The following is a 115,343-nucleotide window of genomic DNA, read 5'->3' as shown; positions in this document are numbered from 1 at the left end:
GTTCAATATGCTCCCCCATATACCATAATATTTTTGCAAGTGAATTGGCATCTGAATAAATATGTGTGATATATTAGTTGAGCAGCGTGATTGATCCGTTTCGAGGAAGCAATATGACCATAGTTCTGGCAAAATCTGGAATCGAAAACATCAAGCCACATATGGTGGGTGCGCCGATAGAAGCCGGGCAACCTGCGACCGTGCTGTTGAATTCCAACGAAAGTGTTTTTGGACCCAGTCCCAATGCGCGTGCGGCGGCGCGCGCTGCCATGAGCGATATTGAGCGCTACCTAGAGAACCCTGATCGTGTTCTTGCGCCCGCTATCGCGCGGCATTTCGATCTGGACGAATCTTGGATAACAACGGGACAAGGTTCGGATGATTTGCTGGCCCGATTGGCCAGAGCCTATTTGGGGCCGGGCACCGAGCTGATCCGAAGCGCAAACGGATATCTAAAAGTTCCAAACTACGTTTACGCAAATGATGCCGATGTAATTTCAGTCGCTGATGACGGCTTCAAGCCCTCGGTTGATCGAATGATTGATGCCGTGACCAATCGAACGCGGATTGTATATCTTGCGAACCCGGAAAACCCCGCTGGAACCTATTTGAACGGATCTGAGGTGAGGCGGCTACACGCTGCGTTGCCCAAGGACGTGTTGCTGGTGATTGATGCGGCATACGAAGAATATGTCGACGCCGAAGACTATGAACCAGCGCACAAGCTGGTGGAAGAGGCCAGCAACGTTGTTATGTGCCGGACATTTTCTAAGATCTACGGCTTGGCCGGAGCGCGGGTAGGATGGGTGTTTGGCCCTCCGGATATCCTGGATAGTATTCGGCGTATTGCCTTGACCTTTCCCGTTGCTTCACCTTCGGCGGTTGCAGCGATTGCAGCGCTTGAAGATCGGGCGCACACACGCTTTGTGTTTGATGCCAATCAGCGTGGGCGCAAGTGGCTTTCGTCGGAAATGCAATCGCTGGGTTTGACGATAGTCCCAAGTCAGACCAATTTTCTTTTGGTCCATTTTCCAGATCCGGTGAAATCTGCCGAAGGGGTCGACCTCTTCTTGCGCCAGAATGGTATTGCAGTACGGCGTTTGGCCTCGGCTGCCTACAAGGATTATATTCGCATAACCATTGGGCGGTCCCATGAACTGCAAGCTGTGCGAGATGGTATAGCTGAATTTTTGAATGGGGCGGGCTAATGGGTGGATCACTTCAACCTGCCGCAAGTGCTCGGGATATTGCCTTTCCGTCGGGTGCTGGCATCATCGCCTGCATAAAGCAATCGGATATTCGGGAAATTGTTGCCTTGCCGGATATCGTCACAAGTGACGGCTTACTTTGGCCGATTTCAAAAGATCCCGATTTTCGCCTGACCCGCATCTGTAAAGAAGATGAGGGTGTTAGCATCTGTGGGGCGATGTCATACAACGGCACTCGGGCGTTATTGATGATGCAGCAAACCGGGTTGATGGATTCTCTGAACGCCATTCGGGCAATTGGCATGGACTATGAGTTGCCCATCGTCATGATGGTCGGATTGCAGGGAAAAGAGCCCGATGTGCAACCCGACCAATCAGCTTCATACGGGGTGCGGATTATCCAACCGGTGCTGGATGCGATGGAAATTTCTCACTCGCTGATCGAAGAGCCTGAAGATATTGATCATATTCCGCAAGCCGTCGATGCGGCATACAACGCGTCGTGCCCTCATGTATTCCTGATTGGACGGAGCCCGGAGGCAACATGATCATTGACCGTGATGATGGGCTTGCTGCGTTGATACCCCATGTGAATGAACGGGATATCGTTGTGGCCGTATATCAAAGCTGCTTTGATTGGCTGCAACTCAATCCTCGTGACCTGAACTATGTAGCGGTCGGAGCAATGGGTCAGGCCAGTTCACACGGTTTAGGTTTGGCGTTGGCCAATCCAGACAGGCGCGTGATTGTTTTGGATGGGGATGGCAGCCTGTTGATGAATCTGGGTTCTCTGGTCACGATAGCAAACTCAGGCGTAACAAATTTGTATCACTTCGTGGCGGCCAACCGGGTTTATGAGGTGAATGGCGCGCATCCGCTGCCCGGCGCTGATCGGGTAGATTTCGTTGGGTTTGCGCGTTCAGCCGGATATGCCGGGTCACAGGGTTTTCGCGAGCTGAAACTGTTTGCAGACGCGTTACCATATATTCTGAATACGCCGGGCCCTCAGTTTGTTTCGATGGAGATTCAGCCGGGCAAATCCTATCCACGTGACTATGACTATATTCACAGCGCAAAGGCGCGACAAAGCTTTCGGGATGCGCTCAATCGGAGCTAAGCGTGTCCTTCGCTATTTCGAGAAAGATATTTGCAACAGCGGATAGTGGTCTGTTGTTGGACCAGAAAAGCACTGTTTGAAAATTTAGCGGTGCAGCAAACGGCAGTACAGCGCATCCTGGAACGGTTTCGGAAAGGCCTTTGGACATTCCAACAATCGACACTCCAAGCCCTCGCGCGACAAGACGACAGACGCCATCCGTAGTTCGAGTTTCATATTTTAGGCTACGCGAAATCGATTTGGCATCGAAAAAGCGGTCAACCTCGAACCGGAAGCGAGATGAACCCATGTAGGATATAAAACTCTCATCCGCCAAATCTCGTGCGTGAATGACGGATTTGTCTTCCAGCCGGTGGCCCTTGGGCAAGACGCAGTATACATCGTCATCCGATAGCATCAGGCTGTTAAAAGATGGGTTAGACGGGACGCTGGACGTAATCCCAAAATCAAAACTCTGCGATACCAGCCATTCCACTGAGTCGTCATTGGCCTCAAATTCCAACCGCGCCATAGCCTCGGGGCAGGCCAATGCGAATAAGCTGATCAGATCAGGGGCCAGTTGCGTTGCGAAGGCTGGGGTGGTCACCAGGCTTAGCCGCGCGTGTCCAAAACTGCCGATCGCTGTTGCCGCCTGCTTGATATGTTCCATACCGCTGACGGCTTGGCGCACTTCCTGTACAAGCAGCCGCGCTTCGTCTGTAGGAATCAGAACCCTTCCTGAGCGTTGAAACAGAGCAAATCCGACTTCAGCCTCAAGATCTGCGATTAGCCGACTAACCGCAGGTTGCGAAATGCCCAGCATTGTCGCGGCTTCTGTTACAGATCCGGTCGATACCACGGATCGAAATGCATCGACCTGTCGAAAGGTAATTTTCATTCTCTAGGTCTTTTCACTCCGGGGTCACTTAGGCAAGGGTTCAGGCACGGTGACGCCAGCAGATGGTCATTACTGTGGCCGGGTTGAAACGGTAATGAACTCTATCTCGTCCGATAGGATTTCGTGTACTCCGTGTGGTAGTTTGGCGTCAAAGCTAAGCGTGTCACCTGTTGCCATAAGAAATTCTTCGGCACCGCAAATATACCGGGCACGCCCATTGATCATGTATATGAATACATGTCCCTCGTGTTGGTATTTGGGCATGGTGTTTTGGTCTTGCTTAGAAATACGGATGCGTGCGGATTGAAAGGACCCGCCCGGCCCGCTGTGCTTACCCAGTGTCAGGTAGTCATGTGCGTGGTCATGCGTAATCCGCCGCGACGGCAACCCTGTGCCTGCGGGAACATGATGAACGTCTGCCGTATGCTCGGAATGGCTGAACAACGCCATCAGAGATACCGACAAGGCATCGGCCAAAGCCTGCAATGTGCCAAGAGAAGGCGAAACGTGGCCGTTCTCGATTCTGCTGATCATCGCCGTCGACAGATTTGCCTGAGTTGCCAGTTCTGTGACGGTCAGGTTTCGCTCTTGCCGCAGTCTTTGCAGAGTGCGACCGATCTCTAGTTCAGTCTCAGATTTTTTGTCCTGCATCAGGTCACGTTGATCCCAAATATATGCATAAAGCAATTTGTGACCTGATTTTCAGGCGTGTAAAGTATGATCTACTCAAAAATTGAGCTGACTTTGATGAACTAGCTCGACCTGTGTGATCAAGGGCTGTTCTTCCCAGATTCATTTACGTAGTTAGAAAACGAATGGGTTTGTTATTTCCCTTTCCAGACCGGGTCGCGCTTCTCAGCGAAGGCCCTTGCGCCTTCAAGCTGATCTTCACTGGAGTAAAGTACATCTACCGTACGCAACTGCCGTTTGGTGATGCGGTTAATCGCATCCTGAAACTTGCTGTCTTCGGCTTCGCGCACAACTTCTTTGATCGCTGCATAGACAAGTGGTGGACCTGAGGCGAGCAGGCGTGCAAGCTCCCAAGCGCGATCCATGAGCTGATCGGAAGGCAAAATCTCATTGACCAATCCCCAGCGGTGGGCTTCTTCGGCATCGAACCAGCGACCTGTCAGAAGCAATTCCATTGCGACGTGATAGGGGATGCGTTTAGGCAGTTTGACGCTGGCGGCATCCGCGACGGTGCCAGACCTGATTTCAGGCAAGGCAAAGGTAGCGTGTTCTGCGGCCAGAATCATGTCAGCTGAAATCGCAAGTTCCAACCCACCCCCGCATGCAATTCCATTGACGGCGGCGATGACTGGCTTGTTGAGGTCGCGCAGTTCCTGAAGCCCCCCGAAACCACCCACACCATAATCCCCATCCACCGCGTCGCCGTCGGCGGCGGCTTTCAGGTCCCAGCCGGGGCAAAAAAACTTTTCGCCTGCACCAGTCAGAATGGCGACGCGCAAATCGGGGTCATCGCGAAACTCAGCAAAGACCTGCCCCATGACGCGGCTGGTGGCCAGATCGATGGCGTTGGCCTTAGGGCGGTCCAGAGTAACCTCAAGGATTGCGCCCTCGCGGCGGGTCTTGATCGGGTCCATATCTCAGGCCTTTCTGATTAGGGCATCCACTGCAACCGCGCGGGTCGGCGTGCAAAGAAGCGGGTTGATTTCGACCTCGCCGAGCGTATCGGCATTGTGCACGACATAGTTCTGAACGGCCAGAACAGCGGCAATGATCTCATCCATATCAGCCGCTGGTTGGCCGCGATAGCCGGCCAGAAGCGGGGCGATCTTTAGCGCGTCGAGCGCGCCACGAATATCATCGGGCGTCGTCGGTATCAGCAGCGAAGCGGTATCACGCAAGATCTCGGTCAGGACACCACCCGCGCCGAGGGTCAGAACAAACCCATGGGCGGGGTCGCGCACGACGCCGACCAGCAGTTCGGCCACGGTTCCCGAGATCATCTCTTCGATCAGGATCTCGTCGGTTCCGATTTCTGCGGCAACTTTCGGCACGTCAGAGGCCTGGACTCCCAGTCTCACGGCGGCGTGTTCGGACTTATGGGCAAGTCCAACGCCCTTGACGGCGAAAGGCGCGCTCATCTCGTGTGTCGCGCATTGGGCTTCTTCTGCGCTCCGAACCGAACGGTTCTGGGGCACACGCAGGCCATGTCCTGTAAGTGCCTGCTTGGCGTCCGCTTCGGTCAAAGTTCGTTTGGCTTCCAGGTCGCCTGGCAAGCAGATTGGTTCGTGCGAAGGCGCACTGATCTGACCCGCGGCCCGAGTAGCAGCGAGAGTTTCACTTAAGCCCATGAACGGAACCACTTCACCCGCCATCAAGGTTTGCGCGACATCCTCTGGCAGCAGCTCGGGCAAGGTCGCCGCCACAGCAAATCGTGCGCCGGTTTCTTCCCGCACCTTGAGTGCCGCGTTCGTTGCACAAGCCCAATCCGTCAAGTCGGTGGTTGGATAGTCGACGATCGAGATGGTCAGATCGATATCGTCCCCGGTCATCCCGGCCCAGGCGCTCGCCATTGCTGCTTCGTCGCGCCAGACATAGGTGTGATAGTCGAGCGGATTGTTCAGCGCGACCATCGGACCAAGCGCATCGCGCAATCGGGTTTCTTTATCTTCGCTCAGTTTGGGAAAGCTGAGGCCTGTGCCAACTGCCATATCCGCGATCAGGCTTGCCTCGCCTCCGGAACAGCTGATCGATGCAATGTTGGCTCCTGTTAACGGTCCGTAGCAGTGCAGCAATTTCAGCGTTTCTAAAAACTCTGGGAGAGACTTTAGTCGTGGGATGCCCAACCGGTTCAGCAAAGCCTGCGCGCCCGCGTCGCTGCCTGCCAGTGAAGCGGTATGTGACACAGTCGCTGCCTGCGCCTGTTCAGACGCACCAACCTTCAGCGCGATCAGGGGAACGCTTTTCTCAAAAGCCTTGGCGGCAAGGGCTTCCCATTCGCGGACATCCTTGAAGCCTTCGATATGCAGACCTACTGCAGTGACCCGCGGGTCATCGATCAGCGCTGCGGCGATCTCTGCCTGGCTGGTTTGTGCCATGTTTCCACAGGTCACCATATAGGCAATGGGCAAGGCACGGCGCTGCATGGTCAGGTTGATCGAGATGTTTGAGCTTTGGGTCAGAATGGCGACGCCGCGCTCAACGGGAACTGCTCCATGTTGGTCAGGCCATAACAGCGCCCCGTCCAACGCGTTGATAAAGCCATAACAGTTTGGCCCCAGAATGGGCATGGAACCAGCCACTTTGATCAACTCTGATTGCAAGTCTCCACCCGTATCATCCTCGGCCACAGCTTCCGAGAATCCGGATGCAAAGCAAACTGCACCACCGCTGCCCATTTCGGACAAAATCTGTACCGCCTCAATCGTGGCGTGTCGATTGATGCCCACAAAGGCGGCATCCGGGGCGGAGGGCAGGTCCTCAAGCCGCGCGTAGGCTTTGTGCTCCGCGAGTTCAGCCGCCTTGGGGTGGATGGGCCAGATGTCCCCAGCATACCCCATGAGTTGGGATTGCTGGATAACCTGCTGGCACCACGCACCACCTCCGATGACCGCTATGGATTTCGGGCGCAGAAGGCGAGAGATATCCTTGCTCATCTACGCCTCAGGCACCCAGAGGCCGTAGCAGATCACGGCTGATGATGTGGCGTTGAATTTCGCTCGTGCCGTCCCAGATTCGTTCGACCCGCGCATCCCTCCAGAACCGCTCGATCGGGAAATCGTCCATCAGCCCCATCCCGCCATAGATCTGTAGCGTGGTATCCGTCACCCGCGCCAGCATCTCCGAGGCGTAGACTTTGGCCGACGCAATCTCGCGGTTTGAGGGCAAGTCCTGATCCAGTCGCCATGCGGCCGAGAGTGTCAGCCAATCGGCGGCGTCGATCTCGGTGATCATATCGGCGATCTGGAAGCTAACACCCTGAAACTTGCCGATTGGTTGGCCAAACTGCTTGCGTTCAGCGGCGTAATTCAGTGCGTAATCAAAACAGCGCCGCGCCCGTCCGACCGAAAAGGCAGCAACCGTCAAGCGCGTCGCGTAAAGCCATTCGTTCATCACGGCGAAACCGCCATCAACCTCACCTAAAACCTGTGCGTCTGGCAGGCGGCAATTGTCGAAGTAAAGGATATAATTCTTGTAGCCCTTGTGGCTCACCGAATTGTACCCCTCGCGCACCTCAAAACCCGGCGTACCCCGATCCACAAGGAATGTGGTGATACGCTTTTTTGGACCTTTCGGGGTTTCATCCACACCTGTTGCGATGAACACGATGAAGAAATCAGCGTGTTCTGCGCCTGATATGAAGTGTTTCGAACCGTTTACGACCCAGTCGCCGCCATCGCGAACCGCCTGGCATTTCATACCTCGGACATCCGAACCCGCATCGGGTTCGGTCATCGCCAGCGCGTCCATTTTTTCACCACGTACAGCGGGCAACAGATAGCGTTCACGCTGCTCGTCATTGCACGCCATAAGAATGTTCTGCGGGCGACCAAAGAAATGGGTCAATGCCATGGACCCGCGACCCAGTTCGCGCTCAACCAGAGTGAAGTCGAGATGCGACAGACCTGCACCGCCCACTTCTTCAGGGAAGTTGCAGGCATAAAATCCCAGATCGATGCACTTCTGCTTGATCTGTTCGCCCAATTCGGGCGGGACTTGGCCGGTCCGTTCGACCTCGGCCTCATGCGGATAGATCTCATTCTCGACAAAACTGCGCACGGTCGAGACGATCATGTCCTGTTCTTCGGATAAGCCAAATTGCATAACGCGGTTCCCCTGATGCCTGATTGGGAATGAAACGGCATTGTCTGGGCCTATGACATGCACTAATCGTAGTTTATCATGCAGAGTTAGAAAAAATTGACTCAGACCTACAACTTTTTGCTGTTCGATGGTTTCTCGAACCTGTGCCTTGCCAACATGGTTGAGCCGCTGCGCGCCGCGAACACTTTGGCGGGGCAGAATCTCTATGCCTGGCAATTCTATTCGCCTGACGGTGCACCTGTGGAAAGTTCCAGTGGGTTGCAGGTGGCACCTCACGGTGCCATCGGGGCTGCAGTGGGCGATGCTCTGATCGTCATGCCGTCATATGGATATCTGGAGCATTCCGTTTCAAAAACGTTGCGCGCTTTGCGCCGTGCGTCAAGTCGACATTCTCGGCTGGCTGGCCTGGATACCGGAAGTTGGTTGCTTGCAGATGCAGGTCTGTTGAACGGGTATCGCGCAACCATTCACTGGGATGAATTATCGCGGTTCGAAGAGGCATTTCCAGACGTTGATGCCCTGCAAGAGCGCTTTGTGATCGACCGCAACCGGATCACCTGTTCCGGCGCTATGGCGGCTTATGATCTGGCCACGGCGCTGATCCTTGCGGACCATGGACCATTGCTGTCGATGGAGGTCGCGCATCTTCTAATGAACCGCGGTGAACCAAGCGCTGCTTCGCCACAGATGAAATCCGAAGACAGGCTTGTGAATAGGGTGCTGGGCGTCATGCAAGGCACATTGGATGCGCCGGTATTGATAAAGGATATCGCCCGCCAACTCGGGTGTTCTCAAAAGAAGATCGAAATCCGTGTTTTGGCCGAACTGGGTGTTACACCGCAGGCGCTCTATCGTCGCTTGCGTCTGAATCTGGCGCGCAAACTTGCGGTCGAGACCCAACAATCCGTGGCCGAAATCGCCAGCCGCTGCGGGTATGAAAACCCCAGTGCCATGACGCGTGCGTTCCGGGCTCAATTCGGGCAGACACCGACTGCCTATCGGAACGGCGGGTAGCTTCCGGATCAGCTACGCACGCGTGAGAGGTCTGGGTCATAAGGGGAAGGTGCAATCACCTCGGCGCTGATCATTTCTCCACACAGGTCAAGCTGCATTCGGCTGCCGGGTTCGGAAAATTCTGGATTCAAAAAGCCGTAAGCAAGGTTTAACCCTGTTCGGTGGCCCCAGTCACCTGACGTGATGGTACCAACAACCACGCCATCCAACATCAGCGAAGCGCCACCATGTGCAGGTGCGATGATTGTTTCGATTTTCAGGCTTACCAGTTTCTTTTGCGGACCGTTCTCAAGGCGTTTCTGTAACGCGTTTCGGCCAATGAAATCGCCTTTGGTCAATTTCACGAACCGATCCAAACCCGTCTCGAACGGATCAAATTCTGTCAGCAGATCAGCTTTCCAGTGCAAGAACCCTTTCTCCATCCGCATGGACTCGACGGCGCGAGCACCAAAGAGTTTCATGCCATGTGTCTCACCTGCTTTTCTGAGCGCCAGATAGGCCGCATACAGCGAGGCGTTCGGGACATGTATCTCGTAGGCCAATTCCCCTGAGAAGCTGATATTCAACACAGTTGCTGGCGCGAACCCGACAAAGCACTCGCGAACAGACAGCCAGGGGAAGGCTTCTCGTGACCAATCTCCTCGTGCACAATCGGACAGCACGTCGCGCGATTTGGGACCGGCCAGCACCAGTATGGTCTGATCATTGGTGAGCGAGCGAATTTGCACATCCTCGCCATCATGCAGATGCGCCTGCAACCAATCCATATCATGGTACTCGCTGGCGCCGGCGGACCCGTACCAGACCCGCGCCGGGCCGCGATCGCTGGCGGGCAAGTTGGTGATTGTGGCCTCGGCTTTGACCGTCCCGTGGTGGTTCAGCAGATAGCCAAGGCCGACCCGCCCTTCGCGGTTCGTCACCGCGCCGCACATCATCCGATCCAGAAACTCATGCCGGTCGGTTCCGGTGATTTCCAGCCGGTTGAAGCCGTTAACTTCGGCCAGCCCGACATTTTCCTGAAGGTTTCTGATTTCCGCCGCGACGACGTCAAATGTTTCATCAAAACTGAAACTCAGCGTTGGGTGAAAGTCAGGCGCAGGCTTGATGTAGTCGACCCGCTCCCAGCCGTTGACCACTGTAAATTCGGCCCCTTCTGCGGCCAGGATCGGGGTCAGCGGTGTGGTTTTGGCCGGGCGACCGGCAGGTCGGTGTTCGCGCGGGAAATGAAAGCGGAATTCATTCTGATAATCTTCGATGGCCTTCAGCGCAGTCAGCTCCACATTGGAGTGGCCAGTAAACCGGCGCGGATCAAGGCACCACGTGTCATAACAGGCCTCGCCATGAACGATCTGTTGGGCCAGCAGCCAGCCATGGCCACCCCCTTCGCCCAGACCTGCGCGCAGGCCAATGATACAGAAAGCGTTGCGCTTGCCGGGGATTGGCCCGACCAATGGCGCACCATCAATCGTGTAGGTGATCGGACCATTCACCACGGTGTGGATGCCGACCTCCATCAGTGCGGGCATCCGGGCAAACGCACCTTCCAGGACATCCGTCAGGCGGTCCAAATCGTCAGGGCACAACGCGTTGACAAAATTCGGATCAATCCCATCCATGCCCCAGGTTTTGCAATCCTGCTCATAGAAGCCGACCAGCAAACCGTTCTTTTCCTGACGGCAATAATAGTCACTGATCGGACAGCGGAGCAGGGGCATGCGATGACCTGCGTCGCGGATTGCCGCGATCTCTTCGGTCAGTAAATACTGATGCTCCATCGAAGCAACGGGGTGGTGTACACCCATCATCGCGCCCACTTCGTTGACCCGATAGCCGCAAGCGTTAACCACTATATCGCAATCAATATCGCCGTGCTCGGTGTGAACCGTCCACGTATCGTCCTTGTGCTGCGTCAGCCCGGTGACCGGAGTGTTGCGATAAACCTCGGCCCCGGCTTTGCGCGCGCGGCGAGCCAGAGCTTGGCACAGCTGTGCCGGATCGATGTCGCCATCAAGCGGATCCCACAGCCCACCCAATAGGTTATCAGTCGAGATCAGCGGGTGGCGGCGGGCGCACTCCTCTGCATCTATGACCTCAAAATGCACATCCATTCCGCGCGCCATCGAAGCAAAGTGGCGATACCCCTGCATCTGCTCCGGCGTGTTGGCTAGCCTGATACCGCCGTCGCCATGATGGTAGTTGATCGGGTAGTCTGGATCCTCGGCCAATTCCCCGTACAGATTGATCGAGTGCGTTTTCAGTCCAACCATAGTCTGATTCATGCCAAAATTGGTCACCTGCGCAGCCGAATGCCAGGTTGTGCCGCTGGTTAGTTCGTTGCGTTCTACCAGTACTACGTCAGTCCAACCCTCTTGGGTCAGATGATACAGTGTCGAACACCCAGCGATACCGCCGCCAATGACAACAACCTTGGTACGCGATTTCATGGCATCAACCTCCGGCTCGTTTTTTTTGGGATTAGCGCGATCTGCGGTGTGGATCACAAGCGCTGCGACCTTTTTGATCACAAAATCGGAAATAAAAAAGCAAAATATCGCAATAAACTGCATGTGATCAACATAAGTGACCAGCATTATGTTGAATCGCTCAACCTCATGCACCCCGAGGATCACATGGGCTTTTTCACTAACGATATGGTGCAGGGCACGAAGCGCATTTCCTCCGCCAAGGAGCGAGATAACCTCTTTCGTCCGCTCGCAGACCGGGGCGATCCAAGGCATGGGCAGAGAGCGGAGCATTATAGGCCCGAATGCGAGCACCCAGGGGCGTAAGAGATTTGCAGGCCATTCTCACCGCTTGCCTATCCGTCGATCAGGATGGGCATATCCGGGAACAAACTAATATCTCTAAAGAGCTAAGGTCGGTTTTATTCAATCAATTTGAAACTGTCTGCCAGCCAAGGGATCTCCGCGCACAGCGGGGCGATGATACGGTTGCTGATCAGTGATCGTGTTTTATCCTCCACCAATTCTACAACGGATCTGGAGCAATCTGGCGTCGTGACCAGCGCCAGAGTGCGCGCAAAGCTTTTACCTGGAAACGGGTGCATACGCAGGTCGGCTTGAAACCGTTTCGCCCGCGAATACAGCAGTGGGGTTGTAATGGTCCAACCAGCACCGGCTGACACCATCGACATCAGCGTCTGGTTATTGCTGCATTCAAATCTGTGAGAGGCTGATATCCCTATCCGCCGTAGTTGAGCTTCTATCTGACGCGCGATGTAAAGGTTGCTGGAAAACCTCAGGAACGGAAGTTTAGTGCGGCCTTTGACAATATCGCTCAAAGGCGCCTCGTTGGCCCTGGGCAATATGATGACAAATGGATCACTTAGAAGCGGACGATCTTGCAGATCACGTAACCTTTCACTGGGTGTGGTGGATATTCCCAGGTCCAACTGTCGATCTCGCAACATCTCGATAATCGAATGGCTGGAATCTGTGTGATACATGAAATTGCAGGCAGGCATGCTCGATGACAGGTAAACGGCCAGTTCCGGTATAATGTCGCTGTCAAAATCTTCGATGGTCCCCAATCGAAGATGGCTGGCTTCGGATACGCTTCCTGCCGACGCCTCAGCCTTTGCTATCCGGATCAACTGTAATGCATCGTCAATGTTTCGTAGAAAAGCCTTTCCTTTTGGGGTCAGAACCATTGGTCTGCGCGAGTGATTGAACAGTTCAACCCCCAGATGGTCTTCGAGACTACGCAGATGGTGCGACACTGTGCTGACAGTAAGACCTGTTTCTTTCGCCGCTGCTTGCAGCGATCCTTTTTGAGCGCAAATCTGAAACAGTTCCAACCATTTGAGACTAAGATCTTTGGGGGCAGATTGGCGCGGCATTCTAAATCCTATGGATACAGGCATACCTGCAAATAATTAAGCGGCTCATGCGAACATTGATATCAATTTATCAAAATCCGGCACCCGTTTCTCTAATACCAAACGCTGATTTGAAAATCTGCAATGCGACTTGCAATTGGTCTGCCCTGCCAAATACATTTGTACTTCGACGCCAGACGCTAGATGTCGTATCGCCACCATTGTTTGCCTCGTTTGTGCTTGAATTTCATAGAATTTGGACGTTAAACAGGCCGATGCAGCAGAAAGACCGCACCGCATGGCAATACTAGTATTTCTTACTCAACTGGCCGGAGCCACAATGCTCTTGCTGTTTGCGGTTCGAATGGTCCGAACAGGGATCGAGCGGAGTTACGGCGCCTCTTTCCAGCGTGTGCTGACACGAAACAACAGCATGATGGGTTCCAGCCTGACGGGGATGCTTTTGGCAGTTGTTCTACAGAGCTCGGCTGCTGTGGCGCTGCTGGCCTCAGGGTTCGCGGCGGGCGGATATCTGGCTTTTCCGGCGGGTCTGGCAATTGTTTTGGGGGGTGACCTTGGTTCCGCCCTTGTGATTCAGATACTGTCATTCCGTCTTGACTGGCTCGTACCGCTACTATTGGCCATCGGTGGTTGGTTATTTGTCAAAACCGAACGAAAGCGGCCACGTCAGATCGGTCGAATTCTGATGGGTGTCGCCTTTATTTTGATTTCTCTGCGGTTTTTGCGTGAAGCAATGGACCCGATCCGGGACAGCGCGTTCTTACCTGCGATTGCTGACTATCTCGTGCGCGATTATGTGACTGCATTCATTGTCGGTGGTGCGCTGGCCTTTGTCATGCACAGTTCAGTTGCAGCCATTTTGATGTGCGTAACGCTGGTCCAGATAGGTGCATTGCCGTTCTCTGCTGGATTGTCTTTGGTGCTAGGCGCAAATTTGGGCAGCGCGCTCATACCAGTATGGTTGACGCGTGGGATGGATATACGTGCCCGGCGCATTCCTTACGCAAATCTTGCGCTTCGCGGGGTCTGGGCCGTGCTATGCCTGTTTGCCGCGAACTTGGCTTTGCGCGCTGGGATGATCAGCAGCGACTATCAGGGACAGATGCTGGTCAATGCGCATTTGGCGTTCAATGCTTCGCTCCTGATCTTGTCTTTACCCTTCTGCGGAATGTTGCAGGCTCCGTTCATGCGGCTGCTACCGGATGAAATACCAGTCGTAGAAGCCAACCCGCTCGCTCGGCCCGCAAGCGCCCTTGATCCACAAGTGGCGGGGTCTCCAACCCTGGCGATCTCGGCCCTCAAACGCGAGCTGGTTCGAATGGCTGATCTTGTGCAGTTGATGTTCAGCCCCTTGCTGGGGCTCTACCGATCTGGTGAACCCGAGCAGATCAAGGCAATTCAGGCTATAGATCAGGATGTTAACCAATGCTTGACAGATATCCGGGCATTTGTCGCAGCATTGCCTGCGGACAAGATGGATTCGAAAAACTCTGATGCAGCCCGCGATATGCTGGAATATGCAGTCCGGTTGGAAACAGCAGGCGACGTTGTCGCAAAACGCCTGACGGTGCTGGCCGGTGAATTGCGGGAAACAGGGAAGCAGTTTTCGCCAGAGGGATGGTCGGAAGTGCAACAGATGCACGAGAAAATACTGGCCAATCTGAAACTGGCGACAAACGTCATAATTTCGGAAGATCTGGAAAGTGCACGGCTTCTGAACTTGGAAAAGACTGAGATCAAGCGTGCCGAACGTGACAGCAGAAAACGTCATTTCCGCCGTTTGCAAAATGGCATGGCAGAAAGCTTCGAAACCAGCGATGTGCATCTCGAGACCCTACGGGCGCTTCGTGAATTCAATAGTCATATCGCCGCTATTTCGACGCCGATCCTCTACTCCAGCGGTCAGTTGCTTGAGACAAGGTTGATCGAAGAATTGCCCCCCCGTGAGCAAGAGGCTGAAACCTAGCGGGTACATGACGGCTGCAACGTCTGCCGTGCTGAAACATCCGTCGGCTAAGCTCGTATGACGAGGCGTTTACAATTCGGCCGGAGTGGGGATTGTTCGGAAATCATCTTCCAACCACTGGAACCGCGATATCATAGGTTCGGTGACGTGTTGACGGATCAGCTTTTGCAATACGTTGTGGATCAACCGGGTCGTCGATGACGGATATACATCCGTTGTAAATAACGACACGGTGCGGGCAAAACTTTTGCCGGGAAAAGGCATCGCCCGCGTGTTTTTGTGGAAGCGACGCGCACGATAGTAGCTGGCGGCGGTTGTGATGGTCCAACCACTGCCTCCTGCGACCAACCCGATAATGGATTGATTGCACTCAAGTTCGAAGCGGTTGGGTAAAATTATCTTGCTGCGCGTAAGCTGCATCTCAATAAGCTTGCCGATGGCGAGATCCCGCGAGTATCGCAGAAACGGCAGAGTACTATCCGGGTTTGCAAGGTCTTCAACCGGACCGTCAAAGGTGGGTGGAATTATTACGATGAAGGGATCACGAAGTAGGGGAAACTCTTTCAGCCCCTCGACATGGTAGGAAGGTCGAGTTGCGACACCAGCATCCAAACCCTGCGATTGAAGCTTGTCGATGATCTCGTGGCTTTGGCGCGTAAAGTGGCGAAAGCTGCATCGCGGCAGCCGAGCCGAAAGAAGAGTAAACAAATCGGGCGCAACACGGCTGTCGAAATCATCTATCAAACCCAAACGCAAATCAGTTGCATGCTGCCAACTGCCCGAGCGCAGCTCAGCCTCTCCACGTTTCAGAGCCATCAGGCCTTCGTGGACATGTCGGGAGAACACTGTGCCAGCAGGCGTTAATCCCATCGGTCGGCGGCTGTGATCCACCAGTTCCACGTCCAGAGCCCGTTCAAGGCTGCGCAGATGATTTGAAACCGTGCTGATTGACAAACCGGTTTCAACAGACACCTTTTGGATCGACCCCAATTTCGAGACCAGTTGAAAGATTTCAAGCCATCTGAGGCTAAGTGATTTTTTGGTCACTGCAGGCCCTTCCAAAGAACTATTTATCAAAAGCGAAACAAAGTTACGGTTTTTTCGCAACATGTTTTTTGATTTACGAAATTGAGCCTTACCGACTATGGTTTCTCTTACTGATCCGTAGTCGACCATCGGAAATGGTCGAACTGACGGAACCAGCAGGGAGAAAATAATCGAAATGATCAAAAAATATCTGCTTACAACGGCCTATGCCGGGATTGCCGCTGTAACCGCCTCACAAGCCGCAGCGCTTGATGAAATAACGGTTGCGTACTTTTTGGAATGGCCGATGCCGTTCCAGTATGCGAAAGCAAACGGGACCTATGAAGACGAGATGGGGGTCAAGATCAATTGGGTGTCCTTCGACACGGGCACTGCAATGTCTGCCGCCATGGCTTCAGGCGACGTTCAGATCGCGGTCAGCCAGGGTGTACCGCCTTTTGTCGTAGCCACGTCTGCCGGTCAGGATCTGCAGGCCGTGGATGTCGCGGTAAGCTATTCGGACAATGACAATTGTGTCGTCGCTGAAGCGCTTGAAATCGACAAGACAAATGCAGGTGAGCTGAATGGCAAGAAGGTTGGCGTTCCGATTGGGACCGCCGCGCATTATGGCTTCTTGTCACAGATGGACCATTTTGGCGTCGATCTAAGCTCGCTGGAAATAGTCGATATGGCTCCTGCCGATGGGGCAGCCGCCTTTGCGCAAGGCAACCTGGACATGGTATGCGGCTGGGGTGGTGCGCTGCGGCGCATGACCGAGCACGGCAATATCTTGCTGACTGGTGCTGAGAAGGAAGAGCTTGGCATTCTTGTTTTCGATGTGACCAGTGCTCCGTCTTCCTTCATCGAAGAAGAACCGGAACTGCTCTCGAAGTTTCTCAAAGTGACCGCAGACGCCAATGCGCAATGGGCCGCTGGGGACAACAAGGATGATATGTTGGCAGTCATCGCCAAGGATGCAGGTATGGATCCAAGCGATGCTGCAGCAACGATCGCTACATTCAGTTTCCCGACAGCCGAAGAGCAATTGTCGGACAAATGGCTAGGTGGTGGTGCTCAAGACTTTATGAAGGGCGTCGCAAACGTCTTTGTATCAGCGGGTAGCATCGATTCCGCGCTGGATTCCTATGAAGGTGCTGTGAATGCAGATCCGCTGAGCTCAGCCTCAAACTGAGATCGGGACGAACATTCGACAACTAAAATAATGCAGATCGCTGGGGACTGGTCCGGTTGCGGGCCGGTCCCCAGATGCAACAGCAGGAAGGAAACAGAATGCCTGAATTGGACATCGTAGACCTGTCCATGCGTTTTGACTTGCCTAACGGTACTTCAGTGCAGGCGCTCCAGGACGTATCGCTTAGTCTGAAAGAAGGTGAACTGGTCTCGGTTCTTGGCCCATCAGGATGCGGCAAGACAACTTTGCTGAACATTGTTGCGGGCTTTCTTGCGCCGACCTCAGGGCGCATTGAGCTGAATGGGCATTTGGTCAAAGGTCCGGATGCGGAACGCGGAATGGTTTTTCAAAAAGGCGCCCTATTCGAGTGGATGAACGTGCGCGAGAATGTGGATTTCGGTCCACGTATGAAGGGCATGCCAAAAGCGGAACGAGACAAGATATCGGATCATTTGCTTGAGGTCGTGGGCCTACAGGATTTCAAAGAAAAGGCTGTTTACGAATTGTCTGGGGGTATGCAGCAGCGTGTCGCACTGGCGCGATGCCTGGCAAACGAGCCCGATGTGATCCTGATGGATGAACCGCTTGGTGCTTTGGACGCGTTGACACGTGAAAAAATGCAGGGCCTGGTTCTGAAGCTATGGAAAGAAACTGGTAAGACAATCATTCTGATCACCCACTCGGTGGAAGAAGCCCTGTTGTTGGGTGAGCGGCTGATCGTTATGGCCCCGCGCCCTGGACGAATTCACAAGGAATATAATCTACCATTTGCCGAACGAGGTGTGAACGCTGATCTTCGTGACGTGAAAAAGTCCGAGGGCTTTGCGGAAACGCGCGACGAAATCCTTTCGATGATTTGGGAAATGGAAGAGGAAATCATGGGCCGGACGGAGCAAGCATCATGATGGTACTTCTTTTTTATATCGGCCTGTTCGGCGGCGCATTTCTGATCGTGCATCTGCTGCGCAGGGGTTTGCAAAGCCGTCAGGACTTTACGAGCCTCAAAACTGTGACGTTTGGCGATGAAAGTGCTGTACGCGCAGACCGGGCAGCGTCGATTATCTCGATCCTTGTGATCTTTGTGATTTGGGCCGCGTTTACCGGTTCAAAACTGCTGCCCATCCATGTCCCTGGCCCCTTTGTCGGGGATTTGCAGTTTACGTACACAGTCGAAGACGCAAACGGCAACACAGATGATGCCACGATCTATGTAAAGGTTCCCCCTTTTGGAGAGGAGGCGGAGAGCTTTGAAGTTGGGCCTGGTGATGGCTTTGCCAAGGATGTCGCCTTTGTCGCGCCCAGCGGTCGTTCCTCGACCATCTTGTTCGACAAAAATGATGAGGTGAAGCGCAAAGATGGCGCGAAGATCATCGCCATCAATGGCACGGCGATTGGTGAGGATGGTTCTGTTAGCGTGGGCGATGGCACAGTATCACTAACCGGAAAAGGCGCGATCAGCTTCACTCCGGCGCAGGGTATGCAGATGAACCCGATCTGGTTGCCGGCACCCGAAACTGTTGTCGCGCGCTTCTTCGAGATCGCCAGCGAAGGCTATCAGAACTTCTCGCTTTGGCAGCATCTTGGTTGGTCGTTGTTGCGGGTTATCGCGGGCTTTGTCGCCGGAGCGCTCATCGGCATTCCGCTCGGATACGCCATGGGATTGTCTGGCTGGTTCCGGGGCTGGTTTGACCCAATCGTAGAGTTCATGCGTCCGGTTCCGCCATTGGCGCTGATCCCGTTGGTCATCATCTGGTTTGGCATCTGGGAGACCGGCAAGATCGTCCTGCTGTTCCTAGCGGCGCTTTGGATCATGACTATTGCTGCACGTGCAGGTGTGTCTGGTGTGAACATCTCAAAAATCCACGCGGCGTACTCGCTGGGGGCGTCGAAGTGGCAGATCATGCGCCACGTGATTGTGCCCAACTCGTTGCCCGAGATTTTCACCGGCGCACGTGTCGCCATGGGTGTATGCTGGGGTACTGTTGTGGCGGCCGAACTTGTCGCGGCACAGAAAGGGGCTGGTATGATGATCATCGCGGCCTCGAAATTCCAGCTGACGGATATTGTCATCATGGGCATCGTGCTGATCGGCATCATCGGCTATGGCATCGATATCCTGATGCGCAAGGCTGAAAACTGGCTGGTTCCGTGGAAAGGCCGGAGCTGACCTTCATCACCGAAGTCAGCTTTTTGCTGAATTAACAACTAAGCTGCCTCCGAATAATATTGGGGGCAGCTCTTTATTTGAAGCTAGTCTCTTGCCTCGTGTTGGTTGGCAGCAAAGCACTTCTTTGTTTCCATATCCAAAGAAAGTCCGATGTTAGATAGCGTGAGGATCTAGCTGCGCGCTCTCAGGGGAGTAAAATGTGGCAAGCACTTCATGGCGTATTGCGATATCGGTGTCGGGATATTGGCGGACGCCGATGCACGGTTTCTGGATGGTCTGATCTCAAGGCTGAAGAGAGTCTTGACCAATTGGTTAACGGGTGAGGCCGCACCAATCATACTTGGCTGGATCATGTTGGTGCTCTGTCGCTTCGGCTGATCAGGTTCTCAGCGTCGCCAGCGTGCCTGCGGGCACAATCTGTCTCATTTCGTATAGCTCAAATCTTGCGACAAGATATTTGTAGAGGAACTAAGTTGATCCGCAGATAGCTATCTGCTTGGGCAAGACCTGACCGTGTTGCAGTCAAACTGCCAAATTCACTGCGTTTGAAGGGGCATAATATTCGCTGAAGGGTGACCTCAAGATGTTTTTCATCACTTCCGGCGTCTGTCCAAAATTAGAGGTCCTGCGCCCAGGGTGGGTTTGCCCCGGCGCGCGATACGGTCACCGCGGCAACTTTTGCCCCAAACTCCAGCGCTTCGCGCAAACTTTTTGACGGCAAGGCGCGCAGGGATGGCTTATCTAATTGAGACGCGTGATTTAGTGCGGCCAGCACGCCCGCATTGAACGTATCTCCGGCACCGACGGTATCGACGACTTTAACCTTCTGAACTGGCACCGAGACCTCAGTTCCATCCGCGAGATAGCCGGATGCACCGTCGCCCCCTTTGGTCACGATCACAACAGCAGGACCGGCCTGAAGCAGCAGTGGGACTTTCTCGGCATGGCTTTCGGGGCCGGGGATAATCCAATCAAGATCCTCGTCTGATACCTTAATTATGTCAGTCTTGGCTATCATGTGGTTCAGCCGGGTCCGGTATCGGGTCTGATCCTTAATGAATCCCGGGCGAATGTTCGGGTCCAGCATTACCGCACGCTCTGCGCCATGGCGTTCAAGCAAGGCAGCGTAGGCATCGGCGCAGGGTTCGCAGGCCAGACTGATCCCGCCAAAATACAATGCCGAGACGCCCGGTAGTTTATCAGGCATATCTTCTGGCCTCAGCATTCGCCCGGCAGAATTCTCATCAACAAAACTGTAGGTGGCATGCCCGTCTTTCAACTGCACAAAAGCCAGCGTCGTTGGACGATCCGAGCGAACAGCATGTGTAGTTGTGACGTGGCTGATTTGTAGGGCGGCTATTAGTTGTTCCCCGAACATATCCGTTGACAGACCTGTCAATAGACCCGTCGAGACACCCAAGCGCCCCAACGCGACCGCGGTATTGAAGATGGCTCCGCCTGAGTGAGGAACAAAACCCTTTGCACCCGAAACCGTTGGTTCTGCGATCATGTCGATCAGAGCTTCTCCGCAGCACAGGATCATCCTGCAGTCCTTCGTTGTTCAGAAAAGGCGTGGTTAGTTTAACGTGCGAGCGCATTCTTACAGAAATTGTTAGCGCCAACAATGCCAAATTCATCCTGTTCCGAAACATACAAGTTCATCGCTTTACGCAAATCATCGAAACGTCCGCCAGCGTTAAATGCACGTAGAAAATCCTGACCGAACAACCAACGGTTCTTTTCAGCCACCCCTCCAACTAGAAACACCCCACCTGTAGGCGTCAGGGCGACGGCAAGGTCTCCCATAAGTGCACCTAGATGTTCAGTAAACATACGAGCGGCTTTTACCGCGCAGGCATCAGAGCCATCTTGCGCATCCTGAAGAATGTCTTTTGCCGAACGCATGGTGACATTGAGCTGACCCTCAGTCATCCCAATCGCCTGATAAAGCACCGGCAGCCCGGTGCCGCTTAGAAACATCTCGGCTTCGATGGCCAGCGTATCACTGAAGAAACACTCTGGTACGATCTGACGTGCGGCGTTAAAAACCTCGACCTCATCCAGATGGCGCGGCGATAGACCCATATGCCCCCCCTCGCCAGACAAAGTGTGAAAATGACCCTCGGAGTAGAGCAGGGCGCCTACGCCCAATCCTGTCCCCGGCCCGACGACCAAGCGCGTCCCTAGAGGCGGTGACGCCTCACCCTGCAGAACTTCGACATCATTCTGGGTAATTTCGGCAACTGACCAAGCGGCTGCTGTGAAATCGTTTATGACATAGGTGTGGTGCGCGCCTGTGGCTTTGGCCAGAGCGCCCTCAGAGAGATCGAGATTGGCGTTGGTCAGACGAATTGTGCCATTCTTAACGGGTCCTGCACCTGCGGCGACAACCGCGCGCGGCTGGGTGCCAACTTCGTCACATAATTCATGAAGCGCCTCCTGCAGATCGCTGACGGTCCCGGTGGGGTGCTTGCGAAGATCAGTCAGTTCCCCCTCAGTCACGACGCCAAGTCTTGTATTGGTGCCACCGATATCGGCAACAAGGTTCCAATGCGCGTGCAGCCCTCCTTTGGGGCGAACCCATGGCGCAGGCTGGCTGCCAACATTCAGGAGTAGCTGAAGCGCATCGGCTGTGCTGCTACTCTCGCATTCAAAGAAAGCCCCTTGAATCAAGCTGCCCTGTTTCAGAGCGATGTGTATCGCATCCAATCCATAGGTCAGGTCTGAAGCATCATTCGAAGCCACATTGATAAAAACCGGCAATGGCTTTTTGTGTTCAGGAATTATGTTCAGCACGGTGTCAACATCGACGTCCTGACTTACTGTCACGCTGAGCCAGTCAATCGGTTCTGCGATGGTTGCGAAATCATCTGACCAGTTGTCGGGAAGGTAGTTCTCCACTCGGTCCAGCAGCACCTCGGGGTACTTCGCGTTCAGAATTGAATCGAGCAAGACTGGTTCAAGCTCTGCGCCTAGGTTGGTCAAACCATAGCTGCGCATTTCTTGACGAGCAGCGCCTTGAGCAAGAAGTTGATGGTGCAGACTGCGCGCTTCGATGCGTGGGCTGTCTTGGTTTTTTGTCCTCAGGCACGATGTTGAGACCTTGAATAGGCGATCGCCCATCCGCGCCACGATTGTTTCAGCAAAATCCGAGAAATATGCGGCTATTTCTCGATTGCACCAGCCGCCAATGTCTTCCAGTGCTGGGGGTAACTCTGAATGATCTAGCACCACACATGGCCGGAGGTTCAGAGACAGAATTTGATCGATCCGCTGTTCGCACCGATCCAACGCATCAGTATCAGGTGTGCGACCATCTGGCAGGATATCAATCCAACGGATCGACATGCGGTACATATCCAACCCTGTGACCATTTCAGCAGGGGCATTCGCCCCAAATAGAAAGCCATCGGGAAAGTCTGAACGGGTGTATTTCATTGTCGCAACCTGTTGGAGCCATGACCTGTGTCATGCCCTGTATCAGGTTATGTTAGCGGTATCTATATTAACGTTGATATGAGCCGTTTTTCCTGAACAGGACATCACAACCTTCGATCTGAAGGCCGTTCCACGAAACCGGATGCGCATTGTAATTAATCAATACCTCATGCGACTGCGTCTCGCGCCGTCGTAGTCCAGCAGGCATTGGGTGGAGCACAAGATTGGTGTCCTGAGCAGCCATCGTAACGACCCGATCCCAAAGCACCTCATCCGGGAATCCGGCCAGATACCAAAGCCCCGCTTCACCGTGCAGGGCAGGGGTGCCATCGGTGAATGCTAGCAGGGTCTTGGCTTCACCCGACAAACGTTCAACCCAATGTTCCGACTTGCCACCCCCGTCGACGGTGCGGACCACACTGGGTGGTAGCGTTTCGATCAGGTTAACATGAGTATCAAGATAGTTGAGGCCGGGACGCCCCTCGCGAGGGATTTGAAAGTCTTCCGTGATTGCTCCGCTACGCGGACCCAGAATGGCCAGATCACAACCCTGTATCAGTCGCTGTTCCAGATCGCCCAGTACAGCCACGCCCGGCGCGAGGATCAGGTTGTAGTGCTTTTCGCCGACCATAGACGGAGAAAGAAAGTCCACTGACAATCCGGCGCGTCGCAATGCGCGGTAGGCTGAGAACACCAACTTGAAATAGTCGAACCCGGCACCCTGAGGCTGCGTAGCCCATGCCCAGTCCGACGCATAGTCGAACACAATCGCTACAGGCGCGCGTGCCGGCTGGACCTCGCCCAGTGCGGCCAGATCGACGGCAGTTTGGCGCGCCTCGGCCAATCCGGGTGCGTCGCGGCCGTTTGTGGTCAACAGGCCAGCATGCATCTGTTCCTGACCGAACGGTGCTTGTCGCCAGCGGAAGTAGCTAACAACTTCGGCCCCGTGTGCCACGGCCTCAAGCGACCACAGGCGCACCATGCCGGGCAGGGGGGCTGGGTTGTATGGGGCCCAATTTACCGGCCCCGGTTGTTGCTCCATCACCCACCAGCGGCCATGACCGACAGCGCGGTAGAGGTCGTGGTGAAAGGCTTGCATGTCGGGATCGCCCTGCTGCAGAAACGCGGTTTTGTGCGCGTCATCCGCTTCCAGACGATCCGAAAGGAAGCCAATCGGATAGCTGTCCCATGTGGCGATATCGAGATCATTCCCGACATCGAAATGATCGAATTCCAGCACGCGGCCCATATAGTTGTGCAGCAATGGTGCATCCGTCAGCGGGCGTAGCGCGTCGACCTGGGCTTTGTTGAACGCCACCACCTGATCCGAACTGAACCTGCGAAATGCCAGTACATGCGCTGGGTTGGGCTCGGTCACGGTTTGGTTCGGCAACTCGATCTGATCGAAGCTATTATACTCCATCGACCAGAACACATTGCCCCATGCTGCGTTCAGTGCCTCGATCGAGCTGTAGCGGTCCGCGAGCCAGCGGCGAAACGCTTTCAAAGCGGCGTCGCTGTAGCTGATTGTCGTATCGTGACAGCCATACTCGTTGTCGATCTGCCACGCCGCGATATGCGGGTTGCGGCCATAACGCTGACCTATAATCTGCGCGATCCGCGTGCATTCGTTGATATAGCCTGCATGACTAAAACAATAGTGTCGGCGCGAGCCAAATTTGCGCGGATCGTCATTGGCGTCCATGGCCAGCATGTCGGGATACTTATCCAGCATCCAACGTGGCGGAGTTGCCGTCGGTGTGCCCAGCACAATCTTCAAGCCCGCAGCGCCCAGGGTTTCAATCGCGCGATCCAACCAGCCAAACTGTAGATCGCCCGGAGTGGGCTCCATCCGGCTCCAAGCAAATTCTCCGATCCTGACCCAGGTCAGGCCGGTCTCGATCATGCGTGCCGCGTCTTTGGCCCAATTCTCTTCGGGCCAGTGTTCAGGGTAATAGCAGACGCCAAGTTCTGGCTTCATATGATAACTCTGTGCTCCGCTTGACCTTCGCCAACATTTGCGGCGGCGAGGGTCATGCCGTTTGCTGGTGTTTTTGTCAGTGTGTCGGCTTCAAGCCCTTGTCGGGCGGAGGTGCAAAACAACGTTGTCAGATCGTTGCCACCAAAACTCGGGCACGACGTGTGTTTGGCGTTGAAATGGACTGATTTCAAGAATTGACCGGCTGGCGTATAGGCCGCGACTCGGCTTGCACCCCATTGAGCGATCCAGATATTGCCGGTGCTATCGACAACAGCCCCATCCGGGTTCAAGCCGTCGCTTTGCAGGTCAAGGAACACGGCGGCTTCGCCCATGGGCCAGCCAGTCTCCGCATCCAGTTCCCAGCGCATGACCTGTTTGGTCAAAGTATCGCTGTAATAGGCACAGGCGCGGTCAGGCGCGAAACAGATCGCGTTCGAAATCGTCACATCCCGAACCAATGGCCTTAGCTCACCTTTCCAATACCGGTAAATCGATCCGGCGCCCGTTTCAGCATTCTTGCCCATGGTGCCAATCCAGAACCCGCCCCAAGGATCGGCGCGGCCGTCATTAGATCGTGTCACCGGGTTGTAGGCCTCAATCGGAACAATCAAATCCTTGGCGTGGCTACCCAGCTCAAATCGCCACAGACCTGTCTCTGATGCGATCAGCAGGGTTTCGTTGTCGACCCAACCAGCGGCGGAGACATGTTCTTCAAATTCCCAGACCCGAGCTTGGTCGCCTTCTCTGGACATCAGGCGATTGCTAAGAATGTCAAACCAGAAAAGCTGTTTTCGCTCCGGGTGCCACAATGGTCCTTCACCCAATTCGCAGGGGCGATCATCGTAAACGTGGCTCATTTCGTTGACTCGTCATAGGCTGCCACGATCTGCTGGGCGTGGTCTGATACTTCAGCAACAGACATGCCAGGCTTGTAAAGCGCTGAGCCAATCCCGAAGCCATCGGCACTGGCCTTGATCCATTGATCAAAATTCTCTGGGCCCGCGCCACCGACGGCATATACCTGCGTGCCAGGTGGTAGTATGGCCCGCATTGCGGCCAAGCCTGAGGGGCCAGCCATCGACCCGGGGAACAATTTCAACCCAGTTGCTCCAGCTTGTAGGGCCGTGAAAGCTTCGGTCGGGGTGAAAACGCCTGGCCAGCTTTGCAATTCAAGTGCAATAGCACGTTGGACTACCGATACATCGCAGTTCGGTGAAACGATAAGTTTGCCGCCAGCGTCCGCTACCGCATCAACCTGATCAGGGGTAAGCACAGTTCCTGCGCCAATAAGTGCCCGATCACCGATATCCGAGGCTAGGATACGGATGCTTTCCAGAGGATCGGGTGAATTCAGCGGTACTTCGATCCGGTCAATACCCGCTTGCACCAACGCGTGCCCGACAGGCCCCGCCTCATCAGGTGTCAGCCCGCGCAAGATGGCGATTATGGGACGGCTCATGCGGTTTGCCTCGTGAGTGTGCGGGCCTGTGCCAGCCCCGCAAGTGTTGTCGCGGTTGCGTCAACGGTTTCGACCAATGCGCCTTGTTGCTGTAGTGCGGTGGCGTAGGCCTTGGTTAGACTTTCTGATCCGATGACTGCCAATTGCTGACCCAGCCAATAGGGCCGCGATGCGGCAAGCTCTGCACCTATCAGGAAGCCCGAAAGACTGGCATGCGCGATGTTCTTATTCTGACCATGCAGCAAGTCAGCCGCCCGTAATCCAAAGAGTCGCGCAGCAAGCTGTTCAGGTTTCGATAGCGTATCCGCCACAGCGTCAATGAAGCTTGCTTCGTCCCATCCATCATCAATTGAATGCCGAAGAACGGATTGCCCGCACAGCAGATCAAACATCTCACCGGTCATAAAGGTTCGGAAACTGACGACTTCACCAGCACTGATCTGGGCCCATTTTGTATGCGTGCCGGGCAGGCAAATCACACCGTCCCAATTCTGATGCGCACTGAGGAACCCTGCGATCTGAGTCTCTTCACCGCGCATCACATCGGGGGGGCTGTTCTGCTTTAGTCCCGGAACTACGAAGGCCCGAATACGCGGATCGGTGTTTGGAACGCGGAAGGGTACGACCGGGATTGGCTCGGACGGCACGGCGGAATAGGGCGCCTCGACCCAGCCCTGCCGCGCACCAACCATTCCGCAGGCGATCACGTCTACTGGCTTCCCAGGCAGCCAGTCGTCGATCAGAGCCAACAGGGCGGCCTGAAAATCTCCCCCAGCCGTGCGCGACATACCATCCTGCGAAGCCGCCTGAGCGATCACTCTTTCTCCCTGCATGGCCCAGGCGCGCAGATGAGAGGTACCCCAGTCAACAGCGATCCACTCAACATTCATAGCGTTACCCCGTTACCACAACGCCGCCGTCGACAACCATGCATTGACCCGTCATGGCACGGCTTGCGCTTGAGGCCAGAAACAGGGTTGGTGCGATCATGTCTTCGGGCGTTAGATGTTCTTTCAGGCATTGGCGATCCAAATGCGCGGCCAGATCTTCGGGCGTTGCCCACATGTCCAGCTGTTTCTGCGTCAGAACCCATCCCGGAGCCAGTGCATTGACCCGGATTTTCTGAGGCCCAAGCTCGCGCGCCAAAGAGCGAGTCATACCGGTGATTGCCGCGTTTGAGCTGGTGTAGATCGGATAGCCTGCGTTCCCCATCATGTAACTGATTGAACTGAAATTGATGATCGACCCGCCGTTGTCTTTCATCTGCCGCGCGGCTTCCTGACAGGCAAAGTAATAAGCTTTGAGGTTCACCTCGATCATCCAGTCCCAGAAATCGGGAGTGGTTTCCTCAAGCGAGTGACGCTTGTCGTTGGCCGCGTTGTTGACCAGCACTTTCAGTGGGCCATGAGCTTCGGCTGCTTTGGTCATGGTGGCATGCAACAGCTCGGTATCGGTCATGTCACCCTGCAGGAACAAGGGTGCGCGGCCATGTTTGTCACGCATCTCTTCGACGAAAGCACTCGCATCGGAACGACCTATGAAGGCAACATTTGCACCTTGGCCCATGAAGCCATCGGTTAGTGCCGCGCCAACACCTGATCCACCGCCGGTAATATATACGGATGCACCGCGCAGGTCTTGAAATGTAGCTGGTTGATCCATTAGTGGCTCTCTCTCGTCACAAGGCGCGTGTCTTTGCCCACAAGAAAATCAAGGTCGGCGCCCTGATCGGCTTGCAGCACATGATCGATGTAGAGTTTCGCGTACCCGCGCGTGTAATGCGGATCGTCCGGTTGCCACAGGGCGCGACGGGCGTCCAGTTCCTTTTCGTCAACCAGCAGTTCCAGTTCGCCTTTGCTGGCGGACACTCGGATGCGGTCACCAGTTTTGACCAAGGCGAGTGTACCACCGGCCTGCGCCTCAGGGCTCACATGCAGGATCACCGTGCCGAAGGCTGTGCCCGACATGCGCGCGTCCGAGATGCGGATCATGTCGCGTACGCCTTCTTTGACCAGCTTCGCCGGGATCGGCATGTTCCCAACCTCCGGCATGCCCGGATAGCCCTTGGGGCCACAGCCTTTGAGCACCAGAATGGTCTCGGGTGTGACAGGCAGGTCGTCGCGGTCGATATTTGCTTTCAGGTCCTCGATGCTCTCGAAAACATATGCTTCTGCCTCGGTTTCCAACAGTGCGTCTGTGGCCGCCGAAGGTTTCACGATCGCCCCGTTGGGCGCAAGATTTCCGCGCAGAACCCGCAGGCCAGCGGCGGGTTTTACCGGATCGTCGAAGGGGCGAATGACATCTGTGTTGAAACACTCAGCGCCTTCATAATGCGCCGAGATATCCTTGTTCAGAACCGTTTTAGCTGGGCGCAGGAAAGGATTGAGTTCGCTCAGAACCACTGGCACGCCGCCTGCATAACAGAAATCCTCCATCAGGTATTTGCCAGAAGGCATGCAGTTGACTAGCAGTGGGATTTCTGACCCGATTTCAAAGTCTTTCAACGTCAGATCAACGCCCACGCGCCCTGCCAGCGCCAGAAGGTGGACCACTGCATTTGTTGATCCTCCGACGGCCGCATTGGCGAGAATGGCGTTTTCAAAGGCTTCCTTGGTCAGAATGTCCGAGGGTTTGAGGTCTTCGTCCACCATCTCGACAATTCGTTTGCCGGTCAGATGCGCCAGTGCCATGCGACGGGCATCAACGGCGGGCAGGGCGGCGTTGGTGGGCAGAGACATGCCCATCGCCTCAACCAGCGAGGCCATGGTACTAGCGGTGCCCATGGTCATGCATACACCCGCGCTGCGTGACATGCCGGATTCAGCATTCATGAAATCCTGAAGTGTCATTTCCCCGGCACGAACGGCCTCGGAAAACTTCCAGACATCCGTGCCCGAGCCGATATCCTGACCCCGGTACTTACCGTTCAGCATTGGGCCTGAGCTGACCACGATGGATGGCAAATCGACCGAGGCTGCCCCCATCAGCTGCCCGGGTGTGGTCTTATCACATCCCCCCAGTAGGACAACGCCGTCGATGCCATAGGCGCGGATGGATTCCTCAACATCCATCGCCAGCAGATTGCGAAATAGCATGGCGGTGGGTTTCATCTGAGTTTCACCCAGCGACATCACCGGGAATTCGACAGGGAAGCCGCCCGCCTCCCACACACCCCGTTTGACACCTTCGGCCAGGTCACGCAGGCCTGAGTTGCAGGGCGTCAGTTCTGACCATGTATTACAAATGCCAATGATGGGGCGTCCGTCGAACGCATGGTCCGGAAAGCCCTGGTTCTTCATCCACGACCGATGAATGAACCCGTCCTTGTCAAGTTTTCCGTACCAATGTTGAGAACGGCGTTTTTTAGTCATTTTTGGCTCTGTCTGTCTGGCTTGCGATGGAGTTGATTATTTTTCGAATAGATGAAGATCAGGCCGCGCGGGCTGATTGGCACCAATCGGGTAGCCAGTCGCCATGGGCGGAAAGCAGATCGGTGACGAGGCCGCGAATTTGGCGCAAATCCAACTCCGCCGCAGTATGGGGATCCATCATGGCGGCGTGGTAGATGTATTCTGGGTTCTCTTCGGTCAGTGCACGAACCGTCAACTCTTGTACGTTGATCTGGGTCCGCATCAGAGCGATCAGCTGCGGCGGGATATCCGTAACCACGGAAGGTTGGACGCCATTTGCATCGATTAGACACGGAGTTTCAACCGCGGCTCCCAGCGGCAGTTGCGGAATTTGACCCGTATTCGGTAGATTGCCGTAAGCTGTGTAAGGCGTATCTGTCACGATTGCGTTCATAAGGTCGGCGGCAAATTCGTGGCTTCGGGTCACTTCGATGTCCCGACCATCGATCAGTGTCTTGGCTTGGTCCTTCCAATTCGACACCTGCTCGACGCAGCGGGTCGGGTATTCGTCCAGCGGTATGCTGAACTGTTCGATCAGGTCATTGCGTCCGTCTTTGATGAACCACGGAACGTATTCTGCAAAATGCTCGGAACTTTCGGTGCAGAAGTAACCGAGTTGATCCATCACTTCGTACCGGACTTTGTTCGGACAACGAGGCATGAGAAGCGGAGGCTTGGGCAAGTGCCCGGCGTGATAGCCCTGTCGCAGAGCAGGATAGATATCGCGGCCCTCATGCTCGAGTTTGAGAAAGAAGGCGACGTGGTTAATGCCTGCAACTTTGTAGCGAATATCCGCCTTGGGCAGATCCAGATCATGCGCCAGTTCCTCGACTGTGTTCTGAACGGAATGACACAGTCCCACATGTTTCAGAGCAGGGAAGCGCTCGGCCAGGGCCCAGGTATTGATGGCCATCGGATTCACGTATTGCAGTAGCGTCGCATTGGGGCAAAGTTGCATCATGTCCTGCGCGACACCCCACAGAACGGGCACAGTACGTAGGCCGCGCATGATACCGCCTACACCCAGCGTATCAGCGATGGTTTGGCGCAGGCCGTATTGTTTTGGAATCTCGAAATCAGTCACGGTGCACGGCTCGTATCCGCCGACCTGAAAGGCAGTAATCACGAAATCCGCGCCGTCCAGCACCGCGCGGCGATCCGTGTGGGTCGAGACGGTCGCACCCGTGCCGACTGATCGGATCATAGCCTTGGCCACAGCCTCGCTCTCGGCCAAGCGCACCGGATCAATATCCATCAACGCAAAATGGCTGTCGGCGAGGGCAGGGGTGAGCAGGGCGTCGCCCACGATATTCTGCATGAAGATCGTGGAACCCGCACCTACAAAGGTGATCTTGGTCATGAGGTAAACCTCTGGTTTGGCGTTATTTTACAGCACCGAGGGTCAGGCCCGCGATAAAGTGTTTCTGCATCAGGAAGAACATGGCAACAGGTGGTAGGGCTGCCACAATTGAACCGGCACTCATCAGCTGATAGGCGGCGCGGAATTGGGCGTTGAAGCTGGTGATCCCGGCGGTCACGGGCTGACTTTCGGCGCCTTGGGTCAGGACAACCGCCCAGAAATAATCGTTCCAGATGAAGGTGAAGATCAGCACGCTGAGCGCGGCAATTGCGGGCTTCATTAGCGGTAGGACCACATACCAGAAAATCCGCCATTCGCTGATACCTTCAACCCTCGCCGCCTCGATGAGTTCGAAGGGTAGGGCGCGGATGAAGTTGCGCATGAAGAGTGTGCAGAAGCCGGTCTGGAAGGCGATATGGAACAGAACAAGCCCGGTTTTGGTGTTGTAGAGGCCCAGTTCCAAAGTCAGATCGCGTACGGGGACCATCAAAATCTGGAAGGGGACAAAGTTGCCCGCCACGAACATGAAGAAGATCCAAAGGTTCGATTTGAACTTGTAGATTCCAAGCGCAAATCCGGTCATGCAGCTGAGCGCCACGGCTCCGATCACGGTGGGTACGGTGATCAGGAATGAGTTCAGCAAATATCGAGGCATGTCTGAATTAAAGAAGACCTGCCCATAGTTGAAAGCGCCCTCAAAGCTGGACGGCATGCCCCAATAGTTCGCGTTGGTGAAGTCTGCCGCCGGTTTGACCGAGAAAAGCGCAACGGCCAGCAACGGCCCCAGCCACAGCAACAGCGCCAGAGGCAGCATCGCCTGATAGGTGATCTGGGCCGCGCGGGGTTGTTTTTCGATGGGTTTGGGAAACATCTCAGTGCCCCTTTTCTTCGCGATACATCGACCACAGGAAATAGGCGATGAAGCAGAGCATGATGAGGAACAGGATCACCGCGATGGCGGCTCCATATCCCATGCGGAAACCGTATTCGGACAGGGCGACTTCGAACATGTAATAGGCCAGCACACGGGACGACCCAAAAGGCCCCCCCTGTGTCATGATCGAGATCAGGTCAAAGCTGCGCAACGCACCGATGATGGTTACGACAAAAGCGATGAACGTCGCAGGTCGCAGTTGCGGCAGGATGATGTGCCACAGCATCCGCCCACCTTTTGCACCGTCAAGCCGTCCGGCCTCGATTTGCTCGGGGTCAACGGCGTTCAGGCCTGTGAGGTAGAGGATCATGCAATAGGCGGTTTGCGGCCAGAGCCCTGCGAAGATGATGCCATAGGTAACGAACCGCTCGTCGCCCAACACATTCAGCGGGCCCATACCGAATAAACCTAGGAATTCGTTCAACAATCCGAATGTCGGGTCGTAGAACCATGTGAAAACAAGGCCAACAACAACCTGAGAGATGACGAACGGAAAGAAGAACAAAGACTTATAGAGCCGTATGCCCCAGACCGTCTGATTCAGGAACAATGCGATGAACAGGCCTGCGGGAATTGCAGCAAGATACAAAACCAACCAGATCAGGTTGTTCTTGAGCGAAATGTAGAATGCGTCACGGTCGACCCATTCCCAATACAGATCCTCATAGTTGCGCATGCCTACATATTCGGCGGCTCCCAGCCCATCCCACTCGTAAAGAGACAGGTTGAAAGACTGAAACACCGGGATGATCACATAGACCAAGAAGAACAGCAGGCCCGGAGCCAGAAACAGCCAAGGCGCGATGCGCTGCTGGTTTCTGTGGAACCAGCTTTCCTGTTCTGGGGTGTCAACTACAGCGGTCATGGAACATCTCTGGTTAGGGGGTGAAGGCGGGCTGAAGCCCGCCCTACGATTTTGAATGGTTTAAGGCCGAACTGAGTTCGGCCCTAATTACACTTAGTTGTCGTAGATGCGCTCACGCGCGCGTTCCAGCTTGGCCAGAATCTTATCCGCGTTGTCAGGCTTGACCATGAATTCCTGGAAGCCCTCCATCGAGACCTTGGCCATTTCTGCTGGTGCGTCACGGTCCCAGAACTGGGCAACACCGCCAGGGCTGTTCGACGACAGCATCGTGAAACCTTGCTGCAGGAACTTATCGTCATCTACCGCAGATTGCGCATTCACAGGCAATTGGCCGAGGTTTGCACCGTTGTTGATTTCGGTCTGCTCGTCCGCGGAAACCGCAAAACGCAGGAACTCACGCGCGGCTTCCTTGTTTGAGGCATTGGCCGGAATGTGGAACGTGTCCGTCGGCGCATCTTCGGCCAGTTCGACATCGGGGTTGATGGCAACGAACTGGTAGAAATCCAGCTGATCGTCCGTCAGACCCGCCTCACGCAGGGGCGCCACGGCGAAGTTACCCATCAGATAGGCCGCCGCCTCGCCGTTGACCATGAAGGGCAGGGCTTCCTGCCAGCTATAAGTCTGGTGATTGTCGATGAACGCGCCCATGTCGATCAGCTGTTTCCAGTTGGCGAAGGTCTGCTTGACCCGGTCGTCTTCCCAGCTGATTTCACCATTTGCGAGCTGGTTGTGGAAATCGAAACCGTTGGTGCGCATATTCAAGTAGTCAAACCAGCCACCAGCGGTCCACAAGAACTTGGTGCCGATGGTGTAGCAGGCGCGGCCTGAATCAACTATCTTCTGGCAATTGGCCAGCTCTTCTTCCCAAGTGGTTGGCTCGGTCAAGCCAAGTTCATCAAAGATGTCTTTGCGATAGTAAACCCCCCACTGATAGTATGTGTACGGGACACCCCATTGCTTTCCATCAATGGTCATCGCGCCTTTGGTGGATGCCAGATTGTCGGCGATTTCAGGCTCGGCCCACAGGTCTGAGACGTCCTCGAACAGGCCCGCCTCGACATATGGCTTCATCCGGTTGGCAGCGTACCACGTGGCAACGTCAGGCGTGTCTGCCGTCAGGAAGTTGCGGATCTGGGTCTTGTATGCCTCACGGTCGATCACGGTGGTCTCGATTTCCAGACCGGGATGTTCAGCCGCGAATCGCTCGATCATCGCTTCCATCGTCGCGCGCGGCGCCGGGTTGGATGTATCGAGGAAGATTCGCAGTTCGCCGGTCAGCTCAGCTGCGGCAGGCGCAGCAAGTGCCACACTGGCAGCCAAAGCAGCTGCTGTGCGCTTGAACATGGAATGCATAGTTTCCTCCCTTAAGCTTCCATATTGGTTCCAAATATTGAAACCTTGTTTTATATATTGAAAACTACACATCGACTCGGCTAGTCTTGTCAAGACCCTCGTGCCCATAGCCGGGGGAAAGTGGAGGAGAACAGGCACCCGTGGCAGGTGACGGAACAATAGGAAAAGCATGTGACGTGCTGGAGCAAGTTGCGGCGTTCGAGCGCCCAGTGCGCTTCGGTGAGCTGTTGGAAAGCAGCGAATTCCCCAAGGCGACGCTGTATCGCTTTCTGCAATCGCTGACCAATCAGGGCATGCTGCATTACGAACCGGAACGGCAAACATATTCTCCGGGGATGCGGTTGGTGCGGTTGGCTCATTCGGCATGGACCCAAAGCTCGCTTGCACCCATTGCGCGGCCTTTCTTGGACGCCCTCAGCGCCGAGACAGGGGAAACGGTGCACCTGGCGCAGCTTGATTCCGGGCAGGTGCTTTATGTGGACAAACGCAACGCTCAGCGACCGATCGAGATGTATTCCGAGGCTGGCAAGGTCGGCCCGGCTTATTGTACCGGCGTCGGTAAGGCAATGATGGCTTATCTGGACGAGGCTCAGTTGGAGAAGACGATCTCGCAACAAAGCTTTCACCGGTTCACCGACAAGACACTGGCCTCGGAAAAGGCATTGCGAGCCGATCTCGAGCTGATCCGCAACCGGGGTTACGCGGTTGATGATGAAGAGCATGAGCCCGGCATCATCTGTATTGCCTGCCCGATCCTGACCTCCGGGGACCGCATGTTAGGGGCTCTATCGGTGACGGGATCGACCGGAAGGATGGATTTCGAACAATTACAATCTTGGGTGCCACGCGTCCGGCGCGTCGCTGAACAGATTGGCACAGAAGCACAGGCGTGGCGGTTCCCCGAGGGCCAACAGAATAGGATGCAAGCAACATGACAGGCGTAACCCTGAAAGGCGCGATCAAACGGTATGGCCAGACTCAGGTCATTCACGGGATCGATCTGCAGATTGAAGATGGCGAGTTTTGCGTGTTCGTGGGCCCTTCGGGCTGCGGCAAGTCTACGTTGTTGCGGATGATCGCGGGGCTTGAGGAAACCTCGGATGGTGAGATCCATATCGGTGCACGTGAAGTCACGCACGTCGACCCGGCCAAGCGGGGGGTGGCGATGGTGTTCCAGACCTATGCGCTCTATCCGCATATGACTGTGGCCGAGAATATGGGCTTTGGCCTGCGGATGAACGGTGTAGCCAAGGCTGAGATTGACCAGAAGGTTCAGGAAGCGTCGAATATCCTGAAACTCGATCAGTATCTGAAACGCAAACCAAAAGCGTTGTCTGGTGGTCAGCGTCAGCGAGTGGCAATCGGGCGTGCCATTGTACGCGGCCCGGAAGTGTTCCTATTTGACGAGCCGCTATCGAACCTTGACGCGGAATTGCGTGTTGAAATGCGGGTCGAGATTGCACGACTTCATCAGGAAATCGGCGCAACGATGATCTATGTTACGCATGATCAGGTCGAGGCGATGACCATGGCCGACAAGATTGTGGTATTGCGCGACGGCCGGATCGAGCAGGTGGGTGCCCCAATGGACCTGTATCGTGACCCCGATAACAGATTCGTGGCGGGCTTCATTGGCTCTCCGGCCATGAACTTCTTAGAGTGCGATGTCGTGGATGGCATGGTGCGGCACCTTGCGCTGACTGATGCGATCCCGGTCACCGAAAGCGTTCCGAATGGGGCAACGAAAGTGACTCTGGGCATTCGCCCGGAGCATATTCAGGTGGATCGAAGCGGTGACACCTGCACTGTTGATCTGACCGAAGCGCTGGGTGGTGTATCCTATTCTTATCTGCTGACGCCCAATGGCGATAAGCTGATTGTGGAAGAGCGGGACGACCAACGCAGTACGACCGGTGACCGTATCGGGCTTTCGATCCGGCCCGAACGCGCGATGCTGTTCGATCCCGAGTCGGGTCAGCGGCTGCGATAGGGCTTGCCAGACCGAAGTTGTTTTGCATGACTGCGCATTAACCAGCGGCTTTCAGGAGGCCATATGCGCAGTTCCAAAACCATCCATGTGATCTCGGCCCACGCCGAAGGTGAGGTAGGCGATGTCATCGTCGGAGGGGTCGCCCCGCCTCCGGGCGAGACCGTGTGGGACCAGAGGGCCTTTATCGCCGAAGATCAGACCCTAAGGGATTTCATGCTGAATGAACCCCGCGGCGGTGTCTTTCGCCATGTGAATCTGCTGGTACCACCAAAAAACCCCGCGGCCGATGCGGCTTTCATCATCATGGAGCCGGAAGACACGCCGCCGATGTCCGGTTCGAATTCCATCTGCGTCTCAACGGTTCTGCTGGATAGCGGCATCCTTCCGATGCACGAACCTGAAACCCATCTGACATTGGAAGCTCCCGGAGGGCTGGTTCGCGTTCGCGCCGAATGCCGAAATGGCAAGGCAGAACGCATCTATGTGCAGAACGTGCCAAGTTTCGTCGACAAGCTGGATGCCCGGATCGAGGTTGAGGGCATCGGGACGCTGCGCGCAGATACCGCGTTTGGTGGCGACAGTTTTGTAATTGTCGATGCAGCTGATCTGGGTTTTGACCTGACGCCTGATGAAGGCGCTGATCTTGCCAGAACCGGCGCGCGTATCACCGATGCGGCCAATGAGCAGCTTGGCTTCAATCACCCCACCAAAGACTGGAATCACATTTCATTCTGCCAGATCGCAGGCCCGCTGGATCGGCAGGGTGATATCCTCACTGGTCGCAATACAGTCGCCATCAAACCCGGCAAGCTGGATCGTTCACCCTGCGGCACCGGAGCTTCGGCCCGAATGGCTGTTTTGCTTGCCAAAGGGCAGATGTCGATGAATGACCGCTATCACGCGCGCTCGGTTATCGACAGCGAGTTTCGCTGCCGCATCGTGGATCAGCTCGATCTGAATGGGCGCATGGCGATCACACCGGAAATCTCGGGGCGGGGTTGGATTACGGGCACACACCAGCACATGCTGGACCCGGAAGACCCTTGGCCCGGTGGCTACCGCTTGAGTGATACTTGGGGGGCATAAGTCGGGGTCAAAATTGACCCCGTACTTTGGTTGATCTTCAGGTATCGAGATTGAACATCAGTCTTGCAGTCACTGGTACAGTACGAGTGATGCTGGGAAGTTGCGCCAGCTCCATTAGCTTGTCGACACCTGCTGAGACGCCCGCATCCTCGGTGCTGATGAAGACCATATCGTTGGTTGACACCATGACAGTGTCTTCGGCCACGCGCAAAATGAACATATCGGTGTAGAACTCAACCTCGGTTCCCGCCAAGGACAGTTTGGCATCCACTTCAACCGTGTTGCTGGAACCCACATCCAACTTGGACACCTCATCCAAATCAATCTCTGCGGTCAGTGTGGCTGTTGCTGCCTTGCGGAACACATGTTCGATCATCCGCTCGTTGCGGATATCGATATTCGTTTCGACCGAGGACAGGTCGATATCGATCTCAACTTTGCCATCCTCGCTGACATGGCCTGATATATTGGTGAAGGAATTGACCTCGCCCACATCGTCGATCTTAACCGTGCCATAGGCCAGATGAGAGGCGCTGGGATTCAGTGTCCAATCTGCGGCCAGCGCGGGACCTGCAACAAAAGCCGACGCAATCGTGATTGTTTTGAACAGAAGTTTCATTTCATTCCTCCAGAGTCTATGACAGTTCAGACCAAGCGGGCCCGGTCCCATGACAAAGCAAACACACACAGGTCGCGATTTATTCGATGAGTGTTGAGATGAGCACCGAACAAGCCGTGCGCGGCGCGATCCAGACCCATTCGAAACGGGTTTGGCGGTTTGGATTGGCGCTGTCGGGTGCGTCGGATGTTGCGGACGATTTGCTGCAGGCAACAGCCTTACGGGCTTTGGAAAAGCACCATCAGGTAACTTCATATGATCGGTTGGACAGCTGGCTGATGACGATCTGCCGCTCGATCTGGTTGAACGAGATACGGGCACGGTCTGTGCGCAAGGCGCAAGCATTGTCGGTTACACCTGAGGCGGAATTGGTTGAACACGGGCCCGACTCAGAAACGAATATTTTCGCCGCTCAGGTGTTTACTCAAGTGATGCAACTGCCAGAGGTGCAGCGCGAAACGGTGATGCTTGTATTCGTAGAAGGGTACAGTTACCGCGAAGCTGCGGCCATGCTGGATGTTCCCATCGGCACAATCATGAGCCGGTTGTCCAACGCCCGGCAGAAACTGAAAACCGTAATGCAGCACGAAGCGGACGACGCGGTGCAACGGAGTGGCAAATGAAGTTTTCCGACGAAACACTTCTGGCCTATCTGGAGGGCAGCCTTGATGAGGCCGAAGTCCACGCCATCGAAGCGGCCGTGGCAGAGGATACGGGTCTTGAAGCCCGCTTGATGGCGTTGGATCCGTTTGCCCCTGTTGTGCAGCAGGTTTTTGATGACGTCCCGGCTGAGGTTCCTGAAATTGATCTGCCTGCGCCCACTCCGCAGCAATACAAATCAGGACCTCTTCGATTGCTGGCGGTTGCGGCTTCGGTTGCCGTTATCGCAGTATCCGCAACCTTCTGGGTGACGCGTCCGAAGGCTTTGGGCTGGGCAGAGCAAGCCGCAATTTATCAATCACTCTATTCAGCCGAAACGATTGCTGATCTGGATAACTCTCCGCAAAAACTGGACGCGCAATTTGCTCAGGCTGAGGCTCAGCTCGGCCGACCCTTAAATCGGGAGGTGCTGGAAAATCTTCCCGGCCTCGACCTGAAGCGCACACAGGTTTTATCATTCAAAGGCAAGCCATTGGTTCAGGTTGTCTTTGCTGATGCACAAGGAAATCCATTTGCGTTCTGCGTGATCCGGCAAGGTCCAAATGCCCCATCGAAGGCAGTTAATCTTGCAGTGCTGAGCGGCCTGTCAACCGCGACATGGGCAAAAGATGGGTATGGTTATATGCTGTTGGGTGGCGATCGCGAGACAGATCTGAGTGGAGAGCTGCATGCTCTGACCGCGGCCTTTGCGGGTTGATTATCGGGATTTCGGGAAACCCCTTGTGAACTTCGGCAAATGCTCGAAGAATGTCAAATATGAAGCCGATCCCTCAAGAACCGGACCCAGACGATGATGAGGCCCTGGACGCAGGGCCGCGCAGCATCTATGATACCGATCCACCGGATGAAGAGGATCTATGGTTTCTCCCTCCACCGGATGAAGAAGATCCTGAAGAATTTCTTCCGTCTGTCCCAAGGCCTGATCAAAGCCTCCTTTTTGATCCAAGGGATTGGCGCGCGGCTCAATCTGAACTGTCCGCTGAACTTGCTGATCTGGCCGTGACTTTCGGGGCGCTGGATGAACGTTTGCGCGCAGGGCCGAAAGGATGGGGTCACCGTCTGGCCTTGATGGAAGTGTCGGATTTGGGCTGGTGGACCGGAGACCGGATCAGTGTCGACCGTCTTGCGCTATGGATCGGATTGCGGATCGGTGCGACGGGTGATGACGTTCAGGCGTTGTACCGGGCAGGCTGGGCGGTGCGGCGACTATCCTCAGGTGCTGGGCCATCAGAGGGCGGATGGAACCCTGGGCTGACCGCTTTTCTGGATCGTCAGGCCCAGGGCATCGAGGACGCCCCTGAGACCGTGATAGATCTGGCCGAAGTGATGCGAAATGTGGCTGCGTTGCACCCGGTGACCCAGGCTGCAATCGGGTTCCACGCGTGGCGCGCTCTCTCGCCGGGCATTGGACAGGATACCGAAGCTGCCGTTATTGCAGCCCGCCATGCGGCATCGATGGGGCGAGGTGGCGCATTGTTCATGCCGCTTTCCTTGTCGGGACCGGGTGCGTTGCGCGGTGCAGGCTCATTGGATGAAAAACTATCCGCCTGGATAGGCGGGGCAGGTCAGGCCTCGCTTGCAGCTTTGCTGCATCTGGACCGGATCAGCGCCTGGGAAGGACGTGCCCGCGAGGCTGTATCAGATCTGAGTGGGCGAACTCCACCAGTGTTGATCGACGTGCTAACAGCTTGGCCGATGGTGTCGGCACCATTGGCCGAAGAGCTGACCCGGGCCTCGCGCGCGGCGGTACAGCGAAATCTGGATAAATTCAGCGACAGGGGGCTGATCCGCGAGTTGACAGGGCAGTACCGCTATCGAGTCTGGACAGCGGCATTATAACTGATCTTTCGAATTCCCCGTTAGCTTGCATTTGGCCGAGTCTTGCTGTTTCTGGAAGGATAAACAGGCGAAGTAGAACCATCGGGGCGCAATCATGAGCAAATCAGCACTGATAACCGGTATTACGGGTCAGGATGGCTCTTATCTGGCCGAGCTGTTGCTTGCCAAAGGCTATGACGTTCACGGTATCAAACGTCGCGCATCGTCTTTCAATACGCAGCGGATTGATCATATCTATCAGGATCCGCATGAACCAGATCCCAGACTGCATCTGCATTATGGTGATCTAAGCGATACCTCGAACCTGACCCGGATCATTCGGGAAGTGCAGCCCGACGAGGTCTATAACCTTGGTGCGCAATCCCATGTTGCGGTGAGTTTTGAATCGCCTGAATACACTGCGGATGTGGATGGGTTGGGTACGCTACGCCTGCTCGAAGCGATCCGGTTTCTGGGACTGGAGGGCAAGACCCGGTTTTATCAGGCCTCCACCTCAGAGCTCTATGGTTTGGTGCAGGAAACACCGCAACGCGAGACAACGCCTTTTCACCCGCGCTCACCCTATGGGGTCGCCAAGCTGTATTCATATTGGATAACAGTAAATTATCGAGAGGCTTACGGGATGTACGCCTGCAACGGTATTTTGTTCAATCACGAAAGCCCCCGGCGTGGTGAGACCTTTGTGACTCGTAAGATCACTCGTGGCCTTGCAAACATCGCGCAAGGTTTGGATGACTGTTTGCATATGGGTAATATCGATAGTTTGCGCGATTGGGGGCACGCGCGGGACTATGTGAAGATGCAGTGGCTGATGCTGCAACAGGAGACGCCCGAGGACTTTGTAATCGCCACCGGCAAGCAGTATTCCGTGCGCCAGTTCATCGAATGGTCTGCCAGCGAGCTGGGTTTGGTGCTGGAGTTTTCAGGGGAGGGTGTCGAGGAATTTGCGATTGTTCGCGAAGTAGTAGGTGATAAGGCGCCTGCCCTGAAAGCTGGCGATATCGTGATGCGGATCAACCCGCGTTACTTCCGACCGGCCGAGGTTGAAACGCTGTTGGGAGACCCGTCCAAGGCCAAGCAAAAACTAGGTTGGGAACCCGAGACCTCTGTGCAAGATCTATGCGCCGAAATGGTTGCCGAAGATTTGGAAATCGCACGGCGCAATGCCCTGCTCAAAGAACACGGGATGGCTGCGCCAGTCACACGGGAAAACGGCTGAAATGGGCAGTTCGCGCAGAATATATGTAGCGGGTCATCGCGGCATGGTTGGAAGCGCGATTCTGCGAAGGCTGCAGCAGCGCCAACAGGCAGGCGAAAAACTCGAGCTAATCACGCGGACGCGGAGCGAATTGGATCTGACCGATCAGGTTCAGGTTCAGAATTTCATGCGTGCAGAACGTCCGGACATCGTGATTTTGGCCGCCGCCCGTGTTGGCGGTATCTATGCGAACAACACATATCCGGCGGATTTCATCTACGAAAACCTGATGATCGAATGCAATGTGATCCATCAGGCGTTTTCGGCGGGTATAAAAAAGCTGCTGCAACTTGGAAGTTCCTGCATTTATCCGCGCGCAACACACCAGCCAATGCGCGAAGACGCGCTTTTGACCGGGCCGCTGGAGCCGACAAATGAACCTTACGCCATCGCCAAGATTGCCGGAATCAAGCTTTGTGAAAGCTATAACAGGCAGCACGGCGTAGACTATCGGTCCGTCATGCCGACGAACCTTTATGGCCCCGGAGACAATTTTCACCCTGAAAACAGTCACGTGCTCCCAGCACTGATCCGACGTTTTCACGAGGCACAGCGTGATGGGCTAGATGAAGTTGTCATATGGGGAACCGGAAATCCGCGACGCGAGTTCTTGCATGTTGAGGATATGGCCGAGGCGTCGTTGTTTGTATTGGACCTGCCGCGCGAGGTATATGAGGCAAACACTGATCCAATGTTAAGCCACATTAATGTGGGTACGGGCAGCGATACATCGATCGCAGACCTCGCAACGATCATTGCGGGTGTCGTCGGTTTCACTGGCCAGATCACGTATGATCCAGACAAACCGGATGGCACGATGCAAAAACTGATGGATGTATCGCGCCTCGCAGGTATGGGCTGGAGTGCTGGCATCAGTCTTAACGACGGAATTCGCCAGACCTATGCGTGGTTTCTAGATCAATCAGAAACCGATCTGCGCGAAAGGTGACCGCCCGCGCAATGGCCCGGACGGTCTGAGCTGTCAGAACCAGCGGCCGATGGCGATCATTGATGGTTCAATATTTGTGGCATCCGAAATTGCCGCCAGCACCTGGAATGTCGCTTGTGTTTCCGATGGCGTGTCAAATCCTACAAACCGCCCGAGCCCGCCACCATTCCCGCTAAGGGCTGGTTTGCTGCCAGCGGCAAAAGCGATGGGAAAATTCCAGTTGGCAGAACCGCTGGTGAACAAGGCACCGGTTGCGGTCGTACATCCGACAGCATCAAGAGTTGTTGTACAAATTTGGGTACCGTCAGCAAATCGCGTGTAGTCTCCATTTGTATTACTGCCATGCTCGATCACAGCCCCAGAAGGTACACCACTGTTTTGTGACACTGTGCCCAGTACGTTGCCCGGCCCGTATCCATAATCTGCCCGCATCAGGCGACCAGGCGTGGTATCATTGGCGCTGCTCTGTATGGCTGCGCCACCCGCTATACCAGATGAGGCGTCAAACCATAGTGCTTCAACCCAGATCCCGCCATCTGGCGAGACTTTGATCGAGAACTCCGTGTTGCCGGAAAGGCCCATCTCGGCGTGACCGGTCCAGTTGGATTGAAACAAAAGCGAGGCCGTGTCGCCGTCGCTGGCTTTGTTGACCTTCAACTGATGACCACCACCTTCATGGGTTAGCAACGTCGCAGGGCTACGCACCGCCAGCCGATTGGTGCTGTCGGATCCGGTTGCGACGCCAATTCCTGGCAGATTCTGCAAATCGACAGGCGGGTCGATCCAGGCGGATCCGTTCCAGATTTTCAACTGATCCGAGCTTTGGTCCCAGGCCCGCCAGCCCAAATCCGGCGCAATGAAATGCCATCCGTTGTCCAGCCACGCCGCCAATTGGCCGTCGTGACCAGCCCATGCCCCCGTGGGCGCCGTGCCAAGCGCGTGCGTCTCCCCCTGATCGGGCGCAGCGGGCGGTATTGTCGCGTCGATGGATACTACGCTCAGTTGGACCAAAAGATCGAGTGTACGCAGCGCCTCGTTATGGGTCACGTGTTTCTGGGCCTGAGACGGTTGAATAAAGGGCAGGTTCAAACGGGGTGAGTTCTGTGGCACGGGCGTCCTCCTGAGATGTCGCTTGGCAATGATCGCGCGCCACCCTGCCGCAATATTAGTGAAACCCACCTGACGAACCCGAACGTTGGGTTTTTGATTTGTTAGGATTTGAGAAATGTCGAAAATCCATCTGCATTGCAGATGGCGGGATTTAATCAGAGATGAACGGCGACTAGCGCCTACTGACCTAAGTCAATTACGCGCATAAACATCTTCATAGCGAATAATGTCGTCTTCACCCAGATAGGTCCCGGTTTGTACTTCGATCAGGACCATCGGGACTTTGCCGGGGTTCACCATCCGGTGAACCGCACCCAAAGGCACATAGACCGACTGGTTTTCTGACACCAGCTGAACATCGTCATTTATCGTCACTTCGGCGGTGCCCTCCACGACGATCCAGTGCTCGGACCGATGATGGTGAGATTGCAGACTCAGCGATGCACCGGGATGGACATGGATACGCTTGACCTGGAACCGGTCTCCGATGACGAGGCTTTCGAACCACCCCCAGGGTCGATGATCGACGGGCAGGGATTCCGCCTGCTTGGCGCCTTTTGCTTTCAAGGCTGCGACGGCCTGTTTGACATCCTGCGCGCGGTCCATGCTGGCCACCAGAACCGCATCGGGCATCGCGACTGTAATCACGTTTTCCAGCCCCATCGCCACGACCTCCTGTGCAGGAGATTCCGAGCGCACCAGCACATTGTGGCAATCAATGGCAGTGACTTCACCTGCGGTAGCGACCCCATTTGCATCAGGGTGGCTGAGCTCCTGCACCGCCGACCAACTGCCTACATCTGACCAACCGGCTGCATAAGGAACAACGCTGAGGTTGCTGGCGTTTTCCATAACCGCATAGTCGATCGATATGTCCTGAACTGAGTTCCAAGCGATGGGGTCAAGCCGCAGAAAGCCCAGGTCAGACTGCGCCTGATCAACAGCGTTCTGAACCGGAGCTACAAGATCCGGCGCATGTTGGTCATAGGCCGCAAGGATATCGCGGACCGCAAACAGAAAGATGCCGGAATTCCAAAGGTAACTACCTTCGGACACCATCGTTTCGGCGCTCTTCAGGTCGGGCTTTTCAACAAATCGATCGAGAGGAATCGACGCACCTGACGCGTCGGGAATCTGCCGAAGTTTGAGATAACCATATCCAGTCTCTGGCCGGTCAGGCGTGATTCCGAATGTAACAAGGTCTCCGCGCTCATCGATCGTACGGATACCTTCTGCAACTGCCTCGTGAAAGGCCTGAGCATCCGGAATGACGTGATCGGACGCCGCCACCAGCATCAATGCATCGGGATCGCTGGACGAAAGGTGCAGAGCTGCCGCCAGGACAGCCGGAGCGGTGTTGCGCCCTTCAGGCTCAATAAGGATCGGGCCTGGGTCAATTCCAACGGCCATCAACTGCTCTGGTACAACGAAACGAAATGCTTCATTAGTTAACAGCAACGGCTTTGCGTAAGGCGTTTCGACGGGTCCTTTAAGACGCTTTGCACATTGCTGCAAAAGGCTGGTTTCACCAATCAGCGGCACGAATTGTTTTGGGTAGCTTTTGCGCGACAGGGGCCATAACCGTGTTCCGGAGCCACCGCATAAAATTACCGGATAGACGGTCCTCATGCTGCCCTCGCTCTCTGTGTTCTTGGGGTCGAGCTATTGCAATGAATGCCAACTGGTTGAAGCATCTTACCTATTGCGCGGCCTGGTCCGACGAAACGATATCATGCAGATACTGACTTAAATCATCACGCAGATCGTCGCGGGCCAGCGCAAACGATACCGTGGCCTGAAGGAAACCGGCCTTTGAGCCACAATCAAATCGTTGGCCTTCGAATTTGTAACCAAATACAGGAACGCCATTTCCGATATCCTCGGCGATCGCGTCAGTCAGCTGGATTTCGCCTCCGCTGCCTTTCTTCTTCTGGTTCAAATTGTACAGTACCGAGGGGCCCAAAATATAACGACCAATGACGGCGAGATTTGATGGTGCCTCCTCAGGTTTTGGCTTTTCAACCATACCCTTGGCTCGGACAACCGTACCGACGTTTTGGCCTGTATCCAAAATACCGTAAGAGCTTGTCTTTTCGTTTGGAACTTCCATCGCAGCAACCATATTGCCGCCGGTTTCCTCATAGGCCTCGACCATTTGCTGCAGGCAGGGTTTGCCAGCAGCAATAACATCATCGGGCAGCATTACTGCAAAGGGCTCATCTCCGATCAGTCGCCGTGCACACCAAACTGCATGTCCAAGCCCCAGCGCCTTGTGCTGGCGAATATAGGCGATCGCGCCGCTTTCCATATTGGTCGCGTTCAATATCTCAAGCAAATCGTCTTTGCCCTTGGATTTCAAGTCCTGCTCCAACACAAGGTTGTGGTCAAAGTAATCCTCAAGCGCTGACTTCCCGCGTGACGTCACGAAGATAAACTCGGTGATCCCGGCTGCCCGCGCTTCGTCAATTGCATATTGAACCAGCGGTCTATCGACCAAAGTCATGATCTCTTTTGGCACCGATTTGGTCGCCGGTAAAAAGCGCGTCCCCATACCCGCGACGGGGAAAATAGCCTTTGTGACTTTGCGTGCCATGTTACCTCATGATTTCCATAGTCTGCCCGTGCGCTTTGTAGGCGCTGGGATCCTCACATAAAACTTAAATTCGCATCAATCAATCTCACCCGACAGTAGTGCAGCGGGCACGATGGAATCTGCCATTAACCTGCATACAGAGTCAAAACGAAACACACCCAAACGTGGTTCTAGCGAAGGTACACAGAGTACTTGGTGCGCTGAAAAGTAGGATTCGCGCCCCTGAAACCTTCAAGCTTCGGGGCGCGAATAGTCAGGAGTTAGCCATAATCGCATCAAGCGGATCATGTTCGGCAACCAAATGGTCAGGAGCGATTTCGCTAAGCCGCGGAACATAGTCCGTTTCGCCCGAGGACAACTTGCTGGGTAAGAAACGCAATGTGGCCTTGGGATCCATCGGGGACGGTAATTCACCCGGTATTTTAAGCCTTTGACGGTTACGCTCAACATCCGGATCAGGAATCGGAACCGCCGAAATCAGGGATTTGGTGTAGGGGTGTATTGGTTCAGAACATATCACTTCACCATCGCCCAATTCGACAATGCGACCCAAGTACAAAACCATGATTCGGTTAGACACTGCGCGTACAACTGACAGGTCATGACTAATGAAAATCATCGACAAACCGAACTCTTGTTGCAATTCTCGCAACAATTCCACGATCTGGGCCTGAATGGACACATCCAGTGCCGAAACGGCTTCATCGCAAATGATCAACTTTGGTTTGTTGATCATTGCCCGAGCGATTCCGACGCGCTGATTTTGCCCACCTGACAGTTCATGTGGATAACGGTTGATCATATTGGTTGGCAGGCCAACACGTTCCATCATCTCGGCGACCAGGTCCTTGCGTTCGCGTTCCGTCAGGTCTGGGCGATAGGTTTTTAATGGTTCCGCGATTGAGGCCGAGATTGTCATCCGTGGATCAAGGCTGGCGAGTGGATCCTGGAATACAATCTGAAGATCCTTGCGGTATTTGTTCAACTCGGACCGTTTCAACCCGACGATCGGATGGCCCAGCCAGCTGACGTTGCCCGCACTGGGTTCGATCAGTTGTAGAACCGCCCGCGCCAGCGTGGACTTGCCGCAACCGGATTCACCCACAACACCCAGCGTTTCGCCCTTGCGAATATCAAAGCTGACACCATCCACGGCCTTGAGAGGCACCTTGTGGCCGAACAATCCGCCCGGAACATGGATTGGGAAATGAACCTTGACGTCGTCAACGCGCAGCAGTGGCTCTTCGGTCTTACCCAAGGCTTTGGGCGCGTCACCGGCGTCGATGCGAGGCATCGCCTCAAGCAGGGTGCGGGTGTACTCATGTTGCGGTGCGCGAAAGACTTCACGGGTTTCCCCGGCCTCGACAAATTGACCAAGGCGCATGACCTGTATGCGGTCACACATCCGCGCGACGACGCCCATGTCATGGGTGATCAAAGCAATGGCTGTGCCTTCGTCTTTTTGCAGTCGCACCATCAGGTCCAGAATGTCGGCCTGTACGGTGACGTCCAGCGCCGTTGTGGGCTCATCCGCGATCAGCAATTTCGGGTTGCACAGCATCGACATGGCAATCATGACCCGCTGGCGCATCCCGCCCGACAGCTCGTGCGGGTACTGATCCAGTCGCCGTTTCGCCTCGGGGATGCGGACGCGATCCAGCCATTCAAGGCATCGCGCTTTGGCGGCAGAGCCCTGCAAACCCTCATGCACTTGCAACACTTCGCGCATCTGTTGACCGACTCGCAAATGCGGGGTCAGGGCGGTGAGCGGATCCTGAAAGATCATACCGACATCATCGCCGCGGATGCGGTTCAGCTTGTTCACTGGCAGGTTCAGGATTTCCTGACCGTTCAACATGGCAGACCCGATTGCGCGGCCCGCCGGAGGCAATAGCCCCATCGCTGCCATGAAGGTCTGGCTTTTGCCCGACCCACTTTCGCCGACGATGCCCAGACACTCGCCTGGATTGATGTCGAAACTGATGCCCTTGACGGCTTCGACGATGCCATCTGGAGTATCGAACTGCACGCTCAGGTCTTTGATGGAAAATAGACTCATATCAGCGATCCTTCGGGTCCAGCGCGTCACGCAAACCATCACCGATGAAAAACATGGTGATGATGATGGCGACGTAGAATGTCAGGGGATAAAGAAGCTGCCACAAAGTGCCATAGCCCATAGTCCCGGCACCTTCGGCAATCAGGCGGCCCAAAGAGGTGTAGGGTTCAGAGATCCCGAGACCTAAAAACGAAATGAAGCTTTCGGTCAGGATCATTTCGGGCACCAACAGCGAGGCGTACACGATCACAACGCCCAACAGATTGGGCAGAATGTGGCGATACATGATGGTAAACTCACTGACACCGGCGGCACGAGCGGCTTCGATGAATTCGCGGTTCTTCAGCGTCAGGGTTTGCCCCCGAACGATCCGCGCCATGGTCAGCCAACCGACTGCACCCAACGCGATGAACAGCATGAAAAAGGACCGCCCTGCCACGACCAGCAGAAGGATGATGATCAGAGTTGCCGGGATCGCCAGAAGTATGTCGACAAAGCGCATCATGGCGCTGTCGGTACGCCCTCCGATATAACCAGCGGCAATGCCATAGCAAGTGCCAACGATCAACGCAGTTGCAGCCCCAATCAGACCAACCAGTAGCGATGTGGTGGTCGCCTGAATGACACGGCTGTAAAGGTCGCGCCCCAGATCATCGACACCAAAATAGTGACCAGTCTCGATCGAGGGCATTCCCATGCCGCGTACGTCACCCATAACGTTCCAGTCGATCTCTTCATTGGACCAGGCTGCAAAATATGGTCCGATAATCGTGAACAGCACGATCAGACCCAAAACAAAAACACTGGCCATTGCGGCCTTGTTGCGGACAAAACGCATACGTGCGTCCTGCCAGAGCGAGCGCCCCTGAATGACCGTGTAATCAGTGATTTCTTCGGCCAGATGGGCGGCTTTTTGAGATTTTCCTAGCATGAGCCTGCCCCTCAGTAACGAATTTTTGGATCAAACCAGGCATAAGCCAGGTCGGTCAGAAGGTTCACGACAACGGTCAATGCGCCATAGAGAATGGTGACCCCCAGCAGCACCGCATAGTCACGCGATAGTGCAGAGCCCACATAGGCCTGACCCAGACCACCGGTCGAGAAATAGATATCGACAAAGACTGAACCCGTAAGCACGTAGACGAACACCGGCCCGAGATATGAGACAACCGGCAACAACGTAGGTTTCAACGCATGACGCCAAATTACGGTTCTGGTCGGCAAGCCCTTGGCGCGCGCGGTACGGATGAAGTTCGAGTTCAGAACCTCGAGCATCGACGAACGCGTGATCCGTGCAATCGAACCCATATAGGATGTTGCCAGCGCAATCACCGGCATGACCAGATATTGCCATTGACCTCCGTTCCAGCCGCCTCCCGGCAACCAGCCCAGCCAAAGGGTGAAGGTAAGGATCAGGATCGGCCCCATGATGAAGTTTGGCAGAGCTTGCGCCGCGATACCAAGGCCAACGGCGAAATAATCGATCCAGCTATTGTGTTTGATCGCGGCTGCGATCCCAAGGCTTACACCAACGGTTGTTGCGACAAGAAATGAAAGCGAGCCATAGGTCAGAGAAATCGGAAACCCTTGGGCGATGATATCGTTGACGTCCCTGTCCTTGAATTTGAAGGACGGGCCAAAATCAAAATGCACGACGATGTTGTACAGGTAGTCCCAGAGCTGTTTCCACAACGGTTGGTCCAACCCATAGCGCGCCTCAATATTGGCCAGAACCTGCGGCGGCAGCGGTCGTTCTGAGGTAAATGGCCCACCGGGTGCTACGTGCATCAAGAAAAAACAGGCGACGATCAGCAACAGGATCGTCGGAATGGCGATCAGCAGTCGCCGCAGACTGTAGGCAAGCATTTCATGCCCCCATGTTTATTAGCCCTGCCCCGGAAACCTCCGGGACAGGGCGTGGTTCTATGGCGATTATTCGGCGACCTTGTACAGGTTCTTCGAATACCAGTTCTGCTCGACGTTGTTGACGGGCCAGTTCCCTACATCGCTGTCCATCATGTAAACGCCTGCATAGTGATAGATCGGGATTACAGGAGTTTCCTGTGCAATAATCCGCTCTACTTCGGTATAAAGCGGTGCCGGATCGTCCGAAGTTTTGGCTTCGGCCAGCAGCTCATCAACGCGTGCGTTGTTGTACTTACCGTCGTTGTAACCGGAATCCGATTGCAGCAGATCAAGGAAGGTCGAGGCTTCGTTATAGTCGCCACACCATGCGCCGCGAGCCAGCTCGAAGTTCTGGTTACCGCGCTCTTCCAGGAACACTTTCCATTCCATGTTTGCCAGCTCTGCATTGACGCCCAGCTTCTGTTTCCACATCTGGCTGAGTGCTACGGCCACTTTCTTGTGCGCCTCTGAGGTGTTGTAAACCATCTCAAAGCTCAGCGGATTATCCGGACCATAGCCCGCTCCTGCCAGCAACTCTTTTGCAAGTTCATCGCGCTCAGCCTGGCTCATCGAAGCCATCTCCACGTCAGGAACCGTAAAGTTGGCAGTGGCGGCGGGTGCGAACGTGTAAGCCTGGGGCTGACCACCAGCCATCACTTTTTCAGTGATGATCGCGCGATCCACGGCCAGGGACAGTGCCTGACGGACGTTGGGGTCCTTGAACGCTTCGGGACCGCTGTCAGAGACGTTGAAGGTATAATAATAGTTGCACAAACGAGGGAAGCTGATGGCTTCATCCGGATGCTCCTGCTGCAGGCGCGGGAACTGACCAGCAGGAACTTCGGTGCGATCCAACTCACCCGCAAGGTAGCGGGTCAGGGCGACATTCTCGTCATTGATGACCAATGCCACAACTTTTTCGATAATGGTGTTGTCATTGTCCCAGTACATCTCGTTGCGCTCACGCACCGAACGTTCCTGTGGCAGATGCTCGGTCAGGACATAGGCGCCGTTCGATACGATGTTTTCCGGCTTGGTCCATGCATCGCCGAATTCTTCAATCACTTTCTGCGGCGCAGGGAAGGTTGTCGAATGCGTGGTCATCTGAGGGAAATAGGGGAGGGGCGTGCTCAGTGTGACTTCTAGAGTGTGGTCGTCAATGGCTTTGACACCCAGATCATCAACTGATTTTTCACCCGCAATGATCTCAGCCGCGTTTTCAATCGACATCAGTTCCATGAACCACGCGTAGGGCGATGACAGCTCAGGATCGACAGCACGTTTCCATGCAAAAACGAAGTCACCTGCGGTAACCGGATCTCCGTTTGACCATTTCGCGTTATCGCGGAGGGTAAACGTATACACATCCTTGGTGTCATTGACCGAGAATTCGGTGGCAACGCCGGGGACCAGATTACCATCTTCGTCCTGGTTCATGAGACCTTCGAACAAGTCGCGCACGATTTCGGCGCCCGACACATCTTCAACCACTTGCGGGTCGACCGAGCTGTGCTCATCCAGAATGCGATAGATAAACGTCTGATCATCCGCCAGCGCTTCGCCGGTTTCGGGGTGGGTTCCTGCGGCGATTGCTGCGCCAGTTATGATGGTCGAGGACAACAGCCCCGCCAATGAAGTACGGACAATTTTGTGCATGTGATTACTCCCATTATTATGTGGCGTCGGGCTATCCTGCTATTGCAGCGGATACCCATCTACCTGTGTGTCTCCGACAATTGCCGTGCGTTCACCTTGATCTAGATCGCGGCAGGGTCCAAATTTCAGACCATTTCCATTGGGCAGCGTCGGAAAGCCGATTGCGAAAGTTCTCTTTCACTGCTGCAAAATCTGCTGGTTTTTGGAGAAAGGTAAAGGGTTTTAAGTCGCATTGCCGGCTCAAAGATCGATTGAAACCGTAACGTAAGGGAGCATCGAAAGATTATTCTGAAACGCTTTGCTTTGGTGACATTTTCGTGAAGTCATACAAATTGCAAAGGGCGAATGGGTTTTCGTCAACACGCGCAAATGGCGAATCAGGGCAAATTTCAGGGCTTCAGCGCCGCCTTCAAACGGTCATTTGGAAAACACGTCGGCGCACGGCCTGATGCGGCTTGCCAGCGACCGATCGAACGCCGGGTTTTATATCCAGGCAGACCATCGATGCCGCCGACATCATGACCCTGTTCAACAAGCACTTGCTGCATTGTTGCGATATCCGACCGATAGAGGTTGCCGACGTCACCCCAGCGCCCGTGAAAATCGCCGACACCGTATTGGATGCGATCGCCGACATGGCCCACAAACAAAGCGTAGAGGTCACTGTTATTATAGTCTTTGAGGACATAAAAATTAGGCGTGACGATGAAAGCCGGACCGCTGCGACCTGCGGGCATCATCAGATAACCTTCGGCGGCCAGTTCGTGCGCTGGAAAAGGTTTGCCAGAAACACGGCTGACGCCCATTGCTGCCCAATCCCGGATAAGACGCCCTTGATCGGGCCCCTCTAACGCGCATGAAACGGTATTGGGCAGATTAACCTCAAATCCCCAATCGCGATCCGCAATCCATCCGTGCTCTTCAAGATAGGCTCCAATCGACGCAATAGTATCTACGGCTGAACCCCAGATATCCGCTCTGCCATCGCCGTCGCCATCGCGCGCATAGGTCAGAAAATTTGTTGGCATGAATTGTGGCTGACCCAATGCTCCTGCCCAACTGCTCTTTAGTTCTCTTCCTTGCGCATGACCCGCTTCGGCAATTTGCAGTGCTGCGATCAGTTCTGCGGTGAAATAGTCAGCGCGCGTGCTCATGAACCCTTTCGTGCTCAGAACCTGAAATGCATCGTGTCGGATCGGCACCTGACCATATCCACTCTCGCGCCCCCAAATGGCCAGAATGATGCGTGCTGGCACACCGGTTTCAGCTTCAACGCGTGCCAGGGTTTCTGCGTGACGCCTGGCCATTTTACGGCCGATCGACGTGGCGCCCTGTACGGATCCGGCATTAAAATACCGACCCGGCGAGCCAAACTCGGCTTGACGCTGCACCTTTGGTGTTTTTTGAGGGCTGCCCGGTGGCACCAGATCCGGCAGATCCCAATTTAGTTTCACCCCATCAAAAGCTTGCCGAAAAGTTTGCTTGGAAACACCCTTTGCCTTTGCTTGTGGCCAGACGGTTTGTTGCAGCCAGCTCTGAAACTGACGTTCAACAAAAACACGATCCTGCGCCAACAAAGGAGCTGCCAGAACAATCAGGAAGAGAACAGTGAAAACGAAACGCATGGAACCGATCTTGCGCGCCCGTGACGTGGTGTCAACAAGCGCCTTTAGGAGCAAAATTGCAAAAGTCCTTGAGAAAATCCGTGACTCTGTCGATAGTTGCCGGGAACCCCCGCCGTAAGAGGATCATCAGGCGTGACCTTTTCCCGGATGTCTTCGATCGCAGTGTCCGCTCTGGTGACGCTAGTTGCGCTGTTGCTGACAGTGCAGGCAGCTGGGGCAAGTGATAGTTTCATCGACCCACAGGGGCCAATCGCCGAGATCCAAAAAAAGCACCTTCTGCGAGCGACCGCTCTGATTTTGATTGCGGTGATCCCGGTTTTGGTCTTGGTGCCGCTGGTCGCCTATCGGTATCGCCGACGTAAAGGTGGAAACGCATGTTACAAACCGCACTGGGATTTCTCTGCAAAGCTTGAGGTATTGATGTGGGGTGTACCGGTGCTGATTGTGGCGATCCTGTCATTCTACCTTTGGAAAACCACATACCGTCTCGATCCCTATGCAGCCCCTTTCGGGGAGGAACCTGCCTTGCGGGTGCAGGTGGTTGGCCTCGATTGGAAATGGCTGTTCATCTACCCCGATCTTGGAATCGCCACAGTCGGAGAGTTTGGCATCCCCATCAAAAAGCAGGTCGCGATTACGCTGACGACCGACACAGTGATGCAATCGTTTATGATCCCTGCGTTGGCTGGGCAAATCTACGCCATGCCTGGCATGACAACGCAACTGCATGTGGCGGCCGACACGCCCAATACGATGCAGGGTGAGAACACGCAGTATAATGGTCGCGGGTTCACCAAGCAGAAGTTTCTAACGCAGGCTATGCAACCCGTGGATTTTGAGGCCTGGGTTGCCAGCGTCCGGGCGCATGGTATTCCGTTGACAGAAGACACGTATCAGACACTGGCCATGCGTACGGATCGGGACGAAGTTCAGGCGGCGTTAGGAACCGAACTCATGCCGCTGAACGCGCTTTATTTTACGCTGGAAGAAGGTGATTTGTTCCGCTCGATCCTGCATCGTTATCACAGCGGTGAGCCTCTTGCCCTTGACCAGCAACCCGGCACCACTGCGTTCGGGTCGGAGGCAAAACAATGACTTCAGTCGAGACTGGCATTTTGGGTCGCCTGAGTTGGGATGCGTTGCCGATCACCGGGCTCATCCGGACGCCCGATGCCAATGAAATCATCGCCAACGCTGCGGCCGTAATAGTGATAGTGGGCGTTTTGACGGTGCTGTTCCTGCTAACGTGGTTTCGCCTTTGGAGCCCTCTCTGGCGGGATTGGTTGACCAGCGCTGATCACAAGAAAATCGGCATCATGTATATCGTCTTTGCCATCGTCATGCTGGCACGGGGCGTGTTGGAAGGTGTTGTGATGCGGGCTCAACAGGCGGCAGGGCCGGGAGACGGATTTCTGGAGCCCGAACATTTCGCCGAGCTATTCAGTACCCACGGCACCATAATGATCTTCTTCGTTGCCGTCCCCTTTGTCTTTGGAGTGGCAAACTATCTGGTTCCGTTGATGATCGGCGCGCGGGACGTTGCATTTCCGGTTATGAACCAAATCAGCCTTGGCCTGATGGTATCTTCCGGCATGATGTTGATGGTCTCGCTGGTGGTTGGCGAGTTTTCGACCGGAGGTTGGACCGCATATCCGCCCTACACAGGCGCCGCGTTCAATCCCGGCGTCGGGCCGGATTATTGGATTTGGGCCATTGTTGTCTCGGGCGTAGGCACCACTCTCACTGGTATCAATTTTGCCGTTACAATTTACAAGCTGCGTGCACCTGGGATGAAATTCATGCGGCTGCCGATGTATTGCTGGACGATCATCTGTAGCTCAATCCTGATCGTCTTTGCCATGCCGCCCCTTGGCGTGGCTGCGCTGTTGCTGGCCGCTGATCGTTATCTAGATTTCCATTTCTTCACCAATGATCTTGGTGGAAACATGATGAACTATGCCAACCTGTTTTGGCTGTTCGGTCACCCAGAGGTCTATCTGCTGGTCCTGCCTGCTTATGGCATCTATTCCGAAGTCTTTGCCACTTTTTCGGCCAAGCGTCTCTATGGCTATAACTCGCTGGTCATTGCCACGATGTCGATTGCAGTATTGTCTTTCACAGTATGGCTGCATCATTTCTTCACCATGGGCCAAAGCGCGCTGATCAACGCGGTATTCGGCATTGCGACGATGCTGATCGCGATCCCAACCGGTGTGAAAGTCTATGACTGGATGGCCACGCTCTATCGCGGGCGGATACGGTTTTCCGTTCCGATGCTCTATGGTCTAACCTTTTTGATGCTGTTCGTGATTGGTGGCCTTAGCGGGGTAATCCTGGCCAATCCGACGATTGACTATCAGGTCCACAACACGTTGTTCCTTGTGGCGCATTTCCACAACGTCCTTTTGCCCGGAGTACTGTTTGCGCTGCTCGCGGGCTATAATTACTGGTTCCCGAAAGCCTTCGGTTTTCGCCTCAACGAATTCTGGGGACGCGTCTCAGTCGTCTGCTGGACCGTGGGTTTCTTGCTGACTTTTATGCCGCTTTACTTTGTTGGTTTGATGGGAATGCCGCGCCGGTCCTACAGTTGGGAGGACCCGAGTTTTCACCCCTACATGATCATTGCCGTAATTGGTGCATTGGTCATCACCTGCGGGTTGTTCTCGATCCTCATTCAACTTTGGGTCAGTATCCGCAATCGAGAAAAAACCCATGCTCCGATAGGTGATCCGTGGGACGGGCGTACACTGGAATGGTCTATCTCGTCTCCGCCACCGCCCTACAACTTTGCCATCATCCCGGAGGTCACCGACCGCGACAACTTTGCCGCCGCCAAAGAGCGCGCTGAAGCTTATCCCAAACCTGAAGCCTATGAAGATATCGAGATGCCGCGCAATACCGGCATCGGATTCATTCTCTGCGTGCTCAGCGGTGTCTGGATGTTCGCGCTGGTTTGGTGGATTTGGTGGCTGGCGCTCCTGATGACGATTGCTATCATCCTGGCAATTATCATCTGGAGCTTTGATACCAGCACCGAAATCATCATTCCTGCCGAAGAGGTCCGCAAAGACCATGAAGCTTGGCTGGACCTTGTCCATAGCACTGCAGCAGTGGATCGCGATTATGAAATCGCCCCAGAAAATCGCGGTCTCGCACGCCCGGATATGGAGGCCGTGACATGAGGCGCGCACCCACGCAAAGCTATCCGGGCATCAACCTTGGCGAAGGCCATGCGAGCGCCCACAAAGCCACCGAGGTTGTCACTTTTGGCTTCTGGGTCTTTCTTATGAGCGATCTGGTCTATTTCGGCCTGATGTTCGCGATCTACATCACGATGATTGATGCACAGTCCGGTGGGCCCGGACCACATGAATTGTTTGATCTGAAAAGCATCTTTGCTCAAACCCTGATATTGTTGACCAGCAGTCTGACCGTAGGGCTGGCGATGCTGGCCTTGAAATACAACTTGCCGCGGGCGCGGATCGTTCTGTGGTTTGGGGTAACACTGATGCTTGGGCTTAGCTTTCTGGTTCTGGAGATCCGTGATTTTCTGAACATGGCAGCCCAGGGCGGTATCCCTCAGCGCAGTGGATTTTTGTCGGCTTTCTATGGCCTTGTGCCACTGCACGGTCTGCATGTCGCGTCGGGGTGTCTGTGGCTGATCGTCTTGGGCATTCAGCTAAGAATGTTCGGACTAACTGACTTGTTGATGTCCCGTATGGTGCGACTGGCATTGTTCTGGCACTTCCTTGATCTGATCTGGGTCGGCATCATCACAATTGTGTATTTCGGAGGGCTGACCTATGGATAGACGCGCTGACCTGCACAAGCGAGAGCGTCGCCGATATGTTATCGGATATGGTGGGTCTCTTCTGCTGACGCTGGCGGTCTTCTTAATCGCTCACCGATACGGGATTGAAACCAAAGGGGTCTATCTTAGCATCGGCCTACTGGGCTTGGCACAGTTGGTTGTGCAGTTGGTGTACTTTCTTCATATCGACAGGCGGCGCAGCAGCCGAGAGGATCTGGACCTGATCCTTTTCTCAACGCTGGTCTTATTGATTATCATCGGCGGGACGGTCTGGATTCTAGGTAATTTGGCCATTCGGATGCACATGCAGATGATGTGATCCGCCAAGCCCTGACCCGCTTGTAGCCGCATCAGGAATGGTTCTTCGCACCACTATCATTGGTTCCATAACCGGTAACTCGATTGGTCAGGCCATCAGGACCAATCCTAACCAAAGCGCGATCCAGCATAAAACCAGACTGAGAATAATGTTGCCAGCTGCGAATGCGAAGGTTCTTTCACGGTTCAACTGCAGTGACTGGTAAGCAAAGCTGGAAAACGTTGTGAAGCCACCGCAGAAGCCAAATACCAATCGGTTCTGTTGCTCGCTCATTTCGATTTCCCCGCCGAGATAACCAACCCAGAGACCAAGCAACAGGCTGCCTGCCACATTCACAATCAGTGTAGCGTAAGGCAGATCGTGGGTCACCTGAAGCGTCAACCAGTGGCGCAGTACAGCACCTGCTCCTCCTCCCAGCGCAAACATGACGTGCAGATGCAGGTCGTTCATTCTGGATGCCTCCAAGGCAAATACTTTCGACCCAACGCTTCACCCAAAGCCGCTACGGTTAAGCCAATTGCGATTTCTGCCCCGAAGGCGGTGATGACGTACCAACCGGTGGTTTCGGCCAAACGCTCCAACTCGGCTACAAATGAAGAAAAAGTAGAAAGGCCGCCACAAAACCCAACAGCACCCAAGTGCAGCACATGTGCATGAACTTTGTGGCGGATAGAATAAAGCCAGCCAAGGATGAAGCAGGCCACAATGTTAATACCGAACGTCTCTGTCAGGAATGGAGCCCCGGGTATCGGCACCGTGAACAGTTCGCGCAGCAGCGAACCCGCAGCGCCACCAACAAAGACGGCTGCGTACATCTGGGCACTACGCCTGAGGGCAGGTGCAGTTTGTGACACCTAGATTGATCCCGCTCTTACCTGTGTCTTATCCCGCATATAGATTGCGAATGGACCGATCAACTGCCCTTGCTAACTCAACCGTTACTAACGACCGATTAGCAAGGTCTTGCAAATTCAGTTGAATCTGGTTCACGTTTGAGAACATCTGCCGGGCTTCGGGCCCACGATCCAGCCGAGGATACACAGCTCTTTACGCCACCCAGGGAGGTCAGGGATGATTGTTCGCAGACTATATTATGTGCTCAGCTTTGTGGTCCTGCCACTTACCCTATTGTTGGGGTATTTCTGGTCCCCTGCGAATTGGCTGTTGGTCATTCTGATCCCGTACGCGATTGTAGGAATGTACGATATGCTGACGACCAAGCATAACGTATTGAACAACTATCCCGTTCTCGGCCACTTCCGCTATATGCTGGAATTTGTCAGCCCCGAAATCCGGCAGTATTTTGTGGAAACCAACGAAAGTGGCCGACCTTTCAATCGGATTATCCGCAGTCTGGTCTATTCCCGCGCTAAAGGGCAGGTGGACACGCAGGCATTTGGGACCCAGTACGACATACTGAGTGTCGGTTATCATCGTTCAAATCATTCACTTTCGCCAAAACATGTCGATGAAAGTGAGGAGCGGATTATGCTTGGCGGGCCTCAGTGCGACAAACCATATAACGCTTCGCGCCTGAATGTTTCAGCGATGAGCTTTGGCGCACTCAGCGCAAACGCGATCCGGGCACTGAACGGTGGCGCCAAGGATGGTGGGTTTGCACATAATACCGGCGAAGGAGGGCTGTCCCCGCACCATCTGGCCGAAGGTGGTGACATCATCTGGCAAATCGGAACAGGGTATTTTGGATGTCGCACCGCCGATGGGGGGTTCGACAAAGACAAATTCGCCGAAAAAGCCAAAATGGATGTGGTGAAGGCAATCGAGATTAAACTTTCACAAGGGGCAAAACCGTCTCATGGAGGGGTATTGCCGGCCGCAAAGGTGGACGAGGAAATCGCGGAAATCCGAGGCGTTCCTGTGCATCAGGATGTAATTTCACCCCCAATACACTCGGCGTTCGATGGGCCGACAGGGTTGATGCAGTTTGTTCAGCATCTGCGGGAAATGTCTGGCGGTAAGCCGATTGGCTTCAAACTGTGCATCGGCCAACCTTCGGAATTCATGGCGATCTGTAAAGCCATGTTGGAAACCGGCATACTTCCCGATTTTATTACCGTTGATGGTGCGGAAGGAGGGACCGGCGCGGCGCCGGTTGAATTTACCAACCGTCTGGGGATGCCCTTGAACGAAGGGTTGATCTTTGTAAACAATTGCCTGCGTGGGATTGGAGTGCGCGACAAGGTGCGCGTGATTTGCTCGGGCAAAGTTGCGACGGGTTTCGACATGGTCGAGAAAATGGCCTTGGGTGCTGATATGTGCAACGCGGCGCGGGCGATGATGTTTGCCGTTGGGTGCATTCAAGCACTGCACTGCAATACCAATCGATGCCCTTCGGGCGTGGCGACGCAGGATCCGATCCGGGGCCGAGCGGTAAACGTGCCGCAGAAACGTCAGCGTGTGCACCGGTTCCATGACGCGACATTGGAAAGCTTCCGCGAGATCTTGGGTGCTATGGGCAAAGCCAAGGTTTCTGAATTGCGACCCAGCGATATCCTCCGTCGCATGGCAGATGAAGGAGAACGATCTTACGCTGAGCTTTACAGCTTCCTGGAAGAAGACGCTTTGCTGGGCAAAACCGTGCCGCAGGAATATGCTGCTGACTGGAGGGCAGCTTCGGCCAGCCAGTTCTGACAACCCCTAGCTTGGGCTTGATCGTGGGTTGTTCTGCACGTGAGTATTAATTTTGCGGATACTCCATTCAACCGCATCCCGCATGGTCCGGCCCAAGGCCACATCAAATGCTTCGACTAGATCAGGGGTCTGATCAGTTGTGGCCATTACGTTTTCCCTGAACGAGCTGGAGGCGATAATCTTGTCCTCGTACTCATCTATGATTTTGATGTTGATGCGAACTTCCACGCGCACCGTTTTTGAGTTTCCCGTTTCGCTGACGACTATGCCCTGAAACTCGCGCAAATCAGGTGCAATCACGTAATCAGCCCGCAGGCCAACCGTCGATCGCCCCACGGCCGCAACCTTGCCGGAGTTTTCATAGCTTTCGACCATCAGCGCTTGAACGATCAACGGCGCGCGATCCACCCAACGGGCCCGAGGTAGGTATTGAACTTGCAGCAAGGTTGGCTGAACGGCGATCTGATCGGTGTTTACCGCCGCCGTCGCTGTGGGTTCCTCAACAACGATCTGTTTCTGTATGCGCGGCAACGAAGACGAGAACGTGCTCTTTGGGGTTAGCAAATAGAGATCGTTGGGCTTTGAGGCTTGCCGCAGCGTTCCCAGGCCAGTGCAACCCGTCATTGCGGCCAGTATCAGAGACAGTGTTAAGGGCCGTATCATTGACGAAACTCCGATGCTTGGGTGCCTAACAAAAAGCGGGCGGGGTCGCGTTCGACCTTGTCGACCAGTCGGTCGAGACTAATCACCAGACGCTGCGATTCCTCGATGAAGCGGATAAACTGAGGCAAGCCAACGCGCAAGAAATCCGAGACCTGACGACGGTTATCCTGAACGACACCATCGATCGTACCCAACAGATCTGATGCCGATTTAGAAGCGCTCAGGACGTCGTCTGATATTTCGTCGATTTTTTCGGTGATGTTCGAAACGGTTTCCGCGACTTGATTGGCGGCCTTACTTACATCGGCTGCGACCGGAGATAAATCCTCGTCCATCACGCGATTGGCCGAGTCGAATGCTCGCTCGGCCGAGTCTAGCGCCCCTTTGGCCGAGTTCATCGTGGATGTAACCGATTCAAGGGTCGTGTTTGCGTTCAGAACAGTTTCACTTATCACGCCAAGTGTCAGGCTGCCCTCATCTGACAGTCGTGTCAGCCTTTCGGCAAGGATTGAACCCCGTTCGATAAAGGGTCGAATCTCCTCCTGAATTACGTTTTCAGCGCTGGCAATGGCGGTGTTTGCAGTCTCGAGAGTTGTTTTGGCAGTTTCTGACGTCTCTTTGATGCTCTTGAGCGTATCGGTTCCTGTGCTCAACGTTGTTTCGGCCGTGTTCGCCAACGTATCCAATCTTTTGGTGAATTCGCCAACATCTTTAGCTGCACCGCCCAGATCGGACGAAAGCGACTGGAAATCCGTCAGTGTTTTATCCAGTTTGCCCGACGCTTCCGCCAGATTGTTCAGGATATCCGACACCGCCTTGCGATTGCTCTCATCTACAACGGAATTGAGGTTCTCCAGCAGGGTGACCGCCTTTTCCAGAACCTCTGGTGCGCCTTCCAGTAAGGACTGGATCGAGCTGCGCTTACTTGTGATGACGCTGTTCTGGGGCAATTTCTGTGCGGTTGGTGATCCACCGGACAACTCAACATATGCCACGCCGGTGACGCCCAGAGACTGCAATTGCGCGATGGTTTCCTTGGTGACGGGGATGCCTGCATCAATCTCAAGTCGAACCCTTACTTTCGAGGGGTCATCTTTGTCCAGATCCAGGGAAATTACCTGTCCCACCGGCAAGCCGTTATAGTTCACGCCACCGGCGGCAGACAGGCCCGAAACATTGTCGAACAAAACATCATAGTAAGCGTATTGACGGGTTACTTCGAATTTGGCGAGCCATAGGAAGAACCCGAAGGCACCAAGAATGCCTGCCAAGGTGAACGCACCAATCAGGATATAATTCGCTCGGGTCTCCATCGCCTCTACCTGTCCTGCCCCTTCTGTTGTGCCGCACGGGCGCGGGGGCCTGTGAAATATTCCTGAACCCAAGGATGGTCGACCTTGGCCATCTCTTCTATCGGACCTTCAACCAGCACACGCTTTTCCGCAAGTACAGCGATGCGGTCACAAATGGCGTATAAACTGTCCAGATCATGCGTCACCATGAACACAGTCAGACCAAGCGCGTGCTGGAGTTCACCAATCAATTCATCATAAGCGGCAGCCCCGATCGGGTCCAACCCAGCGGTTGGTTCGTCCAGAAACACGATTTCGGGATCCAACGACAGGGCGCGGGCCAACGCGGCGCGTTTTCGCATACCCCCGGACAGTTCCGAGGGGAACTTGCTGCAACTTAGCTGAGGTAGTCCGACCAGACTGATCTTAAGTCCCCCAAGCGCGGCCATCAGTTTTTCACTTATGCCGGTATGTTCACGCAGAGGCGCCATCACGTTTTGCAGCACGGTCAGCGAGGAAAACAGCGCTCCGTCCTGAAAGGCGACACCCCAGCTTTTTTCGATGCGCTGACGCTCTTCTTCGGGGCCGTTCAGGACATCAACACCCAGAACTTCGATGCTGCCCGACTTAGGCTTGTTCAACCCAACGATCGTGCGCAATAGCACCGACTTACCGGTGCCCGAGCCACCGACAACACCCAGAACTTCACCACGCCAGACATCCAGATCAAGATTGTCATGGACCACTTGATCTCCAAACTGATTGGTCAGATGGCGCACACGAATAACGGCTTCACGTTTCGTATCGGATTGGGTTTTGTTTTGCAGCGCGGCCCCATCCATCTCATATCCCCATTTCTGAGAAAAAGATCGAGAACAGCGCGTCTATCGCAATTACCATGAAGATCGATTGCACGACCGAGGCTGTCGTCCGCTGACCAACACTTTCGGATGAGCCTTTGACCTGCATGGCTTGCCAGCAGGCAATAACTCCGATCACCAACGCGAAGAAAGGAGCTTTGATCATTCCAACGGCAAGTTGTGCCACCCCAGTATTTTCCTTCAACCGGGTCAGGAACATGCCAGGGCTCACTCCAAGGTCGATCCAACTCATCAAAGCGCCACCGATTAAACCTGCCATGTCGGCCACAAAGCCCAGGATTGGCAGCATGATAAGCAAGGCTACGACACGCGGGATGACGAGAACTTCGATCGGGTCAAGCCCGAGTGTCCGCATCGCATCAATTTCTTCCTGCACCTTCATGGAGCCGATTGAGGCGGTAAAGGCCGATCCAGAACGGCCTGCGACTATAATCGCGGTTAGCAGGATACCCAGCTCTCGCAGGATAGAGATTGAGATCAGCTCCACTACAAAGATCTCGGCCCCAAACTGTTTTAACTGAGTCGCGCCCTGGAACGCTAAGACAACCCCAATCAAAAAGCCCATCAAGGAAACAATCGGCAGAGCTTTGAAGCCGACCTGCTCCATCTGCGAGAACAAAGCAGCACGCCGCAACCGCCAGGGCATGATCAAAGTTCGAACCAAGCGATGCAGGGTAAGGCCCAGGAAGCCGACGATCGACAACGTGTCTTGCCAGGCACCAAAAGTCTTTTGACCGACCCGAGCAACCCAGTTCACAAAACCCTGCGACGGCAGCTCCACTCCGGCCGCATCGGGTATGTTGTGCGATACCGTCTCGATCAACGAAGAATGCGCTGGGGCCACCCCTTCAAGCCGAACTTGGGCCCCATTGGAACTCATCCGTCGTACGAGGTTGGCAACAAGCCATGCCCCTCCGGTATCCAAAGACTCGACTTGTGACATGTCTATCGTCGCATCTTGCCCATTGGGCGTAAGAGCCGCAAAATCCCCTTCAACACGATCCAACGATTGCGTGCGCAAGTCCCCCGATATCCGTATGCAAACGCCGGTTGCGCTCGTCTCAGAATTTATCGTCGGCCGTGTCATAGCCGTATGTGATGGCAAACACTTGGGACCTGCAATGGATTTGTTCAAACAAGCTAAGATTTTACCCTCACGCATGGCGAGTGTGCGACAGTGAAATTCGGGGCGAAGATTGCAAAAGAAACAGTGCAATTGGTCGAAACCCGTCATTTGAATACCAAGATTCTGCTGGCCAAACCTCAAAGGATATTGATAGGCGCGCGGGAGCAAAACAGGTTAATATTCAGATAATTATGGACAAATATCCTTCTTGAGGTATCGTGTGATGGAAATTTCAAGTTGTGGTTGAGTTTGCTGAACGGGCGGCTTGGTCGGCAAATAGATTAGCTTGTAGGGCGCATTTCTGCCTCGCCACCGACGCTTGCACCACATGCCTATTGCGCACGAACTGAGAGGTGGATGATGGTCAATTGGTTGGTGAATATTCTACAGAATTATCCTGAGCTGGCGGTATTTTTTTCGATCGGTATCGGTTTCTCAGTCGGCCCGTGGAAGGTGAAGGGATTCAGCCTGGGCACAGTCACCGCAACGTTGCTGGCGGCCGTGGTGATTGGTCAAGCCCAGATTGACATCGACTCGGCGGTCAAATCGACTTTCTTCATCTTGTTCATCTTTGCCGTGGGTTACGGTGTCGGACCGCAGTTCATTCGCGGTTTGAAGGCAGACGGCGCGCGTGAGGTGCTCTTTGCGCTCAGCGTGCTCGCGCTTTGCCTTGTTATTCCCATCATCGCAGCCAAGGTGGCGGGGCTAGAGCTTGGCTATGCAGCGGGGCTTTATGCCGGATCGCAGACGATTTCGGCGGCGATTGGAGTTGCCACTGACCAGATCGGTCAGCTGGGCCTGTCTGCGGAACAGGCCAAGACCTATGCTAACCAGATTCCGATCGCCTATGCGGTGACCTACATCTACGGCACTATTGGGTCGGCCATCATTCTGGCCAAGATCGGCCCGCGCCTGATTGGCGTCGATCTGGTCGCGGCCTGCAAGGAATATGAGGCCAAGCTGGGTGGCACGACGTCGGTGGAAGCCGGTGATGGCATCGTCTCAGCTTATCGCGCGATCGAGGCGCGGGCCTTCGAGATCCCAGAAGGTAGTGATCTGCTGGGGCAACCGGTCAAAGACCTGATGCCCGGTATCCGCATCTATGCCGAACGCCTTAGACGCGACGGGAAGATCATTGAGGTAGACGATAACACCGTATTGCAGGCCGGAGATATCGTGATGTTCTCAGGCCGCCGCGCTGATCTGGTGGGGTTGCTTGAGACCAACCTCACAGAAGCTGATGCGCCTGATCTACTGAGTATTCCATCGGAAAAGCTGGATGTGCTGATCACCAGCAAAGAGGTGCATAACAAGACGCTTGAAGTACTCAGCAAATTGTCGATCGCGCGGGGCATTTATGTCTCAAAACTGATGCGCAACATGCAGGATTTGCCGCTGCTGCCAGGCACCGTTGTGCATCGAGGTGACATCGTCACAATTCAGGGCAGCAAACGGCACGTTGAGGCCGCAATTGCCCAGATCGGCTATGCAGACCGCCCGGTAGACACCACGGATCTGGCCTTTGTGGGTTGGGGCATATTCATCGGTGGGATCATCGGAACTCTGTCAGTCATAATGGGTGGTTTTCCCATCAGCCTTTCCACCACCGGAGGCGCGCTACTGGCCGGGCTGGTGCTGGGCTGGCTGCGCACTGTCCATCCGACATTTGGCCGAATACCTGGCCCGGCGCTCTGGTTGATGAACACGCTGGGTCTGAACGTGTTTATCGCGGTGATTGGGATCACCGCAGGACCGGGATTTGTCGCGGGGCTGCAACAGGCTGGTATCGCTTTGTTGCTGTGGGGGATCGTCGCGACTTCGCTGCCGATGATCTTTGCGGTTTATGTCGGGCATTATGTGTTCAAATTCCACCCGGCCATTCTGTTTGGTGCCTGCGCAGGTGCGCGCACCACGACGGCGGCGTTAGGTATGATCCAGGAAGCCGCGCAAAGTCGCATCCCAGCGCTTGGCTACGGCATGCCGTATGCGATCGGGAATACATTGCTGACCATCCTCGGGATGGTCGTCGTTTTGGTTCTAAGTTGATTTGGAGAGGTTATCGTTATGGATAGAGTAACGCTGCACGATTACGAAGCGCTCAGCCCGTTTCAGATCAAGGATGAATTGATCAAGCTGGCTTCGGCCGAGGCACGTAAGGCCAACAGCGCCTTTCTGAATGCGGGACGAGGCAATCCCAACTGGGTCGCCACCCGCCCACGCGAAGCGTTCTTTGCCCTTGGTCAATTTGCAATAACTGAATCCAAACGCGTGATGGACCATCCTGCTGGTTTAGGCGGAATGCCTGCGCAGAAAGGCTGCCATGAACGGCTGCAGAGTTGGGCGTCTGATCATTCTGAAACACCGGGCGTCGACACGCTGCTTGAGGTCGTGGCGCATGCCATTTCCGCATTTGATTTCGATGCAAATGAGTTTGTGCATGAGCTGACAGATTCGATCATCGGTGACAACTATCCGGTCCCCGACCGCATTCTAAAACACAATGCCGCCATCGCCCATGAGTACCTGATGTGGTCCATGTGCCGGGGTCACCGGCCTGACGCTCAGTTCGATCTGTTCGCAGTCGAAGGCGGTACGGCGGCGATGTGCTACATCTTCAAGTCGCTGAAAGCCAATCGGTTGCTGAACCCCGGCGACACGATTGCGCTGTGCACACCGATATTCACCCCCTATCTGGAAATGCCAGAGCTGGAGGACTACAGCCTTGAATCTGTCCATGTGGAGACCGACGAGGAAGACGGGTTCCAACTGACCGACGACGCTGTGGAAAAGTTGAAAGATCCCAAAGTAAAGGCGTTCTTTCTGGTCAATCCCGGTAATCCGTCTTCAGTTGCGCTCAAAACCGCTTCGTTGCGCAAGTTGGCGGATTTAGTGGAAAATCAACGTCCTGACTTGATCGTGCTGACAGATGATGTCTACGGCACCTTTGTGCATGATTTTACCTCGGTCATGGGCCATCTGCCGCGCAATACGATCGGAGTATATTCCTATTCGAAGTATTTTGGCTGCACCGGCTGGCGGCTTGGTGTGATTGCCGTAGCGCAAGACAATATCTTCGATCTGAAACTGGCGGATCATCCGGACGAGATCAAGCAGGCCTTGGACAAGCGCTATGGCACACTCAGCCTGACGCCACGGGATATCCGCTTTATTGACCGGTTAGTGGCCGATAGTCGCGATGTCGCTCTAAACCACACGGCGGGTCTATCACTGCCGCAGCAGGTTATGATGACTCTGTTTTCGCTGTGCGAATTGGTCGATAGCAAGAAAATCTATCAGACCGCCTGCATGGAACTGGTTCATCGCCGTTTTAAACTCCTGACCGAAGCGATGGGGATCGAGGTGCAGGCAGGTGCGCACTACGACGCATATTACGGCATCATCGATTTTGAATACTGGCTGCGAAAATATGTCGGCGAAGATGTCGTGGCATGGATTAAACAGAATGTTCACCCGTTGGATATCGCGTTCAAGCTGGCCGAAGACTATGGCATCGTTTTGCTGAACGGCAGCGGATTTGATGCACCCGGATGGTCCGCTCGCGTTTCCTTCGCTAACCTGCCGGATGAAGCCTATTCGCAGATCGGAACAGCTGTTCGATCAGTTGCGCGGGGCTACGTGCAGGCCTACCGCGCCGCGAACAATTTGCCGCTGCATGGCTAGATCAAATTCCCTACACCTGTGCCTGAACTGGTGTTACCCATAGGCGCAGGGGAGGATGAATTTGGAGATATCCGAACAACGCATTAAGGCGATGACAACGGCGGGCCTGAACCTGATCGGGCAAGCGCTGTCGATCTATGACAGTCAGTTGCGCCTTGTAGTCAGCAATCTGAGATTTCAGGAAATGTTCGGTTTACCGGATGAACTTGTCGAACCAGGTGCATTGTTCCACGACACAATTCACTTTCTCGCCAGCCGTGGCGAGTACGGCCCGGACGGTGATGTCGCCGAAATGGTTGAGACCCGTGTTGCTCAGGCGTTGGCGTTCGAGCCACACTACATGGAGCGTACTCGACCTAACGGCCAGGTGATCTCGGTCGAAGGTGCGCCCTTGCCGAATGGTGGTTGGGTGGCTGTTTACACAGACATTACGCGCACCAAACAGGTCGAAGAATTGCTACGCAGTCGTTCGGAAGAACTGTCCGGCCAACTTTTAGGACACGCTGAAGAGCTTTCGGCAACAAACCGGAAACTGGCTGCAACGATTACGGCGCTTGAAGAGGCTAAGCGCCAGTTGACCGAGATCGAGGCGCGCACGCGGATGACAACCGAGATGATGCCGGCTCATATCGCGCATCTGGATACTGATGGACGATACGATTACTCAAACCGCCGCCTCAGTTCGGTTATGCCCGGCCGCCCGTCTGACATTCTGGGCCTTCACATATCAAAGGCCTTGGGGCAATCGGCCTATGATCGGGTAAAACCGCATCTGGAACAGGCGTATGGCGGCCAAGCTTCGGTTTTTGAGTTTACCGAGGATCAGGATTCGCGCCGCATTCGCGTGTCCTTCACGCCAGACAAAGCTGGTGGCGTTTATGTCATGTCGGTGGACATTACCGAAGAGACACAAGCTCGTGTCGCCCTTCAGCAAACGCGACGCAGAGCGATGGCGGCGCAAATGACCAGCGGGCTCGCCCATGACTTTTCGAATTTGTTGACCATCATATTGGGAATGCAGGCGCGACTTGAGAAGATGGATTTGCCTGTCGAGGCAGGTCAGCTTGTATCAGCCACGCAGCAGACCGCACGGCGAGGCGGGCAATTGTTGAACCGCATCGCAGACATGACTGGCAATCGCACGCCCCAACCACAGGCGACGGATATGCGCGGGCTACTCGAGGATTTGCGCATTCTGGCCACACCTTCCTTACCGCGCGGAATGGGACTGTCGGTCGTAAATACTTTGCCCAATAAGCCGTTGATGCTTGATCCAGGTATGGTGCAGGATGCTCTACTAAATCTCGTGCTGAATGCCCGAGACGCCTGTGGTACGTCCGGTCAAATTACCATCAGTGTGCATGCGATCGGAACCATTTGGATCGAAATTACGGTCTCGGACACGGGTTCAGGCTTTACTCCGGAAGCGCTGGAGCAAGCATTAAATCCGTTCTTTACCACCAAAGGCAGCGATGGATCGGGGCTGGGACTTCCGATGGTTTATGACACCGTAAAGCTCGCCGGGGGCGATCTAAATTTACGGAACACGCCTTCTGGTGCATCGGTTGTAATTCGCCTGCCTTTCCGACCAGCGCCGCCCTCTCAGGCGGGTCTTGTACTTTTGGTGGAGGACAACGATGAATTGCGCAGCCAATTTCGGGAAATTCTGATTGGATTGGGCTGTTCTGTCATCGAAGCGAGCTCGGTTGAAGAAGCACTTACTTTGACGTCCGATATTGAAGATATCACGCTGGTGCTATCAGACATCCGGCTTGAGGGTGAAGGCACCGGCATCGATATCGTCGACCATCTGAGTGGTGCTTTGCCTTGCATCCTGATGACATCCCTACCGATTTCCGATCCGTTGCATCATCAAGCGCTGAAACGCGCGCCTGTCCTGAGCAAACCTTTCACACCAGAGCAGCTTTCCGCTCTGATCCGTACCGAGGCCGCGTAGATGACACAACCATTGGTGACCATTCTTGATGATGAACCTGAAATACGGCACATTTTGACAGGCGCTCTCGAAGATGCGGGTTTTCGAACCCAAAGCTTTGCGCGCGCGCGTGAATTCGAAGCGTCGTTGAAGCGGGTCACGCCAGATGTCTGCCTTGTGGATTTGTCGCTACCTGATACTGATGGACTGGCACTGGTACATCGCCTTGCGCTCGAGCAGGGGGCCGCTGTCATTATCATCTCGGGCCGGGCACAGGTGCAGGATCGAGTGACAGGGCTCGAACTTGGGGCGGACGACTACATAACCAAACCTTTCGACCCCGCAGAGGTCATTGCGCGTGTTCGCGCCCGCTTGCGATCTACTGGTCCTGCTGTGCAAAACTCAGATGCCGCCGAATTCAACGGATGGACCGCGCATTTTGACCGATATGTTCTGATTGATGAAAATGGTGCGGAAACACCATTCAGCCACGCCGAAGGTGAGGTTCTGCGCCTCTTCCTCGAAAGTCCCAAACGCCTTATCAGTAGAGCGCGTATGCAAGAGATTTTGGGCGGCGGCGCAGGCGACAGCTTTGATAGAGCAATGGATGTACGTATCTCACGGTTGCGGACAAAGTTGGGAGAGGACCCCAAAAATCCGCGCCTGATCAAAACTATCTACGGGGCAGGGTACATCTTTCTAGGCGACGTTACCTGGCGATGAGCATCCCCTTCAAACAATTGTCAATTTACCGCCACAACGAATGAGCCGGCATTTCTTGAGGCGAGAGCTCATTCGCGAAATGCCCGGTCCTTGATCTTCAATACCGGTTGGATCAGGTAATCCGGTTTACGCCTGATGGAGGCTCCACTCTCACAGCGCAAGCCAATGAAAATGGTGAATTCGATTTGGAAGTACCGGATGGAACGTTTCGCGGGCAATTGGAAATCATCAAGTCTTATTCGACAGCGAGCAGCGAAATTACCGCGCTGGATGCTCTTCAGGTTTTGCGTATGTCCGTCGGCCTCGACCCAACTTGGGGGGCTGCCGCTGCAGAGAATTTCATCGCAGCCGACATAACCCAAGATGGGTCGGTTAATGCCCTCGACGCGCTTGCTATTCTACAAGTCGCGGTTGGCCAACCCACCGCACATGGGGCCGAATGGGTCTTTCTGGACGCAAACGCAGATTTGTCTGATATCTCCAGAAACAATGTAAATTACAATACAAGCGTCGATGTCACCATAATAGATGGCGCTTTGACGCTTGATATGACTGCAATACTCCTGGGAAATGTCGAAGCAGTTTGAGCATGGGCTTCAGGCCCCGATCACTCCCTGAATGCGCGATAAAAATAGTCAGCCAATGGTTTGATCAGATAGGATAGAGGCGTACGCTCATCTGTCTTGATCATAGCTTCAACTGGCATTCCAGGCAGCAGTTCCTGACCATTGAGACGATCAAGCTGGCCTTCATCGGGCACCACTTCAGCCCGATAGAAAGTAAAGCCGCTGGCCTCATCGGTGAACGTGTCAGCCGAAACGTTGACTACATGGCCGTCAATCTCGGGCGTGTCACGCTGGTTGAAGGCCGGGAACCGAAGGGCGACATCCTGTCCACGATGCAACTGATCTACATGCAATGCGTCAACACGTGCGGCAACCAGCAACGGAGTGTCCTGAGGAACTACGTACATCATCGGTTCACCGGGTTGTATAACCGACTGAATCGCAAAAACCTGGCTGTCATAGACGGTGCCTGCAACGGGCGCGCGAATATCCAAGCGCGACAAACGTTCGGTAAGTGCAAGACGCCTTTCTGCCAACTCAACCGCACGAGATTGAACGTCTCGAAGTTCGGTAATCGCCTCTTCGCGGCGGGTAGCCTGCAGTTCGACAATCTGAATTTCGGTCGTTGCGATCTGGCCCTTGAGCCGTGCAATGGTTGATTCAAGCCGCCCTATTTGTCCGGTAAGATTTGCCTCTTCTCTTTGTAGGGCAGAGACACGGCTTGCTTGCGTCAGACCGCGTTGCAGCAAACCCTGCTGATCTTCAAGTTCGGTTCTGATGAGTTCAACTTGCGTATTCAGTGATGCAAGCTGAGCCTGAATACCTTCAATCTCATTTTCGATCTGAACCTTTTGTTTGCCTAACTGGTCAATCTGTTGGGTCAGCGTGTCAAGTCTTGCATTGAACAAACGTTGCTGGCCCGCCAGCAAATCGTCACCGATTGTTTCATTGGATTTGAGCTCCTGCAGGCTTTGGGCAAGTGCATCGTTATCCGCACCGTCCCTCTCTGCCTCAAGCCGAGCCTTTCGGGCAAGCAACTCGAATAGCTGTGATTCAACGATGGTTGTCTCCGACGCCAGAAAAGTATCGTCGAGCCTCAGCATCAATTCGCCTTCAGTGACACTATCACCGTCACGCACGAAGATTTCACCGACTACCCCGCCATCCGGATGTTCGATCACCTGACGGTTGCTTTGGACTTCAATCACACCCTGTGAAATGATCGCCCCGGCCAGTTCGGTGCGAACGCTCCAGATTCCTAACCCTAACACCAGAATTGCCAGGGCCAACAAGCCGACAACGGCTGGTGCCGTGATGCTCCAGGCTGGACGTGAACTCTTGTCTGACATCATTCACCCACCTTATTCAGATGCCGTTTTATGACGTTGGCGTTTTGTACCATTGTATTCAACACCTCATCGCGCCCGCCGGATTTTACGATCTGACCCTTTTCAACGACGACAAGATCATCGCACTCTGAGATAGCTTGCGGGCGATGGGTCATGATGATGGTGGATTTGCCTGCTTTCTTGAGCTCGCGTACCGCAGTGTTCAAAGCCAGAGTTCCATCGGCATCCAAAGCCGAGTTGGGTTCATCCAAGATCAACACAACAGGATTGCCATAGAGTGCCCGGGCAAGTGCAATGCGTTGTTTCTGACCACCCGAGAGCTGACTATCGTTCCCCTCGAGGAACGTGTCATAGCCCTTCTCAAGGCCGAGAATCAAATCATGTGCATTCGCCGTTTTCGCCGCTGCAACTACCGCTTCGGGATCAGGCGACTGAGACATACGGGCAATATTCTCGGCCACAGTACCATTGAACAAGGTAACTTGTTGCGGCAGATAACCAATGTGCTGCCCCAGATCGTCAGGATCGTATTGGTCCAGCGTCGCACCCCCCAGACGGATTTCACCTGCTGCAGGGGGCCATAAACCAAGCAGCGCCTTGGCAAGCGTTGTTTTGCCAGATCCGCTTTTACCGATGACGCCTAGCGCTCTGCCGGGCTCCAGCTCAAGCGCGGCATTGCGCAATGTTGGGGTTTTGGCGCCGGGCGGAATTACGGTCAAACCTTTTGCTACAAGATGCGCCTTTGGGGTTGGCAGCTTAGTGCGCGATGCCTCTGGTGGTGTAGAGTCGAGAAACTGGTTCAGGTTGATCCAGGCTGTACGCGCGCGTTCAATCATTGACCATTGGCCCACCGCCATCTCAATTGGTGCCAAAGCACGACCCAATAGGATAGTGCCTGCGATCATCGCACCGGGTGTCATTTCATTGCGAAGAACAAGCCATGCACCTAGTGCCAACATCGCAGATTGAAGAAACAGCCGAAGTGATTTGGTGAGAGAGGTGAAACTGCCTGTCCAGTCGCTGGCGGAAATCGACTGCGAGAGCGCTTCGGTCCGCTGTTTCAACCAACGCTTAGATACATCCTCCTGCATACCTTGCGATCTCACCACCTCGGCAGCTTGCCGGGCGTGTTCAGAAAATGCGTTGGCTTTGGCTGTCGCCACCTGCGCTTCAGCGACTTTACGGTGCGTTAAACCTTGGTTGAGCAGAGCAATCACTACCAAAAGTGTACCACCAGCCACCGCCAGCCAGCCCAACAATGGGTGAAACAGAAAAATCGCAGCAAGAAATACTGGGGTCCACGGAATGTCCATCACTGCAAGCAAAACAGGGGAGGCGCATAAAGAGCGAATCGACTCCAAATCGCGCAACGCCGTAGCAGGCGCTGAGCGAATTTGCGGAAACAGGGCACGGCGCATCGTTCCTTCAAACACGCGCTCATCAAGGGATGACTGGAAACGGGCGCCAAATCTGGCAACGATCCGGCCACGTGCATAGTCCAGCATCGCCATCAGCGCATAAAGCAATGCGACAAGCAGAAACAAAGCTGACAGTGTTTCGGTCGAGCGTGACCCAAGGACCCGGTCATATACCTGCAGCATAAACAGTGGGCCGGTCAACATCAGCAAGTTGACAAACACACTGAACAGGAACGCAAGCGCAAGGAAGCTGTTGCCTTGGTTGCGGACTTTTCGAAGCTCGTGGCGCTGGGGTGGGGTGTTGCGATTTTTCAAACTCACACGAAAGGCCCTTGATTGCTCACATCGAGAACTCGTCAAAAGCCGAATTTCCAGAACCCGAAATCGACCTGACAATTGTGGCAACTATATCTGCGCGCTTATGCAGGGACAACGCGCGTTATCCGCTGCTTAGTAGCTTTCGGCGGTGATTATGCTGTTGCTCGTTCGAAAATGGCAGGAACACGCCGACTGCCTTAGCGTGATCCGCGCCGGCCTTGGAAAACTCCGCCAGCCATTTTCAGTCGGAGTTTACTTTAGCTTCCAAAACAAGGCAGCCATTCAGGCGCGAACCGCTTTACTGCGTTCATTGAGTACATTTGCAAGTTTGCCAAATACATTCACATGCACCGCGGTGTTGACTTCGCCAGCCAACTCAATGAACCGGGTGTCGACGCCATACTCGCGCGCTTTCCAGAGAGCAGGTCCCAGAGCATCCAGAGATGTTCTTTTCATTAAGAAATTTCTCGCTTTTTGGATTTGCAGAGTTTTGCACCAATATCTCGCGGATCACTCAAACCCAAGATGGGGTCTCTACCAGTCGCCCTGTCAGAAAAGACAATGGGTATTTGTTTGCAGATAACGTGCGCCGCACTCAGTTTGAGAATTCATTCACCGGCACCAAATATTGCATCAGATGTGCTAACGGGACAGATGCCTTGCAGGTTGCTCTCATGGCGCTAGAGGTTAGGCCGATTGATTAAATCATCACACCTGGTTTTCCTACATCGCGACGGCGAAATTTATCAGGCTATTGGGAACGACACCCGTTTATGTCGACATTGATCCCACCACCTATAGTCTTGACCCCAATAAGTTGGACTCGGCCGATAATGTCCCGGACCCCGGCCACTACCCCTGTGTCGCTTAATGGGCAGCCTGCTGATCTCAACCACATAAATGAAGTTGCTTCGGCACATGGTCTGCCTGTGATCGAAGATAGAGCGCAGAGCTTTGGCGGATCTCTGCACGGCAGGCCTTCAGGGAACTTGTCAAAAATCTCGTGCACCAGCTTCCTTCCATCGAAGCCGACTGGTTGTTACGGTGATGGGGCCGCTATCTTCACGCCGGATGATGAACTGAGCGTGTCCTCCGTCAGATTGCTCGACATGGGCAGGATCGGTGCTATTACCGCCTGAGAGTAGGAATAAACAACCCACCGCGTCAGATCCTAATGCAGATCTGCCAGTTGGCGATTAGGCAGCAGCAAGTGTGATCAGCCTGACAATGCTCCCATACATACAGGAACATACGCAAGCACGGATCTTCGACGCATTGAAACAAGCAATTTGATAACTGTAGTGACCCTAAGGGGACCCGCCTAGTTTCTCAGAGTAGCGGTTGGTTTAAGATAGACCAAATCGCAGGCTCTATTTGCTGTAATAGTCGCGATACCAGTTTACAAAAGCCTGAATGCCGTCCTTGATTTCTGTCTTTGGGCGATAGCCAGTCAATCGGTGCAGCAAATCGGCATTGGCCCAAGTCGCGGGCACGTCTCCCATCTGCATCTCCATGTAGTTTCGGATCGCGGGCTTGCCGAGGCTTTCTTCGATCGCGTCAACGAAATCCAACAGGCGCACTTTGTCAGAGTTACCAATGTTAACAATGCGGTATGGCGCGACAGGGCTTAAGCTATCGCCTTCAGCGATATCGTCAGGAGATTCGGGCCGAACCGGAGCGACATCGATTAAAAGTGAAATGGCTCGCACCAGATCATCAACATATGTGAAGTCCCGATACATGTCGCCATGATTGTAGATGTCAATGGGCCGATCTTCTAGGATCGCATCTGTAAATTTAAAAAAGGCAAGATCCGGACGCCCCCAGGGGCCGTAGACCGTGAAAAAGCGAAACATGGTTGTCGGCAGATCCCAAAGGTGCGCATAGGAATGCCCCATCGCTTCGTTCGCTTTCTTGGTCGCAGCGTACATCGTAAGTTGATGATCTGCCTTCTCGCATTCGTCAAAAGGCATATCAGGATTAGCCCCATAGATTGACGAGGTGGAGGCCATCAGCAAGTGCTGTACTTTATGCCGCCGCGCCGCTTCCATCACGTTAAATGTTCCGACAACATTGCTTTCGACATAGGCGCGCGGGTTTTCCAAGCTATACCGGACGCCGGCCTGCGCCGCGAGGTGGATGATCACGTTCGGTTCGAATGCGTCAGCCATTCGATCGAAGCTCTCAGTGTCTTCCAGCATCCCTTCGTCACACGAAAAGTTCGGGTTTTCCAACAACAGCGCGTGCCGGCTCTGCTTGAGGCGGACATCGTAATAATCCGTCATCCCGTCATAGCCGTGAACGCGATTACCATTCTCAAGCAAAAGTTTGGCAAGATGAAATCCGATAAATCCGGCGGTGCCTGTGATCAGAACCTTTTGCATGAGGTTGCTTCCTTGTGTCTGGGCTTGGCGCTTGCGTCCACCGGCACATATGACGCCTACAGTCCTACGGCTCAAGCCGTCATTTCCCTATTGGCCGGTTTTCACTTTTCTATCCAAATCAACCTGCTCATCCGGGCCAGGGGAGCGAATAGGTTTTGACATTCGTAAAGAACTTCATGGCCTCAATGACCCCTTCTTTGACACCATTTCCTGAGTCTTTGATGCCTCCGAACGGGGACATCTCGATGCGATACCCGGGTTGTTCCCAGATGTTGCAGGTGCCAACATTCAGACCATTGATATAGGCAATGGCACGATTAAGGTCGTTGGTGCAGACGCCCGAACTAAGACCAAACTCCGTAGAATTCGAGATGCGCATCACCGCTTCGTCATCTTCAGGCACGCGAATGATCGGGATGATGGGGCCAAAGGTTTCCTCCATGACCAGTTCGCAGTAATAGGGCACTTTGTCGACCACGATGGGCGGTAGCAACGCGCCCTGGCGGCCAGGGTGGTATAGTATTTCGGCTCCTGCTTTCTCAGCAAGATGAACGCGTTTATCAAATAGTTCAGCGGCTTTGTCGTGAATAACACAACCCAGCTCAGTCTCGGGGTCTTGCGGATCTCCAAATTTGATCTTCTTCGCCTTCTCCAGAACTGATGCCACAAACTTTTCGGCCACGCTGTCCTGCACCAAAATACGTTTGATTGCGGTGCAACGCTGGCCAGAGTTTCCGGTAGCACCTGCCACCGCAATTCCAGCAGCCTTTTCAAGATCGGCGTCACACAGATCGTTCAGAACTATAAGTGGATCATTGCCGCCAAGCTCAAGCGCCTGACGCTTAAATGCGGCCTTCTCCGCTATCATCTTGCCCACTGGCACACCACCGGTGAAAGTGATGATGTCAATGTTTTCATTGGTGATCATCTCATCGCCGATATCCTGCGGCCACCCGGTGATCACCTGGAACATCTCAGCTGGCAGACCGGCTTCGTACAGGATGTCCGCCAGTGTCAGACAAGTCAGCGGAGTCAGCTCGGTTGGCTTACAAACCATGCAATTGTTTGTTGCAATTGACGGAGCAACCTTGTGGCTGACCATGTTCAAAGGGTGGTTAAAGGGGGTGATCGCGCTGATTGCGTTCACCGGTTCGCGCATAGTGAAAATCTTGCGAGCCCTGCCATTATGGGTCAAATCGCACGAAAATGTTTCACCATCATCCCTCAGCGCTTCGCCGGCTGCGAATTGAAACACATCCTGCGCACGTTTTGTCTCATAAATTGCGTGCTGATGGCAGATGCCCAGCTCTAGCACGAGCCATTTAACCAGATAGCCACGGCGCAGGCCGATTAACTCTGATGTCCGTTGTAGGATCTGGTTACGCTCATGGCGTGTCAGGCTGGGTTTGTATCGAGCGGCAACCTCAAAAGCGCGACGCGCATGTTCGGCCTGGCCAGCAGGAACATTGCCGACAACTTCATTGGTATAAGGGTAGTGGACCGGAATTGTCTCATTTGCAAAGACGACCTCGCCACCGATCCTCATCCCCTCGGTTCTGATTTCGTTTGCTGACATGTCCCGAACTTTCCTACATTAAGCGAATGAGCGGGAATATGTCATCCAAATCAGATCATGTCTCGCCCGATTGCTCTGAAAACACATCAAACGCTTTCAGTGCCTTGGCGCTGTAGGCATATGACGGTCCGCCTCCCATGTAGGTCGCCATAGCCAGAGCCTCGCACAGTTCGCCGCGGGTCGCACCCAAACGAACCAAAGAACGGACGTGGAAACCGATGCAGCTATCGCATCGCGTGGCGATCGCAATGCCAAGGGCCATGAACTCCTTGGTTTTTTCACTCAGTACACCGTCCGTTTTGGCAGCTTTACCCATAATGCCAAACCCACGCACGGTTTCCGGCACTTCCTTTGAGAACACACCGATATTGGCCTCGGTTTCGGCCATGAAGTCTTTCCAGTCCAACTGTTTTCTCCTTATCCGCGTTCATCCGCGCCCATACGACGCTCTAACCAACGGACGCCAGCACTGATTATCAAGACCAGCACCAGATATTCAAAGATCAGCAAAGTATAGATTTCGAGCGGACGATATTCGGTCACCACTAGCTCGTTCGCTCGGCGTGTCAGTTCCTGCATACCAATGACGCTCGCAAAAGCGCTCATTTTCACGATGTAAATGAACTGATTGGCCAATGGCGGCAGAATGCGTCGGATTGCCTGCGGCAGGATCACATAGCGCATAGTCTGAAAGTAGTTCAGCCCGATTGTCTGCGCAGCTTCGCTTTGGCCTTTGGCAATTGATTGAATCCCGGCGCGGTAAATTTCAGCGGTAAAGGCACTGTCCGAGATTGCCAATGTGATGATCGCCCCCCAGAATGGATCGATGGGTATATTCATTCCCATCGACTGAAAGACGATTGGCAAACCATAAAAGACCCAAAACAACATCGGAAGCAGAGGGATCGAGCGGACAAATTCCACGTAGATCCGGTTCACCAGTCGCCAACCACGTTTTTCAGACAGACCTGGCAACGCCACCAGCAGACCAATCACAATCGACATGATCGCCGCGATCAGCGATATCTGGATCGTCGCACCCATCCCAGACACCAGAAACTTAACATTGGTCCAGCCTGATGCGGTGGTGGGGTCAATCACATACCAGCCCCATGTCTGAGACGATGAACACCCAGCTAAAAGTACGAACAGGGGGAGGAACAGGAGCGGTTTCTTCATGACATCCAACTCAATGTTGCAGAATCTGGCTTAAGAATTTCTGACACCGCTCAGACCGCGGATTAGTGAAGAAATGCTCGGGTTTTCCTTGTTCGACAATCTCACCCGCATCCATAAACACCATGTTGTCTGCAACTTTGCGTGCAAAACCCATCTCGTGGGTGACAACCACCATGGTCATTCCTTCCTGCGCCAGTTCAACCATCACGTCGAGGACTTCGGAAATCATTTCGGGGTCCAAGGCCGAGGTGGGTTCGTCAAACAACAAAACCCTCGGCTCCATGCAAAGCGAACGAGCGATGGCCACACGTTGCTGTTGTCCACCTGAAAGCTGAATGGGACGTTTGTCGGCCTGGTCCGGGATATGGACCCGTTCAAGGTAATGGCGGGCTTTTTCTTCGGCCTCTTTCTTGCTCAACCCCCTTGCTTTGATCGGACCCAAAGTCAGGTTTTCGAGCACGGTCAAATGCGGGAAAAGATTAAACTGCTGGAACACCATCCCGACTTCTGATCGAATTGTGGCGACGGATTGGGCGTCATCTGACAGCTCTGCCCCGTCTATGCGGATCGTACCTTTTTGGTGTTTTTCAAGCTGGTTGATGCATCTTACAACCGTCGATTTTCCAGAACCGGAAGGCCCACAGATTACAACTTTTTCACCGCTACTTATCGTAAGATTGATATCCTTGAGCACATGAAATGTGCCATACCACTTGTTTACGTCGACTAACTCGATCGCGGCGTCTGGCATTAGCTGGCCTGCCTTTGTTATTCTCAGTCAATTATTTTCTTGAGGTTAGCGTGGTCTTTGCGCTTAGATCAAGAAACAATCCAGCTAAACTAGCCGACTGCCACCAACAGGAGAAATACATGAAACATCTTTTCAAAGTAGCCATTGCCGCTGCGATTGGCCTAGCAATTGGTAGCGCCGCTCAGGCCCAGTCTGCACTGAATGAAATCCTGGATTCTGGTGTGATGAAAGTCGGTACAACTGGAGATTGGAATCCAATGTCGCTGCGCGATCCTGCGACTAACAGCTACAAGGGTTATGATATAGATATCATGAATGCATTGGCTGCAGATCTTGGCGTCGAAGTTGAATATGTTCCGACAGACTGGAAAACCCTGGTCAATGGGGTGGTCGCCGGGAAATATCATATCACCGGCTCGGCTTCGATTTCTCCGCCGCGCTTGAAGGTTGCCGGTTTCTCTGACAGCTACATCTCTGTTGAACTGTTCCCGTACACGACCAAAGACAAGGCCGATAAATTTGACGGGTATGACTCGATCAACAAACCCGGTGTAAAAGTCGCAACAACCCTGGGTACAACCTTTGAAAAACGTGTGCGCGAATGGTTCCCCGATGCGGATATCAAGGTGGTCGAAGCCCCGGCGCGCGGTTTTCAGGAAGTGCTTGCCGGTCGGGCGGATGTGTTCATCACGTCGAATATCGAAGGCTCGACGCTAGAGGCCAAGTTTCCGGTTGTTCGCGTGAAAAATGCCGGCCCCCGGTCGCCATCCCCGATCGCGATGCTGTTGCCACAAGATGATCAGGTCTGGATCAATTATGTAAACAGCTGGATCGAAGTGAAAAAAGCTCAGGGCTTCTTCGATGAAAACCAGAAGCGGTGGGGTCTCTGATCACGGCTAACACCGCAGCAATGATCAAGACTTGGACAGGAAGTCATGAAGCTTGATCACATGACCTGGTACGAGGTCGACGCTCGTATAAATCAAGGCGCTGCGGTGTTGCTTCCGGTAGGTTCGACCGAACAGCATGGTCCGATGGGTCGCATAGGTACGGACACAATTTGCGCTGAGGCAGTTGCGCTTGCAGCCGCCAGTCGATGCGGGGGGATCGTTGCACCCCCGCTGGCCTACACCCCCGCGCCGTTCAATACAGGCTTTCCCGGTACGGTTTCGGTTTCGGCCGAAGTATTTCAGATGCTGGCAAATGAAGTCATTGCGGGATTGCTGGCACAAGGGTTCCGTGGCGTGTTCGTAGTGAATGGGCATGGTGCCAATCTGGAACCCCTCCGCACCATCAAATCCACTCTTCCTGACAACCAGATGATTATCCGAAGCTGGTGGGAGCCCGACACTGTAAACACGCTACGCAGACAGCTATACGGCGAATGGGAAGGGATGCATGCAACTCCATCCGAAATCGCAATAACGCAATCTCTACTCGGCGTATTGCCAGCAAACCAAGCTGCCGAACCACCAAGGAAACTCACTGCAGAATATGCGCGGGATCACGCAGGCGACCGACATGGTCCACCCGATGAACATCGTGCAGAATTCCCAGATGGGCGAGTCGGCTCACACTCTGCCCTCGCCAACCCGAAGGATGGTGAACGCCTGCTGACCATGGCTGCGATCGCAATTGCGAACGAATTCCGTTCATTTGAGCAAGATCGATAGTCAAAAGATGCTGAAGTGAAAGGGTAAGTGTTGTCTACTCCGCCTCAAGCCCATCGGTCGACAGGTCATCAAGCTTTGGCATAAGCCGCAGTAATTCGCTTGCGTATTCGGTTTTCGGATTGGCAAACAACTCGCTGGTCTCTTGGACCTCGACGATTTGGCCCTGCTTCATAACCGCAACCCGGTCGCACATCTGGCGAACGACGGGCAAGTCGTGGCTGATAAACAGCATGGTCAGGCCCAGATGCTCTTGCAAATCCTTCAGGATGTTCAGAATCTGAGCCTGAATCGATACGTCCAGTGCACTTGTTGGCTCATCGCATATCAGGAACCGGGGTTGTGTGGCCAAAGCGCGGGCGATCGAAATACGCTGCCGCTGACCACCCGAAAACTCGTGCGGGTATTTTTGACCGGCTCCTGAGCCCAAACCCACCTGATCCAACAATTCATCCACCCGGCGCTTGATGTGTGCGCCATCCATCAGGCGATGATGGCGAATTGGCTCGGCAACAATTTCATCCACGCGCATCCGTGGATTGAGGGAAGAATAGGGGTCTTGAAAGATCATCTGGATGTTCTTTCGGTACTCGTCTTGCACTGCACGATTGCTTAGATCACTTACCCGCTGGCCCTGAAAATCAATCGTGCCTCCGTCAACCGGGTAGAGCCCGGCGATCATTCGCGCAACGGTCGATTTACCCGAGCCTGATTCACCCACGACCCCGAAGACCTCGCCCGCGTGAATATCGAAGCTGACACTATCAACGGCTGTAAAATATGTCCGATCCCAAGGCAACAGGCCACGTTTCTGCAGGAATTTTTTGGTCAGGTTGCGGATTTCAAAGATTGGCTTGGTGGTGTCGTTGTCCACCTTTGGCCAATGGCGTGCCATATCTTCTATAGCAAAGCGTGTTTCACGCCCACCGTAGCTGATCTGGGGGAAGCGATGCAATTTCAGTGTCGGGCGCGGTACAGCAGCGATCAAGGACTTGGTGTATTCGTGTTGTGGCTGGCCCATCACCTGCGCAGTGGTACCGCTTTCAACCACCTTTCCCGCATACATCACAGTCACCCGATCCGTGGTGTCTGCGATCACACCCATATCATGGGTGATCAGGATGACACCTACTTGACGCTCCTGCGCCAGTTCCTTGATCAGGTCCAGAATTTGCGCCTGAACTGAAACGTCCAACGCCGTAGTGGGTTCGTCCGCAATGATCACATCCGGTTCTGTGCACAAGGCCAACGCTATGACTACACGCTGGCGCATCCCGCCTGAAAACTGATGCGGGTATTGATCAAGCCGCGTGTCCGGGTCCGGAATGCCCACGCGGTCAATTAGGTCTCGGGCGCGTTTGTTTGCCTCGGCTTCGGTACCGCCCAGATGGGTCTGGATCGTTTCAACCAGTTGCTCGCGCACTGTGAACAGAGGGTTCAATGAGGTCAGCGGATCCTGAAAGATCATCGAGATCTTCTTGCCGCGCAGCCCTCGCATCGCCTCGGCATCAATCCCACTGATCTGCTCGCCGCCCAGCTTGATCTGGCCACTGGCGATACGGCCGGGACGTTCCAGCAGGCCCATGACAGCGGCGCCGATTGTGGATTTACCGGCACCGGATTCCCCCACAAGCCCGTGAATTTCACCGGGCTCAACGGACAGGCTGGCGTGATCCACCGCTGTGAAAAGCTGGCGGCGGGTCGGAAACTCAACGGTGAGGTCCTGGATGGTCAAAAGGCTCATGAAATCACCGCAGTTTGGGGTTCAGCGCGTCACGCAGCCAGTCGCCCAGCAGGTTGACCGACAAGGCAAGGGCCAGCAGCGTACAGGCCGGGAAAAACAGGATCCACCACTCGCCCGAGAACAAGAAGCCTTGGCCGATACGGATTAGTGTGCCCAGAGATGGCTGGGTCGGGGGTGCGCCAACGCCTAAGAAACTGAGCGTCGCCTCGGCGATAATGGCCAGCGCCAGCGAAATTGTAGCGATGACCAGAACGGGGCTCAGGACATTAGGCAGGATATGGCGGAACATGATTGGGAACGATCCCCGGCCGATCAGGCGCGCGGCTTGCACATATTCCTTGTTCTTCTCAACCAACGCCGCACCACGCACGACCCGCGCAAACTGCACCCAGTCCGATAGCGCAATCGCAATGATCAGAACATAGATTGCCATCTCATCACGGTATTCCGGCGGGGTTATCCCTTTGGCTATACCGAAGATCAGCATTGCCACAAGAATGGCAGGAAAAGTCAGCTGCACATCGGCGATCCGCATGATCAGTGTTTCGATCCAACCGCCGAAATAAGCCGCGACTAGCCCTAGGATCACTCCGATAACAAGTGCAAGAAGCACCGCCGATGCCCCGACGAACAGCGAAATACGCAAACCATAAAGAATGGTGGAGAACACATCGCGCCCTTGATCGTCGGTACCCAACAGGAAGGTTTCTTGCGTAAAGGCATTCGGTGTGCCCGGCGGTGTGAAACCGTTCATCAGGTTCAGCGTTGCGGGGTCGAACGGGTTATAAGGCGCGATCAGCGGCGCGAAGATCGCTGCCAGCACTAGAATGACGACAACCAGCGAGGCGATCACAGCCACCGGGGAATGCCGGAATGACCATGCGAAGTCGCTGTCCCAAAACTTGGCCATGCGCGTTTTAGGTGCGGCTTTCGTAGTTTCCATCGTATCGCTCATGTTGCCCTCGCATCGACACGCAGACGCGGGTCAATGGCATAATAAAGAAGATCGACAATCAGGTTGATCGTCACGAACATCACCGAAATCAGCATTAGATAGGCCGCCATCACGGGAATATCGACAAACTGGATTGCGTTGATGAACAGCAGGCCCACGCCGGGCCACTGAAACACTGTCTCAGTGATGATCGCGAATGCGATGATCGAACCCAGCTGCAAACCCGTGATGGTAATCACCGGCACCAACGTATTCTTCAGCGCGTGGCGGAAGTTGATGACGCGATCTGAAAGCCCACGGGCGCGGGCAAAGCGGACATAGTCGGCGCGCAGCACCTCAAGCATTTCGGATCGGACCAGCCGCATGATCAGCGTCATCTGATAAAGGCCCAAGGTAATTGCAGGCAAAATCAGCGCCTTGAGGCCCGAGGTCGTTAGAAACCCGGTTGACCAATGCCCAATCATAACGGTCTCGCCCCTCCCGAAGCTGGGCAGTAGGTCAAGCTCGACCGAGAAAATATAGATCAGCAGAATACCTATGAGGAATGTTGGTAACGAAACCCCGATCAGGGAAACCGTCATGATCACATTCGCAGCAATCCCTTGTCGTCGGATCGCAGTAAAGACACCCAGCGCGATGCCCATCGTGATTGCCAGAAACCCAGACACAAAGGCCAGTTCCAGCGTAGCCGGAGCCCGCTCAAGCAGGATAGTCGAGACCGGTCGGCCCTGCCGATAGGATACTCCGAAATTACCCTGAACAGCACCTTGTAGGAACTTGGCGTATTGCACCACAAAAGGCTGATCCAGCCCAAGTTCGGTGCGCAGGCGGTCGATGTCAGCCTGCGTACGCTCCTGTCCCAGCATGTTGTCGATCGGGTCGCCAACAAAGCGAAACATCGAGAATGCCACCAGCCCCACGACCAGAAGTACGATGATGGACTGGAACATCCTTCGGACGATAAATGCGAACATTGATTTTCCCCATTGGTGGGTCTGTCTATGCTTTAACCGACCGGGTGGTCAAGCTATCTCGGCCATGCGGAGTGGTCCAATCGATTTCCGGACCCAACGGCACGATGCCCAATGGATTGCGCAGCTCGGAAGGTGAGAAATAACCCAGTTTGTAAATGTCGAACTTCACCGTCTCAGCGACACCTGGCAGCGCATAGAGCTCTCGCGCATAGCCCCAGAGATTTGGATAGTCGATCAGGCGGCGCAGATTGCATTTGAAGGCGTAATGGTACGCGACATCAAAACGAGCCAGTGTCGGGAACAGGCGCAGATCGGCCTCGGTCAGGGCATCGCCGCATAGATAGCGATTGGCGGCCAAATGTGCTTCGATCTCATCCATCGTGGCGAAGACATCTCGGAATCCCGCCTCATAAGCCTCCTGCGTGCGTGCGAAACCTGCGCGGTAGACCCCGTTGTTGAGGCGTGCATAGATTTTGTCATTCCACGCTTCGATTTGATCAAGCTTTTCTGGTGGTGCCAGATTTGGGCCATGGCCCGGCAGGGTGCCCAGCATCCGCACCAGATCAGCGGATTCGTTTGAGACGGCCTTGTCGTGAAGCCTATCCCAAAGCAGCGGTACCGTGATCCGCCCGGTATAAGCGGGGGTCACGCGGGCATAGGCGTGATGCAAAGCGCTCGCGCCATAAACCGCGTCGGCGCCTTCCGCATAAACCCAACCATCTGCTGTGCGACGCGGTTCGGCATAGGCAACCGTGACGAGATCCTGCAGACCTTTGAGGGCAAGGACCAATAAAACCCGATGCGCCCAAGGGCAATTCCACGCCGCGTAAAGGTGAAACTGCTCTGGTTCCAGTGCCGTACCGGGTAAAGCGTTACGGATGGTCGAGGCCTGACGGCGAAACGCGCCGTCAAGCGTGCTATCGGGCGCCGGGTCTTCTGCATGATAGACACCGGCAATCATCAGGCCCATTGCTCAGTTCACCGTCACCCAGCGCAGAAGGAAAAAGTTGTCCGGGCGCTGTGTCAGCTCGACATTGCTGCGCGTGCCCCAGACCAGCGGTTGAACATACATCGGTACGTAAACCTGTTCGTCCTGATAAATCTGCGTCACCTCATCCAGCATGGCTTGTCGCTTGGTCTGATCCAGTTCGGATTGGATCATCGGTAACAGTTCATCGACCCGCGCATTCGAAAATCCACCGAAGTTCCAGCTGCCCAGCTTTTTCTCTTCGTTTGGAGTGGCGACGAGGAAGCGGACCGGATGTTCAGCGTCAAATGTACCGGGGCTCCAACCCAGAAGATACATGTCATAATTGTCCTCACGCAGCTCCGGCCAGTAGTTCCGCACTGGCATTGCATCCAACTCGGCCGTTATGCCAATTTGCGCAAGCATGCCAACAACTGCCTGACAGACGGCCTCATCATTCAGATAGCGGTCGTTCGGACATTTCAGGCCAAACGAGAATCCATCTGCATAGCCTGCTTCGGCAAGCAGGGCCTTCGCAGCTTCTACATCAAACGCTGGACGTTCCGCATTGGCGTCGGAAAATCCACTCATCGCCGGGCTGACGAGTTGTGAGGCGGGTTCGGCATTGCCTCGCATGATCGTGGCCAGAATGGCATCCACATTGACGGCTTGTGCAACTGCCTGACGCACGCGTGCATCACGGAACGGGTTAGGCTTGCCTGCATCGTCGGTGTATTTCAGGGCTTCGGCTTGGTGGTCGAAACCCAGCATGATCACACGTGCTTCGATGCCCTGAATGACATCAACCTCTGCGTTCTGCTGCAGCCGAGCGACGTCCTGAATTGGTACAGGGTTGATCATGTCCACGTCACCCGAAAGCAAAGCTGCAACGGCAGTCGCCGGGTTCTGGATCGGATTAAATTCAGCACGGGTGATGTTGTGTTCGACATCTCCCCACCAACCCTCAAATGGTTCCAGCACAGTTTTGAGGCCTGGCTCACGCTCGGTGACTTTGAATGCCCCGGTGCCATTGGCATTGATAGTTGCGTGGTTGCCGGTCTCTTTATCGGGCACCACCGCGTCGTTGGCTTCGGTCCAGCCCTGATCCATGATCATCCAGTTGGCAATCGAAGACGGAAACAGAGGGTTCGGTGCAGTCGTCATGATATCGACGGTGTAGTCATCGACCACGACGACATCACTGACAGGGGCGAACCAACTGCGGGTATCTGCCGCTTCGCCTGATGCGCGTTGATAGCTGAACAGGACATCCTGTGCGTCAAAGTTGCTGCCATCGTGGAATGTTACGCCTTCACGCAGCTTAAACCGCCAACCTTCACCATCTCCAATCGGCTCCCAGCTGACGGCCAGTGCGGGCTCGACGCTCATGTCCTTGCCGCGACGGACCAGACCTTCGTAAACGTTGTTCAGGAACCCAAGTACGGGGGCTGAGTTAACCGCATGGGGGTCCATCGTCTGCGGATCGGTGGTCGAGGCCCATTTGAAATCGGCGGCCTGTGCGGTGCTGGCAAGCAACATGGCCAGGCCAATGGCACTTTTTCTGAAGATCATGGCGAAAACTCCCTGTTATCGCTGATAACAATCCAGCTTTTTGGCCACCACGTAAAGACACTCTCGGTTTGAGATCACAGTCCCATTACCTGCGGCACAAACAAGAACAGGGCGCGAAAACGCGCCCTGATCAACATCCAAATGGATGGTTTAGTTCATCTCGAAGTATTTGATCTTCGGTGAATCTTCCGGTTCAACGATGGTGCCGACACCCGATTTCATACCCCAGTTCAATACCTGGTGGTGGATCGGGATATACAGCTGCTCGTCCTGAACAACCTGCCAGATGTCTCCGATCTGCTGATCGCGCGCGGGCAGATCGGTTTCCGAGGCTAGGGCCACGATCTTGGCATCCAAATCAGGGTTGGAGTACCGCGTGCCGTTCCAAGAGCCATACTTCTCACCCTTCGAGTGCACCAAGAAGTTGAAGATGTATTCCGAGTCATATGTCGGAACACCCCAACCCAGCATGTAGAAGTCTGTCTCCAGATTGTTGATCAGCGGGAAATGCTGCGCCTTCGGTTTGGCGTCTAGGTTCACGGTGACCCCGATCTGGGCCAGCATGCCGACCGCAGCCTGACAGATTGCCTCATCATTGATGTAGCGATCATTCGGGCAGTTCAGGGTCAGCGAGAATCCATCAGGATAGCCCGCTTCGGCCATCAGCGCCTTGGCCCCTTCGATATCGGTTGACGAAGACGCGTCCATATCTGCGTCCCAACCATTAACAAACGGGGGTGAGATCATGCCTGCAGGAGCAGACTGGCCACGCATCACGACCTGTTTGATCGCATCACGATTGATCGCTTTCGACATCGCCTGACGAACCCGGACATCAGCCAGCGGATTTTTACCATCCACGTTGTCCGAGGTCAGATCGGCGTCACCCATGTTCATACCAAAGAAGATCACCCGGTTCTGTGGTGCTGTCCGTACATCCAGACCATCGGTTCCGGCGACACGCTCAAGATCCTGCACCGGTACGTCCTGAATGAAATCCACTTCACCTGACAACAAGGCAGCGACGCGGGTCGCGGCATTCTGGATTGGGGTGTAGACGATCTCGGTCACTTGAAGCGGGAATTCATCCTTGCCCCAGTAGTTCTCGTTGGCAGTCAGAACGGTTTTCACGTCCGGTTCGCGGCTGACCAGCTTGTAAGGTCCGGTGCCATTGGCGTTCTTAGCTGCGAAGGTATCCTCACCGCCTTCATAGTCCTGCACCTTGACGGCATTGTTTGCCTCAGCCCAATCCTTGTCCATCATGAACATGTTGGTCAGGTTGTTGGGCATGATCGGGTTTGGGCCATCAGTTTCGATTTCAACCGTGAACTTGTCGGGTGCACGCACCTCTTTCACTGAAGCAAGCAGTTCCTTGTAATCGGAATCCGGCGTCATGGCGCGGTTTAGCGAGAATACAACGTCATCGCTGTCAAACTCGGCCCCATCGTGAAACGTGACGCCTTCGCGCAGTTTAAATACCCAGACGTTCGGGTTGTCTTCGGACGGCGCCCATTCAGTTGCCAGAGAGGGTACTAGTGCACCGGAATGATCACGCATCACCAGAGTTTCCATGATCTGGTGCGCCATGGCCGAAGTTGGACCCTCGTTCTGCGCGTGCGGGTCCAGCGTCAGTGCATCACCGGCACGCGCCCAACGCAGCGTTTCCGCCGAAGCACCCGCCGCGATCATCGCTGTTGCGCTGGCGGCAAGCATCAGAGTTTTGAATGACATAAGTCGTCTCCCCATTTTTTGTTGTGACCGCATTTTCATGCGGTTGGCCGAACTTGTCGGCCATCATGGATCAGCATCATCCAGATCATCGCCCGAGTTGCAACACCCGAATGTTAGCCCCCCGTTTTGTCCTTGGCTCTGCCGGGGATCAGGTGACTGGTATGCCGTGAGGAACACGCCGCCTAGTTGGCTTGTGCAGGGGCCGCAACCTAACGTTTGCTGAAGGCGTCTCTGAGGGCGTCACCAAAAGCACCGTTCTGGGTGCTCTGGCCCCCATGTCCGCGCCGCTGTTCCCCCGGTTTGACTGGTCGCGCGGGTTTGCCCTTGCTACGAAGCGCATTGTCCTCACGGGCAGAAGCTGCACCATCCTTGCGCATGGACAACCCAATGCGTTTACGAGGTACGTCGACCTCAACCACCCTGACTTTGACAACCTGCCCTGTCTTAACCACTTCATGCGGATCTTTTACGAACCGATCGGCCAGTTGGCTGACATGAACCAACCCGTCCTGATGCACACCGATGTCAACAAATGCGCCGAAGGCGGCCACATTGGTAACGGTACCTTCTAAAACCATGCCAGGTTTCAGGTCTGTGATCTCTTCAACACCATCGGTAAAGGATGCGGTTTTGAAACTTGGCCGGGGGTCTCGGCCTGGCTTTTCAAGTTCGGTGAATATGTCTCGCACCGTGGGTAAACCGAAATTGTCGTTCACAAACTGTTCGGCGCGCAGGCCTTTCAAGGCACCGTCATGCCCCATGATCTGGCGAATATCCCGACCGCAGGCCACGACCACCCGGCGCGCGACATCATAGGCTTCGGGGTGAACCGAAGACGCATCCAGAGGTTCTGATCCATCCCGGATACGCAAGAAACCTGCGCATTGTTCAAAGGCGCGTGGGCCAAGGCGGGCCACCTTCAGCAAATCCTGACGAGACGCGAAGGCACCGTGGATGTCCCTGTGGGTTACGATCGCATCAGCCAAACCCGGACCAAGACCTGATACATGTGATAGAAGGGGTGCCGATGCAGTGTTTAGGTCCACACCCACTGCGTTCACCACATCTTCGATCACTGATTCCAGCGATTGCGACAAACGGTGCTGATCGACATCATGCTGGTACTGACCAACCCCGATGCTTTTTGGCTCAATCTTGACCAGTTCGGCCAGCGGGTCTTGCAGGCGGCGTGCGATCGAAACCGCCCCACGCAGCGAAACGTCAAGATCAGGAAATTCACGCGCAGCAAGTTCGGAGGCGGAGTAGACTGAAGCTCCGGCTTCGGACACAACGACCTTGGTGGGCGCTTTAACCGTGTTGGGCAACAGCGACAACGTGTCTGCCACCAAACGTTCGGTCTCGCGGCTGGCTGTGCCGTTGCCAATGGCAATAAGCTCGATCTTATGGGCGGCGATGAGTTTCAGGATCGCAGCTTGCGCACCTCGCAGGTCGTTCTTGGGCTGAAAAGGATAGAGTGTATCCGTTGCAACCACCTTGCCGGTTGCATCCACTACGGCTGCCTTGACGCCAGTGCGTATGCCGGGATCCAACCCCAGCGTCGGGCGTGCACCTGCCGGAGCTGCAAACAACAGGTCTTTGAGGTTGCGCGAAAACACCTGGATTGCCTCGTCCTGCGCGCGGCTGCGCAGGTCAGCCATCAACTCGACCATCATCGACAGCGACAGCTTGACCCGCCATGTCCAACCCGCAACCTTACGCAGCCACTTGTCCCCTGGCGCGTCACTTCGTGTGTTCAGATGTGCCGCCACCATGGCCTCGGCCCGTGCAGCCCCTGCCTCGGGTTCCGGCGCGATATCGAGTGTTACGATACCTTCCTTTGAGGCACGCAACATTGCGAGCGCCCGATGCGATGGGGTCTTGGACCAAAGCTCCGAGTGATCGAAGTAATCACTGAACTTGGCGCCCTCCTGTTCTTTTCCCTCGACGACTTTCGCACTCAGCAGCGCTTCGCGTTGCATGAAGTTGCGCAGTTCTCCCAACAGTACAGCGTTCTCGGTCAGTCGTTCCGTGATGATGTCACGTGCGCCATTCAGGGCGTCTCTGGCCGTGGGAATGACCTCATTCAGATACTTCTCGGCCAAGCCCTCTGGCTCCGCTAAACGGTCAGTCAGAATGGCATCGGCCAGTGGTTCCAAGCCATTCTCACGGGCAATCATCGCCTTGGTCCGACGCTTGGGCTTGTAGGGAAGATAAATGTCTTCGAGTTGCGCCTTGGTCTCGGCCTGGACAATCGATTTCACCAAATTATCCGTCAGTTTCCCCTGATCTTTGATCGAGGCCAGAATTGTTTCGCGTCGGGCCTCAAGCTCGCGCAGATAAGCTAAGCGGTCGGACAGAGTGCGCAGTTGTGTATCGTCCAAGCCACCCGTCACTTCCTTCCGATAGCGGGCGACAAATGGCACGGTCGCACCTTCGTCCAACAATCGAACGGCGGCCCCAACTTGTTCCGGACGTGCGTTGATTTCAGTGGCGATAGTGCGGGCGATACGGTCCAAAGGGGCCTCCTGACTTACGGTTGGAAAACCGTCTTAGCCAGCTAAAGGTGCAAGGGAAAGAGACCTTGATCTGGGAAAAACCGTCTCTGCACGAAATCTGCACGACCGCTGCGCGGTGATCTGCACCCAAGCGGGCCAAATAGGGCCAGCATAAACAAGGAGCAGTAATATGGGACAGTTCATCGTACGCGGTGTTCCTGCGTCAGTTTTACAGGATAGTTGGTGGTTTGACGCCGCTGACAAGAATCCGAGCAAAGAAGATGGCACAACGGGACCAGGTAATCGCGATGCCACCATCGGATTGGTCATTCTGGTTGCATTGGCGGATGTATTGTTTTTCGAACATGCGCCCGGAATTTCTTTAGCGGCCTATACGCTCGCGGTTGCCGGAGTTGTTTGGGTTTTGCTGGGCCGCCGTACTGGTATGACGGGACCGGCGGTGCTTTTGGTCCTCAGCATATTGCCGGTCGTGGAATATGTTCAGGCCTTGTCCTTGGCCTTCTTGCTGGGCGGATCGACCGTGGCGCTATGTTGGGCCGTGTCGGGGCAATGTCAGGGGACCTCGGTGCGCCGGTTTCTGTCCCAATATCCTTTGCTGTCGATCAGACAAGGGATTGAGGCGGCTCAACACAGTCATTCTGTATCTAAGGACCAAAGGATAGCGCATCGCATTTTGCGTGAGTGGAGCTTTCCTGTTGGTGGGGCTTTGGTTCTGGCCTCTCTGATAATATCAGCCAATCCAGTCTTATCGGAATGGAGTGATCGGATATGGCGTTTTGATCTGCGCCTCGATCGACTGTTGTTTTGGTTCGGAGTCGCAATACTCATCTGGCCGGTCCTCGCGGTTGTCCGACAACCAGAATTGCTATCCCCGCGGTTAGGACCCAAGCAGAGGCGTGGCTTTCCGGCGTTTGGCGTGAACGCACAGTCTGTTGCCAACGCACTGATCACATTCAACATGCTTCTGGCGATCCAAACCGGTATGGATGTCGTGTATCTGTGGGGTAGCACGGAACTTCCCAAAGGGATGAGCTATGCGGAATATGCGCATCGCGGCGCCTATCCGTTGCTGGCAACGGCCTTGCTTGCAGGTGCGTTTGCGCTGGTTGCACGGCCTTTTTTGAACGAGAGGTCAGGGCTGACAAGATGGATGATGTTATGGCTTGCGCAGAACGTGCTGCTGGTGATCTCTTCCATGATGCGCTTGTCGCTATATGTGGAATCCTACGGGTTGACCTACCTACGGGTTCACGCTGCGATCTGGATGGTGCTTGTTGTAGTGGGATTGAGCCTGACCGGTTGGCAAATTCTGAAAGGCAAATCGAACCGGTGGCTAATGGTCCGATCAACAGCTTTGGGGACTATCGTGCTCTATGCGTGCTGTTTTGTAAATTTCGCCGCATTGATTGCCCGCTGGAATATTGAGCATCCGGTTCGGTTTGATTTCTACTACGCATGCCAGCTCAATCATATGGCTGCGGCCGAATTGATGAAAGACAGCCGACTGCGGGATTGCGCAACCCCTCCGGTCATCGACAATTGGAGGAATTGGGGCTTTCGCGCAGATCGGGTGATCCATAATCTGAACGCCGAAACATTGCCGGAGAAGGTTGATGAAAATCCTCGTCGTGGATGATGATCCGCGCCTGCGCGAGTTGGTTTCGATCACGCTCGAGCGGGCAGGCTATCAGACGGTCACAGCGCGAGACGGTCAGATGGCGCTGACCCATGCGATACGGGAAGCGCCTGATCTGGTTGTGCTGGACGTCGGCTTGCCCGAGCTTGACGGACTTGAGGTCTGTCGTCGCCTGCGGGCGCGTTCTGACGTACCGATCCTGTTCCTGACCGCACGCGATGATGAGATAGACCGAATTCTGGGTCTTGAACTGGGGGCCGACGACTACGTCACCAAACCTTTCAGCCCGCGCGAATTGGTAGCGCGGATCAAAGCCATCCTCAAACGCAGTACCACAGAAGGCTCGACCACGTTTCTTCGGCATGGCCCTATAGAGTTGGATGTTTCCGGCCATTCGGTTTGGGTTGATGGATCTATGCTTGCGTTGACCGCAACCGAGTTGTCAATCCTGCGCCGATTGATGCAAACACCCGAGGCTATAGTCTCGCGCCCTCAATTGATCGATGCGATCTATGGCGCAGGTAGCGCCGTAGCCGACCGAACACTGGACAGTCATCTAAGGAATCTTCGCCGCAAGCTTGGGGATCAAGGTTGGATCGGGGCTATCGAAACCGTGCACGGAATCGGGTTACGGATGGGCACATGGCCGGGTTAAGGCGCAAGTGGCGTCCTTCATTGGGATTTGTTCTTGGCGGAGGTCTGGCAGGTACGCTCGTTTTGTCTCTGCTGGGTCTGATCGCTTTGCGCTACCTTGGACCTGAAATCGGGTTTCGCAATGCTGCAGGTCTTCTGGCGGTCCTGATCGGCTGCGCGACCGGAGTGCTTGGGTATCTTATGGTCCGGCTATTACTCCGACCGATTTCGGCGCTCGCTTCTTATTCAAGCGCGGTGGAACAGGGTCAGCCGGCCGAGCCACCCGATCACTTTGGAACGCAGGAGCTGTCTCGCCTCGCCGGTTCAGTGCTGAGTATGGCAGATACTTTACAACGGCGCGAAGCTTCGATCCGTGTGTTTGCAGATCACGTCACACATGAGTTGAAAACCCCGGTCACAGCAATCCGCGCTGCAGGCGAGTTATTGACGGAGGCCGATGCACTTACAGATCAGGATCGCACATTGTTACACCAGATACTGGGCGCAAGCGATCAAATGCAAATGCAGCTTGCCGCCTTGAATCGTGTTGCCCAGGCAAGGGTGCCTGAACACCATGGAACATCCACGATTGCTGGACTTGCTCACAAAATGCGTACGTCATTTCCCGAACTGGATATCAGCGTTGAAGGGTGCGAGCGGACCTTTCCTCTTGCCTCTTCTGGTCTGTGGATTGTGTTGAACCAACTGTTAGACAATGCCCGCCGACACGGGGCAGGGCGGGTGGCCCTGACGGCGGAAGCCGAACGGTTGATAATTCAGGATGATGGACCTGGCATATCCGATTGGAACCGGGATCATATCTTCAATCCGTTCTTCACCACAGCCCGCGAACGGGGAGGGACCGGTATGGGATTGACTATCGTCGCTAATCTGATGAGCGCGCATGGCGGGCATATTGCGCTGATCCCTTCCGATAGAGGTACGCAGTTTGAAATCCGTTTCCCAGATGGGTGAAAACTAGGCATCAGCAAAAGGTATTAAGGCCCGTGTCAATTTGCGCCTCTGTATTCGATTGATCCTAAGCCAATCCTCATTTATTGGAGGCCCTGTCAAATCAGAGTCACCCGTGGGGCCGACGTGTCCCCTTACGGCTCGGTGCCAAAACTACAGCGGCACATACTCTTGGATCGCACGCCCCTGAAAGGCTTAAAAAAGGTAAGGGAATATGGCAGAAAAATCGAACTTCGACGTATTGTATACCATTGTAGACGAAGCGCCTGAACTGGCGAGCGCCTCGTTCCTGCCCATCATCCGCAAGTTTGCATCAGCCGCTGGTGTCAGCGTTGGAACCAAAGACATTTCGCTTGCCGGGCGTATTATCGCGACCTTCCCCGAGAACCTGACAGACGAACAACGCATCACCGATGACCTAGCTGCATTGGGTGAGTTGGTGAAAACTCCAGATGCAAATGTGATCAAACTGCCGAACATTTCGGCCTCGGTACCGCAATTGGTGGCTGCCATCGAAGAGCTGCAATCGCAGGGCTACAACATTCCGAACTACCCTGAAGAGCCTTCGACAGATGAAGAAAAGGCAATCCGCGCGCGGTATGACGCCATCAAAGGATCAGCTGTGAACCCTGTGCTACGGGAAGGCAACAGCGACCGCCGTGCTGCACGTGCCGTAAAGAATTATGCTCAGAAAAACCCGCATTCGATGGGGGAATGGAGCGCTGACAGCAAGACCAAAGTTTCGTCGATGTCAGGCGACGACTTTTACGCCAACGAGAAATCGGCAACTATCACGGCGGCGCAGGCTGGCGATGCAAAGATTGAATTCGTCGGTAAAGACGGCGGGGTAACAGTTCTGAAAGACGGTTGGCCGCTGGCTGAAGGTACCGTGGCGGATGCAACTTTTATGTCGGTCAAGGCTCTGTCCTCCTTCCTTGCAGATGCCATCGAAGACACCAAGAAAGACGCCACCATGTTCTCGCTGCACATGAAGGCGACAATGATGAAGGTCAGTGACCCAATCATCTTTGGTTATGCTGTCAAAGCTTGGCTGGCGCCAGTATTCGAGAAATTCGGCGCAGAACTGGATGCGTTGGGCGTAAATCCGAACTCAGGGCTCGGTGATCTGCTTGAACGGGTTCAGGGCAACGCAGAAATCGTCGCCGCAATCGACGCGATCAAAGGAGATCGCCCCTCGATGTACATGGTGGACTCTGATCGCGGCATCACCAACCTGCACGTCCCGTCAGATGTGATCATTGACGCGTCGATGCCCGCCGTGATCCGCGCAGGCGGCAAAGGTTGGGACGAAGCTGGTGCCAAGGGCGATACCAACTGCGTGATCCCTGACCGTTGCTATGCACCGGTGTATGATGAGGCCATCAAATTTTTCAAATCCAATGGCGCATTGAACCCAGCCACCGCTGGTGCCGTCGCCAACGTTGGACTGATGGCGCAGAAAGCCGAGGAATACGGATCGCACCCGACGACGTTCGAAGCACCCGCAGATGGAACCATCCGTATCATGCTGGCCAATGGCGAAACGCTGCATGAGCATGCAATTGAAAAGGGTGACATCTGGCGCGCCTGTACCGTCAAGAAAGCTCCGATCGAGAACTGGATCCAACTGGCGATGGACCGTCAGCGCCTGACTGGTTCCGAGGCCATCTTCTGGCTAGATGCCAACCGCGCCCATGACGCCGAGCTAATCAAATACGTTAAACCGGCGCTTGAGGCCGCAGGCGTGGCCGACAAGTTCCTAATCATGGCCCCGCGCGAGGCAACCCGCCAGTCGTTGGAGACCATCACGGCAGGCAAAGACAGCATCGCCATCACCGGTAATGTGTTGCGGGACTACCTGACCGATCTGTTCCCAATTCTGGAGCTCGGTACGTCAGCCAAGATGCTGTCGATTGTTAAATTGATGAATGGCGGTGGTCTGTTTGAGACCGGCGCGGGCGGTTCGGCTCCGAAGCACGTGCAGCAGTTGGTCGAAGAAAACCACCTGCGCTGGGACTCCATGGGTGAGTTCTGTGCGCTCGGAGAGTCTCTGAACTTCCTGGCAGACAGTAAGGGCAACACCAAAGCAGGCGTTTTGGGTGCGGCTGCCGAAGCGGCGACACAGGGTATTCTGGACAACAACAAGTCGCCCAGTCGTAAGGTTGGTCAGCCGGACAACCGTGATAGCCACTATTGGTTCGCCCGCTACTGGGCCGAGGCTCTGGCAGCGCAATCCGATGATGCTGATCTTGCCGCCGAGTTTGGACCGCTTGCAAAAGAGCTGGCAGACAAGGAAGAACAGATTCTGGCAGAGCTGGCAGCAGCCCAAGGCGCGCCTGCGGATTTGGGTGGTTATTATCACACTGATCCCGCCAAAGCGGCAGCCGTAATGCGGCCAAGTGCGACGTTGAACGCGCTTATTGACTGAGCGCGGTTCAGGCACCGATGCCCAAAAAATCTACCGGCCCCATTGCGGGCCGGTTTTTTTGTTTCCAGAATAAGAAAAGGGCCGACCCCCATAGCCAGCCCTTTTCTGAGTGAGTGGTGGGGCTTTCGCCTCACCGGTGCAGTTGAGTTAATCCTACGCTTATTACTCGCGCTGAATATTGGGGGATTCCCGTAGGAAGCTGCTTTTTATTAGCAAAAAGTGTTTTTTGTTAACCTTATGTCTGCGCTTTAATCCCAATACACTGTTTTCGACCCGTGATTCTTCGCCTTGTGGTTCTTGTGCTCTACTACTCTCTTTCGTCAGTAATGATCTGATAAAAAAAGGCCGGTCATAAGACCGGCCCAAAAATGGTCGTATCGACCGAGGGATTAGTTGGATGCCGCGTTAAGCTTTTCGTTCTGTTCGCGCAGCGTGTCCGAGATAATCGCATACCATTCGCCGGATTCACGCATCTCAATCAGACCCTTGTTCATCATCGCAATGTATTCGCGTGCGAACGGGTTGGTGCGATGTGCGAGGAAACTCATCGACGACAGAGTGGATACATACGGGTTTTCAACGATGTCAGCCGAAGTCAAACCCATGTCTTTCATTGTCGATGCAAACAGGTCGACCTCGAACGCGGCCACATCTGCGGTTCCGGTCAATACCGCATCAAGGCAATCTCGGGCCGAATTGGGCTGAACAACAGTTGTATTCTCGCGGTTCAGACCTTGTTCTTCCAGTACAACCATGCTCCAGCCTGCCATACGGCAAATGGTTGATCCCTCAAGGTCTGAAAAATCCGTTGCCTTTGCGTACTCGCTTTCAGGCAAAGTGAAGAAGCCGCCGACGATGTCATATACCGGAACAGAAGCGACAAATTGGGTGCAGCGGGCTTCGGTCTCTGCAGACCACTCATAAGAGCGGTTGGTACAATCCGGTACGGTCCACGCGATCGAAATATCAAACGCACCCAATGGCAACAGTGTGTCCAGATGCGAACTCCAGTCATCTACAAAGCTGACCGAGAAGTCGCGGCTGTTGCCTGCACGCTGGAGGCTTGTTGTAGCCAGGCGGGTCATGATGCCGCCACCGTTCAGGGCTTCAGTCGTGAACGGCTCCCAACCGTTACCTGCAACCATCTTGATCGGCGGTGCATAAACGTTCGAGCGTTTGACACTCGCTGCACGCTTTTCTTCGGCAGCAATCAGTTCTTGCGCGCTCTGGCCGTTTGGCAGGCTGCCATCCTCACAGGGCAAAGCCAGAACCAAGCCATTTTCAAGCGAACCTGGATTGGTGATCGCGTTGCGGTTGGCGTTGAATATCGGCTGATAGTTCGAGGTGCCATAGGCGGCGATGGCAATGGTTGCCAGTGTGTCACCATCCTGAACGGTATAGTTAGAGCAGGCCTCTTGTGCGGCAGCTGCGCCTGCGCTCAGGGCGGTGAGGGCTGTTGCCGACAGTACTGCTTTCTTCAGTTTCTTGTTAAACATGTCCACTTCCTCCAGACTTTTGTTTTGTCAGGCCTTCGGGGGCCTTAGCCATTTTCCATTTGATAGCGCAGTGCGGTTGATACGATGTCGCGCCACTCGCCAGATTGCTGCATGATCGCCAGACCCTGGTTGAGCGTCTCAAGGACGGCTTCCCCATCTGGATTATCTTTGTGGGTCATGACGTTAAGCGACTTGATTGCCGCCAGGTTGGGGTTTTCAATGATCTGATGCTCATAGCCGAGCCGTCCGATTGCCTCGACCGCCAAGTGGGCTTCAATTGCTACAATATCGGCGGTGCCATCCATGACCGCATGGAAACAATCATCCGGCGATACCGGCCGCATCAGGGTGACTGCCGGCTCATAGAGACCGACCGCATCCATATGTGACAGCGACCAGCCTTCTGGCCGACAGATCGTGGCGCCAGCGAAATCCGAATAGGTCAAAGTCTGTTCGTAACCCGACCCGCCCTTCGCAAAGAAGGTATCTACAACTTCGTAGAACGGGTTCGAGAAGTTATAGGTTTCGCACCGAGTACGGTCCTTTTCAGACAGACCATCTGCTGCTTCGCAATTTGGACGCGACCAAGGGAATGTGGCATCAAAGGCAAGCGTTGGCATCAGAAGATCGAGATGCGAAGACCAGTCATTCACAAACTGAATTTTATACGGTTGTTCGGGCGCGGCTCGCAGCATCGCTGTTTCCACGAGGTTCGTATAAAGCCCACGATTTGGCAAAGCCTCGTCCGTGAACGGAGCATAGTTGCCACCTGTGATCATCAAGACCTGACGGTCACGAACTTCCGGGCGCTCGCCACCCTTTGCGTCCCGGATCAGCGCTGCACCTTCGGCACGAGCGGCTTCGATTTCTTCCAAAGCCGCCGCTTTTGCAGCAACTACCGCATCTTCGCTTGCTTTTTGCGCTTCTGCCTCAGCAGCAGCCACGCGTGCCTCTGCTGAGGCAATGGCTTTTTCGGCGCGCTCTTCCGCTGCTTTAACCAATTCCGCCGCCATTTCCGCCGCTATACGACCAGCCTCGGTATCAGGAACCAGAGCTTCGCGCCCCAAATCCTCCAGACAAGGAAATGTCAAAATATCTCCAACACGAATGATATTTGGGTTCGAGCCAATTACATCGCGGTTTGCATCGTATATTGGCCGATAGTCTTCGGTCGCATACACCGCGATCGCCAACTCCCGTAGGCTATCGCCGCGTTGGATCTCGTAGGTTAAACACGCCTCTTGCGCTGAAGCCGTCCCTGTTGCGGCTGCTAGAGCGAGGCCGGATATGATAAGATGGTTTCTCATTTTTTCCTGTTTCTCTGCCTGGTTCATGTCTGTGCCGGTTTAACCACGGCGATTGAAATGTTGTCCTGATCCGGGTCTGCTTTGGCCTTCAGCGCCTGAAGAAGCGCGTCGGCGATATCGCGAGCCGGAGATTGATTATGAGTACGCAGCAAAGTCTCGATCTCGGTGTTATCGAGATATTGCAGTCCATCACTGCCAAGGATCAGAATATCTGCCGGCACCAGATCTAAAGGCTGTTCCGGGCAATCAACCTTCGGGATTGCAGCGCCCATGATGACCGAGGTCAGCTGGTTGCGATCCGGATGCATCTGCGCCTCTTTTGCGCTGAGCAGACCCTGCGCGATCTGTGCATCGATCATCGGGGCCATCGAGTGGTCCTCGTTGATCTGTGACAGGGTATCATCGCGAAACAGATACAAGGGGCTATCGCCGATCGAAATCCAAAAGATCCGCTGTTCCAACATCAGCATGCCCAGAAGGGTAGAGCCCAAGTTGACCTTGTTCTCTTCGCCATGGCTGGCGATTGCGGCGTTAGCCTGCATTGCGGCCATCGGCAGAGCGTCGAGCAGTGCGCTCTGAACAAGGTCAGGCTCATCCAACTGGGCATCCATCGCGTCGCGCCAGGCAGAAATTATCAGCTGCGAGGCAACTTCACCCGCATCATGGCCACCCATACCATCGGCAACGACGACATATCCTGCATCCGCCGTATCAGAGACCCGTGCGGCAATCGCGTCTTCCTGCGAGTCGCGCTGACCCTGGTCGAGGATCAGGGCAATATCATATGCAGGGGTCGCCAGCATTAATCGGCATCCCGCCAGTCAAAGCCATCATCGCAGAAGGCCATGAAACGGATCGATGTCTCGCTGATGCGGATAGAGTCTCCGTTTGACAGGGCAATGGTGCTCAGCACGGGTTTGCCATTCAGACGGACCAGATTGGCCTTGCCGCCATGACCCAGATAACATTTCCGATCCTCAGGATCATAGGCGATAACAGCATGGTTGCTGCGCGAGATTCCGGTATCTCCGAAATCCAGCTGAATAGCTTGATCATCGTTCCGGCCGATCTGCATCAACCCTTCGGTTAATGTGATTGCGGCACCTCGGCCCGGACCGGCGGTTACAACCAACCATCCGACAGGGAAAGTTTGTTGCACGGCCTCGGCTTTTGCGACAGGTTCGGATATTTCCATCAAGTCCTGAACATGCGTGTCTGCCCGTTCAAAGCCCAGGAAAGTGGTCTTCACACGCGAACGCCGGTCTTCTGAAGGCGCGGCTGGCGCTTCAGGTTCAGTCACTTCTACAACCGAGACAGCCTCCGGTTCGGGTGCGGGCTCAGGCTCCGGAATTGCTTCTATCTCAGCTTGGGTTTCAAAGGCTTCCTCAGGCTCCGCAGTCGCAATTTCCGCGACGGCGGCGAGTGTCTTGTCGTCCTCGGCTTCATCCTCAGTGCTGAGATGAAGCGTCACGATTTGCTCGTCTTCGTCTTCAGCTTCCTGCAAGTCAGACGCTTCTTCTTCCACAATTTCTTCAACGATCTGATCTTCTTCGAACTCCGGCATAGGCTCTTCCGGGATCAATTCGTCAGATTCTTCATAGTTGTCTGAGCTCACGTTGCCACCAGCCAGTGCAGCGCGCAGCGCGTTGAAGTCGGCAATTGGCTCAGGCTTTTCGTCCTGTACTACGTCTGCTTCTACCGCTTCATCTTCTTTCGGTTTGCCGGCACCCTCGAGAAGCCGGCTAAGAGGGCTTTTGTATTTAAACATGGTGACGACACCTTCTTTGTTTTCTGTTGCGGGGATCAGCCCGCAGGATGGCTACTAACCGCTGCCTAAAAGGGCAGAGGCACTATTGAATAAGAAACAGGGAAACTCTTACTTCGCGACGGGCCGGCTCCCGACGGGGCGACGATGGAGATGCCGCCCCCAGTACACAACCTGGCGATTTTCACATAAACCGGTTCAATTACTCCTGCGTTAGCTGCATAACCGCAGTGCCTTCTCCGCCATTGCGCAGTATGATCAAGCGCGCCTGGGGCTGATTGTCGGAAGCAAGAACAGCGAGAACGTCATCAAGGCTTTCTGGCTGGTCGAGTGCCGTACCTGTCTGCGCTTCACGCAGAACAACATCACCTTTTTGTAAGCCCCCCACGCCGTTCTCCGGGACAGAGGCGACAACGGTTTGCCACCCCGCGTCACCTGCATGATGGGCTTTGAAAGTGTATCCGTTCTGCAATCCAAACATTCGGTGAGCAGGCAGTGCCAAAAGCCCGTTTTGTGCACGCGTCTGACCCAGTTCACGATAGCGCGCCGCAACACGGATATACCCGTCCGGATCGACCGAGAAATTATCCAGAACCTGTGAAACCAGAGTTGCGTCCGGGCGGATCGGCTCGCTGTTGAGCCTAAAGATCGTGGTTCCACGCTTCACCCAGTCGCCGATGACAGCCGTGTCCAGGTTCGCGTCGACATCATTGATCGCAATGACACTGCCTGTCGCACTGCGACGTTTGGAGATATCAAAGGGTACTTCAATATCCCAATGTCCAAAGGCCACTTGATTTTCCGCCAGAGTCACCGGTTCTGAAGTGGTCTCATCGTTCAGTGCTGTCTGTACCGCTGCCTCTTCGGATTCAGCTGAGGTAGCAGGTTCCGCATCTACTGCAGCGGGCACCTCTGATGCCACTTGTGTTTGCTCGACAGGATCTTCCTGTTTGGTTTCTGTTTCGACAACCGGTTCTGCCTGTGCATCTTCTGGGTCTGCCGCTACGACCTCAGGCTCTGTGACCGAGATAGTTTCAACCTGTTGCGGTTCGGTCTGGGAAACTGCGGCCTGCTCGATCGGCTCCGGCGTTGCCTCGATGGAGTCCGGTGTTACCTGAGTTGCCTCTAGTGTCGGCTGATCACTTGACAACATGAAGTACCCACCGGCTGCCAACGCCGCCGCGACGACAACGGCACCTGCTATTACCTTACCGCTGCCACCTGAACCGCTTTTGATAACGGTATCTACTGCTGCGACGGCTTCGTCTTTGGGTGCAAATTTTGCGAGATCGTCTTCGGATTTTTCCTCATTGCCAAGCGCCAGATCAGAATTCCCTGCAAGCAAGGCAGTCACAACAGCTTCGGCATTCTCGCTTTCCGCTTTGATCCGTTCTTTTTCGGCCTGCTCGTCTTTACGATCCATGCCGACGATGACTGAGACCGGGCGGTAGGCGAAACTGTCGAACATCACCCCGGGACCACGGAACATGCGCAACCAGTCCAACGCGGTTTGCAAGCGGTCAGGGGTGTGAACCTCCATCGCCTTATCAATCGCCTCAAGGAATCCATCGGGATAGCCTTTGAAACGTCCGGCTAGCGGGATGTATGGGTCGTCTTGTCCGTTGTTGAATGCGTTCAGACGTGTCTGACCATCAATCGGCCGCTCGCCACTAATCGCGTGATAAAGGGTTGCAGCAAGCACATAAAGATCACTGCTAGGCCCTTGTTCCGCCCCACGCACGTAAAATTCGTGTGGTGAATACCCATCCTTGATCACGCGCAACGTCAACAGGGCCGCCGATTTGTTCGCTGCCTGTTCGCGTGCTGCGCCAAAGTCGATCAGAACCGGCTCGCCATTTTCGTCAATCAGGATATTGTCCGGCGATATGTCGCGATGCAACATGCCGCTTTGGTGAATGAACGACACCGCAGAAAGCATCTTTTCGGTGACCTGAACGATGAAATCAGGCCCGCTTTTGTTGTCAGGATATTCGACATAGTCCAACAGATCGCAGCCACGGATCAGGTCCATAGCGATATAGGCGGTGTTGTTGTCTTCAAACACCTGATGCACGTCGACAATGTTTGGGTGGACTAGCCGCGCATGGTTGCGCGCTTCCTGAATAAACAGATCGATAATGGCGCGGAGATCATCCTTGTGGTCGGGATTGGCGGCTTCGACCAGATCACCATTCCGCTGACAAAGTGCGCCAGGATAGCATTCCTTGATGACAACATCGCGATCCAGACTATCGCGTGCGAGATAGGTTATACCAAATCCACCGTTGCTTAGAAAACGGAGTATTTCATACTGACCGCGCAGCAGCTTCGCGCCTGGCTGCAATCCTTCGATCTGAGGTTCGTCGTGCGTTGTGCCGACAGCCTGGTTGTGGCTCATTTCTTCCCGCCCATTCTACTCGTTTTTTGCGGCTTAGATAACCAGGGCTTTAGCCCGCGAACTCACAACCAAACACAACCGCAGGACACTTTAGACGGTTAGACGTTTCAAATTTGACTTTATTTGGGCCACCTGATGGCTTCACTAAGGATCAAAAATCCAGAAATCGCACATATAGTAACTTTCAACACTTTGCATACAATATAGTGTATTCCTAAGGTGAGCTAATCGGATTCTATAACTTCAAAAACCGCGCTTGGTCCACGAAATCGAAACAATAGCGCGGTGATTCCGATCCTTTCGAATCGCTGCGTTGCGGCTCAATTATTGCGGGAAAAACTCACGTTCCGGTTTTCGGAGGGGCAGACGCGACCGAGCTGCCGGCCCATGCAAGGTTATCGCTAAGCTGTGCAAGGATGCTGATCGCGTCTTTGAGAGGTGCATCGCCACTCTCGAATTGTAGTAGCAACAGCAGGTCGGTTGCCTTTTCGAACTCAGCCGGAATCCAATCAGCCTCGGGGTCGATTTCGGATCCGGATTCCAACCTCTCGGCAAAATCCTCAACAATTTCCTGACAACTTTGCAGAAAGGCCGCAGGCTCGATATCCGAGCTTTCACGCAGGTCGTTGTAGATACTGGCTATGGCTGCAAGCCAATCTTCGAGAATTGGATTATCCAGAGGGGGCAGGGCGGTTTCTAAGCTTGATTGGACCGCAATACCGTCAGCCTTAGCGTCACCTTCTTCTTCAACCCCCGTGAGCTCTTCCAGATAAGGCAGAAATTCTTCGACCAAGTCCTTCTGAGCTGCTTCAAGATCATGGCGTCGATGGTCAGACGCCACGCTTAACACTTGTTCGGCCAAATTTTGGCCGCCGCAGATCTCCCAAAGATCAAAGTCAGGCTCGGGTTCCTGCTCCATTGCACGCACGGCAACCGGCGTGCCAATGGGTACAACCGCACGGAACAGATCACCTTTTTCTTTATTCAGTCGGGCAACAACCCGATCCAGTGAATCCCGAACCGGAGGCAAGTCGGCGTGGGTTACGGCCAACAAGCTGTTATCGCGCAGCTTCTGTGGCACCTGCGCCCACAAATGCCGTTCAGTTTCGCGCCAGGCGTTGGTTCCGTTGGTACACCAAATGGCGCAGTCCACATACTCCAGCAATCCCAGTGTCTGCTTGTATGTATCATCCAAAGCACCGGCACCGGGCAGGTCGAATAGCGAGATCTCTTGTAGGGCCGGGGTGTTCAACCCGACCGAGATGAAATCAGGTTCGTCAGCTGCGGCTTTTTCCAGCGCAATCCCTGAGTAGACCTTGGGTTCCTTGTCCCACCAACCAACGGTGGTTTCAGGAGTATCGGCGTAAGCGACGATAACCAGCGGCAGTTTCAGATGCTGCGGCCCGGTGGGCAGAATGTCAGCACCTGCAAGCATGTTCGCAAGGCTGGACTTCCCGGCGCCAAATTCCCCGGCAAAACCGATTGACACCGCGTTCGAAAGCCGCTCGGCATGAGCCAAGGCGCGGGAACGCATATCGTCCAGCTCAACCGACGAAGGGGCGTTTTCAGTAGCGGTCAGGAAACGCTCTAACTGGCGCACTTCCTTCTCGGTTCCGGGGAATTCAATCATTCTGCGGCCTCTGCCTGTCGAGTGTCCACGGGTGCGGTTCCATGTACCGCACCCAGTTCATCGCTGATGCGGCGGGCCTGGTCAACCGCACGTTGAGCGTCGGCACGGGCATTTGTATCGTCGGTTCCGGCGCGATGTTCCAGATGTCCGGCAAGTAGTGCCAAATAGTGATCCAGCACCGTTTGCATGCGCTCGATCAGATCGATTCTGGCGGTATCCACCAGATCGTCACCAATCATCTCGAATTCCTGTACGATCATTCTTTCCGCCCGGTTCAGAACGCTACGGCGCGAAATCAGTCGCGATAGCCATGTCACACGCAGTTCGACCGTAATACCCCGCGTCAATGCACTGGTGTCTGGTCTGAACCAACGCACCGCGCTTGTATTCATGCGATTGTCCACCGGCTCCTGCCAACCAGGCAGGGCACGCAGGGCAGCATTGCTTTGCATGTCGATCGCATAGAGCTCACTAAGCATGCGTTGACGCACCACCTGAGTCGCGCCTTGAACAAGCTCTCGCATCCGCTCACGCAGCGGTGTGAAATTCAACTCGGTATCACCGTCTTTGGTCAACAGAGGGGATTGGCCATCGGGGCCACGTACGACAATCGAAACGGCCTCGGCAACCGTATCGTCCATTACGCCGCGCAGATTGGCCAGCACGTCATCCATGTCGTTGGTGATCGCCCGGGATTTCTCTGCGATCAACGCGCGCAGATCTGTAAGTGTCTTGTTATTTTCTTCAACATTTGCCGTGTCAGGCCCGTCCTGCTCCTCAATCGCACGGAGCCTCGCGTTGCTGCGCTCAAGCTCACCCTGGGCAAAGCTGTTGAGGTGCTGCCAAGCCATATTGAGTTGTTCCTGGCGCGGGCCTTCCGTCAGAGCTTTAGTCACATGGCGGCGCAAATCGGGCAGGCCCGACGCGATCATTGCGGCAAAACGTAATACGCCTTCGCGGCTGATAGGGCCGGGGCCTTGCTTGATCTCTTCGACGCCATCCAGGTATTGCTTCATCTGCTCAGGATGAGCCCGAAGCCAAGCGAGTATCTGATCGTGGTCAATGCCGGTTTCATCACCGGTCAGAGCGTAATGCGCCCATTGGGCGCTGCCCATCAGGACATCGATATCCGAATTACCTAAAGCATTCTCAAGCCCGTCCAACACATCAGCGCGCACCTTCGTGGCATCCTCAGCACCGCCGCCCAATTCATCGACACGGTTGATGAAAACCACAATCTGACCAAGCTCTAGCGCTTGCATCAAACGGAACAATTTCAGATCCGCGCGCGACAACGCCTGATGCGCCGAAAGCACCACCACAAAGAAATCTGATTCCTTGAGGTATTGGCGCGAAATTTCCTCGCGGATCAGCAGCGGGTCATTGACACCCGGTGTATCGGTAACGGTTACCGGATACGGGAAATGGCCGATGTCAAAATAGACTTCGGCCTTGCGGGTGATATCGCTATAAAGACCTCGGTCCGAACCGGGGTCATGTTCCCCTTCATCCGTTGGGTCATCTCCGGCACAAACATAACGTGCCAGATCATCTGATGTTAGTTCATCGAGATCGTGATGCTGGCCCAACAAGTGTTTGTAGCTATCACCAAGACGCAGCTTGGCGCGGGTTTTCATGGCCTCAACCTGCTCTTCGATCATCTCGCGTTTATAGCTGTCTTCCTCGTCCGGGAACATATTGCGCAGCTCTTCGCCTTCAGCGATCAGAGCTTGCCATTGGCGATTGTCGAAGAAGTGAAACTCGGCACCCGATTTCCTGCCGGATGGATGGCCGAAATGCATGTCGGTGATCACAGTTGTCCAAGGGTTCACGTCTGAGGGTAGATATTCCGCCTGCCCGGTGAAACCATTGATCAAGCGAGACTTGCCAGCCTTGATCTGGCCTACGAAAGCGATCGAAGGCTTGAGGTTCGACAGATCGTCAACAATGCGTGAGATGAAATGACGTGTTTCGTCATTGCTCATCCCATTCATGTCTTCTGCGATGCGAATAAGCTCGCGGCGGTTTAACTCACTCATAAGATTTACCCTGGTAACTCGTATTTATCATCTAGCTTTGCAAAATGGACACTATTTGGCAGGAACGCGGTCATTCGACGGCGTTTTTCAAAGATTTCCACAGGTTGACAGCAGCGCCCAGCTTACGGGTGTCATGAAACGCGGCTGCAACGTCCTCATCATCGCGCAGGATCGCAAGGCCAACACCTTGACCCCCGGATGGTCGCATTACGATCAATTGCGGCTCTGACAGTATGTTAGATACATCTGCTTGCCAGCCGAGGAGATCTTTGGTGAAACGCGCCAAAAGGTTTTCGTCTGGATGCGCAGGCTGCCCTTCGGAACAAAGCCCATCAAATTTGACCTCATCGCTAATCAAAAAGCGTCCCAAAGCAAAGCGTTCAGAACCTTCATAGAATGCATCAGTGATCCCCGATGGGCTCTGTTGATCCGTTTCTACTTCAGGTTCAGGGGTGGCATCCGGAACAATCGTCATACGCCGCTCATCCGGTAGAACAATATTTCCGCAAGCCGCCTCTACCTCAGAAAATGTTATGCCCACATCATCCGCTTCAAGCGCCGAATCCGGTCTGAGCGAAATCAACTCTAAAGGGCCGGGGGCGATCGCGATGTCAGAAACCAGTTGGGCCAGTCGGCCCGTCAAGTTTTCACGGGCATCGGTTTCAAAATCGGGTAAAGGCCCCGAAACACAGCGAAAGACATCGGTGATCCGAGAGCTGTTCACTTCAACCGCCAGCATTCCTCCGTCGGCCGCCTTGAACTCTAGCCTCCTTGGCAGGATCGTGCCGCGAATAGCGTTCAGTACCTCACCTCGTCTTGCCTGCGCAGTTTCGCCCGACAGATATACTGCGGGAGATAAACGCGCGACCGAAGATTGCCCGATTTCTTCGAGCAATTCGAGTATTTCGCCATCCATCATACCGTGAACCCCCTCTGGTTCCGTCTATACCGCAGCAGCCACCGAGCTGAGGCTGAGATGTGATTTTGTAAGCGCAAGCCCGGTATTCGCGCTGTCGCGACAAATATAGCAGACAACGTGATCCGGGTATTTCGGCGTTCTCAGAAAGATATGTATACGATCATTGGCGAACACCGCGATTTCCCCAAATCCGGGGTGTTCCGTTTCATCTATCTGTGCCGTGCGCAACAATTCCTCAAAGCCTTTTGTGCCCCGGCTTTGAAACAGGTTAGCAACTGAAAGCGCCAGATTTTCTAAAGCATCTGAACTCTCTCGGTCTGCAGCATCAATGCCCAATAGCATCCCTGTTTCCATATCAACATACCCGGCTGCAACGCAGTCGGGTATGGTCTCGATGGCCGAGGCTAAGGCGGATTCTATCGACATTCAGATATCCACCTCAAAGAATGTTTCAGATCGCGTGCCATTCTGCTCCACCGTTTTTGCGCGCTTCCACCACCGGTCGCATGCTGGCTTCGCTATTGCGAGCGGTGTGCTCCAGCGCAATCTGATCATACTCGGACAAAAATGCAGCAAAAGCGCTTTTCAAGCCTTGGGCATCATCAGGCAGACTTTCCCGCGCTACGATCTCGCTCCACATCGCAGACGCGCTGAGTGGCGATTCCGAGGGCAGAACGCTTGGATCGGCTGCTTGTTCTTCAGACGCCTCTTCATTCGACTTCGCTTCGCCACTCAATTCAACCACTTTGGCTGGCGTGAGTGAGTTTGATTCCGGTTCCGGCTCGTATTCTTCTGTTGATTCCTCAGATTGCTCAGAAAGCAATGACGTAATCGACGAGATAGACACTTCGATGTCCGAAGCCGAGCTCTCCTCATCGACAAAAGTCTCCTCGGATGTAGAGGCTTCTACCGTTGCATCTTGTTCATCTTCGGGACCGAGAATAATTAGCTCCGCATCCTCTTGGTCCTCTTCTTCATCCATGAAAGCAAACTCATCGACGTCATGGGTCGGGTTCGCCAAAAGGTTCAGATCCAGCGGGTCATCGGATTGTTCTGAGAATACGGAACGCAGATCTTCATCAGCTGGTTCTGCTTCAGAGGTCATTTCGGCGCGCATCCGTTCTGCCTCGTCTACGTCAATTCGCGGGCGCTCAGCTTCTTCTGAGCGGCGCTCGACGCGGGCAGGGCGGATTGGAAAGCTTGTGACAACATCACTGCTCGCTTCAGCCGGAGTGTCAGCCAGCGGATCCTGATGCACCAACGGTACATCTTCCATTCGGCTTTCCGGATGCAAATGGCTCACTTTTGGTGCTTCGGACAGGGATTTATCAATTTGATAGCGGGCTAGCATATCCGCTCGCTTGTCCATAATCTGCTCGGTGATCTCCAGGAAACTGTCGACCATCTTACCACCACCGCTGCGTGACCAAAGTTCGGCATCACCGGTTTTGTCACGGGCCATGATGGCATCACGGGCCGAGAACAGTATCGTGCGATTGAACAAATGACCCGCTTCGCGATTTACGCGGCGCAAGACCTTTTGCCTGTCTTTCTGATTTAAAGCATCCGCACGTGTCACCAGCAGCAGCGATTTGTGCTGCAGCCTTTCAGGCAGCGAAACCCAGGTGGCACGTTCAGTCTCGCGCCAGGCTTGTGTCGAGTGGGTGCACCACAACACACCATTGGCTTGGCCAACTGCACGCTGCCAGACATCCGTCGAAATCTTCGGGTCCGAAATCCCGGGTGTGTCGATCAAGTCGACCGCCTCAAGAATATCGGCCTCAAGGAAGATGCGAATGAACTGGGCGTCGTTGACACCAACCTGTTCAAGCTGATCCAACTCGATATTCTGCGTACTGCCATCATGGCGTTTGATATAAGCGGGTCGATTGCCCCAGCTGAACCAGATCGGCGGCAGCTGCGTAGCTGTGACCTGTGTTGGCAGTGCCTGTTTGCGTAGCAGGAAATTCATCAACGTCGATTTGCCTGCACTGAATTCTCCCATGAGCGCAAACACGGGTTTGCGGCGGGACCACTGCTCGATGCGGTTCCATGTCTTGGGAGAGACGAAGCGGGTTTGTGAATTTTTTACCATAACTCTTCTTATGCTGCTTCGTTACTAAGGTCTTTCAGGATATCGCCCAGAATATCGTCGCGCGATTTCTGTGGCTTCTGCTCGGCGATCTGTGCCGCAGCCCTGTCAGGTGAATGCGAGATGCTGAGCAACGTATCTTTCTGCTCGACCATAAAGTCGGTCAGCGTAGCACGTACATTCTCCAGCACGGCGGCAATCTGGTTCTCCTCGATATCTTTAGTGATCGAGTTCGCCTCAGACGCGATCAAGCGCGTGTAGTCTGCGGCATAGGCCTCAAAGCCCTTTCGGCGTTGCCACCATCGGCGCCACCATGTGCTTTGCAGGTCCAGCGCAATAGTGCGCCCAATCCCGAGTGGCGGAGGCACGCGTGGCACGATCGGAGCTTCGATATTGAATTCACCCAAGTGATTGCCCAACAGTTTCTGGTACAACGCCTCGACATCCGCCGCCGCTGCTGAATACAACGCACCGGCTTCCTTGCGCATCGAACGGGCAAAGCTGAAATATGCGGCTTTCTGCAAAGTTCGCAGCCCGGCCGGGTCATATTGCCATGTACCCTGCTCTCCATTTTGCTCAAGATGTGAGATCAGAGAATCTGTCGCGCGCTTGACAAAATTCGCTTCTGCCGTGGCAAGTCGCTCCAGTACCTTGTCGCGCAGTTTGGTTGTCAGCTCGGAAGCTTTCTTTTCGTATTCGGCTGTAACCCTCGCAATCGCGTCTTCTGGCGACGCACCATCTAAATCCCGAACAATTCCATCCGAGTTTGATAAGGTCTTAGCAACAGCTGTCGCCCGAATCTGACTGGCGATATTGCGCGCCCGATGCCGGACGCGATCCAAAAGCCGCGTTCCGGCGCCTTCGGCAATACGCTCATTCATCGCGAGCAACAAATCGGGCAGGCCGGAAAGCGCCCAGATCTTGTCGAGTGACGCCGCCTGATCGCCGAAACCGGCAGCCAGGTAGAAAGTGTTCAATGCCTCGCGCGATTCTTCTGTCAGAATGTCCGGATTTCCAGTGAGTGCTGCCTCAGCCCACAGGGCGCTGCCAAAGACAACGCTTGTGTTGGCGTCAATGTTGTTCTGCTTCAGGGTGTCCTGAATGCGATCGCGAATCTCGGGGACCTGATTGACCGGGTCAGACAGTTCATCAATCCGGTTCACAAACAGAATGATCTGCCGGTTTTCGAACTGAGCGATAATACGCATCAGCGCCATATCCATCGTGGTCAGTGCCTGGCTTGCAGCCAATACAACTATGCAAACCTCCGACCCTCGCAGGCTGCGCAAAGTGATCTGTTCGCGCACCATGAATGTATCGTTCACGCCCGGCGTATCGCAAAGCTTAAGCGAAATCGGATATTGCGGGATATCCATAAACAGCTCTGCCGATTTCGTCACATCCGCAAAACGACCCGTCTTTGGGTCGATATCTGGGTCATCCTCATCCCCAAGACAGACATACCGTTGGACAAGTTCATCATCGAAATAGTCATACTGGTGACTTTGGCCAAGGATCAGGTCGAAGTGTTTGCCCAACCTTTGCTCGGACTTAAACTTCATCTCCCCGATCTGACGACGGATGTCATCCATCTCATCATCAGCACCAGCACGGTTTGCGAGTTCGCCAAGGCGACCGCCGCCAACCATCAGGTTGTCCCATTCTTCCTGCTCGAAAAAGGTAAACTTGGACTTGGTGCCCCCTTCAGTCCGGGTATTGATATTCAGCGTGGTCACCACAGACGTCCATGGGTTCACATCCGAGGGTAGCAGATTTGGTCGCCCCGCCAGAATGTTGACGATGGACGATTTCCCGGCCTTTACCTGCCCCACCATTGTAACGCTGGCCGAGAAATTCTCCATTTTAGTCTTGAGCGCCGCGAGCCGCGCGGAAGAACGCGCATCCGCCACCTCTGTCAGTTGGTCGATCTGCGTCGTCAACGAAGTCATTGTCTCTGTCATTTCGGACAGAGCCTCGTTTCCTACAGACAGAAGGTGGTCGTTACGCGCCATGGTTAGCCTCCGGTACCTGTTGCGGCAAATTGGTCCCCTGCCCCGTCCGGCAGGCTCGCAAGCGTGTCGATGCGCGCGATAAGATCCAATGCGTTACCGAGGATCACAGCCTCGGTTTGCGGTGAAATTGATTCATATGCGAAGGAATCAGCAAGCACTTCGATAGAACTGAAGCCTTCCCCATTTTCCAGGCAGGCGACACGGCGCCCCGTTGGAAAATCTTCTGATTTGTTTGCCGGCAAAGGCATGCGGGCATTCGCCAGCAAATAGCGATTGCCCGAATGGGTTTTGAGCGCAACGCCGAAACCCGTGCCAGGATGCTGGCGGTTCAGAGTTTTTAGCTCGCCGATAAAACTATCTCGGGCAAGACTTACAACGTCCTGCTCGGAAGCAGCGGATTTGATCAGGTTGGTCACGACAGAGACCCTTGTTCTGGAGTTGAGCAGAAACTCGCACGGTGCCAGAAGGCAAAAAGACTCATTAACTCCTGCGTTCAATCAATTACGATTTCCGCGGTGTTATTTTGACGCGAATAGGATATTTTGGCGTTTGAAATGTGGCACAAATAAGGTGGCGGACCTCATAAATACCTCAACCTATAAGAGAATGCCTGAAAAGCACGCACCAACTGGACCCGTAACCGATTCCAATACTGAAAACTCTAATCTGGTGCGATGGATCAGAATTGGGCCTCAGAATATCTTATAACTATTTGTTTTTTAACAATGTTAATCGATCCCCCTCGCTAAGTGTAACTTTGCTTAAATTTCCTTCAGGCTACTCACACAACACACAAAATATCACTCTGGCGACCCTTCGCCCACAAGCCTCGTGGTGAGCTCAACTTATAGGTGCAACACGCTTACGATCAAAAAAGGTCTACAAGTTCACCTTTTGGAAACAATAATAATGTCAAGATTGAGCCTATTCTGACATCTCAACGAACAGAAAATCTCTGCACTTAGGTCTAAATAAACCCGCCCTTCAAAGACATTTCCTTTTCGACGGATTGCCACTTTGGACTTGCACTCGATTCTCAGGAGCTTGGATGAAGCGCAATTCGACGTCTTATTGTTTCTCGTATGGCGATAATAATCTTGTGTATTGTCGCACTTTACCTCTCGCGCTCCCTCAAAAGCTTTGCTATTGAGCGCCTCGTCGCGATGCTTTGGCATCGGGTTGCGGGTGTGGCGAAATTGGTAGACGCACCAGATTTAGGTTCTGGCGCCGCAAGGCGTGGGGGTTCAAGTCCCTCCACCCGCACCAAGAAATCAATAAATTATTATAAATATTAAGTACTTAGATAATATCAACCATCATTGGCCCCACTATCAGGCCAACCTTGGTCTTGCCGTAGTCTGCGTATAGTTGGCTAAATCAGCAATGGGCCGTGGAGTGAGCCTTTAACGATCCTTCGAGCTTTTCCATCCGAGTGTATCGGTAGTTGTTTGGACTGCTCCGCATGGTTAAATTTGGATTAGTTACCCACGTTTACTCTGGAACCGTGCATGTAGCCGCCTACCAACGGTTTTGCGAATCACCAAAGCGAATATTTGGCATTGTTAGGTTTAAGTCCTGCATTGCAGACATTCGCGACAACTTGCTTGACCCTCTACTTTGCGAACAAAACAGCCACTGTGAAACCAGCTAACGAGCCCCTTTTGACCACTCAGGTCTTGTTGAGCGCGAGATGCAACTCAGAACTGGATTTCAGTTTTCCGTGAGTCTAGTCTCCTTTTTTTGGGAGGGTTGTGTGTATGAAACGAAGACTTGCTGCAATACTTGCGGCAGATGTCGTTGGTTACTCGCGCCTTGTCCGCTCTAACGAAGAACGGACATTAGCGAAGTTGCGAGAACTTCGGGAAAGTGTTGTCGAGCCCGCCGTTGCAAAATACG

The 115,343-nt window shown here is 54.5% G+C and carries 99 protein-coding genes and 1 tRNA gene (1 of these 100 only partly in view); 38 read left to right on the top strand and 62 right to left on the bottom strand.

The features are described 5' to 3' along the window. Positions 1-113 precede the first annotated feature (113 nt). The 3 genes from ACR0MQ_RS10655 to ACR0MQ_RS10645 are packed head-to-tail and all read left to right on the top strand — an operon-like array spanning position 114 to position 2,325. The gene (locus tag ACR0MQ_RS10655) at positions 114-1,208 is read left to right on the top strand and encodes an aminotransferase class I/II-fold pyridoxal phosphate-dependent enzyme (RefSeq protein WP_170774355.1); all 1,095 of its coding nucleotides are present in this window, start codon (positions 114-116) and stop codon (positions 1,206-1,208) included. Then, positions 1,208-1,756 (top strand): decarboxylase, encoded by a 549-nt coding sequence (locus ACR0MQ_RS10650; protein ID WP_170774354.1) that lies wholly within the window; start codon positions 1,208-1,210, stop codon positions 1,754-1,756. The genes ACR0MQ_RS10655 and ACR0MQ_RS10650 overlap by 1 nt, the downstream gene beginning before the upstream one ends. Then, positions 1,753-2,325, top strand: coding sequence for a thiamine pyrophosphate-dependent enzyme (locus ACR0MQ_RS10645; protein WP_480608011.1), 573 nt, complete (start codon positions 1,753-1,755; stop codon positions 2,323-2,325). The genes ACR0MQ_RS10650 and ACR0MQ_RS10645 overlap by 4 nt, the downstream gene beginning before the upstream one ends. Here ACR0MQ_RS10645 and ACR0MQ_RS10640 read toward each other — a convergent pair. From ACR0MQ_RS10640 to ACR0MQ_RS10620, 5 genes are all read right to left on the bottom strand, one after another. After that, positions 2,312-3,202: a LysR substrate-binding domain-containing protein gene (locus tag ACR0MQ_RS10640; protein WP_170774352.1), complete on the bottom strand. Its 891-nt coding sequence runs from the start codon at positions 3,200-3,202 to the stop codon at positions 2,312-2,314. The two genes, ACR0MQ_RS10645 and ACR0MQ_RS10640, sit on opposite strands and share 14 nt — an antisense overlap. A gap of 69 nt (positions 3,203-3,271) precedes the next feature. Continuing rightward, a complete protein-coding gene (locus ACR0MQ_RS10635; protein ID WP_170774351.1) occupies positions 3,272-3,853 on the bottom strand; it encodes an XRE family transcriptional regulator in 582 nt (193 codons plus the stop codon). Positions 3,854-4,026: 173 nt separating this feature from the next. Then, entirely contained in the window at positions 4,027-4,806 is a 780-nt protein-coding gene (locus ACR0MQ_RS10630) for a carnitinyl-CoA dehydratase (RefSeq protein WP_480608008.1), read from the bottom strand. A gap of 3 nt (positions 4,807-4,809) precedes the next feature. Next, on the bottom strand, positions 4,810-6,825 hold the full coding sequence (locus ACR0MQ_RS10625) for an acetate--CoA ligase family protein (protein WP_480608005.1): 2,016 nt from the start codon (positions 6,823-6,825) through the stop codon (positions 4,810-4,812). Positions 6,826-6,832: 7 nt separating this feature from the next. Continuing rightward, entirely contained in the window at positions 6,833-7,993 is a 1,161-nt protein-coding gene (locus tag ACR0MQ_RS10620) for an acyl-CoA dehydrogenase family protein (RefSeq protein ID WP_170544060.1), read from the bottom strand. Between the two features lie 96 nt (positions 7,994-8,089). Between ACR0MQ_RS10620 and ACR0MQ_RS10615 the strand changes: the two genes are divergently transcribed. Further along, complete coding sequence (locus ACR0MQ_RS10615; protein WP_480608002.1) at positions 8,090-9,007, top strand: GlxA family transcriptional regulator; 918 nt, start codon at positions 8,090-8,092, stop codon at positions 9,005-9,007. Positions 9,008-9,015: 8 nt separating this feature from the next. Here the strand turns inward: ACR0MQ_RS10615 and ACR0MQ_RS10610 are convergent, their stop codons facing one another. Next, the gene (locus tag ACR0MQ_RS10610) at positions 9,016-11,451 is read right to left on the bottom strand and encodes a GcvT family protein (RefSeq protein ID WP_480608150.1); all 2,436 of its coding nucleotides are present in this window, start codon (positions 11,449-11,451) and stop codon (positions 9,016-9,018) included. 440 nt (positions 11,452-11,891) lie between these two features. Further along, positions 11,892-12,866 carry a LysR family transcriptional regulator gene (locus ACR0MQ_RS10605; RefSeq protein ID WP_480608000.1) on the bottom strand — a complete coding sequence of 325 codons (975 nt, stop codon included), beginning with the start codon at positions 12,864-12,866 and terminating at the stop codon, positions 11,892-11,894. Between the two features lie 277 nt (positions 12,867-13,143). Here ACR0MQ_RS10605 and ACR0MQ_RS10600 point away from each other — a divergent pair, with 277 nt between their 5' ends. Then, positions 13,144-14,832, top strand: coding sequence for a Na/Pi cotransporter family protein (locus ACR0MQ_RS10600; protein ID WP_480607996.1), 1,689 nt, complete (start codon positions 13,144-13,146; stop codon positions 14,830-14,832). Between the two features lie 69 nt (positions 14,833-14,901). Here ACR0MQ_RS10600 and ACR0MQ_RS10595 read toward each other — a convergent pair whose 3' ends face one another. After that, a complete protein-coding gene (locus ACR0MQ_RS10595; RefSeq protein WP_480607992.1) occupies positions 14,902-15,879 on the bottom strand; it encodes a LysR family transcriptional regulator in 978 nt (325 codons plus the stop codon). A gap of 175 nt (positions 15,880-16,054) precedes the next feature. Here ACR0MQ_RS10595 and ACR0MQ_RS10590 point away from each other — a divergent pair, with 175 nt between their 5' ends. From ACR0MQ_RS10590 to ACR0MQ_RS10575, 4 genes are all read left to right on the top strand, one after another. Further along, complete coding sequence (locus tag ACR0MQ_RS10590; protein ID WP_010441535.1) at positions 16,055-17,050, top strand: taurine ABC transporter substrate-binding protein; 996 nt, start codon at positions 16,055-16,057, stop codon at positions 17,048-17,050. A gap of 98 nt (positions 17,051-17,148) precedes the next feature. Then, complete coding sequence (locus ACR0MQ_RS10585; protein WP_010441534.1) at positions 17,149-17,955, top strand: taurine ABC transporter ATP-binding protein; 807 nt, start codon at positions 17,149-17,151, stop codon at positions 17,953-17,955. Next, positions 17,952-19,217, top strand: a complete 1,266-nt coding sequence (locus ACR0MQ_RS10580) for an ABC transporter permease (protein ID WP_480607987.1) — start codon at positions 17,952-17,954, stop codon at positions 19,215-19,217. The genes ACR0MQ_RS10585 and ACR0MQ_RS10580 overlap by 4 nt, the downstream gene beginning before the upstream one ends. Before the next feature lie 213 nt (positions 19,218-19,430). After that, positions 19,431-19,595 carry a hypothetical protein gene (locus ACR0MQ_RS10575; RefSeq protein WP_480607984.1) on the top strand — a complete coding sequence of 55 codons (165 nt, stop codon included), beginning with the start codon at positions 19,431-19,433 and terminating at the stop codon, positions 19,593-19,595. A 238-nt stretch (positions 19,596-19,833) separates the two neighbouring features. Here ACR0MQ_RS10575 and ACR0MQ_RS10570 read toward each other — a convergent pair whose 3' ends face one another. From ACR0MQ_RS10570 to ACR0MQ_RS10515, 12 genes are all read right to left on the bottom strand, one after another. After that, entirely contained in the window at positions 19,834-20,760 is a 927-nt protein-coding gene (locus ACR0MQ_RS10570; protein ID WP_480607981.1) for a carbohydrate kinase family protein, read from the bottom strand. Positions 20,761-20,798: 38 nt separating this feature from the next. Then, a complete protein-coding gene (locus ACR0MQ_RS10565) occupies positions 20,799-22,655 on the bottom strand; it encodes a family 1 glycosylhydrolase (protein ID WP_480607977.1) in 1,857 nt (618 codons plus the stop codon). A gap of 67 nt (positions 22,656-22,722) precedes the next feature. Further along, a complete protein-coding gene (locus ACR0MQ_RS10560) occupies positions 22,723-24,636 on the bottom strand; it encodes a beta-galactosidase (RefSeq protein WP_480607974.1) in 1,914 nt (637 codons plus the stop codon). Continuing rightward, positions 24,633-25,493 carry an SMP-30/gluconolactonase/LRE family protein gene (locus ACR0MQ_RS10555; protein WP_170774326.1) on the bottom strand — a complete coding sequence of 287 codons (861 nt, stop codon included), beginning with the start codon at positions 25,491-25,493 and terminating at the stop codon, positions 24,633-24,635. Before ACR0MQ_RS10555 ends, ACR0MQ_RS10560 begins: the two co-directional genes overlap by 4 nt. Continuing rightward, complete coding sequence (locus ACR0MQ_RS10550) at positions 25,490-26,095, bottom strand: 2-dehydro-3-deoxy-6-phosphogalactonate aldolase (protein WP_170774325.1); 606 nt, start codon at positions 26,093-26,095, stop codon at positions 25,490-25,492. Before ACR0MQ_RS10550 ends, ACR0MQ_RS10555 begins: the two co-directional genes overlap by 4 nt. Beyond that, positions 26,092-26,985 (bottom strand): 2-dehydro-3-deoxygalactonokinase, encoded by an 894-nt coding sequence (locus ACR0MQ_RS10545; RefSeq protein WP_480607970.1) that lies wholly within the window; start codon positions 26,983-26,985, stop codon positions 26,092-26,094. Before ACR0MQ_RS10545 ends, ACR0MQ_RS10550 begins: the two co-directional genes overlap by 4 nt. 4 nt (positions 26,986-26,989) lie before the next feature. Next, complete coding sequence (locus ACR0MQ_RS10540; RefSeq protein ID WP_170774321.1) at positions 26,990-27,757, bottom strand: SDR family oxidoreductase; 768 nt, start codon at positions 27,755-27,757, stop codon at positions 26,990-26,992. After that, entirely contained in the window at positions 27,757-29,466 is a 1,710-nt protein-coding gene (locus ACR0MQ_RS10535) for an IlvD/Edd family dehydratase (RefSeq protein ID WP_170774319.1), read from the bottom strand. The genes ACR0MQ_RS10540 and ACR0MQ_RS10535 overlap by 1 nt, the downstream gene beginning before the upstream one ends. A gap of 58 nt (positions 29,467-29,524) precedes the next feature. After that, positions 29,525-30,865, bottom strand: coding sequence for an alpha-galactosidase (gene melA / locus ACR0MQ_RS10530; RefSeq protein ID WP_480607966.1), 1,341 nt, complete (start codon positions 30,863-30,865; stop codon positions 29,525-29,527). A gap of 22 nt (positions 30,866-30,887) precedes the next feature. After that, on the bottom strand, positions 30,888-31,736 hold the full coding sequence (locus ACR0MQ_RS10525) for a carbohydrate ABC transporter permease (RefSeq protein ID WP_170475148.1): 849 nt from the start codon (positions 31,734-31,736) through the stop codon (positions 30,888-30,890). 1 nt (position 31,737) lies between these two features. Beyond that, the gene (locus tag ACR0MQ_RS10520; RefSeq protein WP_170475146.1) at positions 31,738-32,664 is read right to left on the bottom strand and encodes a carbohydrate ABC transporter permease; all 927 of its coding nucleotides are present in this window, start codon (positions 32,662-32,664) and stop codon (positions 31,738-31,740) included. 93 nt (positions 32,665-32,757) lie between these two features. Continuing rightward, positions 32,758-34,017 carry an ABC transporter substrate-binding protein gene (locus tag ACR0MQ_RS10515; RefSeq protein ID WP_170774315.1) on the bottom strand — a complete coding sequence of 420 codons (1,260 nt, stop codon included), beginning with the start codon at positions 34,015-34,017 and terminating at the stop codon, positions 32,758-32,760. 140 nt (positions 34,018-34,157) lie between these two features. On the opposite strand from ACR0MQ_RS10515, the gene ACR0MQ_RS10510 reads away from it, so the two are divergent. The 3 genes from ACR0MQ_RS10510 to ACR0MQ_RS10500 all read left to right on the top strand — a co-directional run bounded on the left by ACR0MQ_RS10510 (position 34,158) and on the right by ACR0MQ_RS10500 (position 37,093). After that, on the top strand, positions 34,158-34,952 hold the full coding sequence (locus ACR0MQ_RS10510) for an IclR family transcriptional regulator (RefSeq protein WP_170774313.1): 795 nt from the start codon (positions 34,158-34,160) through the stop codon (positions 34,950-34,952). Beyond that, positions 34,949-36,007 (top strand): sn-glycerol-3-phosphate ABC transporter ATP-binding protein UgpC, encoded by a 1,059-nt coding sequence (locus ACR0MQ_RS10505; protein WP_170774311.1) that lies wholly within the window; start codon positions 34,949-34,951, stop codon positions 36,005-36,007. The genes ACR0MQ_RS10510 and ACR0MQ_RS10505 overlap by 4 nt, the downstream gene beginning before the upstream one ends. A gap of 63 nt (positions 36,008-36,070) precedes the next feature. Then, entirely contained in the window at positions 36,071-37,093 is a 1,023-nt protein-coding gene (locus ACR0MQ_RS10500; protein WP_480607959.1) for a trans-3-hydroxy-L-proline dehydratase, read from the top strand. A gap of 37 nt (positions 37,094-37,130) precedes the next feature. Here the strand turns inward: ACR0MQ_RS10500 and ACR0MQ_RS10495 are convergent, their stop codons facing one another. Continuing rightward, positions 37,131-37,712 carry a YceI family protein gene (locus ACR0MQ_RS10495; protein ID WP_170774307.1) on the bottom strand — a complete coding sequence of 194 codons (582 nt, stop codon included), beginning with the start codon at positions 37,710-37,712 and terminating at the stop codon, positions 37,131-37,133. 98 nt (positions 37,713-37,810) lie between these two features. Between ACR0MQ_RS10495 and ACR0MQ_RS10490 the strand changes: the two genes are divergently transcribed. The 5 genes from ACR0MQ_RS10490 (at position 37,811) to fcl (ending at position 42,418) form a co-directional block, all read left to right on the top strand. Beyond that, positions 37,811-38,335, top strand: a complete 525-nt coding sequence (locus tag ACR0MQ_RS10490) for an RNA polymerase sigma factor (RefSeq protein WP_480607955.1) — start codon at positions 37,811-37,813, stop codon at positions 38,333-38,335. Further along, positions 38,332-39,069, top strand: a complete 738-nt coding sequence (locus ACR0MQ_RS10485) for a hypothetical protein (protein ID WP_010441511.1) — start codon at positions 38,332-38,334, stop codon at positions 39,067-39,069. Before ACR0MQ_RS10490 ends, ACR0MQ_RS10485 begins: the two co-directional genes overlap by 4 nt. 59 nt (positions 39,070-39,128) lie before the next feature. Continuing rightward, the gene (locus ACR0MQ_RS10480; RefSeq protein WP_170774302.1) at positions 39,129-40,211 is read left to right on the top strand and encodes a hypothetical protein; all 1,083 of its coding nucleotides are present in this window, start codon (positions 39,129-39,131) and stop codon (positions 40,209-40,211) included. A gap of 94 nt (positions 40,212-40,305) precedes the next feature. Continuing rightward, a complete protein-coding gene (gene gmd / locus ACR0MQ_RS10475) occupies positions 40,306-41,430 on the top strand; it encodes a GDP-mannose 4,6-dehydratase (protein WP_480607952.1) in 1,125 nt (374 codons plus the stop codon). Position 41,431: 1 nt separating this feature from the next. Further along, complete coding sequence (gene fcl / locus ACR0MQ_RS10470) at positions 41,432-42,418, top strand: GDP-L-fucose synthase (RefSeq protein ID WP_480607950.1); 987 nt, start codon at positions 41,432-41,434, stop codon at positions 42,416-42,418. 33 nt (positions 42,419-42,451) lie between these two features. Here fcl and ACR0MQ_RS10465 read toward each other — a convergent pair whose 3' ends face one another. The 8 genes from ACR0MQ_RS10465 to ACR0MQ_RS10430 form a co-directional block, all read right to left on the bottom strand. After that, positions 42,452-43,528, bottom strand: coding sequence for a DUF2793 domain-containing protein (locus ACR0MQ_RS10465; RefSeq protein ID WP_480607947.1), 1,077 nt, complete (start codon positions 43,526-43,528; stop codon positions 42,452-42,454). 192 nt (positions 43,529-43,720) lie between these two features. Then, positions 43,721-45,157, bottom strand: coding sequence for a mannose-1-phosphate guanylyltransferase/mannose-6-phosphate isomerase (locus tag ACR0MQ_RS10460; RefSeq protein WP_480607944.1), 1,437 nt, complete (start codon positions 45,155-45,157; stop codon positions 43,721-43,723). Between the two features lie 70 nt (positions 45,158-45,227). Continuing rightward, positions 45,228-46,121 carry a UTP--glucose-1-phosphate uridylyltransferase GalU gene (galU, locus tag ACR0MQ_RS10455; protein ID WP_170475110.1) on the bottom strand — a complete coding sequence of 298 codons (894 nt, stop codon included), beginning with the start codon at positions 46,119-46,121 and terminating at the stop codon, positions 45,228-45,230. A 253-nt stretch (positions 46,122-46,374) separates the two neighbouring features. Continuing rightward, on the bottom strand, positions 46,375-48,180 hold the full coding sequence (locus ACR0MQ_RS10450; protein WP_170774291.1) for an ABC transporter ATP-binding protein: 1,806 nt from the start codon (positions 48,178-48,180) through the stop codon (positions 46,375-46,377). 1 nt (position 48,181) lies between these two features. Next, positions 48,182-49,111 carry an ABC transporter permease subunit gene (locus ACR0MQ_RS10445; protein ID WP_170475103.1) on the bottom strand — a complete coding sequence of 310 codons (930 nt, stop codon included), beginning with the start codon at positions 49,109-49,111 and terminating at the stop codon, positions 48,182-48,184. Positions 49,112-49,122: 11 nt separating this feature from the next. After that, positions 49,123-50,046: an oligopeptide ABC transporter permease OppB gene (oppB, locus tag ACR0MQ_RS10440; RefSeq protein WP_170774288.1), complete on the bottom strand. Its 924-nt coding sequence runs from the start codon at positions 50,044-50,046 to the stop codon at positions 49,123-49,125. A 66-nt stretch (positions 50,047-50,112) separates the two neighbouring features. After that, positions 50,113-51,741 carry a peptide ABC transporter substrate-binding protein gene (locus ACR0MQ_RS10435; RefSeq protein WP_170774286.1) on the bottom strand — a complete coding sequence of 543 codons (1,629 nt, stop codon included), beginning with the start codon at positions 51,739-51,741 and terminating at the stop codon, positions 50,113-50,115. 389 nt (positions 51,742-52,130) lie between these two features. Continuing rightward, positions 52,131-53,366, bottom strand: a complete 1,236-nt coding sequence (locus ACR0MQ_RS10430; RefSeq protein WP_480607937.1) for a lytic murein transglycosylase — start codon at positions 53,364-53,366, stop codon at positions 52,131-52,133. 132 nt (positions 53,367-53,498) lie between these two features. Here ACR0MQ_RS10430 and ACR0MQ_RS10425 point away from each other — a divergent pair, with 132 nt between their 5' ends. The 4 genes from ACR0MQ_RS10425 to ACR0MQ_RS10410 are packed head-to-tail and all read left to right on the top strand — an operon-like array spanning position 53,499 to position 57,496. Then, positions 53,499-54,461: a cytochrome ubiquinol oxidase subunit II family protein gene (locus tag ACR0MQ_RS10425; RefSeq protein WP_480607934.1), complete on the top strand. Its 963-nt coding sequence runs from the start codon at positions 53,499-53,501 to the stop codon at positions 54,459-54,461. Beyond that, positions 54,458-56,548 (top strand): cbb3-type cytochrome c oxidase subunit I, encoded by a 2,091-nt coding sequence (locus tag ACR0MQ_RS10420; RefSeq protein ID WP_480607931.1) that lies wholly within the window; start codon positions 54,458-54,460, stop codon positions 56,546-56,548. The genes ACR0MQ_RS10425 and ACR0MQ_RS10420 overlap by 4 nt, the downstream gene beginning before the upstream one ends. Then, positions 56,545-57,177: a cytochrome c oxidase subunit 3 gene (locus ACR0MQ_RS10415; RefSeq protein ID WP_170544129.1), complete on the top strand. Its 633-nt coding sequence runs from the start codon at positions 56,545-56,547 to the stop codon at positions 57,175-57,177. Before ACR0MQ_RS10420 ends, ACR0MQ_RS10415 begins: the two co-directional genes overlap by 4 nt. Continuing rightward, on the top strand, positions 57,170-57,496 hold the full coding sequence (locus ACR0MQ_RS10410; protein ID WP_170475091.1) for a cytochrome o ubiquinol oxidase subunit IV: 327 nt from the start codon (positions 57,170-57,172) through the stop codon (positions 57,494-57,496). Before ACR0MQ_RS10415 ends, ACR0MQ_RS10410 begins: the two co-directional genes overlap by 8 nt. An 87-nt stretch (positions 57,497-57,583) precedes the next feature. Here the strand turns inward: ACR0MQ_RS10410 and crcB are convergent, their stop codons facing one another. Both crcB and ACR0MQ_RS10400 read right to left on the bottom strand, forming a co-directional pair. Further along, entirely contained in the window at positions 57,584-57,946 is a 363-nt protein-coding gene (gene crcB, locus ACR0MQ_RS10405; RefSeq protein ID WP_170475088.1) for a fluoride efflux transporter CrcB, read from the bottom strand. After that, positions 57,943-58,350: a fluoride efflux transporter FluC gene (locus ACR0MQ_RS10400; RefSeq protein ID WP_480607926.1), complete on the bottom strand. Its 408-nt coding sequence runs from the start codon at positions 58,348-58,350 to the stop codon at positions 57,943-57,945. The genes crcB and ACR0MQ_RS10400 overlap by 4 nt, the downstream gene beginning before the upstream one ends. A gap of 217 nt (positions 58,351-58,567) precedes the next feature. Between ACR0MQ_RS10400 and ACR0MQ_RS10395 the strand changes: the two genes are divergently transcribed. Next, on the top strand, positions 58,568-60,148 hold the full coding sequence (locus ACR0MQ_RS10395) for an FMN-binding glutamate synthase family protein (RefSeq protein WP_170774280.1): 1,581 nt from the start codon (positions 58,568-58,570) through the stop codon (positions 60,146-60,148). 6 nt (positions 60,149-60,154) lie between these two features. On the opposite strand, the gene ACR0MQ_RS10390 is transcribed toward ACR0MQ_RS10395, so the two are convergent. The 4 genes from ACR0MQ_RS10390 to ACR0MQ_RS10375 are packed head-to-tail and all read right to left on the bottom strand — an operon-like array spanning position 60,155 to position 64,071. Further along, complete coding sequence (locus tag ACR0MQ_RS10390; protein ID WP_170774278.1) at positions 60,155-60,811, bottom strand: ABC-type transport auxiliary lipoprotein family protein; 657 nt, start codon at positions 60,809-60,811, stop codon at positions 60,155-60,157. Then, complete coding sequence (locus tag ACR0MQ_RS10385) at positions 60,808-62,124, bottom strand: MlaD family protein (RefSeq protein WP_480607922.1); 1,317 nt, start codon at positions 62,122-62,124, stop codon at positions 60,808-60,810. The genes ACR0MQ_RS10390 and ACR0MQ_RS10385 overlap by 4 nt, the downstream gene beginning before the upstream one ends. Before the next feature lie 5 nt (positions 62,125-62,129). After that, positions 62,130-62,945, bottom strand: coding sequence for an ABC transporter ATP-binding protein (locus ACR0MQ_RS10380; RefSeq protein ID WP_170774274.1), 816 nt, complete (start codon positions 62,943-62,945; stop codon positions 62,130-62,132). A 1-nt stretch (position 62,946) separates the two neighbouring features. Further along, a complete protein-coding gene (locus tag ACR0MQ_RS10375; protein WP_480607918.1) occupies positions 62,947-64,071 on the bottom strand; it encodes an ABC transporter permease in 1,125 nt (374 codons plus the stop codon). 399 nt (positions 64,072-64,470) lie between these two features. Here ACR0MQ_RS10375 and aspT point away from each other — a divergent pair, with 399 nt between their 5' ends. The 5 genes from aspT to ACR0MQ_RS10350 all read left to right on the top strand — a co-directional run bounded on the left by aspT (position 64,471) and on the right by ACR0MQ_RS10350 (position 71,037). After that, entirely contained in the window at positions 64,471-66,156 is a 1,686-nt protein-coding gene (aspT, locus tag ACR0MQ_RS10370) for an aspartate-alanine antiporter (protein ID WP_480607915.1), read from the top strand. An 18-nt stretch (positions 66,157-66,174) separates the two neighbouring features. Next, entirely contained in the window at positions 66,175-67,791 is a 1,617-nt protein-coding gene (locus ACR0MQ_RS10365; RefSeq protein ID WP_170774268.1) for a bifunctional aspartate transaminase/aspartate 4-decarboxylase, read from the top strand. A gap of 55 nt (positions 67,792-67,846) precedes the next feature. Then, positions 67,847-69,748, top strand: a complete 1,902-nt coding sequence (locus ACR0MQ_RS10360) for a PAS-domain containing protein (RefSeq protein WP_170774266.1) — start codon at positions 67,847-67,849, stop codon at positions 69,746-69,748. Continuing rightward, entirely contained in the window at positions 69,749-70,450 is a 702-nt protein-coding gene (locus ACR0MQ_RS10355; protein WP_170475062.1) for a response regulator transcription factor, read from the top strand. A 107-nt stretch (positions 70,451-70,557) separates the two neighbouring features. Next, the gene (locus tag ACR0MQ_RS10350) at positions 70,558-71,037 is read left to right on the top strand and encodes a dockerin type I domain-containing protein (protein ID WP_480607912.1); all 480 of its coding nucleotides are present in this window, start codon (positions 70,558-70,560) and stop codon (positions 71,035-71,037) included. Positions 71,038-71,057: 20 nt separating this feature from the next. Here the strand turns inward: ACR0MQ_RS10350 and ACR0MQ_RS10345 are convergent, their stop codons facing one another. From ACR0MQ_RS10345 to ACR0MQ_RS10335, 3 genes are all read right to left on the bottom strand, one after another. After that, positions 71,058-72,365 (bottom strand): HlyD family type I secretion periplasmic adaptor subunit, encoded by a 1,308-nt coding sequence (locus ACR0MQ_RS10345; protein WP_480607909.1) that lies wholly within the window; start codon positions 72,363-72,365, stop codon positions 71,058-71,060. Next, a complete protein-coding gene (locus tag ACR0MQ_RS10340) occupies positions 72,365-74,104 on the bottom strand; it encodes a type I secretion system permease/ATPase (protein ID WP_170475056.1) in 1,740 nt (579 codons plus the stop codon). The genes ACR0MQ_RS10345 and ACR0MQ_RS10340 overlap by 1 nt, the downstream gene beginning before the upstream one ends. A 279-nt stretch (positions 74,105-74,383) precedes the next feature. Beyond that, positions 74,384-74,557 carry a nucleotide sugar dehydrogenase gene (locus ACR0MQ_RS10335; protein WP_170774214.1) on the bottom strand — a complete coding sequence of 58 codons (174 nt, stop codon included), beginning with the start codon at positions 74,555-74,557 and terminating at the stop codon, positions 74,384-74,386. On the opposite strand from ACR0MQ_RS10335, the gene ACR0MQ_RS10330 reads away from it, so the two are divergent. From ACR0MQ_RS10330 to ACR0MQ_RS10320, 3 genes are read left to right on the top strand one after another with little or no spacing between them, the layout of a single operon-like run. After that, the gene (locus ACR0MQ_RS10330; protein WP_480607905.1) at positions 74,545-74,805 is read left to right on the top strand and encodes a DegT/DnrJ/EryC1/StrS family aminotransferase; all 261 of its coding nucleotides are present in this window, start codon (positions 74,545-74,547) and stop codon (positions 74,803-74,805) included. The genes ACR0MQ_RS10335 and ACR0MQ_RS10330 overlap by 13 nt on opposite strands. Positions 74,806-74,855: 50 nt before the next feature. Further along, on the top strand, positions 74,856-74,972 hold the full coding sequence (locus tag ACR0MQ_RS10325) for a hypothetical protein (protein ID WP_480607902.1): 117 nt from the start codon (positions 74,856-74,858) through the stop codon (positions 74,970-74,972). Further along, positions 74,935-75,240, top strand: a complete 306-nt coding sequence (locus ACR0MQ_RS10320) for a DegT/DnrJ/EryC1/StrS family aminotransferase (protein ID WP_480607898.1) — start codon at positions 74,935-74,937, stop codon at positions 75,238-75,240. The genes ACR0MQ_RS10325 and ACR0MQ_RS10320 overlap by 38 nt, the downstream gene beginning before the upstream one ends. A gap of 231 nt (positions 75,241-75,471) precedes the next feature. Here the strand turns inward: ACR0MQ_RS10320 and ACR0MQ_RS10315 are convergent, their stop codons facing one another. The 5 genes from ACR0MQ_RS10315 to ACR0MQ_RS10295 form a co-directional block, all read right to left on the bottom strand. Further along, positions 75,472-76,485: an NAD-dependent epimerase/dehydratase family protein gene (locus ACR0MQ_RS10315; protein WP_170774262.1), complete on the bottom strand. Its 1,014-nt coding sequence runs from the start codon at positions 76,483-76,485 to the stop codon at positions 75,472-75,474. Between the two features lie 127 nt (positions 76,486-76,612). Continuing rightward, positions 76,613-78,061 carry a phosphonoacetaldehyde dehydrogenase gene (gene phnY / locus ACR0MQ_RS10310; RefSeq protein ID WP_480607895.1) on the bottom strand — a complete coding sequence of 483 codons (1,449 nt, stop codon included), beginning with the start codon at positions 78,059-78,061 and terminating at the stop codon, positions 76,613-76,615. A gap of 55 nt (positions 78,062-78,116) precedes the next feature. After that, positions 78,117-78,467, bottom strand: a complete 351-nt coding sequence (locus ACR0MQ_RS10305) for a carboxymuconolactone decarboxylase family protein (RefSeq protein WP_170774258.1) — start codon at positions 78,465-78,467, stop codon at positions 78,117-78,119. 11 nt (positions 78,468-78,478) lie between these two features. After that, positions 78,479-79,240, bottom strand: coding sequence for an amino acid ABC transporter permease (locus ACR0MQ_RS10300; protein WP_029621928.1), 762 nt, complete (start codon positions 79,238-79,240; stop codon positions 78,479-78,481). Positions 79,241-79,250: 10 nt separating this feature from the next. Continuing rightward, a complete protein-coding gene (locus ACR0MQ_RS10295; RefSeq protein ID WP_480607891.1) occupies positions 79,251-79,991 on the bottom strand; it encodes an amino acid ABC transporter ATP-binding protein in 741 nt (246 codons plus the stop codon). Positions 79,992-80,110: 119 nt separating this feature from the next. Here ACR0MQ_RS10295 and ACR0MQ_RS10290 point away from each other — a divergent pair, with 119 nt between their 5' ends. Both ACR0MQ_RS10290 and ACR0MQ_RS10285 read left to right on the top strand, forming a co-directional pair. Further along, positions 80,111-80,881, top strand: a complete 771-nt coding sequence (locus ACR0MQ_RS10290) for a transporter substrate-binding domain-containing protein (RefSeq protein ID WP_010441433.1) — start codon at positions 80,111-80,113, stop codon at positions 80,879-80,881. 45 nt (positions 80,882-80,926) lie between these two features. Next, the gene (locus ACR0MQ_RS10285) at positions 80,927-81,664 is read left to right on the top strand and encodes a creatininase family protein (RefSeq protein ID WP_480607888.1); all 738 of its coding nucleotides are present in this window, start codon (positions 80,927-80,929) and stop codon (positions 81,662-81,664) included. 34 nt (positions 81,665-81,698) lie between these two features. On the opposite strand, the gene ACR0MQ_RS10280 is transcribed toward ACR0MQ_RS10285, so the two are convergent. The 7 genes from ACR0MQ_RS10280 to ACR0MQ_RS10250 form a co-directional block, all read right to left on the bottom strand. Beyond that, on the bottom strand, positions 81,699-83,405 hold the full coding sequence (locus ACR0MQ_RS10280; protein ID WP_480607885.1) for an ABC transporter ATP-binding protein: 1,707 nt from the start codon (positions 83,403-83,405) through the stop codon (positions 81,699-81,701). Positions 83,406-83,409: 4 nt separating this feature from the next. Further along, a complete protein-coding gene (locus ACR0MQ_RS10275) occupies positions 83,410-84,360 on the bottom strand; it encodes an ABC transporter permease (protein ID WP_170774252.1) in 951 nt (316 codons plus the stop codon). Then, the gene (locus tag ACR0MQ_RS10270; RefSeq protein ID WP_170774250.1) at positions 84,357-85,334 is read right to left on the bottom strand and encodes an ABC transporter permease; all 978 of its coding nucleotides are present in this window, start codon (positions 85,332-85,334) and stop codon (positions 84,357-84,359) included. The genes ACR0MQ_RS10275 and ACR0MQ_RS10270 overlap by 4 nt, the downstream gene beginning before the upstream one ends. A 25-nt stretch (positions 85,335-85,359) precedes the next feature. Next, complete coding sequence (locus ACR0MQ_RS10265) at positions 85,360-86,304, bottom strand: glutathione S-transferase family protein (protein ID WP_480607882.1); 945 nt, start codon at positions 86,302-86,304, stop codon at positions 85,360-85,362. A 3-nt stretch (positions 86,305-86,307) separates the two neighbouring features. Beyond that, a complete protein-coding gene (locus ACR0MQ_RS10260; protein WP_480607879.1) occupies positions 86,308-87,873 on the bottom strand; it encodes an ABC transporter substrate-binding protein in 1,566 nt (521 codons plus the stop codon). A 150-nt stretch (positions 87,874-88,023) separates the two neighbouring features. After that, a complete protein-coding gene (locus ACR0MQ_RS10255; protein ID WP_010441423.1) occupies positions 88,024-89,604 on the bottom strand; it encodes an ABC transporter substrate-binding protein in 1,581 nt (526 codons plus the stop codon). Positions 89,605-89,813: 209 nt separating this feature from the next. Then, positions 89,814-92,120 carry a Tex family protein gene (locus ACR0MQ_RS10250; RefSeq protein WP_170774242.1) on the bottom strand — a complete coding sequence of 769 codons (2,307 nt, stop codon included), beginning with the start codon at positions 92,118-92,120 and terminating at the stop codon, positions 89,814-89,816. Positions 92,121-92,289: 169 nt separating this feature from the next. Between ACR0MQ_RS10250 and ACR0MQ_RS10245 the strand changes: the two genes are divergently transcribed. The 4 genes from ACR0MQ_RS10245 (at position 92,290) to ACR0MQ_RS10230 (ending at position 97,789) form a co-directional block, all read left to right on the top strand. Then, positions 92,290-93,756, top strand: a complete 1,467-nt coding sequence (locus ACR0MQ_RS10245; protein WP_480607876.1) for a DUF4153 domain-containing protein — start codon at positions 92,290-92,292, stop codon at positions 93,754-93,756. After that, on the top strand, positions 93,734-94,411 hold the full coding sequence (locus ACR0MQ_RS10240; protein WP_480607873.1) for a response regulator transcription factor: 678 nt from the start codon (positions 93,734-93,736) through the stop codon (positions 94,409-94,411). The genes ACR0MQ_RS10245 and ACR0MQ_RS10240 overlap by 23 nt, the downstream gene beginning before the upstream one ends. Then, positions 94,399-95,364 carry a sensor histidine kinase gene (locus tag ACR0MQ_RS10235; protein WP_170777035.1) on the top strand — a complete coding sequence of 322 codons (966 nt, stop codon included), beginning with the start codon at positions 94,399-94,401 and terminating at the stop codon, positions 95,362-95,364. Before ACR0MQ_RS10240 ends, ACR0MQ_RS10235 begins: the two co-directional genes overlap by 13 nt. Positions 95,365-95,575: 211 nt before the next feature. Continuing rightward, complete coding sequence (locus tag ACR0MQ_RS10230; RefSeq protein WP_480607870.1) at positions 95,576-97,789, top strand: NADP-dependent isocitrate dehydrogenase; 2,214 nt, start codon at positions 95,576-95,578, stop codon at positions 97,787-97,789. Between the two features lie 389 nt (positions 97,790-98,178). Here the strand turns inward: ACR0MQ_RS10230 and ACR0MQ_RS10225 are convergent, their stop codons facing one another. The 12 genes from ACR0MQ_RS10225 to ACR0MQ_RS10170 all read right to left on the bottom strand — a co-directional run bounded on the left by ACR0MQ_RS10225 (position 98,179) and on the right by ACR0MQ_RS10170 (position 113,863). Next, positions 98,179-99,285: a transporter substrate-binding domain-containing protein gene (locus tag ACR0MQ_RS10225; protein ID WP_170475001.1), complete on the bottom strand. Its 1,107-nt coding sequence runs from the start codon at positions 99,283-99,285 to the stop codon at positions 98,179-98,181. A 44-nt stretch (positions 99,286-99,329) separates the two neighbouring features. Beyond that, positions 99,330-100,592, bottom strand: coding sequence for a type 2 periplasmic-binding domain-containing protein (locus tag ACR0MQ_RS10220; protein ID WP_480607867.1), 1,263 nt, complete (start codon positions 100,590-100,592; stop codon positions 99,330-99,332). 23 nt (positions 100,593-100,615) lie between these two features. Continuing rightward, positions 100,616-101,395, bottom strand: a complete 780-nt coding sequence (locus tag ACR0MQ_RS10215) for a PP2C family protein-serine/threonine phosphatase (RefSeq protein WP_170544189.1) — start codon at positions 101,393-101,395, stop codon at positions 100,616-100,618. Then, positions 101,395-102,360 (bottom strand): FHA domain-containing protein, encoded by a 966-nt coding sequence (locus tag ACR0MQ_RS10210; RefSeq protein ID WP_170774231.1) that lies wholly within the window; start codon positions 102,358-102,360, stop codon positions 101,395-101,397. The genes ACR0MQ_RS10215 and ACR0MQ_RS10210 overlap by 1 nt, the downstream gene beginning before the upstream one ends. A gap of 199 nt (positions 102,361-102,559) precedes the next feature. After that, positions 102,560-104,755, bottom strand: a complete 2,196-nt coding sequence (locus ACR0MQ_RS10205; RefSeq protein WP_170774229.1) for a serine/threonine protein kinase — start codon at positions 104,753-104,755, stop codon at positions 102,560-102,562. Positions 104,756-105,095: 340 nt separating this feature from the next. Then, positions 105,096-106,385, bottom strand: a complete 1,290-nt coding sequence (locus ACR0MQ_RS10200; protein WP_480607864.1) for a dynamin family protein — start codon at positions 106,383-106,385, stop codon at positions 105,096-105,098. Continuing rightward, positions 106,382-108,424, bottom strand: a complete 2,043-nt coding sequence (locus ACR0MQ_RS10195) for a dynamin family protein (RefSeq protein WP_170703407.1) — start codon at positions 108,422-108,424, stop codon at positions 106,382-106,384. The genes ACR0MQ_RS10200 and ACR0MQ_RS10195 overlap by 4 nt, the downstream gene beginning before the upstream one ends. 70 nt (positions 108,425-108,494) lie before the next feature. Beyond that, positions 108,495-109,343: a hypothetical protein gene (locus ACR0MQ_RS10190; RefSeq protein ID WP_170780402.1), complete on the bottom strand. Its 849-nt coding sequence runs from the start codon at positions 109,341-109,343 to the stop codon at positions 108,495-108,497. Between the two features lie 24 nt (positions 109,344-109,367). Then, the gene (locus tag ACR0MQ_RS10185; RefSeq protein WP_010441394.1) at positions 109,368-109,769 is read right to left on the bottom strand and encodes a hypothetical protein; all 402 of its coding nucleotides are present in this window, start codon (positions 109,767-109,769) and stop codon (positions 109,368-109,370) included. 25 nt (positions 109,770-109,794) lie between these two features. Then, on the bottom strand, positions 109,795-111,438 hold the full coding sequence (locus ACR0MQ_RS10180; RefSeq protein WP_480607861.1) for a dynamin family protein: 1,644 nt from the start codon (positions 111,436-111,438) through the stop codon (positions 109,795-109,797). 8 nt (positions 111,439-111,446) lie between these two features. Then, positions 111,447-113,447, bottom strand: coding sequence for a dynamin family protein (locus ACR0MQ_RS10175; protein ID WP_170474970.1), 2,001 nt, complete (start codon positions 113,445-113,447; stop codon positions 111,447-111,449). 2 nt (positions 113,448-113,449) lie between these two features. After that, positions 113,450-113,863, bottom strand: a complete 414-nt coding sequence (locus tag ACR0MQ_RS10170) for a hypothetical protein (protein WP_170774218.1) — start codon at positions 113,861-113,863, stop codon at positions 113,450-113,452. A 765-nt stretch (positions 113,864-114,628) separates the two neighbouring features. Here ACR0MQ_RS10170 and ACR0MQ_RS10165 point away from each other — a divergent pair. Together ACR0MQ_RS10165 and ACR0MQ_RS10160 are read left to right on the top strand one after the other, a co-directional pair. Beyond that, positions 114,629-114,713, top strand: a tRNA-Leu gene (locus ACR0MQ_RS10165). A gap of 491 nt (positions 114,714-115,204) precedes the next feature. Continuing rightward, positions 115,205-115,343, top strand: the beginning of a protein-coding gene (locus ACR0MQ_RS10160) for an adenylate/guanylate cyclase domain-containing protein (RefSeq protein WP_480607857.1). Its footprint extends 1,625 nt past the window's final position; the window shows 139 of its 1,764 coding nt (coding positions 1-139); it begins with the start codon at positions 115,205-115,207; the stop codon falls past the right edge of the window.

Source organism: Ruegeria sp. AN6 (genome assembly GCF_056540425.1).
This window is presented reverse-complemented; position numbering and strand designations above follow the sequence as displayed.

Coding starts and splice junctions, on each gene's coding strand:
- ACR0MQ_RS10655 (WP_170774355.1), top strand. CDS start 114: ATGACCATAGTTCTGGCAAAATCTGGAATCGAAAACATCAAGCCACAT.
- ACR0MQ_RS10650 (WP_170774354.1), top strand. CDS start 1,208: ATGGGTGGATCACTTCAACCTGCCGCAAGTGCTCGGGATATTGCCTTT.
- ACR0MQ_RS10645 (WP_480608011.1), top strand. CDS start 1,753: ATGATCATTGACCGTGATGATGGGCTTGCTGCGTTGATACCCCATGTG.
- ACR0MQ_RS10640 (WP_170774352.1), bottom strand. CDS start 3,202: ATGAAAATTACCTTTCGACAGGTCGATGCATTTCGATCCGTGGTATCG.
- ACR0MQ_RS10635 (WP_170774351.1), bottom strand. CDS start 3,853: ATGCAGGACAAAAAATCTGAGACTGAACTAGAGATCGGTCGCACTCTG.
- ACR0MQ_RS10630 (WP_480608008.1), bottom strand. CDS start 4,806: ATGGACCCGATCAAGACCCGCCGCGAGGGCGCAATCCTTGAGGTTACT.
- ACR0MQ_RS10625 (WP_480608005.1), bottom strand. CDS start 6,825: ATGAGCAAGGATATCTCTCGCCTTCTGCGCCCGAAATCCATAGCGGTC.
- ACR0MQ_RS10620 (WP_170544060.1), bottom strand. CDS start 7,993: ATGCAATTTGGCTTATCCGAAGAACAGGACATGATCGTCTCGACCGTG.
- ACR0MQ_RS10610 (WP_480608150.1), bottom strand. CDS start 11,451: ATGAAATCGCGTACCAAGGTTGTTGTCATTGGCGGCGGTATCGCTGGG.
- ACR0MQ_RS10605 (WP_480608000.1), bottom strand. CDS start 12,866: ATGCCGCGCCAATCTGCCCCCAAAGATCTTAGTCTCAAATGGTTGGAA.
- ACR0MQ_RS10600 (WP_480607996.1), top strand. CDS start 13,144: ATGGCAATACTAGTATTTCTTACTCAACTGGCCGGAGCCACAATGCTC.
- ACR0MQ_RS10590 (WP_010441535.1), top strand. CDS start 16,055: ATGATCAAAAAATATCTGCTTACAACGGCCTATGCCGGGATTGCCGCT.
- ACR0MQ_RS10585 (WP_010441534.1), top strand. CDS start 17,149: ATGCCTGAATTGGACATCGTAGACCTGTCCATGCGTTTTGACTTGCCT.
- ACR0MQ_RS10580 (WP_480607987.1), top strand. CDS start 17,952: ATGATGGTACTTCTTTTTTATATCGGCCTGTTCGGCGGCGCATTTCTG.
- ACR0MQ_RS10575 (WP_480607984.1), top strand. CDS start 19,431: ATGGCGTATTGCGATATCGGTGTCGGGATATTGGCGGACGCCGATGCA.
- ACR0MQ_RS10570 (WP_480607981.1), bottom strand. CDS start 20,760: ATGATCCTGTGCTGCGGAGAAGCTCTGATCGACATGATCGCAGAACCA.
- ACR0MQ_RS10565 (WP_480607977.1), bottom strand. CDS start 22,655: ATGAAATACACCCGTTCAGACTTTCCCGATGGCTTTCTATTTGGGGCG.
- ACR0MQ_RS10560 (WP_480607974.1), bottom strand. CDS start 24,636: ATGAAGCCAGAACTTGGCGTCTGCTATTACCCTGAACACTGGCCCGAA.
- ACR0MQ_RS10555 (WP_170774326.1), bottom strand. CDS start 25,493: ATGAGCCACGTTTACGATGATCGCCCCTGCGAATTGGGTGAAGGACCA.
- ACR0MQ_RS10550 (WP_170774325.1), bottom strand. CDS start 26,095: ATGAGCCGTCCCATAATCGCCATCTTGCGCGGGCTGACACCTGATGAG.
- ACR0MQ_RS10545 (WP_480607970.1), bottom strand. CDS start 26,985: ATGAATGTTGAGTGGATCGCTGTTGACTGGGGTACCTCTCATCTGCGC.
- ACR0MQ_RS10540 (WP_170774321.1), bottom strand. CDS start 27,757: ATGGATCAACCAGCTACATTTCAAGACCTGCGCGGTGCATCCGTATAT.
- ACR0MQ_RS10535 (WP_170774319.1), bottom strand. CDS start 29,466: ATGACTAAAAAACGCCGTTCTCAACATTGGTACGGAAAACTTGACAAG.
- melA (WP_480607966.1), bottom strand. CDS start 30,865: ATGACCAAGATCACCTTTGTAGGTGCGGGTTCCACGATCTTCATGCAG.
- ACR0MQ_RS10525 (WP_170475148.1), bottom strand. CDS start 31,736: ATGTTTCCCAAACCCATCGAAAAACAACCCCGCGCGGCCCAGATCACC.
- ACR0MQ_RS10520 (WP_170475146.1), bottom strand. CDS start 32,664: ATGACCGCTGTAGTTGACACCCCAGAACAGGAAAGCTGGTTCCACAGA.
- ACR0MQ_RS10515 (WP_170774315.1), bottom strand. CDS start 34,017: ATGCATTCCATGTTCAAGCGCACAGCAGCTGCTTTGGCTGCCAGTGTG.
- ACR0MQ_RS10505 (WP_170774311.1), top strand. CDS start 34,949: ATGACAGGCGTAACCCTGAAAGGCGCGATCAAACGGTATGGCCAGACT.
- ACR0MQ_RS10500 (WP_480607959.1), top strand. CDS start 36,071: ATGCGCAGTTCCAAAACCATCCATGTGATCTCGGCCCACGCCGAAGGT.
- ACR0MQ_RS10495 (WP_170774307.1), bottom strand. CDS start 37,712: ATGAAACTTCTGTTCAAAACAATCACGATTGCGTCGGCTTTTGTTGCA.
- ACR0MQ_RS10490 (WP_480607955.1), top strand. CDS start 37,811: ATGAGCACCGAACAAGCCGTGCGCGGCGCGATCCAGACCCATTCGAAA.
- ACR0MQ_RS10485 (WP_010441511.1), top strand. CDS start 38,332: ATGAAGTTTTCCGACGAAACACTTCTGGCCTATCTGGAGGGCAGCCTT.
- ACR0MQ_RS10480 (WP_170774302.1), top strand. CDS start 39,129: ATGAAGCCGATCCCTCAAGAACCGGACCCAGACGATGATGAGGCCCTG.
- gmd (WP_480607952.1), top strand. CDS start 40,306: ATGAGCAAATCAGCACTGATAACCGGTATTACGGGTCAGGATGGCTCT.
- fcl (WP_480607950.1), top strand. CDS start 41,432: ATGGGCAGTTCGCGCAGAATATATGTAGCGGGTCATCGCGGCATGGTT.
- ACR0MQ_RS10460 (WP_480607944.1), bottom strand. CDS start 45,157: ATGAGGACCGTCTATCCGGTAATTTTATGCGGTGGCTCCGGAACACGG.
- galU (WP_170475110.1), bottom strand. CDS start 46,121: ATGGCACGCAAAGTCACAAAGGCTATTTTCCCCGTCGCGGGTATGGGG.
- ACR0MQ_RS10450 (WP_170774291.1), bottom strand. CDS start 48,180: ATGAGTCTATTTTCCATCAAAGACCTGAGCGTGCAGTTCGATACTCCA.
- ACR0MQ_RS10445 (WP_170475103.1), bottom strand. CDS start 49,111: ATGCTAGGAAAATCTCAAAAAGCCGCCCATCTGGCCGAAGAAATCACT.
- oppB (WP_170774288.1), bottom strand. CDS start 50,046: ATGCTTGCCTACAGTCTGCGGCGACTGCTGATCGCCATTCCGACGATC.
- ACR0MQ_RS10435 (WP_170774286.1), bottom strand. CDS start 51,741: ATGCACAAAATTGTCCGTACTTCATTGGCGGGGCTGTTGTCCTCGACC.
- ACR0MQ_RS10430 (WP_480607937.1), bottom strand. CDS start 53,366: ATGCGTTTCGTTTTCACTGTTCTCTTCCTGATTGTTCTGGCAGCTCCT.
- ACR0MQ_RS10420 (WP_480607931.1), top strand. CDS start 54,458: ATGACTTCAGTCGAGACTGGCATTTTGGGTCGCCTGAGTTGGGATGCG.
- ACR0MQ_RS10415 (WP_170544129.1), top strand. CDS start 56,545: ATGAGGCGCGCACCCACGCAAAGCTATCCGGGCATCAACCTTGGCGAA.
- ACR0MQ_RS10410 (WP_170475091.1), top strand. CDS start 57,170: ATGGATAGACGCGCTGACCTGCACAAGCGAGAGCGTCGCCGATATGTT.
- crcB (WP_170475088.1), bottom strand. CDS start 57,946: ATGAACGACCTGCATCTGCACGTCATGTTTGCGCTGGGAGGAGGAGCA.
- ACR0MQ_RS10395 (WP_170774280.1), top strand. CDS start 58,568: ATGATTGTTCGCAGACTATATTATGTGCTCAGCTTTGTGGTCCTGCCA.
- ACR0MQ_RS10390 (WP_170774278.1), bottom strand. CDS start 60,811: ATGATACGGCCCTTAACACTGTCTCTGATACTGGCCGCAATGACGGGT.
- ACR0MQ_RS10385 (WP_480607922.1), bottom strand. CDS start 62,124: ATGGAGACCCGAGCGAATTATATCCTGATTGGTGCGTTCACCTTGGCA.
- ACR0MQ_RS10380 (WP_170774274.1), bottom strand. CDS start 62,945: ATGGATGGGGCCGCGCTGCAAAACAAAACCCAATCCGATACGAAACGT.
- ACR0MQ_RS10375 (WP_480607918.1), bottom strand. CDS start 64,071: ATGACACGGCCGACGATAAATTCTGAGACGAGCGCAACCGGCGTTTGC.
- aspT (WP_480607915.1), top strand. CDS start 64,471: ATGGTCAATTGGTTGGTGAATATTCTACAGAATTATCCTGAGCTGGCG.
- ACR0MQ_RS10365 (WP_170774268.1), top strand. CDS start 66,175: ATGGATAGAGTAACGCTGCACGATTACGAAGCGCTCAGCCCGTTTCAG.
- ACR0MQ_RS10360 (WP_170774266.1), top strand. CDS start 67,847: ATGAATTTGGAGATATCCGAACAACGCATTAAGGCGATGACAACGGCG.
- ACR0MQ_RS10355 (WP_170475062.1), top strand. CDS start 69,749: ATGACACAACCATTGGTGACCATTCTTGATGATGAACCTGAAATACGG.
- ACR0MQ_RS10345 (WP_480607909.1), bottom strand. CDS start 72,365: ATGTCAGACAAGAGTTCACGTCCAGCCTGGAGCATCACGGCACCAGCC.
- ACR0MQ_RS10330 (WP_480607905.1), top strand. CDS start 74,545: ATGTTCTTTTCATTAAGAAATTTCTCGCTTTTTGGATTTGCAGAGTTT.
- ACR0MQ_RS10335 (WP_170774214.1), bottom strand. CDS start 74,557: ATGAAAAGAACATCTCTGGATGCTCTGGGACCTGCTCTCTGGAAAGCG.
- ACR0MQ_RS10320 (WP_480607898.1), top strand. CDS start 74,935: ATGTCCCGGACCCCGGCCACTACCCCTGTGTCGCTTAATGGGCAGCCT.
- ACR0MQ_RS10315 (WP_170774262.1), bottom strand. CDS start 76,485: ATGCAAAAGGTTCTGATCACAGGCACCGCCGGATTTATCGGATTTCAT.
- phnY (WP_480607895.1), bottom strand. CDS start 78,061: ATGTCAGCAAACGAAATCAGAACCGAGGGGATGAGGATCGGTGGCGAG.
- ACR0MQ_RS10300 (WP_029621928.1), bottom strand. CDS start 79,240: ATGAAGAAACCGCTCCTGTTCCTCCCCCTGTTCGTACTTTTAGCTGGG.
- ACR0MQ_RS10295 (WP_480607891.1), bottom strand. CDS start 79,991: ATGCCAGACGCCGCGATCGAGTTAGTCGACGTAAACAAGTGGTATGGC.
- ACR0MQ_RS10290 (WP_010441433.1), top strand. CDS start 80,111: ATGAAACATCTTTTCAAAGTAGCCATTGCCGCTGCGATTGGCCTAGCA.
- ACR0MQ_RS10285 (WP_480607888.1), top strand. CDS start 80,927: ATGAAGCTTGATCACATGACCTGGTACGAGGTCGACGCTCGTATAAAT.
- ACR0MQ_RS10280 (WP_480607885.1), bottom strand. CDS start 83,405: ATGAGCCTTTTGACCATCCAGGACCTCACCGTTGAGTTTCCGACCCGC.
- ACR0MQ_RS10275 (WP_170774252.1), bottom strand. CDS start 84,360: ATGAGCGATACGATGGAAACTACGAAAGCCGCACCTAAAACGCGCATG.
- ACR0MQ_RS10270 (WP_170774250.1), bottom strand. CDS start 85,334: ATGTTCGCATTTATCGTCCGAAGGATGTTCCAGTCCATCATCGTACTT.
- ACR0MQ_RS10265 (WP_480607882.1), bottom strand. CDS start 86,304: ATGGGCCTGATGATTGCCGGTGTCTATCATGCAGAAGACCCGGCGCCC.
- ACR0MQ_RS10260 (WP_480607879.1), bottom strand. CDS start 87,873: ATGATCTTCAGAAAAAGTGCCATTGGCCTGGCCATGTTGCTTGCCAGC.
- ACR0MQ_RS10255 (WP_010441423.1), bottom strand. CDS start 89,604: ATGTCATTCAAAACTCTGATGCTTGCCGCCAGCGCAACAGCGATGATC.
- ACR0MQ_RS10245 (WP_480607876.1), top strand. CDS start 92,290: ATGGGACAGTTCATCGTACGCGGTGTTCCTGCGTCAGTTTTACAGGAT.
- ACR0MQ_RS10240 (WP_480607873.1), top strand. CDS start 93,734: ATGAAAATCCTCGTCGTGGATGATGATCCGCGCCTGCGCGAGTTGGTT.
- ACR0MQ_RS10235 (WP_170777035.1), top strand. CDS start 94,399: ATGGCCGGGTTAAGGCGCAAGTGGCGTCCTTCATTGGGATTTGTTCTT.
- ACR0MQ_RS10230 (WP_480607870.1), top strand. CDS start 95,576: ATGGCAGAAAAATCGAACTTCGACGTATTGTATACCATTGTAGACGAA.
- ACR0MQ_RS10225 (WP_170475001.1), bottom strand. CDS start 99,285: ATGTTTAACAAGAAACTGAAGAAAGCAGTACTGTCGGCAACAGCCCTC.
- ACR0MQ_RS10220 (WP_480607867.1), bottom strand. CDS start 100,592: ATGAGAAACCATCTTATCATATCCGGCCTCGCTCTAGCAGCCGCAACA.
- ACR0MQ_RS10215 (WP_170544189.1), bottom strand. CDS start 101,395: ATGCTGGCGACCCCTGCATATGATATTGCCCTGATCCTCGACCAGGGT.
- ACR0MQ_RS10210 (WP_170774231.1), bottom strand. CDS start 102,360: ATGTTTAAATACAAAAGCCCTCTTAGCCGGCTTCTCGAGGGTGCCGGC.
- ACR0MQ_RS10205 (WP_170774229.1), bottom strand. CDS start 104,755: ATGAGCCACAACCAGGCTGTCGGCACAACGCACGACGAACCTCAGATC.
- ACR0MQ_RS10200 (WP_480607864.1), bottom strand. CDS start 106,385: ATGATTGAATTCCCCGGAACCGAGAAGGAAGTGCGCCAGTTAGAGCGT.
- ACR0MQ_RS10195 (WP_170703407.1), bottom strand. CDS start 108,424: ATGAGTGAGTTAAACCGCCGCGAGCTTATTCGCATCGCAGAAGACATG.
- ACR0MQ_RS10190 (WP_170780402.1), bottom strand. CDS start 109,343: ATGATGGATGGCGAAATACTCGAATTGCTCGAAGAAATCGGGCAATCT.
- ACR0MQ_RS10185 (WP_010441394.1), bottom strand. CDS start 109,769: ATGTCGATAGAATCCGCCTTAGCCTCGGCCATCGAGACCATACCCGAC.
- ACR0MQ_RS10180 (WP_480607861.1), bottom strand. CDS start 111,438: ATGGTAAAAAATTCACAAACCCGCTTCGTCTCTCCCAAGACATGGAAC.
- ACR0MQ_RS10175 (WP_170474970.1), bottom strand. CDS start 113,447: ATGGCGCGTAACGACCACCTTCTGTCTGTAGGAAACGAGGCTCTGTCC.